Below are 115,343 nucleotides of genomic sequence, written 5' to 3' on the forward strand. Positions count from 1 at the left end.
AGCGCGACGTAGGCGGCCTGGTCCACGCGCATCACCAACGTGCTGGCCGCGGCTTCGTCATTCCGGCACGCGACGAAGCCCCGGCAGTCTCGGCCGTAGAGCGTTTCCTCGTCGAAGGCCTCACGGCCGAAGTGTCGAGGGACGTCGTACGAGGTTGAGTTGATGTCGGCCACGGCCTGGCGGCCCCAGGCATCCGATACCGCGCGCACGTCAAATGAGGGCAGGGCACGGGTGGGCGGTTGCAGTCCGTCCGCGACCATTCCGGTGACGCTGATGTCGGCCTTGAGGCCATACCAGGCGAGGATGGAGGGCGCGCTTTCGCGCACGGCGGGGGCCAGCCAGTCGTCGTTGATGACGAAGCACCAACCGTGCTTGCCCGCGGCGAAGTAACGGGCGGCCGAGGCAGCGGAGGCCGCGAGTGCCTGCTCCGTCTCGACGGGCTCGCGCAGGAAGGCCGCGTTCATCATCGACCAGGTGACGTGGCAGGCGGTGATGTAGATGTCGGAGCGTTCCACGACCTCCCCGGCCTTGCTGCCCAGCGCGAACAGTCTCCATGCACCGCGGTATTGAGCGTTGGATTCGTCAATCTCGGCTCGAGTGGTGGAGGTGGTCATCGGGCTCCTGGGGGTTGAGGGAATCGGCGAGTGTACCTCGACTGGCGTGTGGCGAAGGGCACCCGGCGCGTCTACGTTGAGGCGATGACGCATGCGGCGCCCGAAGCGTGGACACTGCCCTGGCGGGGCCTGGGCCTGAGCAGCAACCTGAGCGTGGCGGACGTGCCGCAGCCCTACCGGATGTTGGACGAATCACCCGGCCTCTTCGACTACGTGGAGTACAGCGCGCCGCTGTCGCTGGAGGCGTCGAAGGCGCACGCGTCGCTGTTCCCGGAGATGTGGCGCCGTCGGCACGAGGTGCCCGTGTTGTTCCACCCCGTCCACCTCAACCTCTGGGGCCCCGCACTGGAGCCCGCACAGGCCTTGATGGACCTGGAGGCCCACGCGCGCGCCGTGGAGAGCCCGTGGGTGGGCAACGACGTGGGGTGGTGGCATGTCGAGGGCCAGCCCTTTCCCGGCTACCTCTACTTCACGCCGCCGTTCAACGAGGCAGGGCTGGAGGAATGCGTCACGCACGCGCTCCACGTGCAGCGGCACCTGTCCAGGCCGCTCGCGCTGGAGAACCCCGCGGTGCTGGCGCGGCGCGGGCACTGGCACGTGCTCGACTTCATGGCGAAGCTTCACGCGCGCACCGGCCTGCCGCTGCTCCTGGACCTGGGGCACCTGTTCAGCCATCAGTTGTCCGCGGGCCTGCCGCTGGAGTCGGGGCTGGATGGCTTCCCGCTCGACCAGGTCATCGAACTGCACATCGCGGGCGGCGTCGTCACGCACCGGGGCGCGCGCAGCTTCTACGTGGATGACCACACGCAGCCCGTGCGCGAGGAGCTGTTCACGCTGCTGGCGTCACTGATTCCCCGCTGCCCGTCCCTGCGCGCCGTCACCTTCGAAGGGGATGGCCATCCGCCCGAGGTCGCGCTGGCGTCGTTACGCCGGCTGCGCAAGCTGGTCCCTGCGGGGGCGCGTCCGCCGCTCACGCTTCGCGTGCCGGAGGCCGTCGACGTGCCACCGCTGACGGAGGGCAGCCAGCCCTGGGCGTTGTTCGACGCCGGTTATGCCGCGGCGCCCGCCAGCTCCGTGGAGGACGAGGCGGGGACCGTGGCCGACCAGGATTTCCGCCTGGCCGTGGTCGCCGAGGTCCTGGACCGGGAGTGGCCGCTCACACGCCTGTTGCTCGCCGGGACGCGGGAGTCGCTGGCGGCCTTCACGGGCTCGAAGGAGTTCCGGAAGACTTTCGCGGCAGGCGGGCGTTCGCCGGGGCAGGCCTTCGCCTCCTGGGCCATGCGCCGCCTTCGAGAGCAGAAGGAGGAGGGGGCCTCCGCGGTGCTGACGCTGGAGATGCTCCTGCCCTCCCTGTTCATGCGGCGGGTGCCCGCGCCGGGGCCTGGGCAGGTGGGGCTGGCCGAGGACGTGCGGCTGGGGTCACTCCCGGTGGACCTGTCCGAGCTCGTCTATGCCGCTCGCGCCGTGCGCCGCCACCTCACGGCCCGCGCGTGGGCGAGCGGCGCCTTGGAGCTGTCGGGCCTGGAGACGTTGCTCCAGGTGTCGCGGCGTCCAGAGCCGGGGCCGTGGACCTTCATCGCCCGGCGCAGGTCCGGAGGGACGGAGCTGACGAGCGCGTCTGGAGGATTGGTGGGATTCCTTGGAAAACTGGCGGCGCAGGCCGTGACAGAGGCGGAGGTGGACCCCTTGCTCGTGGCCGAGGCGCGCGAGCGAGGGCTGATCCGCCGAGGTTAGGTCAAGAATTGTCCGGGATTGGACCGAACCCTTGCGCGGACCGTCCCGGTAAGATAGGTCGCGCCGCCATGGCGTCCCCCCTTGTCGTCGGAATTGCGGGCGGCACCGCGTCCGGCAAGACCACCGTTGCTCGCAAGGTTCGCGAGGCACTGGCTGACTGCCGCGTGGCCTTCATTGATCAGGACTCGTACTACCGGGACCTGAAGGACCTCCCGCTGGCGGAACGGCGCGAGGTGAACTTCGATCACCCGGACGCCTTCGACCGGGAGCTGCTCGTGCAGCACCTGAAGGCGTTGAAGTCCGGTCAGCCCATCCAGAAGCCCGTCTACGATTTCGTGACGTCGTCCCGTCTGCCTCAGACGAAGAACGTCGAGCCCGGCGACATCATCCTCATCGAAGGCATCCTCGTCCTCCACATGAAGGAGGTCCGGGATGAGATGGACGTGAAGATCTACGTCGACGCGGATGACGACCTGCGCATCCTTCGGCGCCTCACGCGCGACATCAAGGACCGCGGCCGCGACTTCGACCACGTGGTGAGTCAGTACCTGCGCCACGTGCGGCCCATGCACATGGGCTTCGTGGAGCCGTCCAAGCACTTCGCGGACATCATCATCCCGCACGGCGGCAACAACGAGATCGCCATCGGCATGTTGGTGGGCGCCCTTCGCGGGAAGCTCTCCGGCCCCACGGCGCGCGAGTAGTCAGCACCGCCGCAGGAAGTCGCTCAGCGGGCCATGCAGCCGCTCCGAATCCAGGAGCAGCGAGGCATGGTCCCCCGGGCCCGGCAGCTCCAGGAAGCGGGCGCTCACGCCCGCGGCGCTCAGCAGGTGGTAGGTGTCCCGCACCCGGTTCACCGGGGCCATGGCGTCCGACGCGCCGGCCACCAGCAACACCCGCGCGCGAATCTGCGAGAAGCCGTCCGACACGTCGCTGCCCGCGTAGGCCGAGCACAGCGAGGCCCAGGACACCGCGTCGAACGCATTGGCGAAGGCGTCCGCGTCCGCCTCTTGCGCCGCGCGCGCGGTGTCCGCGTCGGGGAACATGGCGCTCAGGAACTCGCGTCCGCACAGCAGCTTCTGGAAGTCCAGGCGCAGCTTGCGCATCGTCTTTCGCGGCGGTGCGTCCGGCGCATAGAGCCCGTCTCGATAGTCCGGGTCCGCGCGCAGCACCTGCCATGACAGGCCCAGCTTCTCGCGCACGCCTTCGGTGAGCGCCCGCGCGGAGCCAATCGCCACGACGCCTTCAGCCAGGTCCGGGAACAAGGCGGCCAGCCGCAAGGCCACATGGCCGCCCAGCCCCACGCCCACCACCGCGCGCACGTGGCTCAGTCCCAGCGCACGCAGGGACGCGGACACCCCGCGCGCCATGTCCTGCACGGTGAGCGGCGGCAGCTCGAGCCCCCAGCGTGCGCCCGTGACGGGGTTCATCGTCGCGGGCGACGTGCTGCCGAAGGGACTGCCGAGCAGCCCCGGTGAGATGACGGGCGTGACGGCGGGGTCCAACGCGAGGCCCGTCCCCACCAGGGCCCGGCCCCATCCCGAAGGCTGGTACGCCGAGTCCTCCACCGGCCCCAACGCGAGGTGCGAGTTCGCGAGGTCGTGCAGCAGCACCACCGCTTTGCCGTCTGATGGTTCTCCGTAAGCGGCCCAAGCCACCTGGGGATTGCCCAGCAGCTCTCCTTCCTCCAAGGGAAGAGGCGTGGTGAACACGTGGGTGCCGGTGGCCTGGATCACGTTGGGGAATTTTCATATCACTGCTGGGACAAAGGCACAGGAGACTGCCGCTTGAAGCGCTACTTCGGAGTCATCGTCATCATCGCGGGTGTGCTGCTGGCCGCCGTCATGAGCTACCGCAGCGCCAGTGGTCGCGCGCTGGAAGCGCAGCGGAACGCGGATCAGCAACGCATCCATGCGGAGTACCTCGAGCGCGTCGGCTGGATGCGCGCCAACCCGGACGAAGCCAGCTACCGCGACGAGCTGAAGCCTTTCTTCAAGAACTACTTCGAGCAGGTGGACGCGCACCTGACCCGTTTCCGCGGGAACACGAAGTTCGACGACTACCTGCTGGAGATGGAGAAGCGCGCGGAGAGCGGCGCGAAGGATGACCGCGCCAACGACCGCAAGGCCTTCTACGAGTACACGCGCAAGACGTTCGACAGCATGCGCGAGGGCCGCTACCGCCCGGTGTGGACCGCCACCGAGAAGGGCATGCGCCTGGACATCATCTCCTCGGACGTGGTGATGGTGCTGGGCAAGCCGCAGATTCGCCTGCAGATGGCGGTGTGGGGCGCGCAGCGTGTCCTCAAGGAGGAGGGCAAGGTGCTGAAGATGCTGACCAGCGCCTCCTTCGACACGGTGTGGAAGCTCACGGACGCGAAGGGGAAGCTGCTCGGCGAGATGCGCGGTGCGGACCCGTCCATGAAGATTGACCACCCGGAGCGCTTCGTCCGCGAGTTCCCCCCGCAGATGCTGCTGGGGCACTACGACCTGGACCTGCTGCCGAACGAGGTGGCGAAGATGGAGATGACCATCAACCTCTCCTCGAGCGCGGCCTCTGGCGGCACGGCGGCGGCCACCTACGTGTGGAAGGTGGACCCCATCCCGTCCGACTGGAAGCTCGGCGCTGGTGAGTCCTGGGAGGGTGCCACCCAGGAAGAGCGCCCCGAGGAGGAGATTGACCCGTCGAAGGCCGCGCGGAACTAGGCGGCCCCTCCGGGGTCAATCCACCACGGCGAAGTGAGAGCCGAGCCGGTACGCGGACAGCGTGCCGGCATCATCCAGGAAGTAGAGGTTGAGGCGCACGTCCGCCTGGAGCGCGACGAGCCCCACCCCGGCCTGGACCTCCGCGAGCACCTGACCGCCGCGGGGGTCCACGGCCCGCACCTTCTCGCCGGGAATCAGCGTGACGTCCCGCGCGGTGTGCGCGGGCAACGCGCTGATGAGCGGCTCGCCCGAGACGCCCACGCGCCAGTCCACCGTTCCGGAGGCCGCCACCCGCGTGGCCGCGCCCGAGGCGCTGGTCACCACCACCGCGCGCGGCAGGGGGGCCAGGGCATACGGGCCCGGGCCCAGGTTCAGCGGCCGCTCCCACAGGCGCCGGCCCTTGCCGTCGAGGCACAGCAGCATGCCCTCCCGGTCGCGCTCGCCCGCGATGAACACCCGCGAGCCCACCGGAAGTGGCGCGGACAGGTGTGACAGGTCCGGCTCGCACGTCCAGATGGATTCGCCGGTGTGCGCGTCCGCGAGCAGCAGCGCCCAGTGCGAGCCGCGCCCGAGCATGGCCAGGAAGCGGCGGCCCCAGGCCACCGGAGCGCCGTGGAACGGCATGGGCGCCCGCATGCGGTAGCGGACCTGTCCGTCCTCCAGGTCGAGTCCGTAGAGATAGCCCGAGTCCGTTCCCACCAGCGCCCGGTGTCCCTGCGTGGCCAGCCAGCTTCGCTGCGTCCGGGGTGGGGCCAGTCGCCAGATTTCGCGCCCGGTGGCCTCCGCGAAGGCGACCACCGTGCGGTCCTCGGAGAGGGTGAGCAGCAGCCCGTCCTTGCGCAGTAGCAGCGGCCCCAGGGGGATGCCGTCATGGTCGTGCAGCCAGCGCGCGCCGCCGCCCCGGCCCGTGAAGCCGTAGACGCGCGCGATGTCCGCCGCCACGGCGTGGCCGTCCGCCGAGGCCGCCACGCCCAGCGCCGCGGCGCGTTTCCACAGCAGCGTCCCGTCCTTGCGGGAGAAGGCCGACGCGAGCTGCGGCGCGCAGTACACCGGACCGTGCCGGCCGAGCAGCAGGCGCGACTCCTCCGCATCCGGCAGGCCGCGCTGCTCCCACAGCTTCGCGAAGCGCAGCCGGCGCAGGCGCCCGGGCACCTTCAGCGGCCGCGATGCGCCCTGGCCGGGGCGGGGCTTCTTGTCCCGGGCCGCGCGCTGGGCCTCGGGCGGTTGGACGGGGCCGCGCAGGTGGGAGAGGCCCTCGCGGCAGCGCTCCGCCAGCTCCACGCGGTAGGTGTTGCTCACCAGGGCCCGGTCCGCCTCCGCGAAGGCCGCGGCCAGGGATTCACCCAGATGGAAGAGGGCGGCGGCGAGCACGTTGCCGGCCAGGGGGAACGCCGTCCCGGTGCGGCCGACCTTCGCCTGTCCCGACTTCAAGTCGACCAGCAGCGCCGTTTTCACGCCGGCGGGGGCCAGCTCGAAGCGGGGCTCTCCCAGCTCCACCGCGCGCGACAGCTCCACCGCCAGCCGGGACAGCTCCAGCACGGTGAGGAAGGGCGGGCCGGATATCTTCCAGGCCTCGGACTTGCCGGGCAGCGACAGCCACACCTCACCCGCCGCCAGCAGCGGGGCGAGCAGTCCCGCCGTGGCCCTGGCGGCGCCTCGGCCCGTGGGGACTCCGGCGTCACGGAGCTCGAAGCCGAAGCCAGGGAGTTCGGTGGGCTCGTGGCGGCGTGTGGCGGGGCGGGCGGGGGCTTCGTCCGGCGGGCGGGCGGGGCGCCGCAGACCCTTGAGCGGCTCCTTGAGGGCCTGGGCGAGGGAGGCGGAAAGCGTCTTGGGGCCTGTCCGCGTGACATCCGCGAGGAAGCGCTCCCCGGCCTCCCGGGCCGCCTCCGCCAGTTCCTCCAGCTCCACCCGCACGGGCGGCCGCATCAGCCGGGCCGGGCGCGCGAGGTTGGCCACCAGCAGCTCCACCTCTGGACCCACACGCCGGAGCACCAGCTCCAGGTGGGCTTCAGGCAGGGAGACCTGGGCCAATCGGTGTCGCCCCCCGTATAGCGCCGCAACTGAGCGCACCAGGGAGGGCACCACTTCTGCTAGAGACTCCTCCACGGCCCCGGACAGAAGGTCCACCCCGTCCAATTCCAGTGCGATGGAATCGAGCGGGGAAGCCGCGGGTTCGCGTTTCCAGCGCTGTCCGATGCGTATGCGGGTCATCTTGCGTTCGTTGACAAGCCAGTTTAGCGATGGCTAGCATCCGCCGCCTATACGGACCTACATTTTTGTAACCGTTCGGAATTCCTGGGGAATACTCGATGACATTTTACGAGGCCGCGCTCCGCATCCTGGAGAGCGAAGGTCGTCCCCTCCACTTCCTTGAAATTACCGAGAAGTCCATCGAGCAGAGCCTGCTTTCCCACGTGGGCAAGACGCCTGAGGTGACGATGCTGTCGCGCCTCGCAGCCATGGCGCGCCGCACGCGGGACCGCAAGGTGCTCGTTACCGCGAAGGATACCTTCGCGCTGGTCGACTGGGCGATTCCCGAGGACGTCGAGGCACTGGCTCAAACTGGCGTGGTGGAGCCGCATCCGGAAGAGGAGCTGCCGCCGCTGCGCCCGGTGGAGCGTCACCCCGAGCCTCGCACGGACAACGTCCGTGTCGCGGGCCGTGGCAGCGACCGCAAGCGCCGCCGGGACGAGGACGAGGAGCGCGGTGGACGCCGCAAGCGCTTCCCGCCGCTGCCCGAGGTGGTGTTCGAGATTCTCAGCGACGCGGAGGTCGCGCTTCGCACCGAGCAGATCATCGAGCGTGCCCGGGCCAAGGAGCTGTGCTCCGAGGAGACCTCGGTGGAGGCGGTGCTCACCGCGCTGCTGGAGGACAACCAGCGCCGCATCGACGCCGGCCGCCGCCCGCAGTACGCCTTCAGCAAGGACTCCGGCGAGGTGTCGCTGGAGCGCGCCGGTGCCCCGAGCGAGGCCCCGCCGCTGGAGCTCCAGGCCGCGTTCGCGCAGGCGCTGGGCATCCCGCTGGAGGGAGGGCGCCCGCTGCTGGGCAAGCCGTCCGCCGCCGCGGGCGAGCCCCAGGCGGATGCCGCGCTGGTGTCCACGCTGCGCGCCGCGCTCAAGGATGCGCGCCGCTCCGTGGCGCGTGGGCTGCGCAAGCGCCTGGGCGAGCTGGACGTCGGCACGTTCGAGAAGTCCGTCGTGAAGATGATGCACGGCCTGGGCTTCCGCGAGCTGAAGGTGGCGAAGCGGTCCAAGGAAGGCCCTTTGCTCACGGCGCGCAAGCGCGAGGGCAGCGTGGAGCTGCGTTACGCGGTGCGCATGCTGAAGGGCACGCCGGGCATCGACCGCAAGTCGGTGCAGGAGCTGCGGCGCGACCTGGGCCACTACTCGGCGCAGGTGGGCTTGCTGGTGAGCGCGGGTGACGTGCGCGGTGATGCGCGCACCGAGGCGCAGGCCAGCGGCTCGTTGGTGATGCTCTGGTGCGGTGACGCGCTGGGCGAGAAGTTCCTGGAGGCGAAGACGGCCGTCGCCGTCACCCAGGTCGAGCTGTTCGAGGTCGACGAGAAGTTCTTCGATGCCGCGAAGCTGGATGCCGAGGAGGCCCAGAAGCGCCGCGAGGAGCGTCAGCGCGAGAAGCAGGCTCGGGAGGGCGAGGAGACCACGGAGGCCGCGGCTCCGGAGCGCGAGACCGAGCGTGAGCGTCCGAGGGAGAAGCGTCGCCGCGAGCGTGAGCGGCGGGAGGCCCGTGAAGCTGGCGAGGCGTCCTCGGGTGATGGGGAGGTGGTTGCCCCGGCAGCCGCCGCGGAGGAGGCGCGTGACGCGGCCCCCGCGCCGGCAGCGCCTGTCTCGCAGGGCCGTGAGGACGACGAGGAGGGCGACGACGAGGAAGGCGATGATGAGGACCTCGAGGCCGCCAGCGCCTTTGTCGGCGGTGCGCGTCCTGACGGGGCCGCGGGTGAGGCCGGAGCCGAAGGGGCTCAGGGCGACCGCAAGCGCCGCCGTCGTCGTCGTCGGGGTCGTCGCGGCCGTGGCAACCGCGCGGGTGAGGCCGGCGCCGCCGGTGCTCCGGGCGAGGGTGAAGCCGGTGCCGCTGCTGCGGGTGAAGCCGTGGCCGGGGCTGGTGCGGGTGAAGCTGGTGCCGGTGCTGGGGCTGCCGCGGGTGAAGCCGCTGCTCCGGGTGGAGCCGTAGTCGGTGAGTCCGGCGTCGCGGCGGCTCCGGGCGAGAGTGAAGCCGTGGCCGGTGCCGCTGCTTCGGGTGCGCATGGGGCGGGCGATGCCGCTGCTTCAGGCGGGCCTGCGGCGGGCGAGACTGCTGTTTCGGGTGCGCTTGCGGCCGGCGAGACTGCTGCTTCCGGTGCCTCTGCGGCCGGCGAGACGGCTTCAGGTGCGTCTAAGGGCGGCGTTGCTGCTTCCGGTGCGTCTGCGGCCGGCGAGACGGCTTCGGGTTCTTCTGGGGTCGGCGAGACCACTGCTGGTGTTCCTGGGGTCGGCTCCGCCGCTGCTTCAGGTTCCTCTGGGGTCGGCGAGACCACTTCAGGTGCGCCTGGGGCCGGTGAGGCTGCCGCCGTCGCCGGGGCTGCCGCCGACGCCGCTGTTGCTGGGGCCCTCCTGGCCGAGTCCGGCGTCGTCGCCGTGGCTCCGGGAGAGGGCTCCGTGAGCGGAGCCGGCGGGTCGCCGGTGAAGAGTGCCGACGCTGCCGCTGATGGCACGCCCGACGTCAGCGTGTCGGGGGCGTCCGCCAACGGCGCGGCGCCTCAGGCCACCGCGACGCCCACTGTGTCCACGAGCGCGCAGGGCTCGGCGCCGACGGACACCGTGGCCGCCATCGCCGCCGAGGCGGACGCGGCTGCCTCGGAACCCAGCCCGGAGGCGCTCGCGCGTCCCGACGGCGCTGCGGATACGTCCGAGCCTGCCTCCCCGCCCAGCGAGGGGGAAGCATCCGAGGACACGTCCAAGGCTCCCAGTGGGCCCTCTGGTGAGCGCGAAAGCTGACGTCGCGCTCCGGGCGGTGAGGGATTGACCGGCGCGGTCGCTCTCCAGGTGTTACCCTGGAGAGCGATGAAGCCGGTCCTGTTGCTCGCCTCCTGCGTTGTCCTGCTCGGTGCCTGCCGCTGGCAAGCACCGCGCTACCCGGTGGAGCCGGTGGAGTTGTCCGGTGCCACCCTGAAGGACAATGCCCTCCTGGGACTGGCTCCCGAGGGCGTGGCCACGCTCTTCTCCGCGGCGCTCAAGGATTCGGGCCGTTTCGAGCAGAAGGGCGAGGACGCACCTCGTGAGGAGCGGCCCTGGCGGTTGACGCTGGAAGTGCCCTTCACCCGAGAGGTGCTGAAGGACGGCGACCCTCGCAGCTTCGCGGAGGTGGGCGCCAACCTCGTCCTCGAACGCTTTGGTGGGCGGCTGCCCCAGCGCTATGAGCTGGTGGGGCTGGGTGAAGCGCCCGTCGAGGAGGATTCGCCGGGCGGGCGGCAGAAGGCCATGCGCGAGGCGCTGGCCAACGTCCTGCACCAGGTGACGGAGTCCGCCGTCATGCAGCTCACCGCGCTGGACCGCACCGACGACGAGCTGGTGCAGGACCTCAAGGCCTCGGACGCGCGCGTCCGGGAGTTCGGCCTGCGCACGTTGGCGGAGCGGCAGCACCCGTCCGCCGCGCCGCTGCTCATCGAGCGTCTCAAGGAAGCGACCGACGCGGAGACGGTGCGCAAGACGATGGGCTCGCTGGTGGAGATGAAGGCGCGGGTCGCGGTGCCGGTGCTCATCGACCTGGCGCGGGGCCGGGACTTGAGCTTCGTGCAGGAGATTGTCTTCGCGGTGGGCGAAATCGGAGGGCCGGAGGCGGAGGCCTATCTGTACACGATGGCCCAGGGGCATGATGCGCCCGCGGTCCAGGCCGCCGCGCAGCAGGCGCTGGACACGCTCTACGCATCACGCAAGCAGCACTCACCCCTGGAGGCGCGTGGCCCGGGCCGCGCGGACTGACATCGAGATGAAGCGTTCATTCGGCGTGCGCGGAGCGGTGGTGCTCGCGGCCCTGGTCCTGGGCACCGGTTGTTCCAAGAACGTGGACGCGGCGGCGGACACGGGCGCCAGCAGTGGCGACGTGTCGGAGTACTACCCGCTCGCGGTGGGCAACTCTTGGACGTACCGGATCAACGGCCGCGACGACAAATCCGTCACGGTGGAGATCGTCAAGGAAGAGGCGGGCATCTTCCACGACAACCAGGGCGGGCAGCTTTCCGTGGACGGCTATGGCCTGAGGGATCCCAAGCGCTACCTGCTGCGCGGTCCGCTGAAGACGGGGCACGCGTGGACCAACGTGGTGTCCGTGTCCTCGACGGAGCGCTACCGCATCGTCCAGGCCGGTGAGTCCTGCCAGACGCCCGCGGGCACCTTCCCGAACTGCGTGCAGGTGGAGGGCCGCAACCGCGTGGATGCCAAGGCCACGCTGGTGAACACCATGACCTTCGCGCCCGGGGTCGGCATGGTGCGTGTCGACATGGCGGTGGAGACCGACGGGCAGCTCATGCCCCAGACGTCCCTGGAGCTGACGGCCTGGCAGCTCCGCGATGGCGCGGCGCCGCCGTCCGGCTGACAGGTTCCCCGAGAGACTCGCCACGAGGTGCCGCCGTGCCCGCCCATTCGAATGAGCAGACCCAGGAAGAGCTCATCCTGAGCTTCCTCTCCGAAAGAGGGAGCGACGACTACACGTCTGGCGAGGCGCTCTCCAACAAGCTGGGCCTGTCCCGCACGGCGGTGTGGAAGCACGTGGAGTCCCTTCGCGCCAAGGGCTACCGCATCGAGGCGGTGCCCGCGCGGGGCTACCGGTTGGTGTCGGTGCCGGACCGGCTGACCGCGCTGGAGGTGGGGCCGCTGCTGGACACCCATGACTTGGGCCGCACCATTCACCACCACGAATCGCTGCCTTCCACCAACGAGAAGGCCTTCCGCCTGGCCCAGGACGGCGCCGAGCACGGCGTGGTGGTGGTCGCCGAGCAGCAGACCTCGGGGAAGGGCCGCCGGGGGCGTGTCTGGGTCTCCCCGTCGGGCCTCAACCTCTACTTCTCCGCCATCCTCCGCCCGGAGCTGCCGCCCCAGCGTGCGCCGGAGCTGACGCTGGTGGCCGCCGTGGCGTTGGCGGAGGCGCTGCGGGACGCCGGCGCCGACGCCGCCATCAAGTGGCCCAACGACGTCCACATCGACGGGCGCAAGGTGGCGGGCATCCTCACCGAGCTGTCCGCGGAACCCGAGCGCGTCCACTTCGTCATCGTGGGCGTGGGGGTCAATCTCAACTCCCAGGTCGAGCACTTCCCGGAGGAGCTGCGCGACACCGCCACGTCCCTGTCATTGGCCCTGGGCCGGCAGGTGCAGCGGGCCCCGTTCGCCGCCGCGCTCTGGACGCGGCTGGAGGAGTGGTTGGACCTCTACCTGGAGACCGGCTTCGACGCGGTGCGTGCGCGGTGGAAGGCCATGTCCTCCACGCTGGGGCAGGATGTGCTGGTGCGCACGGACCGGCAGGAGCTGCGGGGCAGGGCGGAGGACATCGACCCTTCGGGGGCCCTGCTGGTGCGGACGGCGGAGGGCTCGCTCGAACGCGTCTTGGCGGGCGACGTGGAGCAGCTCCGGCCACGGCGGTAGACTGCGCGGCGTGATGCTCCTCGCCATCGATGTCGGCAACACCAACACCGTTCTGGGGGTGTTCGAGGGCCGGCGCCTGCTCGACCACTGGCGCGTGGAGACCAGCACGCGCCGCACCTCGGACGAGTACGGCATCCTGGTGCGGCAGCTCTTCACCCACCGGGGCATCGACCCGACGAAGGTGACGGCCGTCGCGGTGTCCAGCGTGGTGCCGCCGCTCCAGTCCAACCTGGAGAAGATGAGCGAGCGGTACTTCCGCCTCCGCCCCATGTTCGTCGGCCCGGGCGTGAAGACGGGCATGCCCATCCTCTACGACAACCCCCGCGAGGTGGGCGCGGACCGCATCGTCAACGCGGTGTCCGCCTACGAGAAGCACCACACGGGGGTGCTCGTGGTGGACTTCGGCACCGCGACGACGTTCGACGCGGTGTCACCGAAGGGCGAGTACCTGGGCGGCTGCATCTGCCCCGGCATCAACATCTCCATGGAGGCGCTGTTCCAGAATGCCTCCAAGCTGCCGCGCGTGGAGTTCGCGCGGCCGCCGCACGTCATCGGGCGCAACACCGTGCACTCCATGCAGTCCGGGCTCGTCTACGGCTACGTGGGAATGGTGGACGGCATCTGCGCCCGCATGCAGGCTGAGCTGGGCTTTCCGGTGAAAATCGTCGCCACCGGAGGGCTCGCGTCGCTGGTGGCCAGCGAGTCCAAGGCCATCCACCAGGTGGATGAGTTCCTCACGCTCGAGGGCCTGCGCATCATCTACGGAAGGAATCACGCGTCATGACCACCGCCGTCCCCAACAATGTGCCGACGCCGCCCCCGGGCTGTCCCTTCGACGCGGAGTTCCTGCCGCCCAACCTGCGCAAGCACGTGGACCCGGCCGCGCCGGTGCCGCTGCGGATGATGGCGGCCAAGTCGCTCGTCCCGCTCAACCCGTCCGACATGGTGGGCGCGCTCTACATGCTCACGTTCGATCCGGACGCGGGCGTGCGCGAGACGGCGGCGAAGACGGCCGCGGGGCTGCCGGACAAGATTCTGGGCTCCGCACTGCGCGACGAGGAAGTGCAGCCGCAGGTGCTCGGGTACTTCCTGGGGCTCGTCAAGGACAAGGACGCCTACGCGGAGATGCTGGTCCTCAACCCGAGCACGCCGGACGACGCTGTCGCGGACGTGGCCCGGGACTGCAGCTCGAAGCTGACGGAGATCATCGGGCAGAACCAGCTCCGCCTGCTGCGCAACGAGGGCATCCTCCGCAACCTCTGCGTCAACGCGAGCGCTCCGGTGTCGCTCATCGACAACGTCTGCGACTTCGCGGTGCGCAGCGGGATGCAGTTGCTGGACGTGCCGCAGATGAAGGCGGCGCGGGTGCGCGTCTTCGGTCCCGAGGCCGCCGAAGCGCCGCCGCCCCAGGGGCCCACCGCGGAAGAGGTGCTTCAGGAATTCGAGGAGGCCGCGGATGAGACGGCCGCGCCCATGGAGGAGGGCAAGCGGCTGACGCTGGCCCAGCGCATCATGCGCATGTCCATCGCGGAGAAGATCAAGCTGGCCACGCTGGGCAACAAGGAAGCCCGCACGGCGCTCATCCGCGAGACGAACAAGCTGGTGGCCGTGGCCGTCATTCGCAGCCCGCGCATCACCGATGGTGAGGTGCTCGCGTGCGCCGCCAACCGCGCGATGATGGATGACGTGCTGCGCGTCATCTACAGCAACCGCGAGTGGACGAAGAACCACAAGGTGAAGATTGCCCTGGTGAAGAACCCCAAGGTTCCGCTCACCGTCACCATGAAGTTCCTCAACTCGTTCCGCGACGCGGAGTTGAAGGACCTCAGCCGCGACAAGAACGTGCCGGCGGCCGTGCAGAGCTTCGCGAAGAAGCTGCACGAGAAGAAGACGGCCCCGAAGAAGCAGGGCTAGGGGGATGCGGCGCCCCGGGCTCGCATTGCGCCCGGGGAGACGGCGCGCGGTGTCTAGGCCGCGGCCTCGTTGGCGTCGTCCTCCGCCACGGAGGAGGCGGGCTCGTCCAGGAGCTGCTGGGCGATGGCGAGCGCCTTCTTGGTCTTCTCGCGCAGCTTCTCCTCGCCCTTGATGCGGGCGTAGAGCCGCGTGACGCGCTCCTCGTTGCGGGCCGTGGCGGTCTCCAGCTCGGCGATGCGACGGCGGAGCTCGTCGGCCTCTTCGGTGGCGCGGGTGCTCTGCTCGGACAGCTCGACCTGGGCCTGACCTACCTGGACACGCAGCTCCTCGGCCTCGTGCTGCGCGGCCTCGACCTGCGTCCGGAGGCTCTCGGAGGCCTCCTGCGCGGCCTGGACGTCCGCCTCCAACTGACCGGCGCGCGAGCGCAGCTCTTCCAGCTCGGTGGCGTAGGCGTGCGCCTGGGCCTGGTGCTGATCCAGCTCCGCCTGGAGCGCGGTGAGCTGCGCCGAGGCGCTCCGGGCCTCGTCCTTGGCGGCGGCGAGCTGCTGGTCCACGCGCTTGCGGTCCGCGGTGAGCGAATCCGCCCGGGCGCTCAGCGTCTTGAGCTGGGCGTCGCGCTGCGTGAGCTCGGACTCGGCGGTGCTGGCCTTCTGCTCCAGCTCCAGGCTCTGGTCCTTGAGCTCGAGAATCTCCTGGTCCTTCTGGTTGAGCTCCGTCTTGAGGCGGAGGATCTCCTTGTCCTTCTTGTTGGCCGCGTCGCGAAGGGCGAAGGTGTCCTTGTCGTTCTTCCCGGAAGACGCACGGGCCGTCTCCAGCTCGGTGCTCTGGGTCTCCAACTGCGCTTCCAGATCACGCACGCGGTCCTCGGCATGCGTCGCGGCGCCGCGCGAGTCGTCGAGCTCCGCCTGCAGCTCGGCCACCTTCGCGCGCAGGGTGCGCAGCTCCGCGGCATCCGCGGCGGGCGCGATGGAGATGGGCGGCGGGGCAGGGCGGGCCGCGGGCGGCGGACGGGGCGCGGCCACGGGGGGCGGCGCGACGGCGCGCGGCGGCTCCGGCGGCGGAGCGACCGGCACCGGCGTGATGAAGCCAATCACCGTCTTCTCGGAGTCGTCCAGTCCATCCAGCACGTCCTCCGCGTCGTCGGTGCCCAGGGAGTCCAGCGTGGAGAAGTCCTCTTCGATGCCCTCCACCACGGCCTCGGGCGGGGCGACGACGACTTCTTCCTCGAAGGACGGCGTCTCCTCGGGGGTGGACAGGTCGCCGAAGGCGGCGTCGAGGTCCAGCTCCTCGCCAGTGACGGGCGGCTCCTCCGCGGTCTCGACGGAAATCTCCTCGCCGAAGTCCGCCGTCATCGGCTCATCGCCGAGCGCGTCCAGCGTGAGGCTCTCGTCGACGACATCCTCGGTGACGGGCAGCTCGGGGAAGCCAATCAGCGTGCCCGCCGCGTTCGCGAGCTGCTCGGCGTCCACCGGCTTGGCGACGTACTCATCGGCGTGCGCCTTCAGCTTGCGGTGCTGCGCGAAGCCGTCCGGATTGCCGATGATGACAATGGGGACGTTCTTGAGGTCGTCGTCCTTCTTCAGCTTGCCGCAGATGAGGTAGCCGTTCTGTCCCGCGGACAGGTCCACCGCGAGCACCACGAGGTCCGGCCGGTCCCTGCGGATCTGCTCCACGCTGCCCTTGCCGTCCGCCGTCTCGTCGACCGAGAAGCCCCGGCCCTCCAGGGCCGAGCGCAGGGAGGCGGAGAGAGCGGTGTCGCTTTCGACAATCAGGATTTTCTTCGACATGGAGGGACGGCCCGTCCTGGTATGCGGCGCGCGCAAACGCCCTACCGGCCGCGACGCGCAAGGAGAAAAGATGCGTCGAGGCTATCGGCCATGCGCGGGAGCGTCAATGTTCGGACCGGGCGGAATTCCGGCTGCTTGAGCAGCGAGCGAGCGCCGTCACACAGCAGACGTTTCACCGCAACAGGCTGCTACGGATGCGGGTACGTCGCCGGTTCAAAGGAGAACGCGGGCCGCGAGTATTGCGGACGCGGCGCGGGCGGCAGCGAGAAGAGCGGCTCTTCGGGTTCGCGCGGAGCCTTGCGCGCCAGCTTCTCACCGCTGTCTCGCTCGGCGAGCATCCGGCGGATGTCGCCTTCGTCCATGTCCGTCACCATCTCATAGACGATTTCGTCATCACGCCAGGTGACCACGTTGAAGCCCTGCGCGGAGTCCACTTCCACGGCCTGCAACGCCTGGAGTCGCGGGATGGCGGCTTCGCCTTCACCGGGGAGCACGAACACACCCAGCCGGCGGCGCGGTTCATCGTCGGTGTCCGGCAGCGTCTCGTAGCTGATGTACGCGACCTCGCGGCCGTTGAGGATGGAGATGCGGCCGCCCAGCGGCTTGGCCTTGGGAATCTGCGGCACGGTGATGCGCGGATCCACCTTGTCCTTGAACCACTCCTCCACGTGCTCGGGCGTGTTGGACGCGATTTCGAAGGGGAGCGCCTTGCTCTTGCTGTGGCGCTGCACGGCCTCCGCGCGCGCGGCGCTCAGGCGCTGTTCGGTATGGAACGCGGCCCAACCTCCGCCGACCGTCACCACCACCAGCACCATGGCCCCCGCGCGCAGCCACACGCCAAACTGGGCGCGGCGCTGCTCCTGCCTGAGGCCACCCTGGATGCCAGCCCGGAGCGAGGCGGGAGCCCGCATCCCTGAAACGGAGTGGCGCGCGGCTCGCCGCAGCGCCTGTCGCATCTGCTGCTCTTCCTCCGCGCAGCGCCGACATTCAGCGCACCCGGACAGGTGGGTTTCCACGTCCATCCGCTCCTCCGGCTGGAATTCGCCGTCGAGGTACGGATACAGCAGGCGTTCGAGATCCTGGCAGTTCATGGGGCGCGCTAGGAACGGGTTTCTACCCCGTCTTCTTCCTGTTGCGATACTCTTCCAGGTCCGCGGGCGCGTTCACCGGCTCTCCGTCATGCCGGAAGACACCCTGGCCCTCCGCGTACTCGCGCAGGTTCTTCTGCAGGAGCTTGCGCCCACGGAAGAGGCGGCTCATCACCGTGCCCACGGGGCACTCGAGAATCTCCGCGATCTCCTTGTAGGAGAACTCCTGGAGGTCCGCGAGGATGACCACCAGCCGGAAGTCGATGGGCAGCGAGTCGATGGCCCGCAGCACGTCGTCCGACAGGAGCCGGTCGAAGAAGTACTGCTCCGGGTTGGCCGCGAAGTCCGTCGCGTCACGGCTCACGAAGCGCTCGTGGACCGCCTCGCGCTCCACGCCTTCCACCACCGTGCGCTCCTTCACCTTGCGCCGGTACCGGTTGATGAACGTGTTCGTCAGAATCTTGAAGAGCCAGGCCTTGATGTTCGTGCCGCGCTCGAACTTGTCGAAGAAGCGGTAGGCCCGCATGCAGGTGTCCTGCACGAGGTCCTCGGCGTCGCGTTCGTTCTTCGTCAGACGCAACGCCGCCGAGTAGAGCGGATCGAGGTGCGCGAGCGCCAGCTCTTCGAATTCCTGCTTCGTCCGGTTGGGTTGCCTGAAATCCAACATATCCCGCCTTCCAAGGGCCCGAAACAAATGGGGAATGAGTTGTCGCTTACCCGCCAAATGTATGCACGGGAACAACCAGGGCAACAACGGCATCCCACGACACCCGCCCGCACGCCCGCTTCGGGAATACACGACGCGGGACGGGGAAAGATATTCCCCACATCAGATAACGGACGGGGAGGCCGGATGTCGCCATCCGAGCCTCCCCGCCTGAAACCGCGTCGTCTGCCTGCTTGCTGAGCTTACTTGCGGCCGGCCAGCGCGTCCGCCAGCGGCATGTAGGGGTAGCCCATGTCCTTCGCGACGGCCTCGTAGGTGACGTGGCCGTTGTAGGTGTTCACCGCCAGCGCGAGGGCGCGGTCGGCCTTGATGGCCTCCACCAGGCCCAGGTCGGCGATCCTCCGCGAGTAGGGGCGGGTGACGTTGGTGAGGGCGTAGGTGGACGTCTGCGGCACGGCGCCCGGCATGTTGGCGACGCAGTAGTGAACGACGCCGTGGACCTCGAAGGTGGGGTTGTCGTGGGTGGTGGGCTTGCAGGTCTCGATGCAGCCGCCCTGGTCCACCGCCACGTCCACCACCGCGGAGCCCGGGGTCATCTCACCGATGAGGGCCTCGGAGACGAGCTTCGGGGCCTTGCCGCCGGGGATGAGCACCGCGCCCACGACGAGGTCCGCCTCGCGCACGCTGCGGGCGATGCTCTCCGAGTCGGACGCCAGCACGCCCACGCGGCCGAGGAACACGTCGTCCAGGTAGGTCAGGCGCTCCATGTTGACGTCGAGGATGGTGACCTCGGCGCCCATGCCCACCGCGACCTTGGCGGCGCACAGGCCCACCACGCCGCCGCCGATGATGGTGACGCGGCCGCGGCGCACGCCGGGCACGCCGCCCAGCAGGATGCCCTTGCCGCCGTGGGCCTTCTCCAGGCACTTGGCGCCGACCTGGATGGCCATCTTTCCGGCCACCTCGCTCATGGGCTTGAGCAGCGGCAGGCTGCCGTCATCCAACTGCAGCGTCTCGTACGCGACGGCCGTGGCCTTCTTCTGAAGGAGCGTCTTGGTCAGCTCCGGGTCCACGCCGGCCAGGTGGAAATACGTGTAGACGATCTGGCCGGGCTGGATGCGCGCGTACTCGGGCGCGATGGGCTCCTTGACCTTGATGATCATCTCCGAGCGCTGCCAGACCTCGTCCGCGCTGGAAACGATTTGCGCGCCAACGCGCACGTACTCCGAATCGGGGATGCCGGAGCCCACGCCGGCGTTCGTCTCGATCAGGACGGTATGGCCCGCGGCGGTGAATGCGCTCACGCCTGCTGGGACCATGCCGACGCGGTACTCGCGGGTTTTGATCTCCTTGGGAACTCCGACGATCACGACTGCCTCCGAGAGGGGGACGTAAAAAAGCGCGCGGACCCTAACGGGGGCCCCGAGGGGAATCAAGGTGCGCTCGGACAGCCCTTCGCGGCGGGCGAACGCGCCGAGCGCCCTCCGCGAACATGACGCGAGGCGTTGGATGCGATGCGTGATGAAGCGCGCGCGGCTCGTGTTAGTTACCAGGGACATGACGTCTGCCCCGAAGCTCCTATTCGCGGACCCCAAGGGACGGGTGATGGAACACCCGTACCTGCTCGCCACGCTGCGCAGCGGTGAAGAGCTCGTCCCTCCGCAGGACAAGCCCATCGCGCTGCCGTCCGCCGGGCGGCTCGTCCATCTTCCGGGCAGACTGCCCGTGGGCCTCCACCCCGAGACAGGCGAGCTGGAGCTCGTCCGGGAGATGAAGGTCGGCGGCAAGGCGTTCGTGCCCAACGCGGTCGGCGCGTTGCTGCCGCCGGGCTACACGCGGACCTTTCTTCCGGGCGAGGTGAAGGGGAGCGGGCCGGTGCTTCCGCAGTGGGCGTACACCGCCGCGGCGTGGGGCAAGGACGGGCCGGTGGCCTGGGCCATCCATACCGACCGTCGTTCGCACTGGGATCCGGAGCGCTTCTCCACGCCGGACATGAAGGACCTGGTGGCGAAGCACATGGAGCGCTTCCCGGACAACCGCGTCCTCAAGCAGCTCAAGACGTGCGCGATGCTCTACCGGTGCTTCACGTCGCAGAACACGTTCTACGTGCGCGACGAGGCGGCCATCCCCGCGTCTGTCATGTGCAACGCGCGCTGCGTGGGCTGCATCTCCGACCAGCCCGCGGATGGGCCTCCGGCGTCGCACGAGCGCATGGATGACGGGCCCACGGGTGAGGAGATGGGCCAGATTGGCCTCTTCCATCTGGAGCACGCGCCGGGCCGCACGATGGTGAGCTTTGGCCAGGGGTGCGAGGGCGAGCCGCTCACGCGCTGGAAGCAGATCGCGGAGGCCATCCGCTACATGCGGGCGCGCTCGCAGGCGGGCTCCATCAACATCAACACCAACGCGAGCCTCACGCGTGGACTGGAGGCCTTGTTCGACGCGGGGCTGGACGCCATCCGCGTGTCGCTGAACTCGGCGGTGAAGGACCTCTACGAGGCCTACTACAAGCCGGTGAAGTACGGCTGGGAGGACGTGGAGGCGTCCATCGCGCTGGCGCGTGAGCGCGGTGCGTACCTGGCGCTGAACCTGCTGCTGTTCCCCGGTGTCACCGACCGCGAGGGCGAGGTGAAGGCGCTGGAGCGGCTGGTGAAGAAGTACCGCGTGGACCAGGTGCAGACGCGCTCGCTGTGCATCGACCCGTTGCAGTACCTGGAGGTCGCGCGCGAGCGCGGCGCGGGTGGCGAGCCGGTGGGCATCCGCACGCTGCTTCAGCGGCTGAAGGCGGCGCGCCCGGGACTCATCGTCGGCAACTTCGCGCGTGGACTCGAGGAGCGCGAGAACGCGGCGGGGGCTCGGTAGCGCGCCCTGGGGTGCGCCGGCTCGACCCACGAGGGGAGCCGGCGCGGAACCTTCCGAACTACTCGTTCCCGGTGGGCATCAGCTCCTTGGCCACCAGGTTGCCCATCACCGCGTCCTTCGGGATGTAGCCGTCGGCGCCCGCCTCGCGGCAGATGCGCTGCAGCTCCTCGACGTTCTCACCCGAGCACAGCAGCACCTTGATGCCCTTGAAGAGGCTGTTGCTCTTGATGAAGCGGCAGAACTGCTCGCCGTTCACGTTGGGCATGCGCACGTCCAGCAGCACCAGGTCCGGGCGCGTCTGCTTCTTGAGGATGATCTTCGTCGCCTTGTCGGCCGTGTCGGCGACATGCACCTCGAAGCCCTTGGCCACCAGGTCCGCTTCGATGATGCGGGCCGTCATCTCGCTGTCATCCACGATGAGGATGCGCGGCTTGCGTCCGCCCGTGGTGGGCGCGGCCTTCAGGCCACCCATCGCGGGGGCGGCAGGGGCCGCGGGCGCCGGGGCGGCGGGAGCAGCAGGGGCGGGCGTGGCGGCCACCGGGGCCGGCACCGCCGTGGGGATGCCCAGGGCGGGAGGTCCAATCAACCCCATGACCCCGCCCAGCACGGCCTCGAGCCCGCCGCTCTTCAGAATGTAGCCGTCCGCGCCGGAAGCTTTGGTCTTCCCATCCAGCTCCGCCTCGGAGATGTCGGAGTAGAGGACCAGCTTCGCGGTGACCTTCTTCTGCCGGCGCAGGTACTCCACGACGTCATCGCCGAACATCTCCGGCATGTTGACGTCCATGAGGATGAGGGAGAACGGCCCCTCCGCGAGCTTCTGCTCGAGGCTGGCCAGGTCCTGCGCACCGCTCGCCTGGTAGCCGGCGGCGGTGAGGGCCCGGACGGTGAGCTCCACCAGCATCGGGCTGTCGTCAATGACCAGTACGCGCGACATCGTCCTCCTCAAGGGCTTCGCGGTGGAACCCTACACCTTTGGTGCAGCGCGGACCATCGAAACGGCGACCAGGCGGGCGGGTCGTCAGGTCCTCTTGACCGCTATTCATCGCCTCCGGATACTTTGGCGCCTTGACCACGACCTCGACTCCCCTCCAGCGAGCACTCCGGATGGCTCCGGACCGCGCTTTGGCCACCCAGGCCCGGCCGGAGCAGGAGTTCTTCTGCTTCCGCGTGGGCGACCTCCGCCTGGGCGTGCCCAGCGAGAACGTGCTCGAAGTCCTCCGGGCCGGCCTGCTCACGCCGCTGCCTCGCACGCCGTCCTTCATCATGGGCGTCACCGGCCACCGGGGCGAGGTGCTCCCGGTGCTGGACCTGCTGCGCTTCCTCTCCAAGGGAGAGGCTCGCATCGGACCGCGCACCCGCCTCTTCGTCGGCGTCACGGGCAGCTACGTGGCCGGGGTCGTGGCGGACACGGTGCTGGGCCTGCGCCGCGTGCCCGTGGCGGACATCCTTCCTCCGCCCCTGGGCGGTGACGCCGCCGCCGAGCACCTCCTGGGTGTGGTGCAGGCCAGCGGCAACCAGGAGGCCATCAACCTCCTCAACTTCTCCAAGCTGCTCCAGACGGCGCGGCAGCGGGCGGTGGCCCGGTGACCGACGATCCCGTCCAGGAGAAGGAGGAAGAGGTGGACCTGCTCTTCTTCGACATTGGCCCCACGCTCTATGGGACGGATGCGTCCCAGGTGCTGCGCATCGACCGCGCGCTGCCGGACGATTTGACGCTGCGGGAGCTGGGGCTGCCCTTCAAGGGCAACCGGGCCATCGTCTTCGACACGCCGGAGGGCGAGGCCCACCTCAAGGTGGACGCGGTCCACGGCGTGCGCTCCATCCCCGTCAATTCCCTGCGCCGGATGCCCCCCACGGCCGGCGCCGCAGCCTACGCAGTCGGTGTGTGCCTGGAAGAGGCCCGCACCGTGTTGCTCATCGATCTGGTCGAAACCGCAAGGACTCAAGGAAGGCACTGAGACACATGTCCCTGGACACCCCCAACGAGAAGCCCGCTGCCAAGGCACGCGCCCGGAAGGCTCCCGCCTCCAAGGCCGGTGCCGCCAACGCGGCGTCGACCTCCTCCTCCACGAAGGCCATCACCGACACGCTGTTGACGGTGCTGTCCGGCAACCTCCAGGCCCGCGTGCCCAAGGAGCTGGTGGGTGAGTCCGGCGCGGAGCTGGCCCACCTGCTCAACCAGGTGCTGGACCAGTTCGCCGCCTCCGAGCACCGCAAGCACGTGGCGGCGCAGGAGATCGACCAGGCGCTGGACGCGCTCATCGGCCTGGTGCGCGAGGGCGACCTGTCCCGGTGGAACACCACCACGGAAGACCCCCAGCTCGGGCCCCTGCTGGAGGGCTTCGGCAAGGTCATCGAGACGCTGCGCACCTTCGTGCGGGAGATCAACGAGGCGGCGCTGAGGCTGTCCTCGTCCGCCAACCAGGTGCTGGCGGCGTCCACGCAGCACGAGACGTCCTCCACGGAGCAGGCGGCGGCCATCCACGAGACGACCGCCACCATGGAGGAGCTCAAGCACGCGTCGGCGCAGATCGCCGAGAACGCGGGCAGCGTGGCGCGCGTGGCGGAAGAGACGCTCGGCGCGGCGCGCGCGGGCCGGGGCGCCATTGGCGAGTTCATCCAGGCCATGCAGCAGATCCGCAGCGACGGCGTCGCGGTGGCGGACTCCATCGCCAAGCTGTCCAAGCGCGTGGAGCGCATTGGCACCGTGGTCGAGGTCATCGACGAGATCGCGGACCGCTCCGACCTGCTGGCGCTGAACGCGGCGCTGGAAGGCAGCCGCGCCGGTGAGGCCGGCAAGGGCTTCTCCATCGTCGCGGCGGAGATGCGGCGCCTGGCGGAGAACGTCCTGGACTCCACCAAGGAGATCAAGAACCTCATCACGGAGATTCGCGAGGCCACGGCCGCCGCGGCCGGCGCCGCCGAGGCGTCCAAGTCCGCGACCGAGTCCGGCGAGAAGCTGGGCGCGGTGGCGGCGCAGGCGGTGGAAGGCATCCTCGCCGGTGTCCAGGAGACGAGCGACGCGGCCCGCGTCATCAACCTGGCCACGCAGCAGCAGCGCACGGCCACCGAGCAGGTGGTGGCGTCCATGGCGGAGATCGAGGACGTGACGCGCCAGACGACGCAGGCCTCGAAGCAGGCCACGGGTGCGGCCGCGGAGCTGACGCAGTTGGCCGGACGCCTGGCCGAGCTCATCAAGCGGTTCAAGGCGGACTAGCGCTTCCTGGAAGGGGAGGGGCGAACGCCGGCCATGGACACCGAGGCTCTAAAGAAATCCCTCCTGAAGAAGTTCCAGGAGGTCACCGCCGACCGTCTCCAGAAGATTCAACTGGGGGTGTTGGACCTGGAGAAGGAGACCGCGGACCAGGCCGCGGAGGACGTCGCGCGCGAGCTGCACACGATGAAGGGCGAGGCCCGCATGTTGGGTCTGGCCGCCATCGGGCAGCTTGCGCACGCCGCCGAGGACGTCCTGCGCGCGGAGCGCGAGGGCAAGACGGCCACCGAGGTGGCCACCGACGTCCTGCTCAGGGCGTGCGACGTCCTCTCCGACCTCAACGAGGATTTGTCCGGTGCCAACACCGGCAACTCGGCGAGCGAGGAGATGGTCCGCATGCTCGCGGAGGTCTCCGGACAGACGCCGCCCGCCATTCCGGGCGCGAAGCCCGCGGCCCCCGCTGCTCCGCCGCCGGCGCCCGTCGCCGTGCCGGTGGTGGCACCGGTGGCCGTGGCGCCGCCGACCGTGCCCGTGCAGGCTCACGCCGCACAGCCCGCACCCCGGGCGCCCGTGGCGGAGCCCGCGCCGGCCCATGCCAGCGGGGCGCATCCGGCCCCCGCGCACGGCCGTGACGAGGAAGCCCCGAGCGCCGCGAAGTCCGCGGTCGCCGACCGGAGCATCCGCGTCAACGTGGAGGTGCTCGACTCGCTGGGGTTGCTCGCGGGCGACCTGCTGGTGGAGAGCGCCCGCGGCCGGCTGCGCAGCTCGGAGACCGAAGAGTTGTTCGAGCGCTTCAGCCGCCTGGGGGACCGCTTCCTCCGGCTGGCCGAGGAGATCGACATCTCGGTGGACGTCCGGGAGCAGTTGGACCGCGTGGAGAGCGACCTCCACATGCTGCGCGACGATGCGTTCCGCTTCGTGCGCCGCAACGACGACGGCATCAACACGCTGCACGGCAACCTGGCCAAGATGGCGGACCACGTGGCCGAGGCCCGGCTGGTGCCGCTGTCCACCGTGTTCGACGCCTTCCCGCGCGCCGTTCGCGAGATGTCGCGCACGCAGGGCAAGGAAGTGGACCTGGTCATCGAGAACGCCGACATCGGCGTGGACCGGTCCATGCTGGGGGACGTGCGCGACGCGCTGGTGCACCTGCTGCGCAACTCGGTGGACCACGGCGTGGAGTCTCCGGACACGCGCCAGCAGCTCGGCAAGCCGCTCAACGGCCGCATCCGCATCCGCGTGCGCGTGGATGGGGACATGCTCCACATCGAGGTGGAGGACGACGGCCGCGGCATCGACCCGGAGCGGCTGCGTCAGGCGGCCATCTCCAAGCGCCTCATCAACGCGGTGCAGGCCGCCGCGCTGTCCGAGCGCGAGGCCATCGAGCTCATCTTCCGCCCCGGCTTCTCCACCCGCGACCAGGTCAGCGAGCTGTCCGGCCGTGGCGTGGGCATGGACGTGGTGAAGCGGAAGGTGGAGACGCTGGGCGGCTCGGTGGGCGTGAGCAGCCGCATCGGCCGTGGCACCACCATCACCCTGCGCCTGCCGCAGTCGCTGGCGTTGATGAAGGTGTTGCTGGTCCGCCTGGGCGACGACGTCTACGGCATGCCCGCCGCGGACGTGGAAGCGGTGATGCGCGTGAAGCCGGATGACCGGCTGGAAATCTTCGGCACCCTGGCGGTCCGGCACCGTGGCAAGCCCACGGCGCTGGTGGCGCTGGGGCCGCTGCTGGGGCTCAACGGCGGCAACCGCTTCGACAAGCCTCCCGCGGTGGTGGTGCGCCACGGCGAGGACCACGCGGCGCTGGTGGTGGACGGCTTCGTGGACGAGCGCGAGGTGGCCGTGAAGCCGTGCGGCGGCGAGTTCCTCAAGGGCGCGCCCTTCATCGCGGGCACGGCGGCGCTGGAAGACGGCCGCATCGCGGTGCTGCTCCACGTGCCGGACATCATGTCGGAGGTGCGCCGCATGGCCCGCCCCGTCACCCAGGCTCCCGCCGCCAAGCGCCTCCGGGTGCTGCTGGTGGACGACTCGCCCATTGCCCGCGCCACGGAAGGGGCGCTGGTGAAGGCGCTGGGGCACTCCGTCGAGGAGGCGCAGGACGGCGAAGAGGCCTACGTGAAGGTGCAGAACAACACGTACGACCTCATCCTCACGGACGTGCAGATGCCCCGACTGGACGGGTTCTCGCTGGCGCGGCGGCTCAAGTCGACGCCCGCGGTGGCCCGCATTCCCGTCATCATCCTGTCGTCGCTCGCCTCTCCGGAGGACAAGCGGCGCGGTTTGGACGCGGGCGCGGATGCCTATCTCGTCAAGGGCGAGCTGGGCGTGGAAGTGCTTGCCCAGGCCATCGACCGGCTGACCTGAGGAACCTGGCTTGGGCGGCAGCGCGGTGGCGGCAGGAATGGCGTTTCGTGTGCTCATGGTGGGCAAGGGCCTCCGTGCGCTCGCGGCCCGGGGGCTCTTCGATGGAGAGTCCCTGGTGCCCGTGGGGCCGGCGGAGGTCGAGTTCTCCGGTGCCCTGGTGGCCGTGCAGCGCCACTTCCCGGACGTGGTGCTCGTGGACCTGACCGCCGTGGATGCGCTGGCCGCCATCGAGCAGGTGATGGTGGAGCGCCCCGTGCCGGTGCTGGCCCTTCACCCGGGCCTGTTGTCCGGCCAGGAAGCGTTCCAGGCGATGGTGATGGGCGCATTGGAGGTGCTCGAGCGCCCCGCGACGCCAGGGCCCGAGTTCTGGTCGCACGTGTCGCGCAAGCTGGTGCTGCTGGCGCAGGTGAAGGCGGTGCGCCAGGTGCAGACGCGGCCCGTGCAGCAGCCGGCGCGCGAGGCCCGGCCCCCTCCGCCGTACCCGCTGGTGGCCATCGCGGCGTCGCTGGGCGGGCCCAAGGCGGTGGCGCAGGTGCTGCGCATGATTCCGCGCTCGTTCCCGGCGCCCATCGCCTACTGTCAGCACATCAGCGAGGGCTTCACGGAGGGCCTGGCGCACTGGCTCGCCAATGAAACTGCGCTTCGCGTGCGCGAGGCCGAACATGACGTGGTCATGGAGCCGGGCTCGGTGTACATCGCTCCGTCAGGCAGTCATCTGTTGGTCAGACCCGAGGGCAGGTTGGAGCTGGACTCCGGCCCCGCGCTTCGCGGTTTCCGGCCCTCCTGTGACATGCTGCTGACGTCGGCGGGCGAGGCGTTCGGCTCGCGCTGCATCGGAGTCATCCTGACGGGCATGGGGCGCGACGGCGCGCGAGGACTGAAGGAGATTCGGGAGCGCGGGGGCCGGACGATTGCCCAGGACGAAGCGTCCAGCGTCGTCTGGGGCATGCCTCGCGAGGCGGTGCTGATGGGCGCGGCGCACGAGGTGCTGCCGTTGAGCCGGATTGGCGCGGCGTTGATGCAGTGGGTGGACTTGTGCTGACGGCGAGCCAGAAAGTGTTGCAGCAACTGGCCGCGCTCCTCCTGGAGCGCGCGGGCCTGAAAATCACCCCGGATGGTTTCCACAGCCTCCGGCTGGCCCTGTCCACGCGCATGCCCGTGCTGGGCCTGGACGAGCCCGAGCACTACATCCAACGGCTCACGGGCCCCGGCGGCGAGGAGGAGCTGCGCTCGCTGCTGCCGCTCGTCACGGTGGGGCACACCGAGTTCTTCCGCGACGCCAAGCAGTTCCGCGCGCTGGAGAAGCGCGTGCTGCCGGACCTGGTGTCCCGGTCGCGGCGCGAGATGCGCAAGGTGTCCATCTGGTCCGCGGGCTGCGCGACGGGCGAGGAGCCCTACAGCCTGGCCATGGTGCTCGCGGAGCTGGGAGCGCTGTCCCTGGAGGTGGACCTCTGGGCCACGGATTTGAACCTGGCGGCGGTGGAGGCCGCGAAGCAGGGGCGCTTCACGTCGCGGCGCGCCATCAGCATCAACCAGGAGCGGCTCACGCGCTTCTTCCGGCCCGTCGAGGAAGGCTACGAGGCCCTGCCCGCGCTGCGCGAGTACATCCGCTTCGACGGGCAGAACCTCGCCGTGCCCGTCTTCGACAAGGTGGCGCTGTCGTCGCTGGACCTCATCCTCTGCCGCAACGTCATCATCTACTTCGACCTGCCCACCATCCGCGGGTTGATGGACCGCTTCCTCGCGGCGCTGCGGCCGGGCGGGCTGCTGTTCCTGGGCTACTCGGAGAGCCTCTTCAAGGTCTACGACCGCTTCGAGATGATTGAAGTGGATGGGGCCTTCGTCTACCGACGCCCGCTGAACGACAAGGGCCTGCGCGTCCCGCCGCTGCGGATGACGCCGTATCCCGGCGAGCCGGAGGTCCCCGCGCTCAATGCCGTTGCCCCGGCGGACCCGCTCCCCACCGACGTGCGCAGGCGCGTGTCGCCCGCGGACGTCCCGCTGACGACGCGCCTGCCCGCGGTGGTCCTGCCCGCCGCGGCGTCGGCCACAACCCCGCCCAGCCGGCCCAGCGTGACGCTTCCCGCGCTGGGGGCCTCGACGGGGCCCCGGTCCGTGGTGCCAGGGCGCTTGCCCGCCGTGTCGCCGCACGCGCCGTTGCCGGTGATTGCCGCGCCCCCTCCGGCCAGCGCGGCGCGCACGCGCATCACCGCCGAGCTGCCCACGGTGGCGAGCCTGGACTCCGCCCGCCCGCGCATCACCACCGAGCTGCCCACGGTGCCCGCCGCGCCGCGGACGCCCACGGTGGAGGTGCCCGCGTGGCCCATGCTCCTGCCTCCGGCGGAGCGTCTGGCCATGGCGGTGCGGAAGATGACGCAGGGGGACTTCTCCGCCGCCATCGCGGGTGTGCAGCGGCTGCTGGCGGACGAACCCAGCGACCTGGACGGGCTGCTCACGCTGGGCAACCTCTTCTCGCTCACCGGGCGCATCCCCGAGGCCCGGGAGGCCTTCGCCCAGGCCATCCAGCGCGAGCCGCTGTGCGTGGAGGCGCGCGTGTTCGGCGGGGTCGCCGCGTTGCAGGCGGGGGAGCTGGCGGAGGCGCGGTCCGAGCTGGGCAAGGCCCTGTTCCTCGAGCCCACGCTCGCCATTGGGCACTACCTCCTGGCCCAGGTGCACGAGCGCACCCAGGACCATGAGGCGGCCCGGCGCAGTTACCGCAACGCCATTGCCCAGCTTCGCTTTCCGCAGCGGCCCCTGGCGGGGCACTACCCGGAGATGCCGGACTCGGCGGACGCCATCTCCCGCGCGGCGCGGTACGCGCTGGCCGCGCTGGAGGAACAGCCCCTGCGCTGACGCAGGGGCCGTGGGGCCTTCACTTCAGTCCAGGCTGGTCTTCACCTGGTCCAGGCTCTTGCTCGGGTCGAGCACCATGCCGAACTTCTTCTGCAGGTAGCTCTTGGCCTGACCGCGCAGCAGCATGCCCGGGTCGGTGCCCTCGCCCTCGACGGCCTTGTCGGTGATGACGAAGGAGGCGTCCATCTGGATGCCCATCACCTTGCCGACGATTTTCGCGCCTTCCCCCTGCCAGTCCGCTTTCACGCCGTACTTGCCGCCCCAGTACTGGAGCAACTGCTCGACGCGCTGCTTGACCTCCTCCTTGGGGAGGGAGTGGGGGATATCGAACTTCATCATTCCCATGGCCGGCTCCTGATCTCGGTGTCCCGCTTCGAGCGTTTAGCCGCGCCCGAGCAGGAATGGAACCGCCGTGTCACTTTTGGGCGCTCGGATGTCAACAGCCTTGCTCACCCGACTGCCTTCCTTCGGACGCGCTTGAGCTTCACCGGTGGGTCGTCCGGCCGCCCCCAGCGCTCCAGGTAGGGTGCCAGGTCATACTTGTCCGCCGTGCGGGCCGAGCTCATGGGCCGCACCTTGCCCAGCACCTTCCGCTCCTGGAAGGGCCGGTCGTGCAGGCCCAGCACCCACATGAAGTTGGCGACGCTGGCCGGGTCCCTGCCGTCCACCGCGTACTTGTCATTGAGGAACGCGATGCGTTGCAGCGCCACCTTGGGGGACGGGCTCCACTCCAGGAGCTTCTTGCCCCAGAGCATGCGCAGGTAGTTGTGGATGCGGCCTCGCTCCATCAGCTCGCGCTGGGCCGCGTTCCACAGGCCATCCTCGGTGCGCGCCGTCTCCAATTGCTTCATCGAGTAGCGATGCTCGCGCGCGTCCTTCTGATGCTTCGTGAGCGATTCGCGAGCCCATGGCGGCAAGGAGGCCACGGAGAGCTGCTGGGGGCCCGGCGTGTGGTAGCAGTAGTTGAAGCCCAGCTCGCGGCGGACGAGCAGCTCCTCGATGAAGCTCTGGACGGAAGGGTCCTTCGCGCCGCGAGCCTTGATGGCGGCGCGCGCGGCCTCTCCGGGGAAGAGGTTGCCCCAGTGGAAGAAGGGGGACAGCCCGGAGGACTGCGCGAGGCCCGGGTCGTTCCGGCCGGTGTCGTAGCTCTCCAGGTTGCGGCGCACGAAGTCACGCATGGCCTTGAGGCCGGCCTTGCGTCCGCCTCGCTCGGAGATGGGGGCCACGGCGTGGTCCAGGTCGAAGGTGTGCAGGGCCTCGCGGGCCTCGTGTGCGTCAGCCGTGTCGAAGTCCGGTGACAGCTTGCGCCCGGCCGCGGCGGCCTTCACGTCGCGGGACGGGACGGTGCGCTCCAGGTACTCGGGCCACAGCTTCTTCAACTTGGGCCGCAGCGTGTACGCGCCAATCTGCCGCGTGGCGATGCGTTGCATGGGCACCACGCACGAGGCGTCCACCGCGAACAGCGGCACGTCCAGCGCCTTGGCCGCGCCGCGGAGGTGGCCTGGGATGATGAACGTGGGGAACAGGTCCGAGACGACGGCGGCGGCGCGGCGGCCCAGCTCGGCCAACCGGGGGCGGTGCTCCTTCGTCGTGCGGGGCAGCTCCAACCAGTAGGGCAGGCCGCGCGCGGCGCAGTCCGTGGCCATGTCCATCATCCCCTCCAGGGCCCAGGCATGGAGCCGGTCCGAGGCGTAGGGGTAGTCCGGGCGGATGGCCTGATAGACGACGACGGGGAGCCCAAGCTGGTTGCCCAGTCCGATGGCGGCGTCGAGCGCGTGGTTCTGCTCGGCGCGATGGTTCACCATGCACCAGTACAGGACGAACTCACGGCGGCCGGAGGGAAGGGGGATGTCCTTGACCACCTGGACACGGGACGAGTCGACGCCGAGCTCTGACCACGAGAAGCCTTCAGGCATGGTGACCCACTGATACGCGAGCCGCGTTCGCGCCGCGGAAGAAAAGAAGTGCGTGGCTGTGAACGACCCCTGGCGGAAGTCGACTGGCGCTCCAAATTACGCCACCGGAGGACGGGTTGTGGTTTTCTGCCTCCAGGCCGGACCGAAGGAGTCCTTGCGTGTCACTTCTGAGAAGCTGGAGCAGCCTTCCCCTCACCGTCCTCGCTCTCGCGCTGGTCCTTCCGGAGTCCGTGAAGGCGCAGGCCGGCGGAACCTATCCATCCCCCGCGGATGCGCAGCCGCCGTCCGCTCCGGCGGGTTACGCGGCGCCGCCGCAGCCCACGTATCGCCAGACAGGGACGGGCGAGCAGCCCGCGGACCCGTACGCGCAGCCTCCCGCGCAGCAGCCGGTGGATTCGTACGCGCAGCCGCCGTCGCAGCAGCCGGTGGATTCGTACGCACAGCCGCCGTCGCAGCAGCCCGCGGACCCGTATGCGCAGCCGCCGTCGCAGCAGCCCGCGGACCCGTATGCACAGCCGCCGTCGCAGCAGTCGGCGGACCCGTACGCGCAGCCTCCCTCGCAGCAGCCGGCGGACCCGTATGCGCGGCCGCAGCAGGGGACGTACCCGCCCGAGCAGAATGGCTATCCGTCTCCGGACCGCTCATCGACGGTGAGCGACGCGCCGACGATGCCTCCGGACGAGGACTCGCTGCGGACGCGGCCGCAGTCGCCGCTGACGCCGGACGGGCGTGCCACGGCCAAGGCCTCCGCGGCCGCGCCTCCCATGGAGGACACCGGGGTGATTCTGGACGGCCGTCCGCGACAGGGCCCGTTCCTGTCCGGCCCGGGCAGCTTCACCTTCATCGTGCACCACACGACGCTGGGCGCGCTGGGCGGGTTCTTCACGCAGGCGTTCGCCAGTGACTTCAACTTCGACAAGAGCTCGCGCGAGGCGATGCTCGCGGGCACGCTCATTGGCGCGGGCCTGGGCTTCGGTGCCTCGTCGTGGTGGCAGTTCAACAACTGGGTGGACCGGCCCATGTCCACCTTCAGCATCGCGAACTCGGTGGTGGGCGGCATGTTCACCGCGGGCCTGATGGACCTGTTCACCCAGGACGCGGGCGTCCTGACGTGGTCCGCCTTCCTGGGCGCCGAACTGGGTGCGTGGCTCACGGCGGGCATTGGTGGTGGCCAGATGCCGTTGAACGATGGGTTGCTCATCTCCTCGGGCGCGGGCTGGGGCGCCGCGTACTCGGCCCTGTTGCTGGCCATCATCCACTTCTCGGGGACGCCGGTGTCCGGCAAGACGTGGCGCGACACGTTGCTGCTGGCGCCGGGCATCGGCGCGGGAGCGCTGGCCCTGGCCACCATGCGTTACAACCCGACGCCGACCCAAATCGTCCGAGCAAACATCTTCGGCGGCGGTGTGGGCGCGGTGGTGCTGCTCATCTCCGGCCTGGTGCTGGGCGGTTTTGATCAGTCCACGCCGTACGTCCTGTCCTTCCTGGGCTCCGCGGGCGCCATCACCACGGTGAGCCTGCTGTGGGAGGAGAGCGTGGACCGCTCCGCGCTGAAGATGTCTGGCCGCAAGGAGAAGGAGCGGCCTTACACGAACGTCTGGTGGTAGACGCGCTCTGAAGCGGCCTGGCGAGCGCCATGGCACGGCGGGGCAGGAGGCACCACCTTCCCCCCGACATGGCGCGCGTCAATCCCTTTACGGCCCTTCTCGCCCCTCTGGAGTCCTCGCTGGAGCCCAGCGGCTACGTGCCGCGTGGCAACGCGGTGCCCCAGCCATCGCATGTCCGCCCGTTGCTGGAGGCCGCCAATCCCTCGGCCGAGCTGCGGCGCTTGCGCGACTCGGGCACGTTGCTGAGAGACCCCCGGCCCGCGATGTACCTGGTGGAAATCCAGGGGCCCGCCGGGAAGCTGGGCGGGCCGCCGGTGCGCTTCCTCTTGTGTGCCCTCAATCCGAATGGGGGCACGTCCCTGGAGCACGACCCGTACCGCCCTCGGGCGTGGGAGGCCGAGCCCGCCGTCACGCTCACCGCGGACGACCACGGCGTGCTGCGAGGTCTGCTCGCGGAGGTTTCGGAGCGGGCCGTCGTCATGTGGCAGGGGCAGTTCGGACAGAACACCCTGTGCCTGCGGCGCATCGAGCCTTCGCCCGTGTCGAAGCGAATCCAGGCCGTGCTGGATGAGGCACCCATGCGCCCGCTGGCCGCGCTGGACGAGCGAGGCCCCACGCTGGCGGCCGTCGTCCCGCTGTCCGACCCCGGCCTGGAGCTGCTGCCCATCCACCGCGCGCTCAAGGGCGTGGAGACCTTCAAGGAGGAGACGTTCCTCACGCTGGTGACGGCGTATGCGCGCGTCTACGAACTGGACGAGCCGCTGAACACGCCCCGGGGCCTGTCGGTGGCGCGCGAGCGGCTGGCCACGCTCATCACCGGGCACCACGCGGTGCTGCTGGTGCTTCCGGGCGGCCGAGGCCGCATCCTCCGGTTCCGTCAGGGCCTGGACCTGGCGCACCTGAAGGGCGCGCCGCGCAATCCCACGCTGCGGAGCCTGGACCTCGCGTTGCTCAACGCGTTGGTGTTGCGGACGGTGCTGGGCATCAAGGACCCGGAGGCGCCGGGGCACTCGCAGGTGTTCCCCGTGCAGGGGCTGGCGTCGCTGGTGGAGGGCGTCGAGTCGGGCATGTTCCAGGCGGGCTTCGCGCTCAATCCACCTCCGCTGTGGGAGGTGCGCGCGGTGATGGAAGCCCAGGCCACGCTGCCGCCGAGCACCCTGCGAGTCGAACCCTTGCCACCCGCGGGGCTGCTCTTCATGGACCGGGAAGCCTGAGACCTGGCGGCCTGGAGTTGCAGCCGCCTCTGGTGCTGCACGCGAACGCCACGCCGGGCTTCACGGACGAAGTGAACGCGATGCCGGCGTGAGGCCGCGGGTTCCCGTCATGCGATGGTCGGAACGACGCCGCCGTCGGCGCGCAGCGCGGCGCCGTTGGTCGCCGATGACAAAGGGCTTGCGACGAAGGCCACGAGCGCCGCGATCTCCTCTGCCTCGATGACGCGCTGGAGCAGGGACGTCGGGCGTTCCTTCTTGAAGAACTCGGCCTCGATTTCGGCCATGGGGGCGTTCGGGTTCGATGCCACGCTCTTGAAGAAGTCGCCAATGCCCTCGGAGCGGGTCGTGCCTGGAAGCACGGCGTTGACGGTGACGCGGGTGCCCTTCGTCGTCGCGGCGAGCCCTCGGGAAATCGAGAGCTGGGCGGACTTCGTCATGCCGTAGTGAATCATGTCCGGAGGAATGACGAGCGCGGAGTCACTGGCGATGAAGATGATGCGTCCCCAATTCCGCTTCATCATTCCCGGCAGGTACTGACGCGCCAGCCGGGCGCCGCTCAGGACGTTCACCTCGAAGAATTTTCGCCAGTCCTCGTCGCTGACATCGCCGAAGGCCTTGGACTCGTAGATGCCAAGGTTGTTGACGAGGATGTCCACGTCGGGAAGCTCGCGAGCGAGGAGGGTGGCCCCGGCCGCGTCGGCCGGGTTCGCCAGGACCGTCCGCACGCGTGCTGCCGTACCGGGATGGGCCCGTTCGATGTGCGCGACCGCCGCATCCAGCTTCTCCCGTGAGCGCCCGGGAATCACCACGTGGGCGCCTTCCGCGGCCAGCCGCGCCGCGATGGCCAGGCCGATGCCTGCGGTGCTTCCCGTCACCAGTGCGGTTCTTCCGTCGAGTTGTAGATCCATGTCCCGTCTCCAGACGCCCGTGGGCTTCAGCCGAGTGAACGCTGGGGTTCATTTAGTGGCGAGCGCCTTGAGCGGAAACGTCCAGAATGTCAAAGTGCCTGTGAATCAAATTCAAAGAGGTCTCGGTGGACCACCGCGCGGGTGAGATGGCTGTCTTCGTGGCCACGGCTGACAGTGGGAGCTTCTCGGCGGCGGGGAGGAAGCTGGGGTTGACGCCCTCGGCGGTCAGCAAGCTCGTTGCTCGCATCGAGGACCGGCTGGGCACTTCGCTGCTGCTGCGTTCGACGCGCGCGCTGCAACTGACGCCAGAGGGAGCGCTCTATCTGGAGCGGGCGCGGCGCATCCTCGCGGAGATTGATGACGCGGAGAGCCTGGTGACGACAGGCAACGTGGTGCCACGTGGGCTGTTGCGGGTGAATACGTCGGTGGCGTTTGGCGAAGTCCATCTGTTGCCGCTCGTGCCCCGGTTCCTGGCCTTGTATCCGCAGGTCGAGCTCGACGTTTCGCTGACGGACACGGTGATCGACCTGATGGACCAGCGCACGGATGTCGCCATCCGGACGGGGCCACTGCGGGACTCCACGCTCAAGGCGCGGAAGCTGCTCGAGAGCCGGCGCGTCATCGTGGCGTCGCCCGGCTATCTCAAGGCGCATGGGCTCCCCAGGCGTCCGGAGGACCTGTCCCAACACAACTGCCTGAGGTTCAACTTCCGGCGGCCCACGGACGAGTGGCCCTTCAGGGACCCCGCGAGTGGTGAGGCGTACGCGTTGCCCGTGTCAGGCAACGTCCACGGCAACAGCGGTGTCATGCTGCGCCAGCTCGTCCTGGAAGGCGTGGGCCTGGCGCGGCTTGGCGGCTATCACGTCCAGCCGGACATCGCCTCCGGCAGGTTGGTTGCTGTGCTGGAGCGATACAGCGCGGGAGACATCGAACTCATCCACGCCGTGCACATTGGCCATGAGCACCTGGCGACGCGTGTCCGGACCTTCATCGACTTCCTCGTCGAGTCGCTCAAGGGCCGCGCTGTCCGCTGAAGCTGCGCCGGGGCGGGCTCCCCGGCGCGCTCGTTTTCCTCCGCGCGGGCAACGGGCCTCGTTACAGACAGTCGGAGACGCACGCGTCCATGCACGTGGGGTTGTTGGTGCCACACTGTTGACGACAGACTTTGTTGCAGAAGCAGACCGGGTTGTCTTCGCAGGCTTGGGCGCTCACGTTTGAGTCAGGCGCGCCTCCTGGTGGGTGCTCGCCCGACGGGTGGGCGGCGAAGATGGTTCAGGGAGGTCGGGCAGGAGACATTGCAATGGCTGGGATTGGCTGCCTTCAGCCAGGTTGGCTCAGGATTTCCACGTACCCGTCCGTTCCATGCACGCGAATCCGCTGACCGTCCTGGATCCGCCGGGTGGCATGCTCCACCCCCACGACGGCTGGCAAGCCGTACTCCCTGGCAATCACCGCGCCATGGGTCATCAAGCCTCCCACCTCCGTCACCAGTCCCTTGATGGAGACGAACAGGGGCGTCCAGCTCGGGTCCGTGTAGGCGGTGACCAGGATGTCGCCCGCTTCGAGGTCGGCCTCCGCCATGTCCAGGATGACGCGGGCCCTCCCTTCGATGGTTCCGGAGGAAACCGGCAGGCCGACCAGCGCTCCGGCCGGGACATCGTCGCGTCGATACGCCCCGGTGAGGACTTCGCCATCCGACGTGAGCACCCGGGGCGGGGTGAGCGCTTGATATGACCTGTACGCGTCCTCGCGCAGGCGGATGAGTGATTCATCCACCTGGTTCGTGCGCACGACGGTGTGGAACTCCTGAAGCGTGAGGAAGAAGATGTCTTCCTTCTTTCGAAGCACCTGGGCTTGTACGAGGCGCTCGGCTTCGAGCAACAAGGCCTGCTTGTAGTTGAAGTAGCGGTTGACGATGCCGTACTTCGGATACTCCCGATACCCGATGAAGGTCCGGACCCGGTCGATCATCCGCTGGGTGTCTTGGGCCTTCTGCTCCCCGTCCGGCAACGTCCGCAGGCGCTCCAGCAGCTCCTGTTCCTTCTTCAGGGCCTCCTGGCGTCCTTGCTCGAAGCGTCGCTCGCCCGCGCCCGGGTCGAAGTTCTTGATGTTGCCGAGGAGGAGGGGCACGAGCGTGGTGGGGCGTTCGCTCCAGCGCGGCTTCGTGATGTCGATCTCCCCGACGCAGCGCATGCCGTACTTGTCGAGGTAGGACTGGATGGCGTCGCGCGCCTCCTGTCCGCCTGGAAGCCTGACCAGTTCCTCCAGAAAGCCCTCGTCCTCGACGTCCCGCAGAAACGGCACCACGTGTGGATGCGGACGAATCACGTCCGCGACGTCCAGGAGCGCCAAGCCCATCTCCGACGTGACGTTGTGGGGGACGGACTGTGTGAGGGTGTCGGCTGCGTTCTTCTCGCCCAGCCACGCGAGCAGGTGTTCGTTGAGCCACCAGGAGGCCTCGAACGCCGCCATGATGACTTGATGGCTTCGCGGATCGAACAAGAGCCGCTTCAGCTCTTGGATGTCCGTCAGGATGAAGTCGAGCAGCTCGGAACCGGACTTCGTCTGGATGTCGCGCTTCAAGGCCGCGATGGAGGCCTGGCTGCGAGCGATCAGCTCGTCGACGATGGCCGGATTCGTTTCGAGCGGGGCTGGCGCACCGCCCGCAGGTGCCTTGCCGGGCCCGACGTCCGGCAGTGTCTGGATGAACTCCCCGCGTCCGAGGAGCGTCTCCAGCGCGTCCTTGATCAACGGGTCGGACTTCCCCAAGGCATCGAGGAGGACCGCGCGGCTTGCTGGCGAAGCCAGGCCCTGGGCGATGTCGACGAACAGCCTCCCTCCGGCCTCATACATGGGCCGCAAGGCCGTCAGTTGGAACAGGGAGAGCCCCAGCGGCTTCATGGCGTCGGTCATCATCTGCTGATGACCCACGGAGACGTAGACGTGGTTCTCCCGATCGCCTGTCGCGGGGATGGGGAACAGCGTGGTGATGGGCCGGCTTTGGACGATCTGGAAGCCATCGTCGACCAGGCACCATTCAATGTCCTGGGGGCAGCCGAAGTGCGCTTCGAGCTTCCGGCCCAACTGCGCGAGCCGCACGGCCTGCGCGTCCGTCAGCGTGGCCTGCTGCTGCCGCTCCGGCTCGATCGCTTGTTCGTGCGTCCCGCCCTCCGGCGAGGCGTGGATGGCCAGCCGCTTGGTGGCGACCGTCTTGTCGATGACCTCGCCGTCCCGCACCTTGTAGACGTCCGCGTTCACCAGGCCTGAGACGAGCGCCTCGCCAAGGCCGAAGCTGGCCTCCACGGAGGCGACCTTCCGGTTGGAGGTGACGGGGTCGGCCGTGAACAGGATGCCGGCCACCCGCGGGAAGAGCATCTGCTGCACGACCACCGCCATGCGGACCTTCCGGTGGTCGAAGCCGTTTCGCAGGCGGTAGATGACGGCCCGCTCGGTGAAGAGCGAGGCCCAGCACCGGCGGATGTGCTGGAGGATCGCCGCCGGCCCCACGATGTTCAGGTACGTGTCCTGCTGGCCCGCGAAGGAGGCCGTCGGGAGGTCCTCCGCTGTCGCGCTCGAGCGGACGGCGTAGGCGGCTTGCTCTCCATGACGGGCGAGCGAATCGGTGATCGCCTTCGCCAGTGCGTCGGGGATGGGGGTCGCTTCAATCGTTTGACGGATTTCAGCGCTGAGCGCGCGGAGCTGCTCCCGGTCGTCCGGCTTCAGCCGCGACAGCCGTTCAATCCGCTCGTCGAGCGACGGAGCTTCCGCCATGACCCGCAGGAAGGCGTCCGTCGTCACGCAAAAGCCAGCCGGTACGCGGACGCCTTCGAGCCGCGAAAGCTCCCCCAGATGCGCGCCCTTGCCGCCAACGCTCGCGACCTGCGTCAGCCCGATGTCCTGGAGCCCCAACACGTAGCGGTCCATCCGCGCACCTCCCTGTGTGAACGGGCGGCACTGTACTCCTGACGGTGGAATGAGGTGCACCTGCGCTCGCGCGCGCTGCGTCCCGTATCACACGTCTTTCGGACCTGTGCCGACGCGACGCTCCCGCGCCCAGGTCTCGAAGCTCATGGGGGACAGGCCGTAGGAACGCGCGAGCTCAGGCCGTGCCAGCACTGGGGCGACGTTCAAGTACGTCATGCCTTGCGCCACGCCGGGGTGCAGTCCGGCCGCGACGGCCTCTTCGACCGTGCCGGACTTGACGTCGTACGCCTTGCCATCGACGCGCGAGAGGACCTCGGCGATCTGCGGCAGCGTGAGCAAGTCACTCGCGAGTTGCAGCGTCACCCCGTTGAAGGTCGCGGGGTCGTTGATCGCCGCCGCTGCTGCCTGGCCAATGTCTTCCGGCGCGACCAGCGCGAGGGGGCGCTCGGGATGAACCACCGTGAGCAAGGTTCGCCCATCCACGAAGCCTGCGGGATCCAGCATCGAATGATCCATGAAGGTGGCGGGCAGGATGACGGTCCAATGCTTGAACCCCGCGGTGCGCACGAGGTCGCAGGTGGCGAGCTTGTTCTCCCAATAGGTCTCGTGCGCCTTCCAGCGGCCCTCCGCCCAGCCCTCGACGTTGCGGTGGTCGCCGACGCCGGAGGTCGCGGTGTGCACGAACGTCTCGACACCTTCGGCGAGCGCGGCCTCGACGAGGTTCTTCCCTTGTTGAAGCTCCTTGCTGAAGTCGATCCCCGTCGCTGAGACGATGGGCGCCTGCATCGAGAAGACCGCCCGCACCCCCGCGCAGGCGGCGCGCAAGGACGCTGGGTCGTCCAGGTCCCCGACGACCACCTCCGCGCCCGCCGCCGCGAGCGCCTTGGCGTTCGGTGCTTCGGGATTGCGTACCAACACGCGCACGGCGGTTCCGCCTCCGGCCAGCAGCGCCCGGGCGGTCGCTCCGCCCTGACGCCCCGTGGCCGCGGTGATGAGGACAGGTTGGGTGCTGTGCATGGACCGCTCCTTCTGTAAGTGGGGGACCCCACCGTTTAATTTCGTGGTTAGATACGGAGGGGCACCCCGTTTGTCAACGAAGGTTCAGGAAAGGGGAGGGTTGTCGTGGAGCGTGTGAAGCCGTTGCGCGCGGATGGGCAGCGCAATCGGGAGCGGCTGGTCGCGGCCGCCGCGGAGCTGGTTGGAAGGGATGGCGCGCAGGCGTCGCTCGAGGAAATCGCGAGGCGGGCGGGCGTTGGCTCGGCCACGCTGCACCGGCACTTTCCTTCGCGGCAGTTGCTGTTGGAGGCGGTGTTCCGCGATGGCGTCGCGCAGCTCTGTGAGCGGGCCGCCGTGCAGCCGGGCGAGGAGCCCGCGACCCGGTTGGCCACCTGGCTGGAAGAGGTGACGGTCTACACGGCGACGCACCGAGGGCTTGCCGAGGCGCTGCTGACCGGCCCAGAAGCCCTGACGGCCGAGGAGATTTGCTGCAGCGACATGCTGCTTGAGGTGCTGGATGCCCTGGTGGCGCGGGCGTCCTCCGCCGGCGCGATTCAGGCCGGTGCCACTTCGGAGGACCTGATGACGCTGGCGAACGCGATCGCGGTCGCCAACGAAGATGATCCGGACACCGCGCGCCGGGTGCTTCGCCTCGCGCTCGCCGGCATCAGGCCGTGAGCACACCGTTCACGTAGCAGCGATACCTTGATGGGGGAGGACACTGGAGAGGCGCTGTGGTCGCGTGTCCGCTGCCATGGGGTTTTCGAGCAGGGCCTGTCATCGTTGAGCGCTGCCCTGACGGGGCAGGTGGACGGTGAACCGCGTCCCTTCATCCAACGTGGAGACCACGTCGATGTGTCCCGCATCCCAATCGCCTTGTCCGTCACCCTCGTGGCGCAGCTCCAGCGTGCTTGAGTGCGAACGGCTCGTGAAGGAACGTCGAGCCGCCTTGAAGCACCGTCACCGTCAATGCGGGCGCAAGACCAAGCATGATTCCGCCAACTGCCTCCGCCCTCATCTGCCGAGCATCGCTCCCGCGCTCGCTCGTTGGACTCACAGGCAGCCTTTGACAATCCACCGCTGATGCTTCCGCGGGCGGGCTGACCATCCATCAGGACGCCGAAGATGGAGCAGACCGCCACCCGGTGCGTTTCATTCATGCCAGGGTTGTCTTTAACCGGCGCCAAATGGCTCAAGACGGGTGGCGGTCACCATGATGTTTCATGAGAATCTCTCTCATTATTTCACTTTTCTCGGTGCGGATTTCGCGAACGGCAGGTTGACTGCCATTGAATGTCCGGAGTAGGAGACTGTTCGCATCGAACTGATAACGATTATCGTTCGCAGTTCGAGGGACTCCCACGGAGGGGAAGCGCATCATGTTGAAGACGGTGAAGAGCCGCGGTTTGCTCATGCGTGGAACGGCCCTTGTGATCACGCTGGTCTGCATGACGGGGTGTGGCGACGACGAACCCACCCCGACGCCGATTCCGGATGCGGGCACCCAAACGGATGCGGGCACGGAGCCCGTTCCCGACTCGGGCACGGAGCCCACGCCCGACGCGGGCACGGGCGCGCTGGACAGCGACATCGCCGTGGTTCGATTCAATCAGGACGGCACGCATGACACGACGTTCGGTGCCGGCGGCGTCACGCATGTGGACTTCGGCCCGGGCCGTGACGGCACGCGCGACTCCCTGTGGGACCTGAAGGTGGACGCCACGAATCGCATCGTGCTGTTTGGTAACAAGCGCGGAGAGGGCGCGCGCGCGGATACCGACCGCGTGGTGGCCCGGCTGACGTCCGCGGGGGCCCTGGACACGACGTTCGGTTCATCCGAGCCGCGCAATGGCTTCAGCGTCCTCAACCTGTCCAATCTGAATGATGGCATGCGCAACGGCCTCATCCAGCAGGACGGCAAGATCATGGCGTCCGGCTACACGTCCATGCCCACGGGCGTAGGGGCGCAAGCGGCCAACCGCATTGTGCTTCAACGGCTGAACGATGACGGCTCGTCCGACGCCACGTTCGGTTGGCAGGGCGTGGTGACGTCGGCGCCGTTCCTGGCCCAGAGCGAGACGCTTCCCGAGTGGGGGATGGCCGAGGCCTACGCCGTCGGCCAGCAGTCCAACGGCAGCTACGTGACGTCCGGCTATGGGCGCGTTGCCTCCTCGGGAACGGTGGACCTGGTGTCCTTCCGCTACACGCCCACGGGTGAGTTGGACCCGACGTGGGGCACGGGGGGCTCCGTGGTGCTGGACCTCGCGGGAGACAACGACTACGGCCGTCACATGGTCATTCTCAGTGATGATCGCATGTGCTCCGTGGGGAGCTCCGCGCTCGGCGCACAGAACACCGACGGTCTGATTCTGATGCTGACGGCGGATGGACAGCGAGATACGACGTTCGCTCCAGAGGGTTACAAGACGTACGACTTCGACCGGCCTAACAATGCCTTTTTTGGCGTGGCCGCGTCACCCGATGGCAACTGGATTGCCGCGGCGGGCTTCCGCGCGGGCGGCAACCAGAATGACGACGCCATCCTTGCCATCATCCCCACGGGCGGCGCGGGGGCGGAGGTCTTCAAGGCCACGCCCATCTCCGCCACTGAAAACGATCGCTTCTGGGCCGTTACCTTTGATGCGTCCAACCGCATCTATGCGACGGGCTTTGTCACGGAGGGGGGCGACAGCCGCATGGTGGTCGCGCGCTTCACGATTGATGGCAATCTGGACCCGACCTTCGGCGTTGGCGGCATCGCGACGCTCAATGTCGTGACCGGCGCGACGGAGGAGGCTGGTCGTGGCATCGCCCTCCAGTCCGACGGCAAGATCGTCATCGCGGGCCCTGTCGAGAAACTGTAATCCCATCCGTCACAGGCGCAGCCGCGGGGAGGGGCACAGGCTCGCCTCCACCCCGGCTGCTGCCTTTGGGACCGTCGGACATCCCTGTCGAGACAAGGTCGATATACTTCAGATGGCACTGTTCGAGCATAAGTTGATGCAGACGCTGCGTTGGACGCTTCCCGCGCTGGGGCTGGCGTGGAGCGCTCAGGCCGCGGCGCAGTCCGAGCCATTTCAGACACACGATGGTGTTGTCACCGCCGAGCCGCCGTCGGAAGGGCCCGTGGAGGACGCGCCGCTGCTGGTGGATGCTCCCGTGGGCGAACCCCTGATTCTGGAGCCTTCCGCGGAGGCCGTGGAGAGGAAGTTCGAAAGCGTGGTGGTGGGAACGTCGGAGGCGCGCACGAGTGGCTCCATCCACGTGCTGAAGCCCGCGACGTTGGAGCGTTTCGAGCGTGATGACCCGGAGGCCATTCTCCGAACCGTCCCTGGCGTGTACGCGCGGGGTGAGGACGGCTTCGGCCTGCGGCCCAACGTGGGCCTGCGCGGCGTCAACCCGAACCGGAGCAAGAAGATCACCCTGCTGGAGGACGGCATCCTCTTCGGCCCCGCGCCATACTCCGCGCCGGCGGCGTATTACTTCCCGCTCGCGACGCGCATGCAGAGCATCCGCGTCTTGAAGGGGCCCTCCGCCATTCAGCAAGGGCCGCAGACGGTCGGCGGCTCGGTGGATTTCATCACCCGGGACATTCCCGCGGCCGAGTCCATCTGGTTGGACGTGGCGGGGGGCGGGTACTTGTACGGCAAGGCGCATGGCGTCTTCGGGGCCAGCACCGAGCGCGCGGGCTTCCTGCTCGAAGGGCTCCACCTGCGCAGCGACGGCTTCAAGGAGCTGGACACCGTGGGGGGCAACACGGGCTTCACCCGCAACGAATGGATGGCCAAGGGCCGCTATCTGCTCGTTCCGGACGGTCCCGTGCGGCAGACGCTCCAAATCAAGCTGGGCTACTCCGACGAGGACGCCAACGAGACGTACCTGGGCCTCAGTGACGCGGACCTCGCCGCGCAGCCGCTGCGCCGCTATGTCGCCACCGCGCTGGACCACATGGCGTGGCACCGCACGCAGGTGGTGCTCAGCCACGTGCTCGAGGCGGGCTCCCTGGTGGTGACCACCTCCGTCTATCGCCACGACCTGACGCGCGTCTGGCGCAAGGTGAACCGCTTCCGAGGCGCGTCGCTCTCCAATGTGCTCGCGGACCCGAGGAGCGCACGCAACGCCATCTACTATGGCGTGCTCACCGGCACGCTCGATACATCGTCAACGGAGGACACGCTGCTGATTGGGCCCAATGACCGGACGTTCGTGTCGCAGGGCGTCCAGAGCATCGCCCGTTGGACCCTCGCCACGGGCCCGCTGAACCACCACGTCGAAGTCGGCGCCCGCTTCCACTACGACAGCCTTGACCGCCTCCACACCGAGGATGCGTACCTCATGCAAGGCGGTCAGCTCGTGCGAACCAACGAGCCCACGTACACGACGGCCCACAACAAGGACTCCACGCACGCCGTGGCCCTGCACGTGACGGACGCGATTGCTTGGGGGCCGCTGGTGCTGACCCCGGGGGTGCGCCTGGAAATCATCCGCTCCCACTCCGTGAACCGACTGATGGAGACGTCGTCGAGCGGAGCGGTGGAGGTGTTGATGCCAGGCATGGGCGTCTACGGTGCGTTGACCCGAGAGCTGGGGCTGTTCGCGGGCGCCTATCGCGGATTTTCGCCACCCGCCCCTGGACAGCCGTCCGCGGTACTTCCTGAGAAGAGCATCAACTATGAGGGGGGCGCGCGGTGGACGCGCCGCGGCGAGCGTTTCGAGGTCTTGGGCTTTTTCAGCGACTACTCGAACCTCACCGATATCTGCACCTTCTCCAGCGGGTGCATCAATGACGACCTCGATCGGCAGACAGACGCGGGAAAGGCGTTCATCCATGGCCTGGAAGTCTTCGGTGAGAAGACCTTTCGTCCAGGCGGCGGCCTGACGTTTCCCGTGTCGCTGTCCTACACCTTCACGCGCACGCGGCTGCGTGAGGACTTCCAGTCGGCGGACCCGCAGTTCGGCAACGTGCGCGCGGGCGACGAGCTCCCCTACGTTCCGCGTCACCAGCTCTACGCCACCGCGGGTGTGGAGACCTCGTTCGGCGGGCTGGCCCTGAGCGCGTTCTACTCGGGGGCCATGCGTGAGCGGGCGGGGCAGGGCGAGGCGCCTCCGGGCTTGCTGACGGGCGAGCTGCTGACGTTCGACGTCAACGCGAACTGGAACTTCTCTCGCTGGGGCCAGTTGTACCTGAGCGCACGCAACATCCTCAATGAGCAGGTCATCGTGTCGCGCCGGCCCTTTGGCGCGCGGCCCAACGCACCTCGAACCCTCATCCTGGGCTTCAAGCTGAACGTGTGACCGCGCCATTCACCCCAGGCAGAGGAGGGGCAGGTGGGCGCGCAGGGTGAGAGCACGCCTCACTTCTGACTCCGAAGGACATATCCGGCGCTCCTCACGGTGTGAATGAGCTTGAGCTTGAAAGGGGCATCCACCTTGGCCCGGAGATATCGGATGTAGACTTCGACGACATTGGAGAAGGCCTCGAGGTCGTGTTCCCACACGGCCTGGACGATGCTCGTTCGGGAGACGACCTCTCCCGCATGCTCGAGCAGGAACCGCAGCAGGGCGAACTCCCGCGCCGTCAGGATGATGTTCTCCCCTGCGCGGGTGACCCTTCGCGTGGCGGGGTCCAAGGTCAGGTCCGCGTGACTCAACAGCGGACCTGGTCGCTGCACGACGCGACGGAGGATGGCCCGGATGCGTGCGAGCAGCTCCTCGAAGGAGAAGGGCTTGACGAGGTAGTCGTCGGCGCCGGCATTCAGCGCGAGAACGCGGTCGGCGACGGTGTCCTTCGCGGTCAGCATGATGACCGGCGTGTTGTCACCCTGCGCTCGCATGGCCCGCAGGAGGTCCAGGCCTGGCAAGCCGGGAAGCACCCAGTCGAGGATGATGAGGTCGAACCGTTCGATGCGAAGGAGCTCCTGTGTCTGGAGCCCATCGGCACTCTCCCGAACGCGAAAGCCTTCTTCCTGCAGGCCCCGCGCGATGAACGCTCGGACCCTCAGCTCGTCTTCTACAATGAGAATGGACACGACCCGGTCGCCTGGTTCCTGCTGAGCGGTGCGGGTGTGCCTATAACATTCACGTCAGCGCCCCGCGGTGCCTCGCGCGGAGCCGTTTGGTTTCCGTTTACCCAGCCTCAGCCGGCCAGTTCCTGGGGCTCGCTCGCTGCCTGCTTGGGCTCTCCAAAGGACATCAGCCGGCGGTGGAGCGGCGTGAGGAGCCCGACGAAACACACCAGCACGCCCGTGGCTTGAAGGATCCGCTCGATGGAGACGACTTCCGCCAGTGGCCCGTAGAGCAGCATGGACAGGGGCATCAGCGCCGTGGAGAGCATGGTCATCACGCTGAGGACGCGGCCCAGGTAGGCCGGCTCCACGCGCTCCTGGAGCATCACCATGGCGGGCGTGTTGTAGAGCGGCAGGGCCACGCCGAAGATGCCCATGAACGCCAGGTACACCGCGAAGTGGGGCACCACGCCCAGGGCGACGGTGCACGCGCCCATGATGTGGTTGGAGGCGAGCATCGTCCGCATGCGGCTGCTGAACCCGCCCCAGGCCGCGAGCGCGGCCCCTCCCAACATCATGCCCACCGAGAAGACCATCTCGATGGCCGTCAGCCGCCACACCTCGTCCCCGAAGCTTCTCGCGGTCTGCAGCGGCGTCAGGAACGCGGCCGGGGTGATGAGGATCAGGATGAACCCCAGGTAGCTGAAGAACGGCACCAGGTGCGAGTGGCCGCGGATGTAGCGGAAGCCGTCGCGAATCTCCTTCAGTTGCGACGCCCCCGCCTGCTCTGGAGCGCGGGGGCGTGCCTCGAGCCGGACGAAGAGCATCACCAGCGCGATGGCCAGGGCCGCGGTCGACACGTCGATGAAGAAGAGCACCTGCAGCGGGGCCACGGACATGAGGAAACCCGCGAGCGCGGGCGCCCCCAGCATGTTGACCGAGAGGAGGGTGCTCTGGATGCTGTTGACCCGCATCAACTGGTCTTCAGGCACCAACTGCGGCAGCAGCGCGCCCACCGCCGGTTGCTGAACGGCCGCGCCCACGGAGCGGAATCCGGCCGCCAGGAAATAGAGCCACAGTTCCGGGCCGCGCAGCGTGAAGGTCACCGCCAGCGCCAGGGTCACCAACGCAATCGCCGCGTCGGCGAGAACGATGAGCTTGCGGCGGTCGTACCGGTCCGCCCAGACGCCCGCGAAAGGGGACAGGAGGAACGTGGGCAGGAACCCGGCCACGATGTAGAGCGTCATCATGACGCTCGACCGGGTCTGCAAGGTGACCTGCCACAGGAGCGCGTACTGCACCAGGGATGAGCCGAGCAGCGAGAGGGCCTGGCTGCCCAGAAAGAGGGCCGTGTTGCGCTTCCATGAGGCTGACATGGCGCGCACTGTAGCGCTCCCGTGAAATTGAATCCGCGCTCGTTCGTGTCGGACCCTGGAGACGCGAATTCGCGTGGGAGCGAGGGACCGCATGCTGCAGAGGTGGATGGACGTTCGACTCGCCGTGGGACTGGCGCTGGTGCTCGGGGTCACACCGGCCCTGGCCGCGAGCAAGCAGGCTTCGATTGACAAGCTCGCCGCCCAGTACCACGCGTTCCAGCAATTCAATGGAACGGTGCTCGTCATGGACGAGAAGGGCCTCGTCCTCAAGAAGGCCTACGGGCTCGCGGACTTCGAGTGGCGGGTTCCCGCCACCCCGGACACGAAGTTCCGCATCGCGTCCGTCACCAAGCAATTCACGTCCATGGTCATCATGCAGATGGTGGCCGATGGCTCGGTGGGGCTGGAGGACACCCTCGGCAAGCTCCTCCCGGATTACCGTCAGGACACGGGCTCGCGCGTCACGCTCACCCACCTGCTGAACCACACCTCTGGCATCCCCAACTTCACCAGCCATCCGGACTTCGGGAAGGTGTCGCGGCAGCCCATCCCTTCCGTCGAGTTCATCCCTCGGTTCGCCAGCGGCGACCTGGAGTTCGAGCCCGGTACGAAGTACGCCTACAGCAATTCTGGCTACTACCTGCTCGGCGCCATCATCGAGCGGGTGGCGGGCAAGCCCTACGCGCAGGTGGTCCAGGAACGCATCTTCGACCCGGTGGGGATGAAGAACTCGGGCTACGACGTGTCCGCGACGGTGCTTCCCAAGCGCGCGAGCGGCTACGTGGCCACGCTCGACGGCCTTCGCAATGCCCCTTACATCGACATGGGGCTCCCCTTCGCCGCGGGTGGGTTGTACTCGACCGTCGAGGACCTGGCGCTGTGGAGCCGGGCGCTCCAGGGAGACACGTTGCTGCCGCCAGCGCTCAAGCAGCGGATGTTCACCCCGGGCCTGCAGGGCTACGCGTTCGGCTGGGAGGTGCAGCCCGTCAAGTTGGATGACGGAAAGACCGAGGTCGCGCTCCAGAGTCATCGCGGCGGTGTCGAGGGGTTCTCCACCCTCATCTCCCGGTCCGCGGAGACGAAGCAGGCCGTCATCATCTTGTCGAACGTGCGCGGTTCCAATGTGCAAGGGCTGGCGTCCGGCATCTGGAGCCTCCTGCACGGCGTCAAGCCACACGCCCCCCGCAGGTCCATCGCCGAGGCCGTGATGGCGGCGCTCGCGAAGGGCACCGTCACCGAGGCCGTGGCCACCTACCGGACCCTCACGGCCCAGAAGCCTGATGAATACCGGCGCAACCCCGGGGAGCTGAATCGTCTCGGCTACCACCTCATGAAGGAAGGTCGCCTCGCGGACGCGATTGAGATTTTCAAGCTCAACGTGGAGATGTACCCCACGGATGGGAATGTCCACGACAGCCTCGGTGAGGCCTACCTGGCACAAGGTGACAAGCGGCTCGCCGCCGAGAGCTATCGCCGCTCACTGGAGTTCGACCCGAAGAACGCGGACGCGGTTCGGATCCTCAAGGAACTCGAACCGCCCTCGGCCAAGAGCCCCTGAGGTCCGCCGTGCCCGGCTCGCACGCGAAGGTGCGGGTCGGGCCCTTCTGTGCGTCACGAAGCACGTGCAGAATCCCGTGGCGTGCTTTCCACGGAGGCTCCGCCGTCCATGTCGATGCCCCAGTTCCCCAGGTTCATGCGCCGACGCTCGGGCGTCATCCTCGCCTTCGCCGCCTCCGTGCTGTTCACGGGCGCCGCGCCGGAGCATGCGCACGAGAAGGTGCTGGGGGCGGCGGGAGGCGACCCGTCCCTCGAGGCCGTGGCGATGCCGTGCAAGGACGGCCGGCGCGCGCTGCGTGTTCGCCATGGCGACGCGAAGCGTACGGCGACGCTGTCCGCGCCGTATGACACGCTCACGTGCGATGTGGCGGCCTCGGAGTCGGAGGGGGACTGGACCGGCGGCGAGGAGTCGACATCCTGGTCCCTCCACGTTCGGACCGTGTCGCTCCCAGGCGGGCCAACCGCGCTGCTCATCACCCATGCGGCTGGGTTCGAGCATGTTCACCGTCGGCATGCCCTGTTCATCGCGGATGCGAAGGGCGCTACCCGGGCCTGGGAAGGAGACGAAGGGCAGGGGCCCACCTCTTCCCGCGTCGAGGTCCAGGACGGCCGGCTCCTCTTCTCACGCACGCTCGACCTGGGCGAGGGTGCGCCGGCGGACACCTGGGCGCTCTCCGAGCTGCGTTGGGACGCGGGACGGAAGAAGGTGGTGACGCGGCCCGCTGAAGCCTGGGCCGTCATCCTCCGCACGGAGGACTCCCTGTCCGCGGTCCGGGAGGCCGAAGCGCGACTGGAAGCGGGCTGCCCGAGCGCGAAGCTGCTCGCGGTGGACACCAACGACTTCCCCCGGCTCACCCGGGACAAGTGGGTGGTGGCGAGCTTCCTGCCGTCACGCCAGGGCGCCGAGGCGGAGCTTCAGCGGCTGCGGCCGTGCGCCCCGGACGCGTACCTCAAACGCGTCCAGTGAGTGCCCGTCAGTTTTCTTCGCGACGTGGGTTTCGGCCGCGCAACAGACAGAGCGTGGCGAGCAGTCCCACCGCGGTCAGTCCTCCGCCGGACTGGGTGCAGCCCTTCTTGGGGTCGGCCGGTTCGGGGCGCTCGGGCACGGGGCCTCCGTCAAGCACGGGGCCCGCGTCGATCTCTGGCTCGGGGCCCCCGTCCGCGCATCCAAACGCCAGGGAGGCTCCCGCCGTCACGTCTTGCGCCGCGCAGCCCACCTCGAAGTCCACGCTGAGGGAGGGGAGCGTCAGGTTCGCGTGCTCCAGTGTCGCCGTGAGCGTCGCCCGATGGGGGCCGGGCGCAAGGCTGTCAATCGGTGGCCGCTGGGCGGAATCCATGCAGCCGACGTAACCGCAGAACGTGTAGACGAAGAGCAGTTGCCGGTTGTTTTCGTAGAGACGTGTCTCGAGGTTCTCCTCGCCCGTGGCGGTGAGCCCGCCGTGCTTCGCGTGTGACCAAGGCTCTCCGTCCACCTCCAGTGTCCAGTGCACCCACGGGAGGAAGGGCACCAGCTCCGGCGACGGCGTGAAGCGCAGGGTGGCGTGGTTCCCTCGGATGGACCGGTTGCCGCAGCTCGAATCCCCGTACACCCTGAAGGTCCCTTGCTCCGGCGGGCTGACCGTCAAGGTGCCCGTGGTCGTGGGCAAGGGGAGTGCGGGGCCGGCGGTGAAGGTGACGGACTCCAACTCGGTCGGCTGGTGTGCGCAGGCGCCCTTCGCCTCGATGCGGTAGGTGGTGCCCGGCTCCAACGGCGACTCCGGAACCAGGACCTGCGTCTGGTGCGCGCCCTCCGTGACGGCTGCGGGCACGGGGGTTCCATCCGGTCGCAGCAGTCGGACGCTGGAGGGGTCGATGTTCTCCAGCAGCGGCGGAACCGTGACGAGCCCGGGGATGTTCGCGGGCACCACCCCGCCGTCTTCGGGGAGGGGGAAGCGGACCCCCAGCAGGCAGTTGGGCGCGACGCAGGCGTGCGCCGACGCGGGAAGGAGCATGCCCATTCCCAAGAGGGCCATCCCCACCGTGCTCCATTTCGAGGCGTATCCGTGCATGCGTCATCTCCCGTTTCCGCTCGGACTCGGTGCGAGCGCGGGTGACCGTTGCACCTGTCACCCGACCCCGCACCGCTTCTTCCACACGATTCTAAACCCATCCTGGGTCACAAACTGCGCCCCAATCAACGACTGGAGCATTCACAACCCAGCGCTGCCCGCCGGAAGCCTCCTCATCCTGAAATCACCGGGCTATGGGGGCCGCGCCGTGCCGACCCGATGGATGTTTTGTGGGAGGGTGCTTTGAATTCAAGTGATGTCGTGCGTTGCCGTCTTTCGTTTCTCATTCCCTTGGTGGTTGCGCTGTCCGTGGGGTGCGGCGTCGAGAACGCCGTCGACCCCAACGAAGAGATGGGGGAGTCCCTGGCCGCGAGTGAAGCCGCTCGGGAGACTTCCGAAATGGAACTCGCGGGGCCGTGCAATTACTACAATTACTATCACGATGAGGCGCGGAACAACGGTGGGGCGAACCGGTGCACGAGTTCGTGTCACTGCGACGGCATGCGGACCTGTAGTTCGAGCGGTTGGTGCCAGGGCACGGCCCGGCCCTCGGTGAGCTGCATCAGCCCGCAGTTCCACTGGAACGAAGCCTGGACCCCCATGGGGGCCAGTCGCTGCAATTCTGCCTGTCAGTGTGACGGCCAGCGCACGTGCAGCCAATGGGGTTGGTGCCAGGGCCGCGCGCGCTGACCGAGTTGGATTTCAGGGGCGGGGAGGCTTTGGGCCTCCCCGTCTTTTTCGTCCGCGGCCACGGTGGGCATCGTCTCGACTCCGACTGGACTTGGATTGACGGCATGAAGCTGTGATGCTGCCCGTGGTGCCGGGCGATGACCTGACGAGCTCGGCGTTCGGGAGGCTTGGGTGGGCTTGTCGGTCTCAATCGGTGTGCGTGCGCTCGTTGAAGATGATGCCGCCTGGCGTGTGGCGCTGTCTTCCCTCGTTGCTTCGGGCTGTACGACGCTTGTCCGTGATGTCGTCATCGAGGCGGACGGTGCGCGGGGGATCGAAGCACGTCGCGCCGATGACGGCTCTGTGGCGGTGCGTTCGCTGGACGGTGATGAGCTGGAGGCGCTTGTCGCGGGGCTTGGCAGTGTCGAGGAGATGTTTGGGACCTCCACGGCCTCGTTCTCGTGGAAGCAGCTCGAGGAGATTGGCGCTGGCGACGTCCAGGATCTCGCGTTGACGTTCGATACCGAGGATGCCGGTACCGCGATGGTCTCCATCGACATGGCTGGGGCCACCCGCCGCGCCATTTCGCTGTCGCGCTCACTCAGGAACTGGCACGACGACCGGCTGCAGGGTGCGCATGTCGCCTTCGGCCTGCATGGTGTCGCGGCCGAGCATCGCTTGATTGTGTGTTCTCTCTGAGCCCTCTGTGAAGGGGAGGGGCCCGCCGATGTTTGTGCGGAGGCCCTGCGATCCGAAAACGGTTCAGTGACGGTTGTCTTTTGTAATGTTTGGCGTTCCCATGCGTGGTGTTGCCCGCTTGGGAACCGTCATCGACGGCAAGACTAACGTATGCCGTCTCCAGCGCGGCCTCGCGTCGCGCAGTCGCGTGCCACTACGGCGCCGGTGTGTCGCGCAGCAGTTGAATGGCCCGCTCCAGGAGTTCATCGCGGCCGACTTGGAGTCCCGCGACGGTGGGCCGCAGCTTCACGTGCGGCACGAGCCCCTTGCGTTGAAGCTGTCGACCATCACCGTGGCGCACCTCCTGCCCGGTGAACGTGAATTGGATGCCGCCGGGAAGCACGGCATGCGTGATGTCACCGTTGGTGCCTGCCGTCGCACTCCCCAGGAAGCGCGTATCCGCCGTGGCCTCCAGCATCAGGCCCGTGTGCTCGGCCTGGCTCATGGTTCGCGTGTCGATGAGCGTCACCGTGCGGCCCCGATATTTGGGCGTCTCACTGGCCGGCACCGCGTCGCTGAGCTTCTGTCGGCCTTCGCGCATGCCCCCCGTCATCGGGCGCTCGTATTGCGCATAGGGACGTGAACCCTTCACGTCGATGTAGGGCCCGAGCGCCCACATGCTGCCCCGGGGATAGTTGCGCAGGTCGAACACGATGCCGCGCGTGCCCTTCAGCTTCTCGAACACCTCCGGCACTTGCCACGCCTCCAGCAGGCGGAAGTCCACGAAGCCGATGTTCCCCTCCAGGATCCGGTACGGCGCTTGCGTAGTGGCGGGCGGTGTCCATCCCGACTGGTGGGTGAGCTTCACGTCCTTGGGGCCCTGCGCGCCGCGCACCGTGAGCGTGCTCGTGGTGCCCTCGGCCCCCGAGAGCGCCCGGCGCAGCACGGTGTCCCGGAGCGATGCGGGCGTGGCGCCCGACGTATACGGCGCGAACCGCCGCACCCGTGCCTCCATCGGCTCGCCGTTGACCTTCTCGATGACGTCGCCCACCGCGAGTCCAGGCGCGGCTTCCGGCGTGCGCACCTCCAGCACCACCGCCTTGCCGTCGATGTCCGTCACCCAGATCTGCGGACCGACGCCGAAGAATCGCTGAAGCTCCGGGTGGCCCCGCATGACGACGTGCCCATCCTGGAGCCAGGTTCCCGCTTCCGCCAACGCGAGCGCGTAGGCTTTGGCGTCCGGGGCCTCCTCGAGCTTCTGGAGGAGCCCGGGGAGCCGGGACTCCCACGGTTGGTCCATCAGGTGCGTGTAGGGGAAGAAGTAGCGCACCACCGTCCACAGCTTGGCTCCGGCCAGCAGGCGCTGCTCTCGGGACGGGTAGGGCGCGTTCTCGTAACCGGGCTCGGGCCGCCACACGCCCGCCGGTCGGAGCAACGCCGTGGTGGGGGCTTTCCGCTTGGGGGGCCGCGCCGCCAGGGCGAGCGCCTGCCGCATGCCTTCGTCGGCGCCGTCCATGCGGGCTCGCGCGGGCCGCGAGATGTCCGCCGACAGCGCCAACACGGATTCATTCACGCTGACCAGTGCGCGGTAACCGCCGCCGAGCGCCACGGTCTCCTGCATGTTGATGGCCGAGTCATCGAGAGGCCCCTCCGCCACGAGCAGCGCCTTGCCGTTGGCTTGCAGCGCGAGGATGGCGGGGTCGATGGCGGAGCCCTCATCGACCAGGAAGACGAGCAGCGAGGGCTTCTTGCCCGGCGTGCCCTCGATGAGGTCATCCGGGGCGACGGCGAACTCGGTGAAGTAGAGGCTGGAGTCGCCATTCTGCGGCTTCAGGCCAACGTGGACGACCTCGCGCATACCCGGCACGCGCAGCTCGCCGCCGACGAGGTGCGGCAGCACTTGCGGCAGCACCCACGGCGGTCCGTAACGCTGGAGGCCTCGCATGCGAAGGTCCAGGACCACCACGCGGGCCTTGGCGGCGTCCGCGTCGAGCGTCTGCCGCAGGTCCTGCAATCCCTGGCGTGCTTGCGCTCCCAAGAGGTTCCGCAGGTCCAGGACCAGGACGTCCTTCTCCCAGGTCTTGAGTCCACGCAAGGCAGGCGCGGGGCCAATGGCGGGCGGCGCTTCGTGGTCCACCTTCGTGGCCGGATCGCCCAGGGCCGCGAGCATGCCTTGGACCGCGGCGGCATAGGCCGCGTCATCCCGCGCGGCTTCGACCTTGGGCATCGCGGCGACAAAGGCCGCATCCCAGTCCGCGGGCTTGGAGAAGGCCGAGGGATGACGGAAACGAACCGTTCCCCACAGCTTCACCAACTGCTCCCGGCGTTCGACGTGAAGGGCTTCGGGCGAGCGCTGCGTCAGTTCCTGCGCCAGGGCGCTCCCGGTCAGGCACAGGGCCCCGATGAGCAGCATGGCGCCCCAGTGAAGTCCCTGATTCCTCATCATGCGTTTCAACCATCGCGTTGATGCAGGCGAACGCCCAGCGCGGCCAAAGGGTCGAGCCGCAGAGCACGATGGGGCAAGGACGCTGAAGGGCATCCCGTGAAGGTAACAGGGGGTGCACTGGTGGTGAAGGCGCCTTCCTTGTCGGATTGCGTCAGTAATAGTCGCGCAAGGTGAGCCGGCGCTTGCTGCCATCCTTCAGGGTGAGCACCACCGTTTGTCCATGGGCCCGGTACCGCCACCGGGAGAGCGCCGTGCCCGCGGAGTCAGGACCGAGGGGCTTCCCATCCACGGCGATGATTTCCTCTCCTTCCTTCCATCCCGTGGCAGCGGCCGGGCTCCCGGGCGCCACCAGCTTCACGACAAGCTTTCCATCCGTTGGCAACGCGATGATGCCGGAGCGGTCCTTGGGGAAGGGTTGACGCAGGGCGCGGGTGTCGGGCACCAGCATCAGCGTGTCGGCCGCGTAGTCCGTGATCATCCTGAACCTCGCGAGGACACCAAGCCCCAGGTTGCCGAGGAGCCGGTCCGAGGTGGCGATGCTCTTGCCCGCGTCGTCGAACACCGTGGGGACGTTCTTCAAGGTGATGCCGGCGAATTCGATGTGCTTCAGCGTCGCCACATCGCACTCGAGCAGACCGCCCACTGCGCCGGACAGCGTCTTGGAGCTGCGACGGCCCTCGAGGAGCCCCGCCTTCTGCCAGTACGCGGGGAAGAGCGAGAGCGCGCCGCCGTTGCCCACGTCGAATAGGACCGGAATGGCGGGCCGACCTTCGATGGAGAGGTGCACCGCGCGTTGCCCGCCCGCGGACTCGACCAGGGGGAGGCGCACGGCCTTGGGCGGAGCCTTGAAGCTCGCGGCCTCATGAAAGGCGACGCGCCGATTGGGGAAGTCGACGTCCACGACGAGCGCGTTGAAGGCCTCCTTGCCCAGGATGACCGGCAGCGGATGGCCCATCAGTCGCGCGACCTCGGACAGGTCGATGACCGCGACCGTCAGCCCCGTCAAGCGCAGGTCCCCCACGGAGATGTCCACGCCGCCCGCGAGCTGCGCCTGCGCCCGTCCGCCACTGCCGACCGCATTGACCTGCCCCTCGGTCTTCACCCCCAGCTCGCGCGCGTAGGCCGCGTCGAGCACGGTCATCTCGGCGCCGCTGTCCAACAGCACCTGCGTCTCTCGACCGTTCACCTCTGCCGGAATGAAGACGCGGTTCTCGTTGAAGAACTCGAAGGGGATGAAGCCGCTGCTGCGTCGTCCGTTCGTGAAGCGCGCCTTGCGGACCTCCTGGGGCCGTTCGAAGACCGACGGCGGAAGCGGGGCATTCACCTCCAGCGTCTCCAGTACCGTTTGGGCGTCCGCCTCCGGGCCGTCGGAGAACTCCTCCTCCAAGAAGGGCATGCGCACGCCCTTCACCTGCCGCCAATCCCCCAGTCGAAGGAAGCGCGTGACGTTGTTCTCGCGAATGCGCATGCCGTGCAGGGCGCCGTCGGCGTCCTGGAGGAACAGGTCGTAGAGGTCCTCATCGCCGAAGGTGACCCGCACGACCTTCCAGGTGCGCCCGTCGCGCGCCTCGTCGGCCTGCAGCACGGCTTTCGCGCCCGCGCCGCCTCGCAGCGCCGTCCCGAAGTCGAGCGCCACGCGGTGGCGCACATCGCGCGCGTCGGTGTCCGAGGCGTCCTCCACTTGTCCGCTCGCGTTCAGCTTCCAGCCACCGTCGGCGGTGATGGCCATCGACTGGCGCATCACGCCGTAGTCCGCATCGCTCCGGGCGCGTCCGTCCCGGTGGCTCCACGTCTCCACCGGCCCCTGGAGCCCGGCTGCCACGGTGCTGCCGCGAGCATGGACGCTTTCCAGTCCGAGGAAGGCGTCCCCGCCGCGCCAGGCAAGGTGCCGCGCGAGCAGCGATTGCAGCGCGTCCCCCCTGGCTTCGAGCGGGACGAACACGAGGACCAGCGCCAGCAAGGGCAGGGTGAGGAACTTCACGAGAGCACTCCGCGCTTGGAGGGGGATGCGGGCAGGCCCACCAGTTGGCGCAAGCCGGGCGGGCTCGAGCCGATGAGCGAGAAGGACCGCGACAGCCGTGCCCGCGCGGACTGCGGGGCGTTCAGCCGGACCTCCGCGGACAAACCGCTGTGTTGCAGGCAGGCGAGGTAGACGCTGTCGCTCCAGATGGCCTGCCGGACACCCGTGCCATCCGGTGTCAGCAGGGCCACCAGGAACTCGCGGGCATCGGCCACGAGCGTGAGCTGCGCGCCGGGCCAGCGCTCCCGCACGAAGTCCGCGTCCGCCGAGCGCACACAGTCGAAGGGCGCCTTGGGCGTCTCGTCGTAGACGAGCCCCGCGACAGCCACGTTCCGAGCGCTCGCGTCGGTGAGGGCCGGGGCGAGGTGTTCAAAGGGGGGAGGGAAGAGGTCGAACAGCAGCCGCTCGGCGGCGCCGGCAATCATCGCCCGCGCGCGCTCCATCACCTGGGCGACGCTCTTGAGGTGATAGATGCGGTCGTCCTGCACCGGGGCGTGGAGTTTGCGCAGCGCGTCCGCGGCCTCGCGCCTGCGAAGCTCGAAGCCACGCTGGAGCGCCGTGAGCACTTCGTCCGGAGGCACGGGCCGGAAGGCGCGCGGCTCTTCCTCCTCGACGAGGACGGCGCCCTTGTGTTCGAGCGAGGCGAGCGCCTGGTAGATGCTCGGGGGCGCCTTTCCCAACGCCTGCGCGAGGCGATACCCGGTCGCCGGCGCACCCTTGAGCAGCTCGCAGTACACCCGCGCTTCGACTTCCGTGAACCCCAGGGCCACGAGCCCTTCATCCGCGTTCATGCGGACGTGTTATTACTGGTTGGTAATAACCGTCAAGCGACGGTGGGTTCACACACTGCCAGGGGCCTCCCGGAGCGCCCCTGCGGTGCGAGGCTCAAATTACTGGTGGCCCCAGACAATCAAGGCTTCGCATGTGGTCGGATGGATCCACGACTGGGCCGCGTCGAGCGTGCAGAAAGCGCCGTTGTAGGAGAGGAACGCGACCTGCGCCGAGCAGGTCCCGCCGACGTTGGATACCGCGACTTCGTAGAGGCAGGTCCGCCCGGAGGCAGGCGCTGACGGGTTGTCCGTCCAGTAGTACTGCTGGATCACCGGCGTGCCCGGCGCCGGGGGTGGGGCACTGACCCGGTAGCCACCGTAGTTGCCGGTGGGGAGCGGATAAGGGAGGTGCATCGTGTCGAAGGTATCGTCCAGGATCAGGATGCCCAGATAGGTGGTGGCGCCCGTCTGATTGAATACGTAGTGGTCTTGGAGCGCCCGCATGACCAGCGCCGTGGACGGGCCCTTCCGCACGGGGACGTCGACCGACTCCACGCGGAGCGAGACATAGTCCGTGCGCTCGGAGAGCAGGTTGGGGAAATCAGCCGCCGTGAGTGGTGAGGCCAACGCAAACGACGGAACAAAAGACAACAGCGAGCCCGCCAGGAAACGCTTCACGTTTCTCGTCATGGACCTCTCCTGTGTTCTTTGTGCGGTGGCCGAAGCCGACGGCTGGTTGGTATTGATTCTCCCCACGGGAGCACGCAACCGGCGGTGGAATCACACACCACCAGGGGCCTCCCGGAAGGCCCCTGGCGGCGCGAGAAACAAGTTACTGATGGCCCCAGACAATCTGGGCTTCGCAACTGGTCAAATTGATCCAGGACAGGCCCGCGTCGAACGTGCAGATCGCGCCGTTGTAGGAGAGGAACGCGACCTGCGCCGAGCAGGAGCCGCCGACGTCGGAAACGGCGACTTCGTAGAGACAGGTCCGCCCGGAGGCCGGCGCCGCCTGGTTGTCCGTCCAGTAGTACTGGTTGATCACCGGCGCGCCCGGCGTCGGGGCCGGGGCGCTGACCCGGTGGCCGCCGTAGTTGCCGGTGGGGAGCGGATAGGGGTTGTACACGCCGACGAGCGTATCGCTCAGGATTGAGATGCCCAGGTAGGTGGTGGCGCCCGTCTGGTTGAGCACGAGGTGGTCCTGGAGGGCCCGTGCGACAAGATTCGTGGACGTGCCCTTCCGCACGGGAACTTCGACCGACTCGGCGCGGAGCGAGACATACTCCGTGCGCTCGCCGAGAAGGTTGGGGAAATCAGCCGCCGTTTGCGGCGCGGCGAACGCGATCGCCGGGGTGAGAGACAGCAGCGAGCCAGCCAGGAAACGCTTCACGTTCCTCGTCATGGACTTCTCCTGTGTTGTTTATGCGGGGTGGCCGAAGCCAATGTCTGACTAGCACTCTCCGTAAATTAATTTCAAATGAAAACGAGCAATTTCGTCAATTCAGCATTGGCGGATGTTTGTGATTTTGGTGTGTTGCTTGTTTGTTTGATTCCGTGGGTAAGGGTTTTCCACGGGGCTGAAAAGACATACGCCGTGGGCCCCAGGGACCCACGGCGCATGTCGCCGCAAGCTTGTCAGAGGCGTCGGCTACTGTTGCGCCGCCTCGGCGGCGTTTCGCTCATCCTTGCAGAACGCCAGCCGCTGCTGGATGGCGTCGAGCGGCACGGCCATCTCCAGCTTGAACGACGTCCCATCGGGTTGGACGCGCGCGAAGTCGAGCAACTGCGCCAGGTCCTTGTCGCCCTCCGCCTGCGCCTTGATGCGCGCCACGCTCAGCGCGGCGCCCAGCGTCTTGCCCAGGTCCGTCACCTCGTCGCCATTCTTGCCACGGACCTCGGCCACCATCGCGACGTCGCCGCTGGCGTCGACGTGCAGCTCCACGTTCTGCGCCACGTCACGAATGCGCTGCGCCAGCTCCGCATGCTCCTTGGGCAGCAGGCGCGCGAGCTGATCCACCGAGAGCACGCCGTACATCTCGCCGTAGGTGCTGCCTTCGGGGATGGCGGGGGGCTCGTCCGGGCCGCGGCCCTCCACCCGGTCCACCACCGCCTTCACCTCGTCCGGCGACTTGCCGATCACCAGCAGCTCGTTGTTCCAGGTCGCCAGGGCCGACTCGTTCCGGCCGCGCACGGTGGTGCCATCCGGCCGGGTCACCGTCGTGTCTCCGGGCTCGTACACCCGGGCGCCCTGGCCGTAGTCCATGGACACACGCTCGCCCAGGAGCTCCTTGAACTTCGCGTTGCCGAAATTGCCAGACAGCATCATCCCCTCGTCGGTGATGACCAGACGGTCCAGGTCCTGAAGCGGGTCCACGCCGCTGAGCCGTCGGAGCTCCTCCAACTGCTTGCCGCCATCCCGCATCAGGCAGTCCAGAAGCAGCGTGCCGATGGGCGAGTGGCGCAGCGCGTTCGCCTCGATGACCACCGCCGTCTTGCCCTCGCCCCGGGGCAGGGCGGCCAGCACGGGATCCCGGGGGCGGGAGGGCTCGGGCGTGCCCGCGTCCACCTGCGCGGGGAGGACGTGCGTCCGCCGCCGCTCCGCCCGCTCGCGCTCGGGGGCGCGCATCCGCCGAGGGAACTCCACCTTCGGCGTCTCCATGGCGGGCTCGTCGCCCTGGCCGGTGAACATCAACACCGAGGCCACTCCGAACAGCACCGCCGCCACCACCAGCCACACCTTCCGGCGTCTCCGGTTGTCCATCTCAGTAATCCTTTCCTTCAAAGCGCCAGAAGCCCACCGCCAGGGCCCCCAGGCCGAATACGAATACACCGAGCAGGAGCAGGCTCAGGGAGTGAACCTCCAGGGGCGTGGACGCCGCGATGTTCCCTCCCGCCATGGCGAGGGACGACAGCCGCGGCAGCACCATCGTCACCGCCCGGAATGCATCGCGTCCGAGGCCCTCCTCGAAGAAGGGCGCCATCTGCTGCCGGTAGCCCGCGATGATGCCCCCCACCAGGAACACGAAGCCGGCCGCCGCGCACAGCGCCGCGCTGCGCACCAGCGTCGCCGTGGTCAGCATCACCGCGTACACCGCCGCGAAACCCACACATGCCAGCAGCCCGGCGATGAGCGGCCCCGCCGTCCAGTACCCCGCTTTCACGCCGAAGATGAGCACCAGCCCCGTTGTCCCATACAGCGTCCCGCCCAGGGCCAGGGTCATCACGCCCAGGAACGTCCCCGCCAGCAGGTGCCAGCGCTGCACGGGCAGGGCGAGCAGGTGCTCGATGCGCCCCGGCGACATCAGCGAGGGCGCGAAGTCCGAACACGCGACAATGCCAAACAGGATGCCGCCGTAGAACACCAGGAAGGCCGACGCCTGGTAGACGGGGCGCAGCGCCACGTCGACGGAGCGGATGCTCGTGCGCAGCTCCTCGCCGAACAGCCGCGACGCGGCCAGGGCGCCGTCCACGACTTCGATGCGCAGGCTGAGCGCCACCACGGTCAGGACCAGCGTGATGCCCACGATGAAGGCCAGAATGAACTTGCGCGACATCGCCTCGCGCAACACGTACCCCGCGATTCCCAGCACCGGACTCACGCCGCGGCCTCCACCGTTCCCATCAACACGGACTCCAGGTCTGTTCCATCACGCCGCAGCTCCACCATCAGCGCACCCGCCGCGCGGGCCCGGTCCAACGCCGCGTTGAGCGCCACCGGGTCCTCCGCCTCCACGTGGTACTGGCCGTCCGCGCCGCTCCGTTCGAAGCCCGCCGCCGCCAGTCCCTCCGCGCTGGTGCCCGGGGCGAAGCGCACCAGCCACCGCGCCCCGCCGCGCGCCAGCTCCTCCAGCCGGCCTTCGCGCACCACGCGGCCCCCGCGAGGATCGCGATGCGATCACACACGCGCTCGGTCTCCGCCAGCAGGTGGGAGTTGAGGAAGAGGGTGGTGCCGCGCCGGACCTCCTCTTGAAGGATGCGCCGCACCTCCATGCGCCCCATGGGGTCGATTCCATCCGTGGGCTCGTCCAGCACCAGCAGGGCGGGGTCTCCCACCAGGGCCGCGGCCAGCCCCAGTCGCTGGCGCATGCCCTTGGAGTACCCGCCGATGCGCCGGCCCACCGCGTCCGCCAGGCCTACCCGCTCCAACAGTCGCAGGCCCGTCGCCGGGTTCGCGGGCAGTCCCTTGAGGCGCGCCACCGTCGCCAGGAAGGAGGGCGCGGTCCACGTGCCGGGCAGGTGCAGCCGCTCTGGCAGGTAGCCGATGCGCGCGCGGATGCGCGGGTCCTCGGGGGTGCCACCCAGCACTCGCACCGACCCCTCCGTGGGCTGGACGATGCCGAGGATGCTCTTGATGAACGTCGTCTTCCCCGCGCCGTTGGGGCCGATGAGGCCGAACGCGCTTCCTTGCGGCACCGTGAGGTCCATTCCCCGCAGGGCCTCACTGCCTCCCTTTCGGAAGGCCCGGTGGTACGTCTTCCGCAAACCCCTCACTTCGATGGCTGGCACCTGGCTTGTCACGGTCGCGACTGTAGACGACCGGGCCGTCCATCCATTGCGTCCGGTTGCCCGCCGGTCGTCCAGACGGGGGGAACGGTCTCCGGGTGGCTTCCTGCGGCGCTCCGTTCGCGCCCATGGGTAAGCCGCTTCGCACGCCAGCCGTGCCTGCCGCGGCGCGGTACCTCGTCGTTCCAGGCACTTGGCGGCTGCTCAAGTCCTTGGGGCTCCACGGTCCGCCCCGTGCACTTGTCCAGAGGCGAACCTACCGCGAGGAGAACCGGACATGACGTACGAGGACCGCATCGAACAGCAGCTCCTGGAGGCCCGTCGTGAGCTGGAGGCGGCCGTGCAGGGCTTGAATGCGGGGACGGAGGCGGCACGCGTGCGCTACGGCCGCGCCTTGCACGAGGCGGAGATCGCCGAGCGCCTGGCCCAGCGGCAGGCGCGCGAGCAGCGGCACCATCAGCGGAGCTGGAGCCTCGTCGCAGGCTGACCCGCCGGGCAGGGGGACGGAAACGATGAAGGGCCGCCGCCGCCGGTTTATACCGGCGTCCGTCATGGCCTATCCCATCCACCGCCCCCGCCGCCTCCGTCGTCACGCCGCCTTGCGAGACATGGTGCGTGAGACGCGCCTCGACCCGGGCGACTTCATCTACCCCCTCTTCGTCGTGGAAGGACGGGACGTGCGCCGTCCCATCTCCTCCATGCCGGGCATCTTCAACCTGTCGCTGGAGCATGTCGTCGCCGAGGCCCGTCAGGCCAAGGCGCTGGGCGTGCCCGCCGTCCTGCTGTTCGGCATCCCGAACCACAAGGACGCGCGCGGCACCCAGGCGTACGCCGACGACGGAATCGTCCAGCGGGCCATCCGTGAAATCAAGGCGGCCGAGCCCGACCTTCAGGTCGTCGTGGACGTGTGCCTCTGCGAGTTCACGGACCACGGCCACTGCGGCGTGCTGGAGGGAGGCCACGTCGTCAACGACGCCACGCTGCCCCTGCTGGCGAAGATGGCGGTGAGCTGCGCGAAGGCGGGCGCGGACATCATCGCGCCGTCGGACATGATGGACGGGCGCGTGGCCGCCATCCGCGGCGCGCTGGACGAGACGGGCTTCGGCGAGCTGCCCATCATGGCGTACTCGGCGAAGTTCGCGTCCGGCTACTACGGCCCGTTCCGCGAAGCCGCCCAGAACACGCCGTCCTCCGGCGACCGCCGGGGCTACCAGATGGACCCCGGCAACCTCCGCGAGGCCCTCAAGGAAGTGGCGCTGGACGTGGAGGAGGGCGCGGACCTGGTCATGGTGAAGCCGGCGCTGGCCTACCTGGATGTCATCCGGGCCGTCCGCGAGCGGTGGGACGTGCCCGTCGTCGCCTACAACGTGTCCGGCGAGTACTCGATGCTCAAAGCAGCGGGCCTGAACGGCTGGATTGATTACGAGCGGGTGATGCTGGAGACGCTGACGTCCATGAAGCGGGCCGGCTCCGACCTCATCATCACCTACCATGCCCTGGAGGCGGCGAAGCTCCTGTAGGCAACAGCCGGGCGCACGCGCGGCGCGTTGACGCTTGATCCGCCGCGCGCGTTGCGTCCAAATGAACGTCGCACAATGCCAACCCAGAAGCGGCCTGGACGAAAGTCCCAGAAGCCCCCGCCCCCCCGCCGGCGCACCGCCAAGAAGCGGTCCGGCGCCGGACGCGCGGCCCGTGTCAGCCCCCCAGGGCCCTTGCAGTACAAAGTGGTCGAACTGTCCACCGTGGACGAGGGCGCCCTGGAGCGCACCCTCAACGAGTGGACGGCGAAGGGCTGGAACCTCGACGGCATCCAGTTCGCGATGCGCGAATCCTCCAAGCGCCCGGCCATGGCCTTCATCCTCTTCACGCGCGAGGGCCCTCCCGCCGAGCACGACGAAGACGCGGCGCGAGGGCGCCTGCTGCGGATGTCGGAGACGGGCAGCCCCACCGCGGCGCTCGCGTCCGAGTATGCGCAGACGCAGGCCGAGTGGGCCGCGCCCCACATCTCGCCCTTGAGCGCCCACGAACGCCTGGCCCGGCTGGCCGGGTTGGATGAACCGGAGCCGCGCGAGGAAGGCCTCACGCTGGAGCCCGAGGAGTGAGCACCGCGCGAAGCCGGGTGTGGATGGCGTCGGCCCGCAACGGCGGCCGCGTCCTCCGGCTGGTGTCCGAGGACGCCAAGCCCACCTCGCCGTATCCGAAGGCGTCGCTGCTGCTGCGCGGTGGCGCGCGGCTGGTGGACGTGGCGGTGGCCTGGGGGCTGTACGTGGTGTGCGGCGCGGCGGGCGCGGTGGTGGCGCTGCTGTTCCTGCTTTTGGCGGACGGGATGATTCAGGGCCAGAGCGTGGGCAAGCGCATCTTCGGTGTGAAGGTGGTGCACCTGCCCACGCGGTCGGCGGCGCGGCACCGCGACAGCACCCTGCGCAACGCGCCGCTGGCGCTCATCGTGCTGCTGGGAATGATGCCCGCGCCGCTGGGCCCGGTGGCGGCCGCGGCGGGGTTGCTCGTCATTGGCGGCGTGGAAGCGTGGCGCGTGCTGAGGGACCCGCTGGGCTGGCGGCTGGGCGACACCTGGGCCCAGACGCAGGTGGTCGACGGGAAGGTTGTCGCGGGCGTAACCGTTGCAGCCCGCACGCCGGTCGCGCACGAGCGCGCCCCCGGCAGGCTCATGTCCGCGGCGAAGGTGCGCCGGGGACGCTCGACGTTCAGGAAGCGAAGGGGGTACCCGTGCGCATCGCGCTGACCCACAACCTCAGGTTGTCTGATTTGGAAGAAGAGGCGGAGTTCGACACCCAGGAGACGGTCAACGCGCTCGCAGCGGCCATCGAGCGCATTGGTCACCGCCTGGAGCGCTTCGAGGTCAGCGGTCCGGCCTCGCGCACCGTGGCGCGCCTGGAGGCGTACAGCCCGGACCTCATCTTCAACACCGCGGAAGGACGCCGGGGCCGCTTCCGCGAGGCCTTCTACCCCGCGCTCTTCGACGAGCTGGGCTTTCCGTACACGGGCTCGGACGCGTACGCGTTGGCCGTCACGCTCGACAAGCAGCTCACCAAGCTGGTGCTGTCCAAGCAGGGCATCCGCACGCCCGGCTGGCAGTACGTGGAGAAGCTGAGCGAGCTGGCGGTGGACAACCTGCGCTTCCCCGTCATCGTGAAGCCGAACTTCGAGGGCTCGTCCAAGGGCATCACCCAGGACTCCATCGCGGAGACGCTGGACGAGGTGCGCCTCAAGGTGGCCTCCGCGCTGGAGAAGTATCCGTCCGGCGTGCTGGTGGAGGAGTACATCTCCGGTCGCGACCTCGCCGTGCCGTTCCTGGAGTCGGTGGACAATGACTACGACGGCGTCCTCACGCCGGTGGAGTACGTCATCGACCCGGTCGTCACCGCGGGCCGCAAGTACGCCATCTACGACTACGCCCTGAAGACGTCCCGCGAGGGCGCGGTCAGCGTGCGTGCCCCGGCGCAGATTTCGCCCCGCATGGCGGAGGACATCCGGCGGATGGCGCAGAAGGTGTATCAGGCGCTCGACTGCCGCGACCTGGGCCGCATCGACATCCGCCTCAGCGACGCGGGCGTGCCGTACTTCCTGGAGATCAACGCGCTGCCCAGCCTGGAGCCGGGCGCGGGCATCTACGCGGCGGCGGAGCTGGACGGGCTGCACCTGGACGGCGTGATGAACGCCATCATCACCAGCGCGGCCAAGCGGTACAAAATCAAGGACTCGTCGCGCCGCCAGGGCAAGCCGGCGCGCAAGAGCGGTCCGCTGCGCGTGGGCTTCAGCTTCAACGTCAAGCGCGTGAAGCCCACGGCCACGGCGGAGACGGTGGAGGACAGCGAGGCCGAGTACGACTCGCCCAACACGCTCCAGGCCATCCGCGAGGCGATTGCGTCGTGGGGCCACGAGGTCATCGACCTGGAGGCCACCGCCGAGCTGCCCTCGGTGCTGTCGAGCACGCCGTTGGATCTGGTGTTCAACATCGCGGAGGGCTTCAAGGGCCGCAACCGCGAGAGCCAGGTGCCCGCGCTGCTGGAGCTGCTGGACATCCCGTACACGGGCTCGGATCCGGCGACGCTGTCCATCGCCCTGGACAAGGGCCTGGCGAAGAAGATCGTCCGTCAGGCCGGCATCCTCACGCCCAACTTCCAGTTGATGGTGACGGGCAAGGAGCGCCTCAACAAGGAGTTCACCTCCTTCCCGCTCATCGTGAAGCCGGTGGCGGAGGGCAGCTCCAAGGGCGTCGTCACCAAGAGCGTCTGCTACAGCGAGGCGGAGCTGCGCGAGGTGGTGCGGGAGATTGCCGGCAAGTACCAGCAGCCCGCGCTCATCGAGGAGTACATCCGCGGCCGCGAGTTCACCGTGGGCCTGCTGGGCGAGCGGCGTCCGCGCGTCCTGCCGCCCATGGAGATTGTCTTCCTGGACCGGGAGGACAAGAACCCCGTCTACAGCTTCCAGCACAAGCTCGATTGGACGGACCGTATCCGCTACGACGCGCCGGCCAAGCTGGAGCCCGCGCTGCTGGAGCGCTTGCGCACGGCGGCCCGCAACTCGTTCATGGCGCTGGGATGCCGCGACGTCGCGCGCATCGACTTCCGCATGGATGACAAGGGGCGCATCTACTTCATCGAGTGCAACCCGCTGCCGGGCCTGACGCCGGGCTGGAGCGACCTGGTGCTCATCGCCCAGGGCGCCGGCATGGACTACCGGGGCCTCATTGGCGAAATCATGGCGCCCGCCATCCGCCGCTACAAAGAGCGGGAGGCGCGGCGGGCCGCCAGCGAGCACCCCGCGTCCGTGCTGCGCAAGAGCGTGCACCTGGATGAGGGGACGCCCACGTCCGCCCAGCCCGTGCAGGCGCCCGGCGCCGCCTCCGGAGAGGCCGTGCCGCGCCCGGACGCGAAGGCCTGAGCCGCGCGCTCCGCCGGCCGCTCCGTCCCGCCCGCGCCCTTCGACTGGCCGGGCGGGCAGGGGAGTGGTTGACGGTGGGGGATGGTCGGTTAGTGTCATCCTTCTATGGTGCAAATCCCCGAGGAGAACGGACCGCGCGTCCGGGCCCGTGCGCTGGGCCTGCCGCTGGGGCGCTTCAAGCCCGGCAAGTGGAACGCCATCACGGACGTGGAAGGCGTCCTGGTGGGCCACAGCACGTTGATACGGGGCGACGGCCCCTTGAGGCCGGGGCACGGCCCCGTGCGCACGGGCGTCACCGCCATCCTCCCCAACCAGGGGAACATCTTCATGGACCGGATGAACGGCGGCGGCTTCGTGCTCAACGGCGCCGGCGAGGTCTCCGGCATGACGCAGCTCATGGAGTGGGGCCTCATCGAGACGCCCATCCTGCTCACCAACACCATGGCGGTGGGCGCGGTGTCGGACGGCGTGGCGCGCTACCTGGTGGACCGCTACCCCGGCATCGGCGACGAGCACGACGTCATCATTCCCGTGGTGGGGGAGTGTGACGACTCGTGGCTGAACGACATCTCCGGCCGCCACGTGCGGGAGGAGCATGTCAACGAGGCCATCCGCAACGCCGCCAGCGGCCCGGTGGCCGAGGGGAACGTGGGCGGCGGCACCGGCATGGTGACGTGCGACTTCAAGGGCGGCATTGGCACGGCGTCACGCAAGCTGCCGGAGGTGCTCGGGGGCTACACCCTGGGCGTCCTGGTGATGTCCAACTTCGGGAAGATGCACAACCTGCGGGTGGGCGGCCTGCCGGTGGGTGAAATCCTCGCGGAGAAGTTCAAGGGCACGCCCACGCGCGGCAAGACGTACGGCTCCATCATCGCGGTGGTGGCCACGGACGCGCCGCTGTTGAGCCATCAAATCAACCGCCTCTGCAAGCGCGTGGCGCTGGGCATTGGCCGGGTGGGCAGCTACGCGGCGCACGGCTCGGGCGAGATTGTCGTGGGGTTCTCCACGGCCAACATCATCCCCCGGCGCACGCAGAAGATGGTCTACAAGCTGAAAATCCTCCTGGATCAGCGCCTGGACCCCCTCTACGAGGCCGTCATGGAGGCCACCGAGGAGGCCATCCTCAACGCCATGTGCATGGCCACGTCCATGACGGGGGCCAACGGGAATCACTGCCCGGCGCTGCCCCTGGGCGAGGTCCGGCGGTGCCTGGACGCCTTCAAGCCCATCTTCGCCTCGGTGAAGAAGCGCCCCCAGCAGTCCAGCGCCCCGGCGGCCCGGGAGAGGCCCACCGACGAGGACCGGGAGGGGGAGGTGACGGTTTCCACCGCCCGCCCGACCCAGGTCCGGGGGGCCGAGGGCATCCCGTACCCCACCCGTCCGGCACCCGACGACCCCGATGCGCCAGGGGGGCCCGAGGGTTCCTCTTCCGGGAGCCCGTCGGGTTCTGATAGTTAGGCCCTTCTTTTCACGTCTCCGTACGGAGCACAGGAGTCACAGATGGCCCGCAGCAAGAGCAAGCACCGTCGCGTGCAGATGAAGATCAAGCAGGCTTGGAAGAAGCGGGCGAAGAAGAACAAGGCCGAGGCCAAGGCCGCGGCCGAGTCGAAGAAGAAGTAATCCGGCTCCACCGCTCTCGTGCGGCCCGTGGCCTCAGTCCCGGGTCGCCGAGAACGGACTGGAGACGGTGCAGCGCTGTCCCCCCGTGTCGGACGCGCGCACGTAGGTCCCCGTGAAGACGCCGGAGATGGACGCTGTTCCACCCTCCGCCGCCGGGGCGAGGTAGCTGCCGTTGAGGTTCAGGGTGTCCGTCCGGGCACCCCCGGGCGCTCCGGCATTGTTGGTGCTCCCCATCAAGGTGAAGGCCGAATAAGAGCCAATGTTGCCGCTCAGGGGCACCCCCGCGAGCCGGCCCGTGAGCTGGTCGCCCGTGCGTGAGATTTCGAGCACCTCGCCCGCGGGCAGCGCCACCGACAGCAAGGAGCACTCGGGCGGGACGCCCGCGCCTCCGTTGAACTGGATGCGGTAGCGGCCCTCGACGGCGGGGCATTCCGTGCAAGGGGCCTCGGCGCCGCCACAGCCCCAGGCGGCGATCGTGAGCAACCCGGCGAAGAAGCGGGTGAAACGTCCAGAAGTCATGAGTCGATTCTCCGTGAGACGGAAGCCGGACTTCCCGGTGGGACGGCCGGTTCCTACGTTGGGAAAGGGCGGCGTTCGGTGGGCTCGCAGGGTGGCGTGGGGTGGGGCGGTGGGTGACTCGAGGCGGTGGTCCAACTTTGTTTTCGCCGGGCTGTTCGCCCTGGCGCTGATTCTCTTCTCCAGGATTCTGCTGCCGTTCTTGATGCCGGTGTTGCTCGGCGGCTTCCTGGTCGTGCTGTTCATGCCGTTGCAGGACTACCTGTGCCAGAAGCTGCGGGGCCGCAAGTCCCTCAGCGCGGCGGTGTCCACTGTCACGGTGTTCCTGCTCATCCTGGCGCCGCTGGCGCTGGTGGGCTGGATGGTGGCGCGCGAGGTGCTCCAGTTCGTGACGCAGGCGCACCAGTTGCTCGAGCAGGAGCACCTGCGTCAGCCGTTCCTCGACAGCCTGCCGCTGGGGTTGGACCGCTACCTGCGCCTGGAGACGGACGGCGTGGAGGCGGAGCGGGCGTTGATGTCGGCTGTGACGGGCGGCGCGGCGCTGCTGCGGGACATCGCCGCGGCGGGCACGGACCTGGTCATCAACCTGTTCCTGATGACCGTGGCCATGTACTACTTCTTCCTCGACGGACGCCGGCTCGTGTCCGAGGTCATGCGCCTGGTCCCCCTGGACCGCCGCTACTTCGAGGCCTTCTCGCGCGAGTTCACCGACGTCGCGTACGCCATCATCTATGGCAACACCGTCACCGCCATCATCCAGGGCGCGGTGGGCTTCGTCGGGCTGCTCATCGCCGGGGTGCCTCACGCCGGCGTGTGGGGCGCGGCCATGGTGCTGGTGGCGCTGGTGCCGGTGGGCGGGACGGCCCTCGTCTGGGGCCCCATTGGCGTGGTGCTCATCGCCGCGAACCAGGTGGGCGAAGGCGTGTTCCTCCTCTCCTGGGGCGCCTTCCTGGTGGGCAGCATCGACAACGTCATCCGGCCCCGGCTGTGCGGTTCGCGGATGGCGTTGCATCCGCTGCTCGTCTTCCTGTCCATGTTCGGCGGGTTGGCGGTGTTCGGGATGATGGGACTGCTGGTGGGGCCGCTCATCGCCTCCATCTTCATGGCGATGGTCCGCATCTACCGGCGTGACTTCCTGGGCATCGGCCGCGCCGAGCACCTGGCGACCGAGTCCACGGAGGAGTCCTCACCGTCGATGGACGTGCCGCAAACCGCGCGGATGCCGGCGGCCGCGCAGGCGATGGGACAGGCGGCGACGCTCAACGCCTGAGCGGATGGGCATCTCCGCCCAGCCTGGACTTCCCCGGCGGGGTGGGTGAACCTCCCGGGTGAATGACGAACGCCCGACACTCGTTGATTCACTGGGGGATGCGGTGTGCCCTCGTGGTGGCGCTGGCCGCACCGCCGGCGCTGGCAACCGCGGCGAAGCGCGAGGCCGCGGTGGACTTGGCGCCGGGTGTCGTGGTGCTGGACCTGGAAGGGGATGCCGGGCGGATGCTGGGCACCCAGCTCGAGTCGGCCTCGCATGCCACCTCGGCCCCGTTCCTGGAGGTGGCGCTGGACTCGGGCTCGGGCGGCACCGTGGGAGACGGGGTGGCCCGGCCTCCGCTGGCCCGGCTCACGCTGGGCGGGACGACGACGTGGCGCAACTACTGCGCGCGGCCCGGCGTGAAGTCCTGCGGTGAGTATGACCGGCTGCCGGCGAACGAGCGGCTGGGCGACACGGTGAGCTATTCGTCGTCGGTGCCGTACCTGGGCATTTCCGCCGAGCTGGAGTTGCAGCCCCTGGCGCAGAGCGCGTCGCTGCTCCGCGGCCTCGGCGTGGCGCTGGGCTACCGGCGTGGGTATGCGTCCACGAACGTGACGCTGGTGAGCGACGCGGGCCAGTCCACCACGCGCGAGGTGGCGGCCACCGATTCGGTGCTCACCGCGCAGGCGATGTACCGGTACTTCTTCGGGATGGGCGCGTCGCGGGAGCGCTTCGGTTACGCGGGCCTGCGGGCGGGCCTGCTCACCCGCGCCTTCGACGTGGACGCGTCCGCCGAGAGCCCGCTCACCGGAACGCACCGCGTGTTCCCCTCGGTCGGCCTGGAGGTGTCGGTGCCGCTGGTCGACTGGGCGCGGCTGGAAGGGGCGGGGCAGTTCTTCGTGAGTCCTCGGCCGGGCAAGGGGCTGGGGGGCGGAAGCAGCGCGCTGGACGCGGAACTCCGGGACTACGGCACCGCCGTCTCCAGCTTCGGCTGGGAGGCCGAGCTGGGCGTGGCGGGCGACATCTGGGGACCCTTCGGCTACTCGCTGCGCTTCCGCCTGACGCGCTTCCAGGACACCTTCACCGGCGCTGGCACCCGGGTGGGCTGGGACGCGGGCGGCGTCGCGGCGGAGACGTACTCCAGCCTGCACTGGGGCATCACCGCGTCGTACTGAACGCTGCACGCGGTGGCGCCGGAGGCGTAGGGTGTGGACATGTCCGAGCACATGTCGCCCCAGGAGCTGCGGCGGAAGTGGAAGCTGGCGAACGCGGAGCCGCTGGAGGGTGGCCACAGGGTGGAGGCCTACCGGGCGTTGTCCGGGGCGTGTCCCGCCTTCGTGCCCAACCTGCTGTCCTTGAGCCGCACGCTCCTCGCGGGCCGTCAGGGAGACGCGGATGACGCGGTGGCCCAGGCGGAGCAGGCGCTTCGCGACGCGGCGGACGTGTCCGCGGGCGCGCCCGAGCCGCTGTTGGAGCTGGGGCGTTTCCTGAGCACCGTGCGTGCTTCGCCCGTGGAGGCGGAGCGGGCCTTCGCGTCCGCGGCCGAGGGGGCGCTGTCCCTTCTGGAAGAAGCGTGGGCGGGGAGGATTCAGGCGCTGGGGGCTCAGGGGCAGCTCGAGGCCGCGCTGGAAGTGGAAGAGCAGGCGCGCGGCGTGTTCCCCAACTCCAAGGCCATCACCCTGGCGGTGGCGTCCGCGCACCGGCACGCGGCGGGACGCTGAGGCACGTCAGGGCAGGCGCTCCGCGTCGCTCCGGGCACCGGTGCGCACCGCCTGCCGGTGCTGGGCGATGCGGTTGCGCGCCCACTCCGGTGCCAGCTCCAGCTCCTCGGGGAAGAAGAGGTCCTCGCCCAGGTCCTCGACGAGCACCTGGATGAGCGGATCATCCGGGTACTGCGTGGCCGGGTCGTCGAACACGAAGCCCACGACCACGCCCGTCTTGCCCAGGAAGCGCTGGCCGATGGTGCCGTCCTCGGAGCGCGCGACGACCTTCACGGTTTCGCCGATGCGCACCGGAGCGCCGTCCACGTCATGACAGATGATGAGAGAAGGGTCCTGGATCATGGCGCGTAGGAACGGGGCTTGAGCGACTTGGAGATGACCACGAGCACGACGGTGATGACGGCCCACGCCAGCAGGTGATGGGCGATGACATGCCGCCCGTCCTGCTCACAGGCGAGCTCGCCCAGCAGCGCTCCCGTCGAACCCACCGACAGGCCCGCCACCGCGGCGCGCAGGGGTTGGAAGACGGTGCCGCGCAGCGCGAACAGCGCCACCACCAGGGGAACGGCCCCAATGGCCAGGTGGCTGACGGTGCACACCCAGCCGGGCAGTGTGGGCGCGGCGTGGGGTGTGCCTCGGGCGAGCACCACGGCCGCCGCGCTGACCACGGCGAGCCCCACCCCGAGCCGGCGCAACCCCGTCCCCCCGGGCGTCAGCGCGCCCCAGGCGCACACCGCGCTGGTTCCCACCAGCAGCGTCAGCAGGGGCGCTCGGGCCAGGAGCAGCGGGCCGGACACGGCGCCCATCGCGAACATCACCACGGCCGCCAGGAGCCCCAGGCCCGCCGAGGCGGCCACCAGCCATGCGGCCTGCGTGCGCCAGCGCCGAACGGGCCGCTTCAGCGCGAGCTCTCCCCGGGCCGCCGCGAGCACGCGCGCCATCGCATCCGCGTTGGGGGCCGGCGCCTCGGTGAGCAGCCGGTCGAGGTCGATGGACGGCTTCATCGCGCCACCTCCAATCCGCCCAGCAGCTCCCGCAGTTTCTCGTAGCCCCGGTGCGCTCGCAGCCGCGCCGCGCCCGCGCTGATGCCGCGCAGCGCGCCAATCTCATCGAAGGACCAGCCCTCCACCTTGCTGAGCACCACGGCCTCGCGGTGGTCGGGGTGGAGTTGGTGCAGCGCATCCAGCAGATGTCTCCGGAGGGACGGGTCGCTGGCGTCCGGCGCGAGCCCCGTGGGGGGCGTGGCGTCCTCGGTGGAGGCGTAGGCGTCCACGTGGCGTTGGTGCCTCAACGCGTCGCGCGCGGCGTTCGCGGCGATGGTCATCAGCCACGGCGTGAAGCGCGTGCCGGGCTCATAGCGGCCCCGTGAGCGGATGACGGACAGGAAGGTGGCCTGGAGCAAATCCTCCGCGAGCGCGCCATCGCGCACCATCCGGGCCAGGAACCCCTGAACCCGCCCCGCATGCCGCGCGAAGAGGTCCTCGAAGGCGTCCTGTGCTCCGTCGCGAAACCGTTCCATGAGCTCTTCGTCCGTTGGACTCCTCATCACCCGGCTCATCTACGGGCCACCCGGGAAAGTGTTTCCGGCGGCCGTCATTCTCAAGGTGGGGAGACCCAAGGGCTGGAAAGTCGCGGGGTTGCGCACGCCCGCCACAACGAACCTCGCCCCGCGGGGTGAGGCCGTTAGTGTTGAGCGCGGAGGCACCTCGGACGCGTGGAACATTGGGGCATCGAAGGCATGTGGGCGGGGCTGGTGGCAAGCCTGCTGGCGGGAATGGCGACAGGATTGGGCGCGCTGCCGGTGCTCGTCACCTCGGAGCTCAGCCGGAAGGCCCAGGACCGGATGTTGGGCTTCAGCGCGGGCGTGATGCTGGCGGCCACGTCCTTCTCCCTGGTCATCCCGGCGATGGAGCTGGTGCGAGGGCAGGGCCACGACGGCCTCTCCGCGGCGCTGCGCGTGGCCGCGGCGGTGTTGGCTGGCGGACTCTTCCTGCGCATCTGGCATGACTTGATGCCCCACGAGCACGCGCTCAAGGGACACGAGGGCCACGGCGGCGCGAAGTGGAACAGCGTGCTGCTGTTCGTGCTGGCGATGACGCTGCACAACTTTCCGGAAGGGTTGGCGGTGGGCGTGTCCTTCGCGGCGCCCCAGCCTGAGCTCGGCATGTCGGTGGCGCTGGGCATCGGCGCGCAGAACATCCCCGAGGGCCTGGTGGTGGCGCTCGCCCTGCGCGCCACGGGCGCGTCGGCGACCCGGGCCGCCGTGCTCGCGCTGCTCACGGGCCTGGTGGAGCCGGTGGGGGCGCTGGTCGGCCTGGGGGCCTTGTCACTCAGTTCGGCGCTATTGCCGTGGGGCCTGGCCTTCGCGGGCGGCGCGATGCTCTACGTCATCAGCCACGAGATGATTCCGGAGAGCCACCGCGGCGGCTTCGAGCGCGAAGCCACCACGGGCCTCATGTGGGGCTTCGTGCTCGCGCTGGTGCTGGACATGTCGCTGGGCTGAGTGGCGCGGAGGCGCTACGCGGGCAGCAGCACCAGCCGGGCGATCTCCGGCGGGGCGCCCACGCGCATGGGCGGACCCACGAAGCCGCAGCCCCGGCTCACATAGATGAGCGAGTCGTTCGTCCGGCTCAGCCCCGCGTTGCGGTCTCCCCAGATGAGGTCGCCCACGAGGTTGCCCGGGAACATCTGCCCGCCGTGCGTGTGGCCGGAGACCTGGAGCCCCACGCCACGCCGGGCCACCTCGTCGAAGTTGGAGGGCTGGTGCGCCAGCAGCACCGAGGCCTGGTCCGGCCGCACGTCGCGCAGCGCCGCGTCCAGGTCGTAGCCGCGCTCGCCCATCCGGTGGGCGCTCCAGTCATCCACGCCCGCGAGCTGGAAGGACGCCCCGGCGTCTCCAATGGACACCGAGCGGTTGCGCAGCACCTGGATGCCCAGGCCCTCCAGGAAGGCGACCCACGCGTTGGCGCCCGAGTAGTAGTCGTGGTTGCCGGTGACGAAGAACGTGCCGTACCGCGCGCTCAGCTTCCCCAGTCCGCCCGCGAACGTGCCCAGCGCATCCACCGAGCCGTCGACCAGGTCGCCGGTGATGGCGATGAGGTCCGGCTTGAGCGCGTTGGTGCGCGAGACCAGCTCGTCGATGAAGCGGCGCTGAATCACGCCACCGATGTGGATGTCGGTGAGCTGCACCAGGGTGAGGCCCTCCAACGCGCGAGGCAGGTTCGGCAGGCGCACGGGGATGTCGCGCACGTCGGGCGGGTGGAAGGCGCGCCAGTTACCGTACGAACTCACCGACGCGCCCGCGAGTCCCGCGCTCACGGCGAGCCCCTGGCCCAGCAAGGCCCTTCGCTCCGGTGAGGCGGGCGCGTCCGGCTCCGTGCGCTCCGTGCGGCGCGCGCGCCAGGCAACCGCGGCCCGCAGCAGGTCCACCGCGAGGGTGAACATGAGCAGGTAGAGCACCAGTCCAATCCAGGCGAGGAAGACGATGCCCAGGCGGCGCGCTGTCTCGGAGGGCAGGACCGAGCCAATGGCCCTGGCACCCAGTGCCCCCGCGAAGCCCACGGCGAACAGCACCTGTCCGGCGCGCCGCAGCCTGTGGCGCTGCGTCACGTCACGGACGAGCCGGCGGTAGAGGTAGACGTGGCCCACCGCCAGCACGGCGAGCACGGGGACGAAGAAGAGGAGCAGGCTGACCCAGCGTGGCATGGCGGCATCCTGCATAACGGAAGCCCACCCGCGGCGCTCCAGGTTTCCTGGGGGGCAAGCGGCAAGGAAGCGGGCGCGCACCTCTGGCCCCTTTCACCTGGGCTCGGGCCGGGGCAGGCTGCGCCGTCCCGCGCGGCCGATTTCCGGTCCGCGCACGATTCGAGGCCCTCACATGCTCCGCTCCCTGCTGGTTCCCGTTCTCCTCGCCGTGTCGCTGCTCGGCTGTGGCGACGACGACAACGTCAACCCCGAGACGGGCGACCCCACCAAGGTGACCTACGCCGAGTCCCTGAACGTGGACCTGAACGCGATGACCCGGCTGCCCAGCGGGCTCTACATCCAGGACACCTTCCCCGCGCCCGACGGCGCGCTGGCCGAGGTCGGGACTCGGGTGCAGGTCCGCTACACGGGCTACCGGCCGGACGGGCTGAGCTTCGACGCCACCGGCAATGGGCCGGCCCTCGGCTTCACCCTGGGCACCGGGCAGGTCATCAAGGGCTGGGACGAGGGCATCGTCGGGATGCGCGTCGGTGGCCGCCGGCGCCTCATCATTCCGTCGGACCTTGGCTATGGCGCCACCGGCGTGGGCAGCCGGATTCCTCCGCACACGGTGCTCATCTTCGACACCGAGCTCGTGTCGGTCCGCTGACCTGACGCGCGACCCCGCTCGTCAGGGGTGATATAGGATTTCCTTGTCTTCCGGGAAGTCCAGGCCGGTGTGGGACTGGCCTGGCACTGGCCCGGGATGGGGGAGGCGAGCGATGTCAGGGTCCGAGGCGGAGTCGAACATGGGGGCCCCTCGTCGAGGCACGACGGGGGAGGGGGCGTTCCAGGCGCTGATGATGGCGCCGTCGCCCGACGTGGCCGCGCAGCTCTACGAGGAGTTGGGGCTGTCTCAGCGGGAGCGGCTCCAGAAGGACGCCGCCCAGGCCGCGGTGGAGGAGCGCCAGCGGCTGGCGGAGGTCCTCCGGCAGGCCCGTGACTTCTCCGGCGCGGCGCGCCTCCTGGATGGTTGTGGCGCGGCGGCCCTGGTGGCGGAGCTGTACGTCCAGGGCGGGCGCTATGTGGACGCCGCGGAGGCCTGGCTGCGCGCCGGCGAGGTGGAGCGCGCCGCGGCGGCGTTCGAGCGCGGTGGCGCCATGGAGCGCGCCCTGGAGGTCTACCGGGGGCTGGGGGCCCGCGAGGCGATGGCCCACTGCCTGGTCCGCCTGGGACGTCCCTATGAAGCCGCGCAGCTCTACCGGGAGCTGGGCCAGCCACACGCGGAGGTGGAGGCGCTCGGGGGTGTTCCCTCCGGGGATCCGCGTCATCTGGAGTCCGTGCTGCGCATGTGCAAGCTGCTGGACGCGGAGGGCTTCACCCGGCGCGCGCTGGCGTTGCTCGCGGACACGATGCGGGGCTCGGAGACCGCGCGCGCGGACCCGGCGCTGGCCACGGAGAAGGCCCGGCTGCTGCGCCGCATGGGCATGGACGCGGAGGCGGAGGCCGTCATCGCCCGGCTGCCGTCGAGCGCCTCGGCGCCGGAGTCCAACGGCTATCACTACCTGAAGGCCATCCCCATCTTCGGCGAGCTGTCGCTCGACGACATGAAGGACCTGTACCGCGTGGCCCGCCAGGTGCTCATTCCCGCCGGCGCGGTGCTCCTGGAGAAGGGCACGCCGGGGAGCGGGCTCTTCGTGATGCTGGAGGGCGCGGTGGACGTGTTCAGCGGCCCGGAGGCAGAGGCCCGCCGCCTCAACACGCTGGGGCCCGGCGCCTACCTGGGGGAGATCTCCCTGGTGCAGGACGCCCCCGTGTCCGCGCAGGTCCGCGCCCGCACGGCCGTCCGCGCGCTGCGCATCACCCGCGCGGGCTTCCAGCACTACCTGGACACGCATGACGCCGCGGCGCTGCGCATCTTCCGCCTCTTCACGCACAACCTCGCGGCGCGAGTGCGGGCGTTGAGCACCTGATTTCGTTCATGTCTGTCATTCCGGGCCCGCTTGCCCGGCTGCCCGGATTGACAACACGGCGTTTGTGATTTATCTCAAGCACATCATGAGGCCCGTCTTCTTCATCGCCCTGCTGAGTGCGCGCATCCTCGCGCCGGCGGCGGACGTGTGCCTCGCCCCCCGCAACGAGGTTCTGCTCGACATTTGAGTTGGCGGACCGGTGTCCTCCGGTGCGCGGGTGGTCGGTTGCCCGCGTGCCGTGAGTCCCGGATCCGCCTGACTCTCGCGGTGTCCCTTGTGTCCTCACGCGTCCCTGAGCGGGCCTTTCGTGCCCCTCCGGCGAGTCGCGCGTGCGTGCCGCCTGGGCTTCGCCGCCGCATTCCCTGACGTCAACCGGCGCTTCAACACCAGACACCTCGCGGGCCACGTTGCCCGACGAGAACGGGAGTCTTTTATGTCTCGCCAGACACGCATCGAGCGGTACCGCAACATTGGCATCATGGCGCACATCGACGCGGGCAAGACGACGCTCACCGAGCGCGTCCTCTTTTTGACGGGCCGCATCCACTCCGTGGGCGAAGTGCACGACGGCTCCACGGAGATGGACTGGCTGCCGCAGGAGAAGCAGCGCGGCATCACCATCACCTCCGCGGCCACCACCGCGTTCTGGCAACCCCGGCAGGGCCTGGGCGCGGGCGTGCCTCACCGCATCAACATCCTGGACACCCCGGGCCACGTGGACTTCACCATCGAGGTGGAGCGCTCGTTGCGCGTGCTGGACGGCGCGGTGGCGGTGTTCGACGCGAGCCAGGGCGTGGAGCCTCAGTCGGAGGCGGTGTGGCGGCAGGCGGACCGGTACGGCGTGCCTCGCATCGCCTTCATCAACAAGATGGACAAGGTGGGCGCCGACTTCGCGATGAGCGTGGCGTCCATCCAGGCGCGGCTGGGCGCGCGTCCGGTGGCCGTGCAGTGGCCCCTGGGCGAGGGCTCGGAGTTCCGTGGCCTGGTGGACCTGGTCCACCTGCGCGCGGTGGCGTTCGACTCGGAGGACGGCGCGTTCCGTGACGGCCTGCCGGTGCCGGAGGCGGTCCGCCAGGAGGTGGAGGCGCAGCGACTGCGGCTCATCGAGGCGTGCGCGGACGCGGACGCCACGGTGCTGGAGAAGTTCGTTGACGGACGGCTGGAGGACATCACCGCCGAGGACCTGGAGCGCGCGCTGCGCTCGGGCACCCTGGCGCGGACGCTGGTGCCGGTGCTGTGCGGGTCGGCCTTCAAGAAGAAGGGAGTACAGATGTTGCTGGACGCCATCGTCAACTACCTCCCCGCGCCGTCGGACGTGGCCGCCGTCGAGGGCTTTGTACCTGGCACGGATGAGCGTGTGTCCCGGCCCGTGTCCGACGTGGGGCCTCCCGCCGCGCTGGCCTTCAAGCTGATGAGCGACAAGGCCGTGGGCGGCATCGTGTTCCTGCGCGTCTATTCGGGCACGTTGCGCGCTGGCACCGTCCTGCTCAACCCCGTCACCGGACGGCGGGAGCGGGTGGGGCGCCTAATGTTCATGCATGCCAACCGCCGTGAAGAGGTGGCGGAGGTGCATGCGGGCGACATCTGCGCGGCGCTCGGGCTGAAGGGCGTGCGCACGGGCGACACGTTGTGCGACCCGGAGGCGCCGGTGGTGCTGGAGTCGTTGGGCGTCATGGAGCCCGTGGTGCAGCTCGCCGTGGAGGCGCGCTCGCCCGCGGAGTTGCCGAAGTTGGAGGAGGGCCTGAACCGGCTGGCGGCGGAGGACCCGTCGCTGTGCGTGGGCGTGGACCCGGAGAGCGGCCAGGTGCTGCTGTCCGGCATGGGTGAGCTTCACCTGGAGGTGGTCGTGGACCGATTGAAGACCGAGCATGGCGTGGAGGCCCGCGTGGGCCAGCCCAAGGTGGCCTGGCGTGACACGCTCCAGCGACAGGTGCGTCAGGAGTACCGGCACGTCCGCCAGTCGGGTGGACCCGGCCAGTACGCCGTCGTGGTGCTGGACGTGGGGCCGGCGCCTCGGGGCGCGGGGCTCGTCTTCGTGGACGACACCCGGGGCGGCACCATTCCCCGGGAGCTGATTCCCGCCATCGAAAAGGGCGTGGCGGGGGCCATGGCCCGGGGCGTGCGCGGCGTGCCGCTGGTGGACGTGGAGGTGCGGCTGGTGGATGGGGACACGCACGTGCGTGACTCCACGCCCCAGGCGTTCTCCGTGGCGGGTTCGCTGGCGCTCCAGGCGGCGGCGCGCAGCGCGGGCGTCCAACCTCTTGAGCCCGTCATGGAGGTGGAGGTCACCACGCCCGAGGAGTACCTGGGTGAGGTGCTGGGTGACCTGTCGGCGCGGCGGGGCCGGGTGCTGGGCATGGAAGCGCGCGGGGTGGTGCGGCTCGTCACCGCGCGCGTGCCCATGGCCAACCTCTTCGGCTACGTGACGGGGCTCCGAGGTCGGACGCAGGGACGGGCCCAGGCGAGCATGCGCCTGGGCGCGTACGAACCTGTTCCGGAGGCGCTCCAGGCCGCGTTCATCGAAGCGCGAGCCTGACGTAGGACGCTGGACCCGGGGGCCCCCAAGGGCTCCCGGGGCTGGCGGGACATCCTCGGCTGGCTGCACAAATGTCCACCAGAGCCCGGGAAAACCGGTGATTAAGCCGTTGATTTCACGGGACTTCTGGAGCGGGAAAGTGCAGGGTCCCCCGCCGATTCTCCGGAATGGGTCGGGGGGACCCCCTGTTTCCATCCGTTCCCAAAGCGGTTCGGCCGATCGGGCCCGACTGCGCACCGCCAGGCGCCCTGGGCATGAGCCCGAACGGGCGCGCTGCGCGGGCCCCCTCCCCAGAGGAGGGGGCGGGCTCTCTTCAACTCAGGAACCCATGACTTTCGACGAACTTCAGCTCCAAGAAACCCTCCTGCGCGCCGTCAAGGCGGAGGGCTACACCACCCCCACGCCCATCCAGCAGAAGGCCATCCCCCACGCCCTGGCTGGGAAGGACGTGCTGGGCGTTGCCCAGACGGGCACGGGCAAGACGGCGGCGTTCGCGCTGCCCATCCTTCAGCGGCTGTCCGCCAAGGCGCCCCCGGGCGGCGCCCGGCCCGTGCGCTGCCTCGTCCTGACGCCCACGCGCGAACTGGCGGGGCAGGTGGGCGAGAGCTTCGCGACCTACGGCAAGAATCTGCCGCTGCGGCACACGGTCATCTTCGGTGGCGTGGGCCAGAATCCGCAGGTCCAGGCGCTGCAGCGGGGCGTGGACGTTCTCGTGGCCACGCCTGGCCGCCTGCTGGACCTGATGGAGCAGGGCTGCGTGTCGCTGCGCTCGCTCGAGGTCTTCGTCCTCGACGAGGCGGACCGCATGCTGGACATGGGCTTCATCCACGACGTGCGGCGCGTCATCAAGGCGCTGCCGTCCAAGCGGCAGACGCTGTTCTTCAGCGCGACCCTGCCGCCGGACATCGTGGACCTGGCGCGCAGCATCCTCACGGACCCCGTCCGCGTGGAAGTGACGCCGGCTTCCAGCACCGCGGAGACGGTGAGCCAGCAAGTGTACTTCGTGGAGCGCGAGCAGAAGCGCGGCCTCCTCACGCACCTCCTGAAGGAAGGCAACATCAGCCGCGCGCTCGTCTTCACCCGCACCAAGCACGGCGCGAACCGGGTGGCGAAGCAGTTGGAGGGCGCGGGCGTGAGCTCGGCGGCCATCCACGGCAACAAGAGCCAGAACGCCCGTGAGCGCGCGCTGGACGAGTTCCGCTCCGGGACGCTCCGCGTGCTGGTGGCCACGGACATCGCCGCGCGTGGCATCGACATCGACGGGCTGAGCTACGTCGTCAACTACGACCTGCCCAACGTGCCCGAGCAGTACGTCCACCGCATTGGCCGCACCGGCCGCGCGGGCGCCAGTGGCACGGCCGTGTCCTTCTGCGACGCCGAGGAGCGCGCGTACCTGCGTGACATCGAGCGCACCATCCGCCGCAACGTGCCGGTGGTGGAGGACCACCCGTACCGTTCGGGCCAGGCCGCGCCGCGTCCCGTGAGCCACGCCTCGGGCGCCGCGCCGGAGGCCCGGTCTTCGGGCAACGGTGGGCGTTCCCAGGGCGCGCCGCGTCCCGCGGGGAACGGTGGTGGCGGCGGGCACTCCGCGGGCGCTTCCCGGCGCCGCCGGGGTGGCCGTGGGGCGGGCAGTGGCGGTGGCGGTGGCCGCGGGCAGGGACGTCCCGAGGGTGGTCGCTCGGCGCAGGGTTCGGGCGGCTCGGGTGGCAACGCCAGCCGGGGTGGCCAGGGTGGCTCCCGCGGTTCGGGCGGCGGCCGTCCCGCGGTGGCGCAGGCTCCGGCGAAGGCCCCCGAGGCCTCGCCGCTTCCTCCGCGTCGCCCGTCGCCCAAGTGGTTCTGAGCGGCTGAGTCCAGACGGCGGGGAAAACCCGCCGTGAAGTCCGGAAAGGGAGCTCGCGCCCATGGGGCGGGCTCCCTTTTCACGTTTCAGCGGAGCGTCATCAGCGCCATGGAGCCGAAGGCGAGCGCCATGGCCACAATGCCCCAGCGAAACCACTTCTTCGTGAGCAGCAGGTAGTCGTCGAACGAGGACTCGGAGTCGCTGAAGGCCTCGGCCATGGCCAACTGCCGCGCCTGGATGGGGCGCAGCGTCTGGCTCCACACCACGCCGCACAGCATGAAGCAGACCTGCCCCGCGGCGAGCGCCGGGTTCGTCCACAGCGAGATGTCCAGGAGGTACGCGCGGAGCATGCCGGTGGCGGCGAGCGCGAAGACGCTGGGCACCAGCAGGTACGTGTCGGTGAACTGCACCAGCCGCAGGGCGTAGGCCATCACCCGGGGCTCGCGCGTCCTGTCCGCGAGCAGGCGCCACACGGCCGTCACGATGATGTCGCCCAGGAACACCACCACGGCGATGAGGTGCAGGAGCTTCAGGACGTTGTGGACGTTCATGGGGCGGGTGTCGGACGGGGCAGGTGCGGCAGCAGGTGACGGGCGAGCACGGCCGCGTGCGGGTCGCGGATGAGGGACAGGTGGGTCCCGGGGACAGGGTGGGACGCGCAGTCGGTGTTCGTGAAGCGGCTCCAGCCCAATGTCGTGTCCTCCAGGAGGGCGTCGAGCTCCGCCCGGTGCGGATCGCTCCGGTCCTCGGCGCGGAAGACCACCAGCGGCACCGGCAGCGTGCGACGCGGCCGGTAGTTCAGCCCGTCATGGGCGCGGGCGACGTTGAGGATGCCCTGCACGTGGCTGGGCTGCGCGCCTTCCGGAAGGACGGCCACGGCCTGGAGCCGCGTCACGAAGAACCGCAGGCGCTGGTCCTCATCCATGGCCTGAATGTCCGGCAGGACGAGGTCCAGCTTCACGTTGAAGAAGCCTTCCATGACGCCGCCCAGGTGGACCATCCACTGCGCGGTGTCCCAGTTGTTGCTCAGGGGCTGCGTCGCCTCCGGGAAGGGCGCCACGGTGTCGAGCATCGCGACGACACTGACGACCTTGCCACGGGCCTGGAGCTCTTGCGCGAGCTCATAGGCGATGTGCCCGCCCAGCGAATGGCCACCGATGCTGTAGGGGCCCTGGGGCTGCACGGCGATGATCGCGTCCGCGTACCACGTGGCGATGGCCTCCACCGTCTCGTGGGGAGGCGCCTCGCCGTCCAGACCCTGCGGCTGGAGCCCGAACACCGCGGCGCCTTCCAGATGCCGAGCCAGGGAGAGCAGGTAGAATGGCGTCGAGCCGCCCCCGGGGATCAGGTAGAGCACGGGCGTGGACGGGGCCGCTGACGGCTCCGCCGCTGGCGACATCATCGCGTGGGCGGCGGGCGTCAGAGGGACCAGCGGTGACGCCTTCGCGTCGCCCGTGCGGAGGACCTTGGCGAGCTGGGCCGGCGTCGGATTCTGGAACAGGGACACCAGGGGGAAGGGACGGTTCAGCCGCTTCTCCACCGCCAGCTTCAGCTTGAGCGCGAGCATGGAGTGGCCGCCGAGGTCGAAGAAGCTGTCGTGGATGCCCACCGCGCGCATCCCCAGCACTTCCTCGAAGAGACGCACCGTCTCCAGCTCCATGGCGTCGCGCGGCAGGCCTTCCGGACGCGTGACGCGCGCCTCGTCGATGGGCATCGCGGCCAGCTCGCGATGGTCCACCTTGCCGTTGGGGGCGTGGGGCAGATCCTCCAAGAAGACGAACTGTCCGGGAACCATGGAGGCCGTGAGCTGCTGCTCCACGAAGGCGCGCAGCTCGGCGGCCTCCGGGCGTGTCGCGGCGTCCTGGGACGTCACGAAGGCCACCAGCCGCGCGTCGCCACCGGTGCCTCGCACCAGCGCCGCGGCGTCTCGCACGGACGGATGCCGGGCAATGGCGGCCTCGACCTCGCCCAGCTCGATGCGGTGGCCGCGCAGCTTGACCTGGCGGTCCGCTCGGCCCACGAAGAGGAGCGTCCCATCCGGTGTGCGGCGGACCACGTCGCCCGTCCGGTACATGCGGAGCGTGGGGCCGCCCGGGAAGGTGTGCTCGATGAAGCGCGACGCGGTCAGCTCGGGGCGCTTCAGGTAGCCCCGGGCGAGGCCGGGGCCCGCCAGGTAGAGTTCTCCTGGGACGCCCACGGGCACGGGCCGCAGCTTCGCGTCGAGGACCAGCGCCTCCATCTGGAGGATGGGCCGGCCAATGGGCTCCGTGGGGCCATGGACGCCGACCGAATCCGGGTCGCAGCGGTGGACGACCGCCTCGATGGTTGCCTCGGTCGGCCCGTAGAAGTTCCAGACCTCGGCCTTCGAGCGGCTGAAGAGCTTGCGGACCGTCGCGGAGGGCAGGGGCTCACCGCCCACGCACACGCGCCGGAGCGTCGAGACGCTCTCGAGCCCAGGCTCCTCCACCAACGCCGTGAGCAACGAAGGCACCAGTTGGAGCACGGTGATGCCGCGCTCCTGGAGCACGCGAACCAGGTGCTCCGTGTCGGCGGTGAGGCCCTTGGGGGCGAGCACCAGCCGGGCTCCCGCCATCAGTGGCGCGAACAGCTCCCACACGGACGCGTCGAAGCTGAGCGAGGTGCGTTGCAGGACCCGGTCCGTGGGGCTGAGCGGCAACGCTTCCGCCATCCACTGCATGTGGTTGGCGAGGCTGGGGTGCTCAATCAGCACGCCCTTGGGCTGGCCCGTCGAGCCCGAGGTGAACAGGCAGTAGGCCAGGTCTCCGCTTCGCGCGTCGAACGTGTCCTGTGTGTCCTCCGACAGCACGAGCACCTCGGCGCTCGCGAAGGTGTCCGCGAGGTGCGCCTGGGTGATGACCAGGTGGGCGCCGCTGTCCTCGAGCATGAAGGCCAGACGCTCGCGCGGGTATGCAGGGTCGAGCGGGACATAGGCCGCCCCGGCTTTGAGGATGCCCAGCAGTCCCGCCATCATCCCGGCGGAGCGCTCCACCGCCAGCGCGACGAGCGCTCCTGGCGTGACGCCACGCCGCACCAGCGCCTGGGCGACGGCGTTGGCCCGCGCCTCCAAGGCCGCGTACGTCAGCGCGCCGTCCTCGGCCTCGACGGCGATGGCCTCGGGCGTCTTCCGCGCTTGCTCCTCGATGACCTGATGCACGGCCGGGAGCCGAGGCATCGGCTCGGGCGCCCGGGGGCTGAGCGCCGCGTGCTCCCCGTCACTCAGCAGGTCGACTTCCGAAATCCGCGCGTGCGGGGTGGCGACGAGCCGCGTGAGGAAGCCGGTCAGTTGCCGCACCATCGCCTGGATGCGCCAGGCATCGAAGAGGTCCGTGCTGTATTCGATGACGCCGGTCAGGCCCTCGGGCGTGGGCTCGAACGAGAGGGAGAGGTCGAACTTCGACGTGCCCAACTCGAGTGCCATGGGCTCCAAGGTCAGCCCTGGCAGGCTCAACTGACCGGCGGGCGTGTTCTGGAGTGCCAGCATCACCTGGAACAGGGGCGCGTGGCTCAGGCTCCGCTCGACGTTGACCGCCTCCACGATTTTTTCGAGCGGGACATCCTGGTACGCGAATGCGTCCAGCGCGGTGCCCCGGGCGCGGGTCACCAGCTCCTCGAAGGTCGGGTCTCCGGAGAGGTCGACGCGCAACGGCAGCGTCCCGACGAAGAAGCCAATCAGCGGCTCCAGCTCCGCGTGGTCGCGGTTGGCCACGGGCGTTCCGATGACGATGTCTTCCTGCCCGGTGATGCGCGCGAGGTACGCCGCGAATCCTCCCAGGAGCACCATGAAGCTCGTTCCGCCGGTGCGCAGGCTCAGGGCTTCGATGGCGCCGCTCAGCGCGTGGCCCAGCGAGATGCGCTCGGTGGCGCCACGCATGCTCGCCTTGGCGGGGCGAGGGCGGTCCATCGGCAGGTCCAGGGCCGAAGGCGCACCCCGCAGCACCTGCCGCCAGTGGTCGAGACGCTGCGCGAGCACCTCGCCCTGGAGGTGCCGCCGCTGCTGGTACGCGTAGTCCAGGTAGTCGACCGTGAGCGGGGACAAGGACACCGGCTGGCCCGAGACGCGCCCCGCATAGAGCAGGGACAGCTCGCGCGCGAGCACGCTGATGGACCAGCCGTCACCGACGGTGTGGTGCAGCGTCGCGACGACCACGTGCTCGGTGTCTCCGAGCCGGAAGAGCTTCGCGCGGAACAGCGGGCCGTTCGACAGGTCGAAGGGGCGTGCCGCCTCTGCATCGATGAGGCCACGGAGCGCCTCGGGCGAAGTCGCTCCCAGCGTCACCTGTTCGAAGGGCACCGTGCGCTGGGGCCGCGGCTCCTGCCACACGCCCCCATTGCGCTCGACGAAGCGCATGCCGAGGACGGGGTGGCGCTGGACGATGTCCGCCAGGCTCTCCCGGAACGCGTCGGCATCCAGCGCGCCCGTCAGCCGGAGCGCCATGGGCAGGTTGTAGGCCGAGTTCTCCGGGAAGAGCTGGTTCAGGAACCAGAGCCGCTCCTGCGAGAAGGACAGCGGAATGTCAGCGCCCTCGGGGGCCGGCTCAATCCGAGACCGCGTCAGCGTCTGGCTCCCTTGTCGCGCGTCCAGCAGCCGGCTCAGCGCGGCGATGGTCGGGTGCTCGAAGAGGTCGGAGACGCGGAACTCCGCGTCCACGTCGCCGCGAATCCGCGCGACGACCTGCATCGCGAGCAGGGAGTGTCCACCCAACTGGAAGAAGTCCTGTTCGCGTCCGACAGCGCCGCGGCCCAGGACTTGTTCAAAGGCCCTGGCCACCGCCACTTCCATGGGCGTGCGGGGCGGCTCGAACGTGCTCTCGGCCTGCGCCGGCGCGACGGGCGCGGGGAGCGCACGGCGCGCGACCTTGCCGCTGGGCGTCCGGGGCAGCTCAGGCAGCGGTACGAACAGTGCGGGGACCATGTACTCGGGCAGGTCCCTGGCGAGGAAGTCCGGCAGCGCGGCCAGCGGCGCCGTCTCCGGGACGACGTAGGCGACGAGCCGCTTCTCCCGCGTGGCATCTCCGTCGACGATGACCGCCGCGTCGCGGACGTCGGGGTGGGCACACAGGGCGCGCTCAATCTCGCCGGGCTCCACGCGGAAGCCGCGAATCTTCACCTGGTCGTCCGCGCGGCCGAGGAACTCGACGGTCCCCTCACGTGTCAGTCGGCCGAGGTCGCCGGTCCGGTACGCCCGCACGGGGGGCGACAGGGGCAGGTCGACGAAGCGTTCGGCGGTGAGGTCCGGCCGCGACAGGTAGCCCTCCGCGAGGCATGTGCCCGCCAGATAGAGCTCACCGGGGACACCCACCGGAACGGGACGCTGGTTCGCGTCGAGCAGATGGACCGCCGCGTTGGCGATGGGCCGCCCGATGGACGGCAGGCCCGGCCAGTGCCGCGCGTCGCCCTCCAGTTCGTGCGCCGTCACCACATGCGACTCGGTGGGGCCGTAGTGGTTGTGAAGGCGCTTGCCACCTTCCTGGAACCAGCGGCGGATGGGGTCGGTGATGCGGAGTTGGTCTCCCGCGGTGATGACCTCCGCGAGTCCCGGCACGCGGTGCTCGGTGCGCAGCGCGGCCTGCGCCAGATGGTGGAGCGCCACGGCCGGCAGGAAGAGGCGCTGCACGCGCGCCGAATCGAGGAACTCCGCGAGGGCGTCCGGATCTCTCCGCGTGCCTTCGTCGATGAGGACCAACGTGCCACCCGAGCACCAGGTGGAGAAGGTCTCCTGGAACGACACGTCGAAGTTGAGCGGCGCGAACTGGAGCGTGCGCAGGGGCCGGGCCTGCTCGGTCTGCCACTCAATGAGGTTGACCAGCGCCCGGTGCGGCATGGCCACGCCCTTGGGCTTGCCCGTCGAACCCGACGTGTAGAGGACGTAGGCCAGATGATGCGGCTCCACTCGGGGACGCGGCGACTTCGCGGCCGGTGCCTCCGTGTCATCCAGCAGGACCTGCGTCAGGCCCTGCGACGGAAGCAGGCCGCTGTACTTCTTCTCCGTGAGCAGGACACGCGGGTTGGCGTCCTCGAGCATGTAGCGGAGGCGCTCGGGCGGATACGCCGGGTCGAGCGGCACATACGCACCGCCAGCCTTGAGGACCGCGAGAAGGGCGACCAGCGCGTTGACGGAGCGGTCCAGGCAGATGGAAACCCGGGCCCCAGGGCCCACGCCCAGGGCGCCGAGCCGGTCCGCCAGGGCCTCCGCGGCCTCGTTGAGCTGCCGGTAGGTCCGCGACTCGCCGTGGTGCTCCAGCGCGACCGCGTCCGGCGTCTTCTGGGCCTGCCGCTCGAACAGCTCGGGCAGGGTGCGGCCGGTGTAAACGCGCTCGGTGCGGTTGAGGTCGGCGTACAGGCGCCGCTCCTCGTTCGACAGGAGCGGGAGTTCGGAGGTGTGGAGCTCGGGCTCCTCGGCGATGGCCTGGAGCAGCCGGCCCAGGTGCGCGGCCATCCGCTCGACCCGGTCCGCGTCGAACAGGTCCGTGTCGTACTCGATGCTGCACGCGAGTCCGTCCTCGCGCGGCTCCACGAAGAAGGTGAGGTCGAACTTCGACGTCGAACTCTCGGGCGCTTGAATCTCGGCGCGAACACCGGGGAGCTGGAGCTCACCGCCGCTCTGCCCCTGGAGGACGAACATCACCTGGAAGAGCGGGTTGTGCGCCATGCCACGCGGCAGCTCGAGCGCGGCCACGAGCTTCTCGAAGGGCACGTCTTGATGCGCGTAGGCGTCGAGCGCCGCCTTGCGGACGCGCAGCAACAGCTCGGAGAACGTCGGGTCTCCAGACAGGTCGACGCGGAGCGCGAGCGTGTTGAGGAAGTACCCGACCACTCCCTCCGTTTCGTGCCGGTCGCGGTTGGCGACAGGCGAGCCAATCACCACGTCCTCCTGGCCACTGATGCGCCCGAGGTACGCGGCGAAGGCGCCGAGGAGGGTCATGAACAGCGAGGCGCCCGAGCTTCGGGAGAGCGCTTCGAGCCGCTGCCCCAGCGGCGCTTCCAGCACGAATCCATGGGTCTTCCCATGGAACCGCTGCCGTTCCGGACGGGGACGGTCGGTGGGAAGCGGAAGGACCGTTGGGGCGTCCTTCAAGGCGTCGCGCCAGAAGGCAATGCTCTCGTCCAGGCGACCCGACTCCAGCCGCTGCCGCTGCCATGCTGCCCAGTCCGCGTAGCGGACGGGCAACGGGGGCAGGACCGGCTCGGTGCCGCCCACCAGCGAGGCGTACACGATGCAGAACTCGCGCAGCAGGACCCCGACGGACCACGCGTCCGCGATGATGTGGTGCTGGTTGAGGACCAGGACGTGACTGTCGGGCGCGAGCCTGAAGTGCCGCGCGCGGAAGAGCGGGCCGTCCGTCAGCGAGAACGGCGCGGAGACCCCCTCGGCGATGCGTGCTTCCAGGTGGGCAGGGGAGACATCCTCGCTCACGAGCACGGAGGCGGCCGGAGCCTGGACTCGCAGGACGGGTGTGCCTCCACGGTCGTGGAAGGTGCTCCGGAGCGCCTCATGGCGTTCAACCAGGAGCTGGAGCGTCCTGGCGAGCGCGCTGCCGTCGAGCGTCCCCTGGAGCCGGAGCACCAGCGGGACGTTGTACGCCGCGCTGTTGCCTCCCAGCGCGTCGATGAACCACAGGCTCTCCTGGCCCGGAGCGACGGGCGTGTCCCCGGTCAGCTCCACGCGCGGGATGGACTCGACCGCCGTGCCTTGTCCCGACAGCGTCTCCGCGAGCTGCGCGATGGTCCGGCGCTCGAAGATGGCCCGGACGGGGATGTCGACGCCGAACGCCTCTCGGGTGCGCGCGATGACCTGCGTCGCTTTCAGCGAATGGCCACCCAGGTCGAAGAAGTCATCGTGGATGCCCACGCGCTCCTGGCCGAGCACCGCGCTCCAGATGCCAGCGAGAATCTCCTCATGGGGCGTCCGGGGCGCGGCTGAGGCGACCTGGGGCTGCGTCTCCACGGCACGCGCTTCGAGCGCCGCCGTGTCGACCTTCCCGTTGGGCGTGAGCGGAAGCCGGTCGATGACGATGACCCGGCTGGGAACCAAGGCCGCGGGGAGCTTCGTCGCCAGATACTGGGTGAGTCCCGCTGCGTCAGGCTGAGGCACCACGTCGCTGGCCGCGAACGCAATCAGCCGAACGTCACCATTCTGCCGCTGGGCCTCGCTCACCACCGCCGCCGCCGTGACGTCGGGGTGGGCCGCCAACGCGGCTTCGATTTCACCAGGCTCCACGCGCACGCCGCGAATCTGGACCTGTCGGTCCGCGCGGCCGTGGAACGCGAGCGTGCCATCCGGGAGGAACCGGGCGAAGTCGCCGCTCGCGTACATGCGCGCTTCGGGCACGCCCGCGAACGGGTCCACCACGAAGCGCTCCGCGTTCAGCTCCGGCCGATTCAGGTAGCCCCGGGTGACGCCCGCACCGCCGATGTACAGCTCCCCGACGACGCCTGGAAGGACCGGGCGCCGCTGACGGTCGAGGATGTAGATGCGGGCGTTGGCGACTGGCCGGCCAATGGAGGGCAGTCCTGTCGTTGCCTTCGGAGCCACGGTCCCAGACGTCGCCACCACCGTCGTCTCGGTGGGGCCGTAGTTGTTGACGAGCTGGAACGGGAGGCCCGCGGGCGGTGTGGCGTGGAGCCGGTCGCCGCCCGTGAGCACGAAACGCAGCGAGCAGTGCGAAGGCCACGGCAAGGCCAGCACGGCCTCCGCGACCACGGTGGGGAGGAAGCTGATGGAGATTTGTTGCGCCACCAGCCAGTTGGCCAGGTCGGCGGGCGCGCTCGACAGCTCGGGCGGGACGAGGTGCAGCGTGGCGCCCGCCGCGAGCGTCGGCCAGATTTCCCAGACGGCGGCGTCGAACGCGGTGCCCGCGAGCTGCGTGGTCCGGTCCTTCGCCGTGAGTCCAAAGGCCTCCGTGTGCCAGGAGACCAGGTTCATCAGGTTGCGGTGGGTGACCAGCACGCCCTTGGGCGCGCCGGTCGAACCCGACGTGTAGATGACGTAGGCCAGGTCATCCAGCCGCGCCGGCTCCAGCGCGGGCACATCGGACGGCTCCGTCTCCGTCAGGATTCGCGAGACGTCGAGCCGGGGAACGCCCGTGGCCGCGATGGAGTCCGCGCCCGTATTGAGGATGGCGACCGGCGCGGCATCGGCAACGATGTAGGCCAGCCGTTCAGCGGGATAGTGGGGGTCCAGCGGAAGGTAGGCCGCTCCGGCCTTGAGCACGCCCAGGAGCGCCACCACCATCTCCACGGACCTGCCAATGCACACGCCGACGATGCGCTCCCGCCCTGCGCCCAACTGACGGAGGTGCCGCGCCACGCGCTCGGCTCGGCGGTCGAGCTCGCGGTAGCTGATGGCCTGTCCGTTGAGGCCGACCACGGCGGTCGCGTCAGGGGCAGCGCGTTCCAGCCGGGCCATCACAGGGCCGGTGACGTCATACCCTCGGGGATGCTGGCCCCACTCCGCCAGCACGCGCTGGGCGGCTTCGTCCATCAGGTCGACGTCGTCAACCGTCTTCGCGTCCGGCAGCGACTCGAGCGCGGCGGCCAGCAGCCGCGCGATGCGCTCGGCCATGGGACGGGAGAACGCGTCTGCCGCGTACATGACGCGCAGCTCCAGCGACTCGCCCGGGATGGCGACCAGCGCCAGCGGATAGCTGATGCGGTCGTGCGTATTGACGGAGCTGATGGTGAGCCCGCTGCGCGGCAGGAGCGTCGAGGCGTCGAGCGGATAGTTCTCGAACACCAGGATGCTCTCGAAGAGCGGCCGATCCTTCGGCGCCTCCGACCAATGCTGGATGTCCGCCAGCGAGGCGTAGCTGTACGGTTCGACGGCACCTTGCTCCGTCTGAAGCCCCGACAGGAACGTGGCGACCGGCGCCGTTCCATCCAACCGCGCGCGCAGGGGCAGGGTGTTGATGAAGAGCCCGACGATGGACTCGGACCCCGCCAGGTCGGCGGGGCGGCCTGAGACCGTCACGCCGAAGATGACGTCATCGGTCCCCGTGGCTCTCGCCAGGACGAGCGCCCACGCACCCTGGACCAGCGTGTTGAGCGTCAGGCGATGTGACTTCGCGAAGCCGGTGAGCCGCGCGGTCAGCTCCGGTGACAGCCGCTGGGTGACCTCCGGCTGCGTGTCTCCGGACGGTCCGCTGGCGTCCTGCCGTTCGGTGAAGGGCAGCGGCGTGGGCTGCTTGAAGCCCTGGAGCCGCTCGCGCCAGAACGACTCCGCGCGGGTGGGGTCCTGCTCCTGGAGCCAGGTGATGTAGTCGCGGTAGGGGCGGGCGGCCGGCGGCAACGAGGCGACACCTTCCTCGAAGGCCCCCAGCACCTCTCGGAGGACGATGGAGAAGCACCATCCGTCCAGCAGCAGGTGGTGGTACGTCCACACGAACAGGTGGCGCGCGTCGTCGAGCCGAATCAGCGCGCAGCGAATCAGGGGCGGGGTGCCCAGGTCGAAACCCTGGAGCCGGTCCTCGCGCAGGAAGTCGTCAATCCACCGCTGCTGCGCCTCCGCCGGCACGTGGCGGATGTCCTCGATGCGCCAGGGGACCTCGGCCTCCACCGCGACGACCTGGAGCGGCTTCTCCAGGCCCTCCCAGAGGAAGCCCGAGCGAAGGATGGGGTGCCTGGCGACGACGTGCTGCCAGGCCTCTTTCCAACGGTCGATGGGCAGGACGCCTCGGACCTCGCAGCTCAGTTGCTCCACGTACATGCCCGCGCCGGGCTCCAGCAGCGCGTGGAAGAGCATGCCGTGCTGCATGGGGGCGAGCTCGTAGATGTCCTCAATCGACTCTTCTGACGTCATGGCGCTGTCCTGCCCCTCACCGTCCACCTGGCTCATCGCGGCTTCTTGGTCAGCGTGAGCACGCGCTTCAAATCCTTGGCGCTCAGGCGCGCCGCCGGGAAGTCAGAGGCCACCCGGACCGCCGCGGCGGGCTCCGCGCGCTCGCGAATCATCGCTCGCACGTTCGCGTGGAACTCCGCGTTCAGCCGCTCGATGGTCTCCTTCTGGAAGACCTGGGTGCCGAACGTCCAGTCGAGGCGCAGACGCTGGCCGCCTTCGACCACGGCGTTGAGCTCGATGCGATGGGGCCGGGTGGAGCCGGGGGCGTGCAGCAGGCCCATGCCCTCCTTGGCGCGTCCACGCACCACGCCCTGCGTCGGCACGGCGCCCATCTGTCCCAGGTAGTTGAAGACGATGCCCGCGTTCGGAATCGCTCCGAGTCGCGAACGAATGGACGCATCCGTCGACAGCGCGCGGAGCACGCCGTAACCGATGCCACCTCTCGGCGTCCGGCGCAGCGCGTCCTTCGCGCGGGCCAGCGTCTCACGCACGCCTTCCCGGGCACCCACGTGCAGGCGGAGCGGGAAGAGCGCGGTGAACCAACCCACCGTGCGGCTGAGGTCCACGTCGTCGAACAGGAACTCGCGTCCGTGGCCTTCCAGGTCGATGCGGACGGTGCTGTTGCCGGACCAGTTCGTGAGCGTTCGGGCGAGCGCGGCAATCAAGGCCTCGTTGACCTTGACGTCATACGCCGTGGGAACCTCGTTCAGCAGGAGTTGGGTCTCCTCCGCCTCCAGCCACGTCACGAGCGTCCCCGCGTCGCTGACCGTGTCCGGGGCGCCAGGGTTGTTCAGCGGCAGGTCCTGCGAGTCGTCCCGCTGCGCGGTGGCGAGCCAGGCGTCGAGCTCGGCCCGGGCGTTCGGCGTCGCCGCATACGCTTCGAGCCGCTTCGCCCAGTGCTGGAAGGACGTCGTCTTCGGTGGGAGGCCGACCTCCTGGCGGTGGGAGAGCTGGCTGTAGGCCGTCAGCAGGTCCTCGATGATGATGCCCCACGAGACGGCGTCGACCACCAAATGGTGGGAGACCAGCGCCAGGCGCGCGGAGTCCGCTCCGAGCCGCAGCACGGCCGCGCGCATGACGGGGCCGTCCTGCAGGTCCAGGGATTCGTGCAGGTCCGCGAGGGCTTCCTCGACGTTGGCACCGTCCTCCAACGTCACCGTGTCCAGGGGGATGCCCAGCACCGCGGCGTCGTCGACATGGACCTGGGTCCAGGCGCCGTTCTCCTGGCGGTAGCGCAGCCGGAGCGCGTCGTGGTGCCGCTCCACCGCCGCGAGCGCGCCGCGAAGCGCGCCCACGTCGATGCTCGGCTCCACGTCGAGCATCACCGCCATGTTGAAGTGCTGCGGCTCGGCGCGGTCCTGGTCGAAGAACCAGCGCTGGATGGGGGTGAGCGGCGCGCTGCCCGTCACCAGCCCCTGCTCGGCGTGGATGCCTTGGACGCTGGAGGCCGCGCGAGCGAGCTCGGCGATGGTCTGATGCTCGAACAACTGGCGGGGCCGCAGGCGCAGCCCCTGCTGGGTCGCGCGCGAGATGATCTGCAGCCCCAGGATGGAGTCGCCGCCCAGCGCGAAGAAGTTGTCGTGGATGCCAACGGCCTCCTTCTTCAGCACCGTGGCCCAGATGCCGGCGAGGATCTGCTCCTCTCGCGTCCGGGCGTCCGCGAACGTCGTGGGCGCCTGGGCCTGCACGGGGTCGGGCAGCTTCTTGCGGTCCACCTTTCCACTGGGCGTCAGCGGGAAGGTGTCGAGCACGACGAAGTGCGCCGGCACCATGTAGGCCGGAAGCTGCCCCATCGCGTGCTCGCGGAGGGACGCCACCGCCAGCGTCGCGCCGGGACGTGCCACGGCGTAGGCCGCGAGCTGCCCCTGGTGGACCAGGATGACGGACCGCTGGACGGCGGGGTGGCTGTCGATGACGGCCTCCACCTCGCCCAGCTCGATGCGGTAGCCGCGCAGCTTCACCTGGTCGTCGATACGGCCCAGGAAGTCGACGTTGCCGTCCGGGCTCCAGCGCGCGAGGTCGCCGGTGCGGTAGAGGCGCGCCTTGGCGTCGTCCGAGAACGGATCCCGGACGAAGCGGGCCTGGGTGAGCTCATCGAGCCCGTGGTACCCGCGGGCCAAGGCGACGCCACCGACGTACAGCTCGCCCGGGACGCCGACAGGGACCTGCCGCTGGTTCGCGTCGAGGATGCGAGCCACCAGTCCGGGCAGGGGACGCCCGATGGAGGGCACGCCCGTGCTGCCCGGGAGGAGCTCCGCCACGGTCGCGATGACGGTCGTCTCCGTCGGGCCGTAGGCATTGATGAAGCGCCGGGTGTCCGTCACCCACTTCTTCACCAGCTCGGCGGGGAGCGCCTCGCCCGCCGTGATGAGGACGCGGAGGTCGGGGTACGCCCCCGTCGGGAGCGTCGCGAGCGCGGAGGGAGACAGCACCACCTGGGTGACGCGCTTGTCCGTGAGGACGGCCGCCAGGGCCTCGCCCACCCGGGCGGTCTCATCGGTGGGCAGCACCAGCCGGGCACCACTGGCGAACGCCATCACGATGTCCCAGACGGAGACGTCGAAGGACAGTGACGCCGCCTGGAGAATGCGGCTGTCCGCGGTGAGTCCGAACATCGGCACCGAGGCCACCGCGATGTTCGCCACGCCGCGATGCTCCAGAACGGCGCCCTTCGGCTTCCCCGTGGAGCCGGAGGTGTAGATGACGTAGGCGGCGGAGTCCGCGTCCGGGAAGGCGAGGGTCGCCGGCTCGGCGTGAACGGGCAGGGGCTCGTCCACCCAGAGCGTCTGGCCTCGGAACCCGGGGCGCTCACCCAGGGCGCGTGTGGTCAGCAACAGCTCCGCGCCCGAGTCCTCGAGCATGTGGCCGAGCCGAGCCTCGGGGTACTCCGGATCGAGCGGGACGTACGCGCCGCCCGCCTTCCAGATGCCCAGGATGCAGACGATGAAGTCGATGGACTTCGGCAGGCAGATGGCGGCCCGCTTCTCCCGTCCGAAGCCGAGCGAGACGAGGTGCCGTGCCAGTTGGTTGGCGCGGCGGTCGAGCGCTCCATAGGTGAGCTGGACGTCCCGGTGCTCCAGCGCGACAGCGTCGGGGATGCGCGTGGCCTGCGCCTGGAACAACTCCACCACCGACGCGGGCGCGGCGGGGGCGCTCGGGCCCTGCTCCCACTTCGCCACGAGGCGGGCTTCCTGGGCACCGAGCACGTCGACCCCGGCGATGCGGTGCTCGGGCGCCTGCACCACGGACTGGAGCAGGACGACGAGGTGCTCCGCCATCCGCTCGATGCGCTCGCGGTCGAAGAGGTCCGCGCTGTACTCCAACAGGCCGGAGAGGCCGTCCGCGGACTCCTGCATGGACAGGGTGAGGTCGAACTTGGCGGTGACGCTGTCCAGGTCCAGCAGCTCCACGTTCAAGCCGTCGAGCGCGGGCGCGGTGAAGGGCGCGTTCTGGAGCGCGAACATCACCTGGACCAACGGCTGGCGGCTGAGGCTCCGCTCCGGGGCGACGACCTCCACCAGCTTCTCGAAGGGCACGTCCTGGTCCGCGTAGGCGTCCAGCGCGGTCCGCCGGGCGCGCGCGAGCAGCTCCAGGAACGTCGGGTCGCCCGACGCGTCCATCCGGAGCGCCAGCGTGTTCACGAAGAAGCCAATCAACGGCTCCGACGCGGCGCGGTTCCGGTTCGCCACGGGCGAGCCGATGATGAGGTCCTTCTGGCCACTCAGCCGCGAGAGGTACGCGGTGAAGGCGGCCAGCAGCGTCATGTACAGCGTCGCGCCCTCGCGGCGGCTCATCTCCTTCAGCCGCGCCGTCAGCGTACGGTCCACCGAGAACCGGACCACGCCACCCTGGTAGGTGGGCGTCTCCGGGCGAGGCCGGTCGCTGGGGAGGTTGAGGGAGGTGTTCGCTCCGGCCAGCCGCTGCCGGTGGGCCTCGATGGACTCCGCGAGCGCGCCGTCTTTCAGCAGCTTCCGCTGCCACAGGGCGAAGTCAGCGTACTGGACCTGGAGCGGAGGCAGCGCCAGCTCACGCTGCGAGCGCAGTGCGTTGTACCCGGCGGCCAGCTCACGGGCGAGAATGCCCACGGACCAACCGTCGGAGACGATGTGGTGCATCGTCAGGACCAGCACGTGGTCCGCCTCCGAGATGCGGAACAGGCGCATCCGGAACAGGGGACCCCGTTCGAGGTCGAAGGGCCGCGAGACTTCCAGGCCGGCCTGGACCTGCACGAGCTTCAGCAGCTCCGCCTCGGTGGCGCCGGGCGGGTGGACCAGGTCCTCACTGGGCGGGAGCTCGACGGAGAGCCCCTCGGCGATGGCCTGATACGGCTGGGCCCCCTCCGCGGGGAAGTGCGTGCGGAGCACCTCGTGACGCTGGACGATGGCGTCGAGGCTCTGCCGGAGCGCTTCGTGGTGGAGCGAACCCCGGAGGCGCATCACCAGGGGGATGACGTAGATGGGCGCCCGCGTCTCCTCGATGCGGTCGACAATCCACAACCGCTCCTGGGACGACGAGAGGGGAATCCGCTCCGGCCGCTCCATGGGCGAGGTGAAGTCGACCACGGCGGTGCCAGGCCGCTTGCGCAGTTGCTGCACCGCCGCCGCGAGCCCGCCCACCGTGGGGCTGCCGAAGAACGTGCGCAGGGGAATCTCGACGCCCAGCACCGCGCGGATTCGAGAGACGACCTGCGTGGCCAGCAGGGAGTGGCCTCCGAGGTCGAAGAAGCTCTCGTGCACGCCCACCCGCTCCGCGCCGAGCAGCTCGGCGAAGATGCTGGCGAGGATTTCCTCCTCGCCGGTGCGCGGCTCCACATAGGCCGTCTCCAGGCCGTGTGAAACGGCGGGGACGGGGAGGGCGCGCCGGTCGACCTTGCCGTTCTCCGTCAGCGGCAGTGCGTCGATGACCATGATGCTGGCGGGCACCATGTACTCCGGCAGGTTCGCCTGGGTCCGCTTGCGCAGCTCGACCTCCAGGCGGCGGTCCACCCGGCCCCGCAGCGGGTCGTTGGCGCGGCGCGCCCAGGAGATGAGCTCCGGCGCGTTGCCGAACAGCGCGACGGGCCCTTCCACACGCTTCGCCGCGGGCGTGAAGACGGCGTCGAAGGCACCATCCGCGCCGCCCCGGGACCAGTCCAGGGCGACGTCGAGCGACAGGGCCTGCGCGAGCTGATGAAGCGACTCGGGGTCGATGCCGGGCTCCGGCTCGAGCGCGGCGCCCGTGGCATCGCGGTCCAACACGCGCTTGCGGAGCTTCTCGAACGAGCCTGGGCGGGCGGCGCTGCCCGTCACGTTGGCCAGGGCTTCGAGGGACGCCTCGACCCGGGCGTTGCGGATGCCCCGCAGGCCGATGCGCCGGGTGCCGTCCTGGGACAGCCGCGCGCGCAGGTCGGCCAGGCTGACGTTGCCCGGTCCCCAGGCCACGTCCGCGGCGCTGCTCGGCGGCGTGTCCAGATGGAGGAGCACGTCGTAGCGGAAGCGCGTCAGCTCGTTCAGGCTCTCGCCACGCTTCGGGCGGATCTCGACGTGGGTGAGCCGGGGGATGCGCTGCTGCAGGCCCCAGAAGAAGTCCGGGTCCAGGACCAGCTCTTCCTCGGCGGCCAGGCGCTGCGCCACCCGCGTCTTGAGGACCTGAGGTTCGAGCGTGCCGGAGCTCTGCGCCAGGACGATGGACGCATGGAAGGCCTCGAGCAGCCGCAGGTTCCGCACGTCACCCACGAAGATGACGCCGCCCGTGTCCAGCCGCCGCGACGCGGACTCCAGCGCGCTGGCGAGGTACTCCCCGCTCGGGAAGTACTGGACCACCGAGTTCAACATCACCACGTCGAAGCGCGCGTCACCGAAGTCGATGCCGTCGAGCTGGTCCGCCGCGCGATGGAAGAGCTTCGCGTGCCCGAGGCCCGCGGTCTTCGCCGTGACGCCCCGGAGCATGTCGACGACGACGCCCGACACGTCCGTCGCCCAGTAGGCTTCGGTCGACGGGGCGATTCGCGTGAGGAGCAGACCCGTGCCGCACCCGATTTCGAGCACGCGCCGGGGCGCGCGGACGAGAATCTGGCGAACGGTGTGGTCCACCCACTCCTTCATGGCCTCCGCGCTGAGCGCCGCGCCGGTGTAGCTGCTGTCCCAACCCGCGATGTTGAAGCTGGGGTCGACCTGCGGCTCGCTGGCCGCGCGCGCGTAGAGGTCGTCGTAGAGCGAGCCCCACTCGCCCACGTGCGTGTCGCCGATGCCGCCTTCCGAACCTGAGGAGAGCAGCGTCTGCGCGGCGTCCTGCTTCGGAACGACGTAGGCGGTGATGCGCCGGTCGTCGGCGCTGCGCTCGTGCGTGGTGACGTACGCCCCCGCCACCGCGGGGTGGGCGGCGATCACCGACTGGATTTCGCCCAGCTCGATGCGGAAGCCGCGAATCTTCACCTGGTCGTCGATGCGACCCAGGTACGTGAAGCCACCGTCCGGCAGACGGATGGCGAGGTCTCCCGAGCGGTAGAGCCGCTTGCCAGGCGCGGTGGGGTCCTCGATGAAGCGCTGGGCGGTGAGCTCGGGACGCTTCAGGTAGCCCCGGGCGACGCCCGCGCCGCCCACGTACATCTCTCCGGGCACGCCGACGGGCACGGGCTGGCCGTGCTCATCCAGCAGCCGCAGCTCCAGGTCGGGCAGCGGGCGGCCAATGGGGCTCGCCGCGGAGGACAGGTCCGCCTCGGTCACCTGGTAATACGTGACATGCACCGTGGTCTCGGTGATGCCGTACATGTTGATGAGCCGCGTGCCCGCGCCAGCGTACTTCTCGAACCACGGGCGGACGGTCGCGGCGTCCAGCGCTTCGCCGCCGAAGATGATCCACTTGAGGCTGCGGCCACCCTGCGCTTCCGCGATGGCCGGCGTCCGCACCAGCGCACGAAACGCCGAAGGCGTCTGGTTGAGGACCGTCACGCCCTCCCGTGCAATCAGGTCCCCGAAGGCCTCGGGCGCGCGCGTCATCCAGTGGGGCACGACGACCAGGCGGCCGCCGTACAGCAGGGGACCCCAGAGCTCCCAGACGGAGAAGTCGAACGCGGCCGAGTGGAACAGCGTCCACACGTCACTCGCGCCAAAGCCAAAGAGCGGCTCGGAGGTGGTGAACAGGCGCGTCGCGTTCGCGTGGGTGACAATCACGCCCTTGGGACGTCCCGTCGACCCGGAGGTGTAGATGACATACGCCGCGTTGTCCGGCGTGATGCCCGGCTCGGGATTGATGTCACGCGGGCCTTCCTGCCACGGGGTCGTGTCCACGTAGAGGGTGGGCACGCGGTCCGTGGGGAGTTCGCTCGCGCGGCTGGACTCCGTCACGAGCGCGGTGACCTCCGCGTCGTCCAGAATCAACGCGAGACGATCCTTCGGGCTGGCCGGGTCCAGCGGAACATAGGCGCCGCCCGCCTTGAGCACGCCGAGGATGGCGACGACCAGCTCCGCGCCACGATCGACGCAGATGCCCACCAGGGACTCGGGGCCGACGCCGCGGTCGCGGAGCGCATGCGCCATCACGTTCGCGCGGGCGTTGAGCTCGGCATAGCTCAGGTGCGTCTCTCCGGCCGTCAGCGCGATGGCGGCCGGGGTGCGGGCGGCCTGCTCCTCGAACCAGCCGGAGATCGTCCGCACGACGGAGGTCTCGGGCGCCTGCTCGGCACGGGGCTCCACCGCGAGGGGGGCCTGCACCGCCAGGGCCAGACGGGCCACGGGCTCATCGGGCGCGCGCGCCATGCCTTCGAGCAGCTTCTCGAAGTAGCCGCGCCACAAGGCGACGGTGTCGTCATTGAACAGGGCGCGGTTGAAGCGCAGCGCGCCGGCGAAGGCACCGCGGGCCTCCCACATCTCCAGCGTGAGGTCGAACTGCGACTCCTGGTCGCTGATGGGGAACGGCTCCAGCTCCAGGTTGCCCCAGCGGACGCGAGCGTCCTCGTCGGGCGTGGCCCACAGGTCCATGGCGCCGCCTCCCTCTCGGGAGGCGTGGAGCGAGATGGAGGCCTGGAAGAGGGGCGACACGCCGGGACGGCGCTCGATGCCCATTCGCTCCACGAGCGAAGCGAACGGGAAGTCCTGGTGGGCGAGTGCTTCGTGGACCACGCCGCGCATGCGAGTCAGCAGGGTCCGCGTGGAGGGCGCGCCGGAGAGGTCCGCGCGCAGGGCGACCGCGTTGGCGAAGTAGCCCACCACATCGTGGAAGGCGGACCCCGGACGGCCCGCCGTTGGGGAGCCAATCAGGATGTCTTCCTGCCTCGCGAGTCGGCCCAACAGCGTCGCGTACGCGGACACGAGCACCACGAAGGGCGTGGCTCCCGCGTTCTGTGCGAGCGACTTGATGTGGCCCGTCAGCTCCGGCGACAGCCGGAAGGTGCAGGCACCACTCCGGTTGTCCGCGAGCGCGGAGCGGCTGCGGTCGGCGGGCAGCGCGAGGACTGGGAGCTCACCGGCCAGCTTCTTCTGCCAGTAGTCCCAATGCGTCCGCCCCGCGGCGCCCGACACCGTCTCCGCCTGCTGCGCGACGAACGTGGAATAGCTCCCCGTGACGGCGGGCAGCGATGGCGTCTCGCCGCGCGCAATCACCTGATAGAGCTGATTGAACTCGCGCTGGAGGATGCCCGCGGACCACCCATCGTAGACGATGTGGTGGACGGTCATCAGGAGGACATGGTCCTCGTCGCTCACGGAGAAGAGGTGGCCCCGAAGCAGCGGGCCGCGCTCCAGCGAAAACGGCTGCTGGTAGGCGCGGGTGACCTCGGCCTGAAGCTGCTCCGGGCTCCAAGCGCGTGCATCCACCACGGTGAAGCGGGGCTCCAGGGTGGGGTGGCTCGTCTGGAGGAGCTGGCCGTCCGCCGTGGCGGCGAACGTCGTGCGGAGCGCGGGATGGCGCTCGGCCAGCATGGTGAAGGCCCGCTTGAGGGCGGCCACGTCGACGCGCGAGTGGATGCGCAGCGCGAACGGCGTGTTGTACGCCGCGCTCTCCGGCGACTGCTGGTGCAGGAGCCAGAGCGCCTTCTGTCCGGAGGCGAGCGGGAACAGACGGGGCGCCGCCTTCCCGGACTTCGCCATGAGCTCCGCGAGCAGCTTGCGCTTCTCCTCGACGGAGAGGCCCTTCATGTTGTCGGTCGGGGTGCTCATGCCGTCTCCCTCTCCTGCGCCGTCTGGGCGGCGAGCATGGCCTGGAGGATGGTGTCCAACTCGCTCTCGGACATGTTGTTCACCTGCTGCTCGATTGCGGCTTCTTCCGTGACGGCCGCGGGCGGCGGCGGGGCCACGGCGCTGGGCCCGTCGAACTTCGCCGACAGGTTTCCGGCGACCTCCACCAGGCTCCCGGCGCGCAGCAGCTCCAGCGCGGGAATCTCGATGCCGAGCGCCTCACGGATGGTCCGCTGGACCTGCATGGACAGGAGCGAGTCCACGCCCAGCAGCGACAGCGGCTTCTGCGGCTCCACACGCTCCGTCGGAATCTGGAGGATGGTGGCGAGCCGCTCGACGAGGAACTTCTCCAGCTCCGGCCGCCGGTCGTCCGTGCTGAGCCCCGCGAGGTGGACGCGGAGCTGATCGGCTTCGTTCTGGCCGCCGCCCTGGGCGCTTCCCAGCAGGTGCTCCGTCCGGGCGGACTTGCCCAGGTGCGGGGCCGCGCGGCCCAGCTTGGCCCATTGGACGTCGAAGAGGCCGAGCTGCGCCGTGCGCAGCCGCAGCACCCGCTTGAGGGCCGTCAGCACGGTGGCCGGAGCCATCGGGTTGAGGCCGAGCGACTCCAGGTACGTGCGCACCGCCTCGTCCTGGGCCATGCCGAACTCACCCAGCACGCCCCAGTGGATGCTGACCGCCGCCAGGCCCCGCGCGGCGCGATGCTCCGCGAGCGCGTCCAGGTAGCTGTTGGCCGCGACGTAGTTGCCTTGTCGCGGGTTGCCAATCAGCGCGGCGACCGAGGAGAAGAGGACGAAGAGGTCCAGGGGCCGCTCTTGCGTGAGCTCGTGGAGGATCCACGCGCCTCCGGCCTTGGGCGTCATCACGCGCTGGATGCGCTGCAGGTTCAGGTCCGGGAGCGGGGCGTCATCGAGCACGGCCGCCGTGTGGAGCACGCCCTTGAGCGGCGGGTGGTCGGCGTCGATGCGCGCGAACAGCGCACGCATGTCGTCCATGCTGCTGACGTCCGCCGCCGCCGGGGTGACCCGCGCCCCCGCCGCTTCCAGGTCCTGCACCAACTGCCGGGCTTCGGGCGTGGAGGCGCCCTTGCGGCCGGTGAGCACGAGGTGACGCGCGCCCTCCGCGACCATCCAGCGGGCCAGGGCGAGGCCGAAGCCGCCGAACCCGCCAGTCACGAGGTACGTGGCGTTCGCGTCGAAGAGCCGCTCATCCACCGCGGGCGCGAGCGCCAGCGGCTCCGTCCCCGCCAACGTCAGCGTCAGCCGGGCCAGGCCCTGCTCACGGGAGTGCTCCGCGAGCCAGCCGGACGCCTCCTCCGCGCGGGAGATGGCCCACGTCTCCGAAGGCAGCGCGGGCAGCGCCTCGAACCGGCCCAGGATCGCGTCGAGCCGCGCCTGCGCCTCCTTGGGACGCTGTCGCAGCATGGCCGCGACGTCCACGCGCGAGCAGGCCGCGCCGCGAGGCCACGCGGTGGCGAAGAGCCCCTCCGCGGGGGCGAGCGGTCCCGCATCGACGAAGCGGCCAAAGGCGCCGAGCACGCTGGTGATGGTGGGCTCCGCGTCGCACGACGCGTTCACGAGCAGATCCACCCCAGCCCCTTCCGTCCAGGCCAGGATGTCGTCCGTCAGTGAAGGCGCGTGGCGGTCGAACACGTGCACGTCTTCAGGCAACGGGCCCGCGCCGGCGTCCAGGACGATGGCCGTCCGCGCCCCCATGGCCTGGCCGAGCTGCACGAGCGCCGAGCCCACACCGCCGGCGTCGCCGATGATGAGGAGCCGCTCGGACGGCTGCAGGTGTCCCTGCGCGTGCAACGCGCACTCCGCGCTGAGGAAGGGAAGCAGGCGTCCCGATGACACACCGGCGCGGACCGTGTCCCGCTCCAGCCGCAGCACCAGGTGCGTCCCGACCACCAGGGACTCTTGCGAGACCAGCGCCTGTACCTGCTGCCCGAGCGAGAAGCCCGAGGTGCCTTCACCCAGCGCGACGACCTCGCCGCTCACTTCGAGGGGCCAGTGCGTGTCGGACGCACGCCGGCCCTGGATCGCCGCCGCACGCGTCAGCGTCACGCGGGCGACCTTGATTTCAAGCTCACCGTGAGCGGGCTGCTTCCGCGAAGCGCGCCGCGGGCGACGCTCGGTGCCGTCGAGCGCGAACTCGAACACCTGCTCCACGCCTTCCGGGGCCGGCGTGCCCTGCGTCTGGGCTTCCCACTCCGGCAGGGGCCGCGCGTTGAGGCGGCGCGCGAGCCTGCGCGTGTCACGCAGCGCGACCTCCTCCTCCTTCGTCTCGGCGAGGAGCTCGCGCGCCAGCCGCTCGACCAGCTCCGTCTGCGACGCGGAGGCATCCCGCGGCAGGTCGATGGAGCGGGTCTTCAGGTGCGGCATCTCGGCGGGGACGACGCGCGCGAAGCCAATCAGCGACGCGGCGGAGACGGCCGTCACCGCGTCGTCAGGGAGCGCGCGCTGCGCGTCCCGCGTCACGATGCGGATCGACGCGCCATCACCGGGGGCCAGTGCCAGGACGACGTCGAGCAGCGCCTGGACATCCTCCGACTCACCGCCAGGGCTCGCGTCCAGACCGAAGAGGTAGGCGACGTTCTGGATGCGCACGCGGCCCACGGCGTCCACCACGCCGCGGACGTCCGCGGCCTCGCCCCGGCGAATCTGGAAGTGGCCGCTCGAATCGCGGGCGAAGCGCTCACCCCGCGTCACGCGCACCACGTCCTGCGCGCCGCTTTGCTCGAGGGCCTTGGCCAGCTCCGCGCCCAGGCCGCCCTGGTCCGCGAACACCAGCCAGGCGCCGGTGCTCTTCGCGGGCAGCTCCTCCGCGGTGGCCTCGAAGGCGTGCGCGTAGGTCCAATCGTAGAACGCGGGCCGGGGGATGGACTCCTCGCGGTTCGCGAGCGCGGCGCACTCCACGCCGGACAGGCGCGCGGCCACGTGGCCCTCGCTGTCCATCAGCGTGATGTCGCACGCCAGGGTGTTGGCCGTGCGCTCGCGAATCCGCGCGTAGCACCACAGCGAGGCCTGGGGGTTGGGCGGCTCGGCGAGCTGGACGCTCCGGCAGCCCATGGGCAGGTAGAGGCGCTCGTCATCCTCGGGCAGCCACGACACCATGGCCTGGAGGCACGGGTCCAACCACACGGGGTCGAGCAGCATGCTCGGGTCGCCCGCGATGCGCGCCGCCTCGGAAGCGGGCGGGGCGATCTCCACGAGGAGCTCGGTGTCGGTCCGGCGCAGCGAGCGGATGCCACGGAGGCGGGGGCCGTACTCCAGGCCACGCCCGGCGAGCATCTGGTAGAGCGCGTCCGTGTCGAGCGGCGCCTCGGCGTGGATGCCCAGCGCGGTGACGGGGACCCGCGCCTCCTCCTGCGCGTGGACATTGCGGCGGATGCGCGCGGTGGCGTGCCGGGTCCACGTGGTGCGGTTGTCTCGCGGCCGGCTGTAGATGGTCACCGTCTGCGCGGACTCGTCGTAGGTGGTGCGGACGACGGGCTCGTCATGTCCCGCGACGACGAGCGCGTTCTCGAAGCGCACCTCTTCCAGCGCGTGGGGCGCGGGCAGGCCCATGGCGCCACGCACGGCGAGCGCCAGCTCGACGTAGGTGGCACCTGGGACGACGAGCGAGCCCCGAACGCGGTGGTCCTGGAGGCACGGCAGGAAGCGCGCGTTCAACCCGCGCTCCCACGTGGGCAGCGGCGCGGAGACGCGGGGCCCGAGCAGGGAGTGCTCCTCCGAACCCCGGCGGTCCGTAAGGGCCTCCTCCGACTCGTGCCAGTGCTTCTCGCGCTGCCAGGGGTAGGTGGGCAGCGGCGTGAAGCGCGCGCCCTGGGGATACAGGCCGCTCCAGTCGATGCGGATGCCGGCGACGTACAGCTCGGCCATCGCCTTGGCGAACGTCTTGTGCTCCGGCTCCTGCCGGCGCAGCGAGGTGAGCACGCGGCCCTCGACGCGGGCCTCCGCGCAGCACTCCTTGATGGACGCCAGCAGCACGGGGTGCGGCCCCAGCTCGATGAAGAGCCGGTAGCCGTCCTTCAGCATCTGCCCGGCGGCCTTCGCGAACATCGTGGGTTCACGGATGTTGTCGCACCAGTACTCCGCGTCGTACGAGACGCCCTCGACGCGGCCGCCCGTGACGGTGGAGTAGGTGGGCAGGTGACCTGCGGACGGCTGGAGCGTCGCGAGGCAGCGGCGCAGCTCCGGCTTGAGGCCCTCCATCGCGGGGCTGTGGTACGGCACCTCGACCTTGAGGATGCGCTGGAAGACGCCGCGCGCCTCCAGCTCGGCGGCGATTGCCTCGATGGCCGTCGCCTCACCCGACAGCGTCACGGCGTTGGGGCCGTTGATGGCGGCGATGGAGACCACGTCCTCGCGCCCACGGATGGCCGCGCGCGCGCCTTCCTCGGAGAGCCCCACCGCGGCCATCTTCCCGAGCCCGGCGGCCTTCGCCTGGATGCGGCTGCGCTCGTAGATGACGAGCATCGCCTGCTCGAGCGTGAACCGGCCCGCGGCGTAGGCCGAGGCGACCTCACCGGCGCTGTGGCCAATGACGGCCGCGGGCGTGATGCCCGCGCGGCGCCACATCTCCAGCAAGCCAATCTGGAGGAAGGTGTTCGCGGGCTGCGCGATGTCCGTCCGGGCCATGTTGGAGGACTTCTCGTCCGCGAGCATCTGCTCCAGCAGCGACCACCCGGACAGCTTCTGGAAGAGCGCGTCGCAGCGGTCCAGCGTGGCGCGGAAGAGCGCGTCCTGCTGGTACAGCTCGCGGCCCATGGCCCACCACTGCGGGCCCATGCCGGTGAACACGAAGACGGGGCGCGCATCCGCCGCGGAGAGCGTTCGCCCGGATGCGCCGGCCTCGGCGGGGTTGCCCGAAGCGAAGGACGACAGCCGCGTGGCCAGGTCGGCCACGTCGTCCGTGGCCAACAGGGCCAGCCGGTGCTCATGGTGGCTTCGGCGCGTGGCCGCGGAGAAGCAGAGGTCCGAAAGGGCCGCCGGATGCGGCGCCGCGAGCAGGTCCGCGTAGGACTGGGCGAGCGCGCGGAGGGCCTCCGGGCTGCGCGCGGACAGCGGGAGCAGCAGCGGTCCCGGGGCGCTCTCGCCGCGAGGGGCCGCCGTCTCCGCCGGCGCCTGCTCAATCACGCAGTGCGCGTTGGTGCCGCCGTAGCCGAAGGAGTTGACGCCCATGCGCAGGGGTTCACCCTCGCGCGGGGTGAGCGCCTCCATCTGGCGCGGGATGCGGATGCCCAGCGTGTCGAAGGGGATGGCCGGGTTGAGGTGGTTCAGGTTCGCCTGGGGCGGGAGCTGCTGGTGCTGAAGGCACAGGCTCGCCTTGATGAGACCCGCCACACCGGCCGCGGCCTCCAGGTGCCCGATGTTCGCCTTGAGCGAGCCGACCCAGGGGCCCGGTCCCTCGGCCCGCTTGGAGACGGCGCCCAGGCCACCCAGCTCGGCCGGGTCTCCCACGGCGGTGCCCGTGCCGTGGGCCTCGAACGCGTGGATGTCCTTGGGGTCCATCTCCGCGCTGGCGCAGACGCGGCGAATCAGCGCCTCCTGCGCGCTCGAGCTGGGCGCCGTCATGGACTCGCTGTGTCCGTCCTGGTTGACGCCCGTGCCCCGGATGATGGCGTAGACGCGGTCATTGTCGCGGACCGCGTCGGAGAGGCGCTTGAGCACCACGAGGCCGGCGCCCTCGCCGCGGCCATAGCCGTCCGCGCGCGTGTCGAAGCTCTTCGAGTAGCCGTCGGCCGAGAGGAACTTGCCCTTGCTCATGGCCACGAAGATTTCGGGCCGGAACATGACGTTGACGCCGCCCGCGAGCGCGAGCGACGTCGCGCCGCTGCGCAGGTCCTGGCAGGCCAGGTGGACGGCGACCATCGACGAGGAGCACGCCGTGTCCAGCGAGATGCTCGGCCCCCGGAAGTCGAACATGTACGACAGGCGGTTGGAGAGCACCGTCATCGTCGAGCCGACCGCCGTGTGCGGACCGATCAGTTCACGGTTCATGGGCCCCATGTGCGTGAGCATGCTGTCCAGCATGAACCCGCCCACGTAGACGCCCGTGGGGCTCCCCGCGAGGCTGTCGGCCGGGAGGCCCGCGTCCTCGAGGCCCTCCCACGCGACCTCCGCGAGCAGCCGCTGCTGCGGGTCGAGCGTCGCCGCCTCCCGAGGGGAGATGGAGAAGAACGCCGCGTCGAAGGTGTCGATGGCCTCCTGGAGGAAGCCGGCCGAGCGGACGTAGGTCTTCCCCGGCTTGTCCGGGTCGGGGTCGTAGTACCGCCGGTGGTCCCAGCGCTCCTTGGGGACTTCGACGATGGCGCAGCGGCCTTCTGTCAACAGTTCCCAGAGGTGCCGAGGCGACTTCGCTCCCCCTGGGAAACGGCAGCCGATGCCAATGATTGCGATGGGGTCGTGCACGCTATTGGAAACTGCGCTCATGGCTGAAAACCTACGTCAGTAGCGGATTATCCGTAAAGAGATGGAATGATTCTCAATACTCAAGACAGGTTGTGAATGAATGGGTTACAGCCGGTGTCACAACCACGTGCCCTCGGAGGCGCAACGTTTCAGGTAGGTGAAGGGACGTTCAACTCCGGGTTTCTTGTGTCAGGCCTTGATAAGGATGGCGCCGGGGGCCCCTTCGGATTCAGCGCCCGGAAGCATCCTTGCAATCCTGTCTGACACCGGTGAGGTCGCTCCGTGTCCAGTCCCGCTCCAGCGCTCCGAGTCATCCGTCACGCCTCGGAGGAGGGGCGCTGGGAGATGGTGGCGCGCACGCCGGATGCTCGGCTCCGCGCGCTCGTCCGAGGACCCTACTGGGGATACGACGAATGGACGCCGGGTCCCATGCGCCGCCGCGAGCTGCCCTCGCCGCAGGTGGTGCTCATCATCGACTTTGGCCCGCCCATCCGGATTCTCGATTCCCGAGACAGATGTCACGCAGCTCGACACACGGAGGGCTTTGTCTCAGGGCTGGATGATACATTCTCAATCACTGAGACTTCGGGATCGATGCATGGCATTCAGGTGAATTTCACGCCCATGGGCGCGCGCCTGTTCTTGGAAATGCCGTTGCGTGAGCTGGCCCGGCGGGTCGTGGGATTGCGTGATGTGTTGGGACCCGCGGCGTCGTGTCCGGTGGACCCACTCCAGGGGGCTGACGCCGGACGTTGGCGAGTCAATGTCCGCGAACACGCTGACTTTCCCGGAAGGATTGACTCCCCTAGGGTGCCGCGCCACCGATGCCGACCGAAGTCACCGTCCAGTCCACGTTGTTCGAATCGTTGGTCCGCCTGTCGAAGCCCGACGCAGCCCTCCAGGCCGAGTTCCTCGCCGCGGGCTTCGACCTGGACAAGCCGCGCGCCGTCTATCCCGCCGCCGTGTTCATCGGGTGCCAGGACGCGGTGGTGCGACTGCGATACGCGGCCATGGACAGGAGGGCCGCGTACCGAGAGCTGGGGCGGGGCCTGGTGCGCAGCTACTTCGACACCCTGGTGGGCAAGGTCGTGGCCATGGCACTGAAGGTGGCCGGCCCCGAGCGCGCGATGAAGCGCGTGTCGCTCAGCTTCAGCTCGGTGTTCTCGCCCGTGGACATCCACGTCGAGTCCCTGGGCCCCGCGGACTGGCGCGTGCGCTTCCGCGGCTACCCGTTCCCCGCGGAGGCCGCCGCGGGCACCTGTGAGGGTGCGCTGCGGCAGGCCGGCGCCAGCGAGCCCCTGGTCGATGTCGAGCGCTACGAGCCGCCCGACGGGTTCGACCTGCGCATCCGCTGGCGCTGACGCCCTCAGGGCGTGGCGGGGCTCCCCATGGACAGTGCCGTGCCCAGGGTGGGCTCCGTCACGTTGTCCGTGGACGTGCGGTCAATGAGCACGTTGAGCGGATCGATGCCGACCTGGAAGGGCTTCACGGGGACTGTGAAGACAATCTCCGACTCGCCCTTGAGGACCTTGCGCTTCTCCAGGAAGACGGCCTCGCCGCGCTCGTCGAGCGCGCCCACGTCCATCCAGTCCTCGAAATCCACCTCGGTCTGCTCACCCGTCTCGTTCGCCCGGAACTTCTTCGCCACCACCTTGAGGGTGACGTCCCACGTGCCCTGGCTGTTCGGCCGAATCTGGGCGGACACCGCGCGGTTGTCGTAGAGGGTGATGTTCTCGAACAGGTCCTCGAGGAGGTACTGGAACTCCGGCGGCGTCTCCTCGCGGAGGAAGCCGAGCAGCTCGGTGGAGCCCGTGTACGGCGGCCCCTGGAAGCGGACCTTCTCCACGTACCGGCGCAGCGCCCGGTTCACCCGCTCCTCGCCGATGAAGTCTTGCAGCGCGTACATGACGAGGCTGCCCTTCTGGTAGTGGATGTACGCTTGGTTCTCCACGCGTGACAGCGGCACCTCCTTCTTGGATTCGAACGCGCGGCCGGAGAGGTAGCGGTCCAGTTCGAACTTGAGGAAGCGCTTCATCTTCTTCACGCCGTAGCGGTGCTTCATCACCATCAGCGCGGAGTACTGCGCCATCGTCTCCGACGTCATCGTCGCACCCTGGGCCCGAGCGCCCACCACCTGATGGGCCCACCACTGGTGCGCGATTTCGTGGGCGGTGACGTAGTACGGGTAGTCCACGTCGTCGGCGCGTCCGTCGTCCACGCGCGCGATGAATCCAATCGCCTCGGAGTACGGTATGGTGTTGGGGAAGGCCTGGGCGAAGCTGCCGTAGCGGGGGAACTCCAGGATGCGCGCCTGGCGGTGCTGGTAGGGGCCGAACTGCTCGCTGCAGTACGCCAGCGCGTCCTTCATGCCGCGCATCATCCGGTCCAACGCGAAGGTGTGCGTGGGGTGGTGGTAGATCTCCAGCTTCACGTCCTTCCACGTGTCGCGCATCACCTCGTAGCGCGCGGACAGCACGGAGAAGAAGTTGAGGATGGGCTGGTCCATCTTGTAGCGGAAGAAGCGGCGGTCGCCTTCGATCCACTCTTTCTCCAGATAGCCCGGCGCGATGGCGATCTGGTCCTTCGACGTGCTCACCGTGGCCTGGAAGGTGATGAAGTCCGAGTCCTGGCGGATGTAGTTGTCCTGCTTCGCCTTCGCGTCATCCCGGTCCGGCATGCGCTCGCGAGGAGGCAGGTCGTAGTCCTTGCGGTCCCGGTCGTCCGACAGCTCCGCGTCCTTCTGGTAGCCCAGCACCGGCAGGTTTCCGTTGTTGAAGAAGGTGCCGTTGCCCACGATGTCGGTGCGCGCTCCGCCGTGCTTGAAGCCACGGTCGCCGAACTCCAGATCGAAGGTGATGGCGGAGATGTCGCCGGGCGCCATCGGCTGGGGCAGCTCATAGACGAAGAGACCCAGCTCGGCGTCGTGCGCCGCCGGCCGCGTCACGCCTCCCAGCGACAGGCCGCGCACGTGGGCGTCGTCCGGCAGGCTCAGCAGCACCTTGAAGATGGGCACGTCCGTCGTGTTGCGGAGGCGGTACGTCCCCAGGGCTTCCAGGCGCAGCGCCTCCGGATGGATGTGGAAGGTGACCTCCGCCGCGGTGATGCGCGGGTGGGGGAGGGCGGCGTAGGAGGCGTATTCCTTCTCGTACCGGGCCTGCCGCCGCTCACGGTCCTTCTGCGTGACGTACGGGTTGAGCAGGTGCGTGTTGTAGTAGATGAACGCGCCCGCGCCCACGAAGGCGCAGAGCGACAGCGCCGCGGCCACGCTCCAGGCCGCCGAGCGCCGGGCCTTCGCCGCGGCCCACCGCTGCTTCCATCGCGTCTCCCGGCCCCGGACGGTGAGCAGGTAGCCCACCGCCACGAGCAGCGCGGCCAGCCCGTACCAGTACGCGCGGAACCACCCGAGCGCGGGCAGGATGCTGCCGAACCGGTTCATGTCGGAGAAGCGCAGCACGGGCTCGGAGCCGTAGCGCACCAGGGCGTCCTCCACGCCCATCAGGCTCAGCGCGGCCTGGAGGACGAAGTAGAGCACCATCACCAGGTACGCGAGGTACTTCTGGTGGATGAGCACCTGGGCGAAGAACGCCAGCACGCACAAGAGCGCGTCGTGCGGGAAGTCCAGGAGGAAGAGCTGGGTGGCGTAGAGGCTCCACTCGATGTCGAAGTAGCCGCGCAGCACCTGGGACAGCAGCGCGGAGACCATGGCCACGGCCTTGAGGGAGAAGGCCACCAGCAGCAGGGCGCTCAGCTTCGCGCCATAGCTCACCCACGAAGGCGCGCGGGTCGCGTCCACGATGTCGGCCAACCCCGCGTCGCGCTCCTTCCACACCAGCTCACCCGCGTAGAAGGTGATGGTGATGATGAGGAAGGGCTGGAACGTGCGCGAGGCCGTCTCCAACACCTGCCACGTCACCGGCCAGGTGGCGGTGCCGAACATCGACTTGGAGACGGAGATACCCATCGTGCCCATGGCGAGCCCGGCCACCACGAAGGACCAGAACACGGGCGAGCGGAGCACGTCCCGGTAGGACAGCCACGCGGTCGACAGCGCCGTGCGCAGCCAGGTTGCCGTCGTGGGCGCCGCCTGGAGGGTGGGGATGGCGACCGGCGCGGGGGCCGCCGTCTCCCGGTGGGCTCCCCGCCCGCGCTGCTCCTCCACGGTGGTGCGGAAGCGCAGCACGGCCAAGCCGAGGAACACCGCGCCCACCACGCTCCACAGCACCCGGTTGGCGAGCAGCAGCCCCGAGAGGGGAATGAGGTCCCGGTTGCGCTCGGCGGCGGTCCAGTAGCGGGTCGCGTTCTCGAAGGTGAGGAAGCCGAAGGGATCCAGCAGGGACGCCAGGTCCTGGTGCTGCACGTCGGACATGGCGGAGCTGAGCACCAGGTAGCCCATCACCAGCACCACGACGCCCACGTAGACAGGGGCCATGCGCCGGGTGACGGCCGCCAGCGTGAAGAAGACGGCGCCCGCGACGAAGAGCGTGGGCCAGACGCCCACGACGTAGGGCCACAGGTACGTGGCGAGCCGGAACGACGTGAGCCGGTCCGCGTCCACCACCCAGACGCCCGCGGCGCCCACGAGGAGGCCGGGGATGATGGCGAGCATCAACACGGCGCTGAAGAGATACGCGCCCAGGAACCGGCCGAGCAGGTACGGCGTCTTCTTCACGTTCTTCGTGAAGATGAGCATCCAGGTGTTGTGGCCGAAGTCCTGATAGGCGGCCTGGCCGAAGACGGCGGCCACCATGAAGAGCCCGAAATAGGCCAGGCTGGTGGTGAAGTTGAAGACGGTGTGCGGGCTGTTGACGCGGACCAGCTCGGGGCCGGAGGCCACCGAGAAGCCCTTGAACACGGCGCCAATGGCCAGTGTCATCAGCGCGGCGGCGGTGGCCAGCACGGCGGCGTAGACCCAGGTGGAGATCATCTTCACCCGGCGCCGCAGCTCGAAGGTCAGGAGGGCGGTGAACATGGCGGCCCTCAGGACTGCTTGGAGGCCCTGGCGAGGGCGTGGAAGTACACGTCCTCCAGGTCCGGCGTGGCGGGCTCGAAGCCAGCAGGCGCGCTCTCCGCGTGGACGTGGACCAGCCGCTGCCCGGCCACGCGGCGCACGGCGATGACCTCCAGCTCCTTCATGAGGGCGTCCAGTTCCTCCTGGTGCGTGACGAAGCGCTTCCACACGCGCTGGTGCAGCGACTCCACCAGCTTCAGCGGGTGCCCGGCGGCCACGACGTTGCCGTGGGCGAGGATGGCCATGTTCTGACAGAGGTCCGCGACGTCCGACACGATGTGCGTGGAGAGCAGCACCACCACGTCCGCGCTGATTTCGGCCAGCAGGTTGTGGAAGCGGAAGCGCTCGGCGGGGTCGAGCCCGGCGGTGGGCTCGTCCACGATGAGCAGCTTCGGGTTGCCGAGCAGCGCCTGGGCGATGCCGAAGCGCTGCTTCATGCCGCCGGAGAATCCACCGAGCCGCCGGTCGCGGTGCTCCCAGAGGTTCGTCTTCTGGAGCAGCGCCTTCACCGCGTCATGGCGGGGGCCTCGCTGGGCCAGCCCCTTGAGCTGCGCGAGGTGGTCCAGCATGTCCCACGCCGTCACCTTGGGGTACACGCCGAAGTCCTGGGGCAGGTAGCCGAGCACCTCGCGCAGCCGGTCCTTGTCCCGGCGCAGGTCGATGCCGTCGAACGTCATGGCGCCCGCGTCCACGTCCTGCAGCGTCGCGATGCTGCGCATCAGCGTGGACTTGCCGGCGCCGTTCGGTCCGAGCAGCCCGAACATTCCGCGCGGAATGGTGAGATTGACACCCTGCAAGGCTCGGGTGCCGTTGGGATAGGTCTTCGACACGCCTTCCAGCTTGAGCTCCATGACGGAGCAACCTAGCCCAGACCTCGGGACCGATGCGTGAGGCACGTGGCGTCGTTAGATTGCATTCATGCCCCTTCCTCCCCGGAGCTCCGTCGCCGCCGTCGCCTTCCTGCTGGGGGCGTGTGGTGACGGGGATCCGGTCATGCTGGAAGCCGTGGCCGCGAGCTGCCCGCGGGGGCCGGCGCAGCACCTGGATCGGTTGCCCTCCGGCACCATGGTGCTCAATGCCTACTTCCTCCAGGAGGAGGCCACCCGTGACGTCCGTCGCGGCGCGTCGGAGTCCCTCGTCCTGGAAGAGGTGCTCGCCAAGGCCTCGGCGATGGGGGTTCGGGCGCTGCGGACCAACGGGCACAACGACGCGGTGTCGAAGGTGGGCGACACCGCCATGCAGGTGGCGCCGCTGGAGTACGACGAGACGTCCCTCGTGGGGCTGGACTGGGTGCTGGCCCGGGCCCGGGCCCATGGCATCCGGCTGGTGCTGACCCTGGGGAACTACTGGAACGCCTACGGCGGCACCCGGCAGTACGTGGCGTGGGCGGGCCTGCCCTCGCCGGTGGAAGGGGACCCGCGCTTCTTCACGGACCCGGCGGTGGTGCGGCACTACAAGGCGCACGTCACGCACCTGCTCAACCGGGTGAACACGGTGGACGGCATCCGCTACGGCGACCATCCGTCCGTCCTGGCGTGGGAGCTGCTCAACGAGCCCCGGGGCCGAGGGCTGGACCGGGATGGCGCGCGGCTCCGGACGTGGATTGATGACGTGGCCCGCGAGGTGAAGTCCCTGGCGCCCGGCCACCTGGTGGGAACGGGTGAGGAGGGCTTCGAGCCCACCACGGAGGGCTATGACCCGCTCTTCTGGACCCGCGCCCGGTCTCCGGTGTTCCACACGCCGGGCTCCAGCTTCACGCGCAACACGGCGTCGCCATACATCGACTTCGCGTCCGTGCACT

The 115,343-nt window shown here is 69.4% G+C and carries 77 protein-coding genes and 2 pseudogenes (2 of these 79 running past the window's edge); 44 read left to right on the forward strand and 35 right to left on the reverse strand.

The annotated features are described in order from the left end of the window. Positions 1-614, reverse strand: the 5' portion of a protein-coding gene (locus tag A176_RS13220; RefSeq protein WP_002638454.1) for a GNAT family N-acetyltransferase. The gene continues 205 nt to the left of window position 1, outside the view; 614 of the gene's 819 nt are visible here — the first part of the coding sequence; the start codon lies at positions 612-614; its stop codon lies off the left edge, out of view. 84 nt (positions 615-698) lie between these two features. Here A176_RS13220 and A176_RS13225 point away from each other — a divergent pair, with 84 nt between their 5' ends. After that, entirely contained in the window at positions 699-2,348 is a 1,650-nt protein-coding gene (locus tag A176_RS13225) for an MbnB/TglH/ChrH family RiPP precursor modification enzyme (RefSeq protein ID WP_044889232.1), read from the forward strand. A gap of 68 nt (positions 2,349-2,416) precedes the next feature. After that, entirely contained in the window at positions 2,417-3,052 is a 636-nt protein-coding gene (gene udk, locus A176_RS13230) for a uridine kinase (protein WP_002638452.1), read from the forward strand. On the opposite strand, the gene A176_RS13235 is transcribed toward udk, so the two are convergent. Further along, complete coding sequence (locus tag A176_RS13235; RefSeq protein WP_002638451.1) at positions 3,053-4,084, reverse strand: alpha/beta fold hydrolase; 1,032 nt, start codon at positions 4,082-4,084, stop codon at positions 3,053-3,055. 51 nt (positions 4,085-4,135) lie between these two features. Here A176_RS13235 and A176_RS13240 point away from each other — a divergent pair, with 51 nt between their 5' ends. After that, positions 4,136-5,053 (forward strand): hypothetical protein, encoded by a 918-nt coding sequence (locus tag A176_RS13240; protein ID WP_002638450.1) that lies wholly within the window; start codon positions 4,136-4,138, stop codon positions 5,051-5,053. Positions 5,054-5,068: 15 nt separating this feature from the next. Here the strand turns inward: A176_RS13240 and A176_RS13245 are convergent, their stop codons facing one another. After that, positions 5,069-7,264, reverse strand: coding sequence for an outer membrane protein assembly factor BamB family protein (locus A176_RS13245; RefSeq protein WP_044889126.1), 2,196 nt, complete (start codon positions 7,262-7,264; stop codon positions 5,069-5,071). 98 nt (positions 7,265-7,362) lie between these two features. Here A176_RS13245 and A176_RS13250 point away from each other — a divergent pair, with 98 nt between their 5' ends. The 6 genes from A176_RS13250 (at position 7,363) to A176_RS13275 (ending at position 14,598) form a co-directional block, all read left to right on the forward strand. After that, the gene (locus A176_RS13250; RefSeq protein ID WP_002636603.1) at positions 7,363-10,044 is read left to right on the forward strand and encodes an HTH domain-containing protein; all 2,682 of its coding nucleotides are present in this window, start codon (positions 7,363-7,365) and stop codon (positions 10,042-10,044) included. A gap of 66 nt (positions 10,045-10,110) precedes the next feature. Continuing rightward, complete coding sequence (locus A176_RS13255; protein ID WP_002636602.1) at positions 10,111-11,028, forward strand: HEAT repeat domain-containing protein; 918 nt, start codon at positions 10,111-10,113, stop codon at positions 11,026-11,028. Beyond that, positions 11,006-11,641, forward strand: coding sequence for a hypothetical protein (locus tag A176_RS13260; protein WP_002636601.1), 636 nt, complete (start codon positions 11,006-11,008; stop codon positions 11,639-11,641). The genes A176_RS13255 and A176_RS13260 overlap by 23 nt, the downstream gene beginning before the upstream one ends. Positions 11,642-11,676: 35 nt before the next feature. Beyond that, positions 11,677-12,684, forward strand: a complete 1,008-nt coding sequence (locus A176_RS13265) for a biotin--[acetyl-CoA-carboxylase] ligase (RefSeq protein ID WP_002636600.1) — start codon at positions 11,677-11,679, stop codon at positions 12,682-12,684. A gap of 13 nt (positions 12,685-12,697) precedes the next feature. Continuing rightward, positions 12,698-13,468: a type III pantothenate kinase gene (locus tag A176_RS13270; RefSeq protein ID WP_044889127.1), complete on the forward strand. Its 771-nt coding sequence runs from the start codon at positions 12,698-12,700 to the stop codon at positions 13,466-13,468. Continuing rightward, positions 13,465-14,598, forward strand: a complete 1,134-nt coding sequence (locus tag A176_RS13275; protein ID WP_002636598.1) for a hypothetical protein — start codon at positions 13,465-13,467, stop codon at positions 14,596-14,598. Before A176_RS13270 ends, A176_RS13275 begins: the two co-directional genes overlap by 4 nt. A gap of 53 nt (positions 14,599-14,651) precedes the next feature. On the opposite strand, the gene A176_RS13280 is transcribed toward A176_RS13275, so the two are convergent. From A176_RS13280 to ald, 4 genes are all read right to left on the reverse strand, one after another. After that, positions 14,652-16,385: a response regulator gene (locus A176_RS13280; protein WP_002636597.1), complete on the reverse strand. Its 1,734-nt coding sequence runs from the start codon at positions 16,383-16,385 to the stop codon at positions 14,652-14,654. Positions 16,386-16,573: 188 nt separating this feature from the next. Continuing rightward, the gene (locus tag A176_RS13285) at positions 16,574-17,476 is read right to left on the reverse strand and encodes an anti-sigma factor family protein (protein WP_002636596.1); all 903 of its coding nucleotides are present in this window, start codon (positions 17,474-17,476) and stop codon (positions 16,574-16,576) included. 22 nt (positions 17,477-17,498) lie between these two features. Continuing rightward, the gene (locus A176_RS13290; RefSeq protein ID WP_002636595.1) at positions 17,499-18,140 is read right to left on the reverse strand and encodes a sigma-70 family RNA polymerase sigma factor; all 642 of its coding nucleotides are present in this window, start codon (positions 18,138-18,140) and stop codon (positions 17,499-17,501) included. A 242-nt stretch (positions 18,141-18,382) separates the two neighbouring features. After that, positions 18,383-19,510 (reverse strand): alanine dehydrogenase, encoded by a 1,128-nt coding sequence (ald, locus tag A176_RS13295; RefSeq protein WP_002636594.1) that lies wholly within the window; start codon positions 19,508-19,510, stop codon positions 18,383-18,385. 187 nt (positions 19,511-19,697) lie between these two features. Between ald and A176_RS13300 the strand changes: the two genes are divergently transcribed. Then, complete coding sequence (locus A176_RS13300; protein ID WP_044889128.1) at positions 19,698-21,002, forward strand: radical SAM family protein; 1,305 nt, start codon at positions 19,698-19,700, stop codon at positions 21,000-21,002. A 58-nt stretch (positions 21,003-21,060) separates the two neighbouring features. On the opposite strand, the gene A176_RS13305 is transcribed toward A176_RS13300, so the two are convergent. Then, a complete protein-coding gene (locus A176_RS13305) occupies positions 21,061-21,936 on the reverse strand; it encodes a response regulator (RefSeq protein ID WP_002636592.1) in 876 nt (291 codons plus the stop codon). Between the two features lie 170 nt (positions 21,937-22,106). Here A176_RS13305 and A176_RS13310 point away from each other — a divergent pair, with 170 nt between their 5' ends. From A176_RS13310 to A176_RS13335, 6 genes are read left to right on the forward strand one after another with little or no spacing between them, the layout of a single operon-like run. Beyond that, positions 22,107-22,589 (forward strand): chemotaxis protein CheW, encoded by a 483-nt coding sequence (locus A176_RS13310; protein ID WP_002636591.1) that lies wholly within the window; start codon positions 22,107-22,109, stop codon positions 22,587-22,589. Beyond that, positions 22,586-22,960, forward strand: coding sequence for a CheW domain-containing protein (locus tag A176_RS13315; RefSeq protein WP_002636590.1), 375 nt, complete (start codon positions 22,586-22,588; stop codon positions 22,958-22,960). Before A176_RS13310 ends, A176_RS13315 begins: the two co-directional genes overlap by 4 nt. 5 nt (positions 22,961-22,965) lie before the next feature. Further along, positions 22,966-24,219, forward strand: a complete 1,254-nt coding sequence (locus A176_RS13320; RefSeq protein ID WP_002636589.1) for a methyl-accepting chemotaxis protein — start codon at positions 22,966-22,968, stop codon at positions 24,217-24,219. A gap of 33 nt (positions 24,220-24,252) precedes the next feature. Next, complete coding sequence (locus A176_RS13325) at positions 24,253-26,580, forward strand: hybrid sensor histidine kinase/response regulator (RefSeq protein WP_002636588.1); 2,328 nt, start codon at positions 24,253-24,255, stop codon at positions 26,578-26,580. 37 nt (positions 26,581-26,617) lie between these two features. Further along, a complete protein-coding gene (locus A176_RS13330; RefSeq protein WP_044889129.1) occupies positions 26,618-27,622 on the forward strand; it encodes a chemotaxis protein CheB in 1,005 nt (334 codons plus the stop codon). Then, complete coding sequence (locus A176_RS13335) at positions 27,616-29,433, forward strand: protein-glutamate O-methyltransferase (RefSeq protein WP_021780930.1); 1,818 nt, start codon at positions 27,616-27,618, stop codon at positions 29,431-29,433. The genes A176_RS13330 and A176_RS13335 overlap by 7 nt, the downstream gene beginning before the upstream one ends. Positions 29,434-29,457: 24 nt before the next feature. On the opposite strand, the gene A176_RS13340 is transcribed toward A176_RS13335, so the two are convergent. Together A176_RS13340 and A176_RS13345 are read right to left on the reverse strand one after the other, a co-directional pair. Continuing rightward, the gene (locus A176_RS13340) at positions 29,458-29,778 is read right to left on the reverse strand and encodes a polyhydroxyalkanoic acid system family protein (protein WP_021780931.1); all 321 of its coding nucleotides are present in this window, start codon (positions 29,776-29,778) and stop codon (positions 29,458-29,460) included. Between the two features lie 104 nt (positions 29,779-29,882). Further along, complete coding sequence (locus A176_RS13345; protein WP_002636584.1) at positions 29,883-31,349, reverse strand: deoxyribodipyrimidine photo-lyase; 1,467 nt, start codon at positions 31,347-31,349, stop codon at positions 29,883-29,885. Positions 31,350-31,507: 158 nt separating this feature from the next. Between A176_RS13345 and A176_RS13350 the strand changes: the two genes are divergently transcribed. Both A176_RS13350 and A176_RS13355 read left to right on the forward strand, forming a co-directional pair. Next, positions 31,508-32,956, forward strand: a complete 1,449-nt coding sequence (locus tag A176_RS13350; RefSeq protein WP_002636583.1) for a cation:proton antiporter — start codon at positions 31,508-31,510, stop codon at positions 32,954-32,956. A 68-nt stretch (positions 32,957-33,024) separates the two neighbouring features. Beyond that, positions 33,025-34,170, forward strand: a complete 1,146-nt coding sequence (locus A176_RS13355; protein WP_002636582.1) for a DUF1015 family protein — start codon at positions 33,025-33,027, stop codon at positions 34,168-34,170. Between the two features lie 107 nt (positions 34,171-34,277). Here A176_RS13355 and A176_RS13360 read toward each other — a convergent pair whose 3' ends face one another. Then, positions 34,278-35,078 (reverse strand): SDR family NAD(P)-dependent oxidoreductase, encoded by an 801-nt coding sequence (locus A176_RS13360; RefSeq protein ID WP_002636581.1) that lies wholly within the window; start codon positions 35,076-35,078, stop codon positions 34,278-34,280. A 125-nt stretch (positions 35,079-35,203) separates the two neighbouring features. Between A176_RS13360 and A176_RS13365 the strand changes: the two genes are divergently transcribed. Next, positions 35,204-36,112: a LysR family transcriptional regulator gene (locus A176_RS13365; RefSeq protein WP_002636580.1), complete on the forward strand. Its 909-nt coding sequence runs from the start codon at positions 35,204-35,206 to the stop codon at positions 36,110-36,112. A 286-nt stretch (positions 36,113-36,398) separates the two neighbouring features. Here the strand turns inward: A176_RS13365 and rph are convergent, their stop codons facing one another. Beyond that, positions 36,399-39,002 carry a rifamycin-inactivating phosphotransferase gene (rph, locus tag A176_RS13370; RefSeq protein ID WP_002636579.1) on the reverse strand — a complete coding sequence of 868 codons (2,604 nt, stop codon included), beginning with the start codon at positions 39,000-39,002 and terminating at the stop codon, positions 36,399-36,401. 87 nt (positions 39,003-39,089) lie between these two features. Continuing rightward, positions 39,090-40,019, reverse strand: a complete 930-nt coding sequence (locus A176_RS13375) for an NmrA family NAD(P)-binding protein (protein WP_002636578.1) — start codon at positions 40,017-40,019, stop codon at positions 39,090-39,092. Positions 40,020-40,124: 105 nt separating this feature from the next. On the opposite strand from A176_RS13375, the gene A176_RS13380 reads away from it, so the two are divergent. The 3 genes from A176_RS13380 to A176_RS13395 all read left to right on the forward strand — a co-directional run bounded on the left by A176_RS13380 (position 40,125) and on the right by A176_RS13395 (position 45,293). After that, a complete protein-coding gene (locus A176_RS13380; protein ID WP_002636577.1) occupies positions 40,125-40,676 on the forward strand; it encodes a TetR/AcrR family transcriptional regulator in 552 nt (183 codons plus the stop codon). 701 nt (positions 40,677-41,377) lie between these two features. Further along, on the forward strand, positions 41,378-42,862 hold the full coding sequence (locus A176_RS13390) for an NHL repeat-containing protein (protein WP_044889130.1): 1,485 nt from the start codon (positions 41,378-41,380) through the stop codon (positions 42,860-42,862). Between the two features lie 112 nt (positions 42,863-42,974). Continuing rightward, a complete protein-coding gene (locus tag A176_RS13395; protein ID WP_044889131.1) occupies positions 42,975-45,293 on the forward strand; it encodes a TonB-dependent receptor family protein in 2,319 nt (772 codons plus the stop codon). 59 nt (positions 45,294-45,352) lie between these two features. On the opposite strand, the gene A176_RS13400 is transcribed toward A176_RS13395, so the two are convergent. Next, positions 45,353-46,027: a response regulator transcription factor gene (locus A176_RS13400; protein ID WP_002636573.1), complete on the reverse strand. Its 675-nt coding sequence runs from the start codon at positions 46,025-46,027 to the stop codon at positions 45,353-45,355. A 107-nt stretch (positions 46,028-46,134) separates the two neighbouring features. Then, on the reverse strand, positions 46,135-47,379 hold the full coding sequence (locus tag A176_RS13405) for an MFS transporter (RefSeq protein ID WP_044889234.1): 1,245 nt from the start codon (positions 47,377-47,379) through the stop codon (positions 46,135-46,137). A 91-nt stretch (positions 47,380-47,470) separates the two neighbouring features. Between A176_RS13405 and A176_RS13410 the strand changes: the two genes are divergently transcribed. Both A176_RS13410 and A176_RS13415 read left to right on the forward strand, forming a co-directional pair. Next, on the forward strand, positions 47,471-48,937 hold the full coding sequence (locus A176_RS13410) for a serine hydrolase domain-containing protein (RefSeq protein ID WP_002636571.1): 1,467 nt from the start codon (positions 47,471-47,473) through the stop codon (positions 48,935-48,937). A 108-nt stretch (positions 48,938-49,045) separates the two neighbouring features. Then, on the forward strand, positions 49,046-49,903 hold the full coding sequence (locus A176_RS13415) for a hypothetical protein (RefSeq protein ID WP_002636570.1): 858 nt from the start codon (positions 49,046-49,048) through the stop codon (positions 49,901-49,903). A 7-nt stretch (positions 49,904-49,910) separates the two neighbouring features. Here A176_RS13415 and A176_RS13420 read toward each other — a convergent pair whose 3' ends face one another. After that, a complete protein-coding gene (locus tag A176_RS13420) occupies positions 49,911-50,948 on the reverse strand; it encodes a hypothetical protein (protein WP_021780932.1) in 1,038 nt (345 codons plus the stop codon). 387 nt (positions 50,949-51,335) lie between these two features. Between A176_RS13420 and A176_RS41190 the strand changes: the two genes are divergently transcribed. Beyond that, positions 51,336-51,674 (forward strand): hypothetical protein, encoded by a 339-nt coding sequence (locus A176_RS41190; protein ID WP_420811436.1) that lies wholly within the window; start codon positions 51,336-51,338, stop codon positions 51,672-51,674. Between the two features lie 171 nt (positions 51,675-51,845). Then, entirely contained in the window at positions 51,846-52,352 is a 507-nt protein-coding gene (locus A176_RS13425; RefSeq protein WP_144429533.1) for a hypothetical protein, read from the forward strand. Between the two features lie 193 nt (positions 52,353-52,545). Here A176_RS13425 and A176_RS13430 read toward each other — a convergent pair whose 3' ends face one another. The 8 genes and pseudogenes from A176_RS13430 to A176_RS13465 all read right to left on the reverse strand — a co-directional run bounded on the left by A176_RS13430 (position 52,546) and on the right by A176_RS13465 (position 62,049). Continuing rightward, positions 52,546-54,777, reverse strand: a complete 2,232-nt coding sequence (locus tag A176_RS13430; RefSeq protein ID WP_226994301.1) for a S41 family peptidase — start codon at positions 54,775-54,777, stop codon at positions 52,546-52,548. Between the two features lie 151 nt (positions 54,778-54,928). After that, positions 54,929-56,758 carry an aspartyl protease family protein gene (locus tag A176_RS13435; protein ID WP_002636565.1) on the reverse strand — a complete coding sequence of 610 codons (1,830 nt, stop codon included), beginning with the start codon at positions 56,756-56,758 and terminating at the stop codon, positions 54,929-54,931. Continuing rightward, positions 56,755-57,588 (reverse strand): TrmB family transcriptional regulator, encoded by an 834-nt coding sequence (locus A176_RS13440; RefSeq protein ID WP_002636564.1) that lies wholly within the window; start codon positions 57,586-57,588, stop codon positions 56,755-56,757. Before A176_RS13440 ends, A176_RS13435 begins: the two co-directional genes overlap by 4 nt. 99 nt (positions 57,589-57,687) lie before the next feature. Further along, entirely contained in the window at positions 57,688-58,257 is a 570-nt protein-coding gene (locus tag A176_RS13445; RefSeq protein ID WP_002636563.1) for a hypothetical protein, read from the reverse strand. A 142-nt stretch (positions 58,258-58,399) separates the two neighbouring features. Next, complete coding sequence (locus A176_RS13450) at positions 58,400-58,969, reverse strand: hypothetical protein (protein ID WP_002636562.1); 570 nt, start codon at positions 58,967-58,969, stop codon at positions 58,400-58,402. Between the two features lie 246 nt (positions 58,970-59,215). After that, complete coding sequence (locus A176_RS13455) at positions 59,216-60,328, reverse strand: hypothetical protein (protein WP_021780933.1); 1,113 nt, start codon at positions 60,326-60,328, stop codon at positions 59,216-59,218. Position 60,329: 1 nt separating this feature from the next. Beyond that, positions 60,330-61,166 (reverse strand): ABC-2 transporter permease, encoded by an 837-nt coding sequence (locus tag A176_RS13460; protein ID WP_002636560.1) that lies wholly within the window; start codon positions 61,164-61,166, stop codon positions 60,330-60,332. Further along, a pseudogene (locus tag A176_RS13465) lies at positions 61,163-62,049 on the reverse strand (ABC transporter ATP-binding protein). The gene A176_RS13460 and the pseudogene A176_RS13465 overlap by 4 nt, the downstream one beginning before the upstream one ends. Positions 62,050-62,347: 298 nt before the next feature. Here A176_RS13465 and A176_RS13470 point away from each other — a divergent pair. The 7 genes from A176_RS13470 (at position 62,348) to A176_RS13500 (ending at position 68,595) form a co-directional block, all read left to right on the forward strand. Next, positions 62,348-62,557, forward strand: coding sequence for a hypothetical protein (locus A176_RS13470; protein WP_002636557.1), 210 nt, complete (start codon positions 62,348-62,350; stop codon positions 62,555-62,557). A gap of 64 nt (positions 62,558-62,621) precedes the next feature. Then, entirely contained in the window at positions 62,622-63,590 is a 969-nt protein-coding gene (gene hemB, locus A176_RS13475) for a porphobilinogen synthase (RefSeq protein ID WP_226994302.1), read from the forward strand. 204 nt (positions 63,591-63,794) lie between these two features. Beyond that, entirely contained in the window at positions 63,795-64,172 is a 378-nt protein-coding gene (locus A176_RS13480) for a hypothetical protein (RefSeq protein ID WP_002636555.1), read from the forward strand. Beyond that, a complete protein-coding gene (locus A176_RS13485) occupies positions 64,169-64,813 on the forward strand; it encodes an RDD family protein (protein ID WP_002636554.1) in 645 nt (214 codons plus the stop codon). The genes A176_RS13480 and A176_RS13485 overlap by 4 nt, the downstream gene beginning before the upstream one ends. After that, on the forward strand, positions 64,798-66,975 hold the full coding sequence (locus A176_RS13490) for a D-alanine--D-alanine ligase family protein (RefSeq protein WP_002636553.1): 2,178 nt from the start codon (positions 64,798-64,800) through the stop codon (positions 66,973-66,975). Before A176_RS13485 ends, A176_RS13490 begins: the two co-directional genes overlap by 16 nt. Positions 66,976-67,080: 105 nt before the next feature. Continuing rightward, the gene (locus tag A176_RS13495) at positions 67,081-68,433 is read left to right on the forward strand and encodes a DmpA family aminopeptidase (RefSeq protein WP_002636552.1); all 1,353 of its coding nucleotides are present in this window, start codon (positions 67,081-67,083) and stop codon (positions 68,431-68,433) included. A 42-nt stretch (positions 68,434-68,475) separates the two neighbouring features. Further along, positions 68,476-68,595, forward strand: a complete 120-nt coding sequence (locus tag A176_RS13500; RefSeq protein WP_002636551.1) for a hypothetical protein — start codon at positions 68,476-68,478, stop codon at positions 68,593-68,595. 33 nt (positions 68,596-68,628) lie between these two features. Here the strand turns inward: A176_RS13500 and A176_RS13505 are convergent, their stop codons facing one another. Next, positions 68,629-69,114, reverse strand: coding sequence for a hypothetical protein (locus A176_RS13505; RefSeq protein WP_002636550.1), 486 nt, complete (start codon positions 69,112-69,114; stop codon positions 68,629-68,631). 109 nt (positions 69,115-69,223) lie between these two features. Between A176_RS13505 and A176_RS13510 the strand changes: the two genes are divergently transcribed. The 3 genes from A176_RS13510 to A176_RS13520 all read left to right on the forward strand — a co-directional run bounded on the left by A176_RS13510 (position 69,224) and on the right by A176_RS13520 (position 72,081). Then, complete coding sequence (locus A176_RS13510; RefSeq protein ID WP_021780935.1) at positions 69,224-70,381, forward strand: AI-2E family transporter; 1,158 nt, start codon at positions 69,224-69,226, stop codon at positions 70,379-70,381. Between the two features lie 62 nt (positions 70,382-70,443). Beyond that, on the forward strand, positions 70,444-71,535 hold the full coding sequence (locus A176_RS13515; protein WP_021780936.1) for a hypothetical protein: 1,092 nt from the start codon (positions 70,444-70,446) through the stop codon (positions 71,533-71,535). Between the two features lie 39 nt (positions 71,536-71,574). Beyond that, complete coding sequence (locus tag A176_RS13520; RefSeq protein WP_044889236.1) at positions 71,575-72,081, forward strand: hypothetical protein; 507 nt, start codon at positions 71,575-71,577, stop codon at positions 72,079-72,081. 6 nt (positions 72,082-72,087) lie between these two features. On the opposite strand, the gene A176_RS13525 is transcribed toward A176_RS13520, so the two are convergent. The 3 genes from A176_RS13525 to A176_RS13535 are packed head-to-tail and all read right to left on the reverse strand — an operon-like array spanning position 72,088 to position 73,627. Then, a complete protein-coding gene (locus tag A176_RS13525; protein WP_002636546.1) occupies positions 72,088-72,423 on the reverse strand; it encodes a hypothetical protein in 336 nt (111 codons plus the stop codon). Further along, complete coding sequence (locus A176_RS13530; protein WP_002636545.1) at positions 72,420-73,085, reverse strand: hypothetical protein; 666 nt, start codon at positions 73,083-73,085, stop codon at positions 72,420-72,422. The genes A176_RS13525 and A176_RS13530 overlap by 4 nt, the downstream gene beginning before the upstream one ends. Next, a complete protein-coding gene (locus A176_RS13535) occupies positions 73,082-73,627 on the reverse strand; it encodes an RNA polymerase sigma factor (protein WP_044889237.1) in 546 nt (181 codons plus the stop codon). Before A176_RS13535 ends, A176_RS13530 begins: the two co-directional genes overlap by 4 nt. A gap of 192 nt (positions 73,628-73,819) precedes the next feature. On the opposite strand from A176_RS13535, the gene A176_RS13540 reads away from it, so the two are divergent. Then, positions 73,820-74,584, forward strand: coding sequence for a ZIP family metal transporter (locus A176_RS13540; protein WP_193409862.1), 765 nt, complete (start codon positions 73,820-73,822; stop codon positions 74,582-74,584). A 14-nt stretch (positions 74,585-74,598) separates the two neighbouring features. Here A176_RS13540 and A176_RS13545 read toward each other — a convergent pair whose 3' ends face one another. Further along, positions 74,599-75,786, reverse strand: a complete 1,188-nt coding sequence (locus tag A176_RS13545; protein ID WP_044889239.1) for a metallophosphoesterase — start codon at positions 75,784-75,786, stop codon at positions 74,599-74,601. Positions 75,787-75,958: 172 nt separating this feature from the next. Here A176_RS13545 and A176_RS13550 point away from each other — a divergent pair, with 172 nt between their 5' ends. The 4 genes from A176_RS13550 (at position 75,959) to A176_RS13565 (ending at position 82,114) form a co-directional block, all read left to right on the forward strand. After that, positions 75,959-76,435 (forward strand): FKBP-type peptidyl-prolyl cis-trans isomerase, encoded by a 477-nt coding sequence (locus A176_RS13550; protein ID WP_002636541.1) that lies wholly within the window; start codon positions 75,959-75,961, stop codon positions 76,433-76,435. Positions 76,436-76,547: 112 nt separating this feature from the next. Further along, positions 76,548-77,738 carry a cyclic nucleotide-binding domain-containing protein gene (locus A176_RS13555; protein ID WP_002636540.1) on the forward strand — a complete coding sequence of 397 codons (1,191 nt, stop codon included), beginning with the start codon at positions 76,548-76,550 and terminating at the stop codon, positions 77,736-77,738. Positions 77,739-78,171: 433 nt separating this feature from the next. Further along, positions 78,172-80,274 carry an elongation factor G gene (fusA, locus tag A176_RS13560; protein WP_002636538.1) on the forward strand — a complete coding sequence of 701 codons (2,103 nt, stop codon included), beginning with the start codon at positions 78,172-78,174 and terminating at the stop codon, positions 80,272-80,274. A 328-nt stretch (positions 80,275-80,602) separates the two neighbouring features. Continuing rightward, entirely contained in the window at positions 80,603-82,114 is a 1,512-nt protein-coding gene (locus A176_RS13565; RefSeq protein WP_002636537.1) for a DEAD/DEAH box helicase, read from the forward strand. 86 nt (positions 82,115-82,200) lie between these two features. On the opposite strand, the gene A176_RS13570 is transcribed toward A176_RS13565, so the two are convergent. Genes A176_RS13570 through A176_RS13585 form a run of 4 tightly spaced genes read right to left on the reverse strand, consistent with a single transcriptional unit; the run spans position 82,201 to position 108,555 of the window. Continuing rightward, positions 82,201-82,665, reverse strand: a complete 465-nt coding sequence (locus tag A176_RS13570; RefSeq protein ID WP_002636536.1) for a DUF2269 family protein — start codon at positions 82,663-82,665, stop codon at positions 82,201-82,203. After that, positions 82,662-92,966: a non-ribosomal peptide synthetase gene (locus tag A176_RS13575; protein ID WP_021780939.1), complete on the reverse strand. Its 10,305-nt coding sequence runs from the start codon at positions 92,964-92,966 to the stop codon at positions 82,662-82,664. Before A176_RS13575 ends, A176_RS13570 begins: the two co-directional genes overlap by 4 nt. Continuing rightward, a complete protein-coding gene (locus A176_RS13580; protein WP_002636535.1) occupies positions 92,963-102,103 on the reverse strand; it encodes a non-ribosomal peptide synthetase in 9,141 nt (3,046 codons plus the stop codon). Before A176_RS13580 ends, A176_RS13575 begins: the two co-directional genes overlap by 4 nt. Further along, positions 102,100-108,555 carry a type I polyketide synthase gene (locus A176_RS13585; protein WP_021780940.1) on the reverse strand — a complete coding sequence of 2,152 codons (6,456 nt, stop codon included), beginning with the start codon at positions 108,553-108,555 and terminating at the stop codon, positions 102,100-102,102. The genes A176_RS13580 and A176_RS13585 overlap by 4 nt, the downstream gene beginning before the upstream one ends. A 324-nt stretch (positions 108,556-108,879) precedes the next feature. On the opposite strand from A176_RS13585, the pseudogene A176_RS41195 reads away from it, so the two are divergent. Then, positions 108,880-109,203: pseudogene (locus A176_RS41195) on the forward strand (DUF6597 domain-containing transcriptional factor); the annotation flags it as partial. Positions 109,204-109,358: 155 nt separating this feature from the next. Next, entirely contained in the window at positions 109,359-109,895 is a 537-nt protein-coding gene (locus A176_RS13590) for a DUF2378 family protein (RefSeq protein ID WP_002636533.1), read from the forward strand. 5 nt (positions 109,896-109,900) lie between these two features. Here A176_RS13590 and A176_RS13595 read toward each other — a convergent pair whose 3' ends face one another. Both A176_RS13595 and A176_RS13600 read right to left on the reverse strand, forming a co-directional pair. Further along, positions 109,901-113,503, reverse strand: coding sequence for an ABC transporter permease/M1 family aminopeptidase (locus A176_RS13595; RefSeq protein ID WP_002636532.1), 3,603 nt, complete (start codon positions 113,501-113,503; stop codon positions 109,901-109,903). 8 nt (positions 113,504-113,511) lie between these two features. After that, positions 113,512-114,393: an ABC transporter ATP-binding protein gene (locus tag A176_RS13600; protein ID WP_002636531.1), complete on the reverse strand. Its 882-nt coding sequence runs from the start codon at positions 114,391-114,393 to the stop codon at positions 113,512-113,514. 67 nt (positions 114,394-114,460) lie between these two features. Here A176_RS13600 and A176_RS13605 point away from each other — a divergent pair, with 67 nt between their 5' ends. Next, on the forward strand, positions 114,461-115,343 hold the 5' portion of the coding sequence (locus tag A176_RS13605) for a glycoside hydrolase 5 family protein (RefSeq protein ID WP_002636530.1). It continues 383 nt past the right edge of the window; only the first 883 of its 1,266 coding nucleotides appear in the window; its start codon is at positions 114,461-114,463; the stop codon falls past the right edge of the window.

The organism is Myxococcus hansupus, from assembly GCF_000280925.3.
GTDB lineage: Bacteria > Myxococcota > Myxococcia > Myxococcales > Myxococcaceae > Myxococcus > Myxococcus hansupus.

Excerpts from the sequence above, each read along its gene's own strand:
- A176_RS13300 (WP_044889128.1), top strand. The coding sequence starts at position 19,698 with ATGACGTCTGCCCCGAAGCTCCTATTCGCGGACCCCAAGGGACGGGTG.
- A176_RS13540 (WP_193409862.1), top strand. The coding sequence starts at position 73,820 with ATGTGGGCGGGGCTGGTGGCAAGCCTGCTGGCGGGAATGGCGACAGGA.
- A176_RS13585 (WP_021780940.1), bottom strand. The coding sequence starts at position 108,555 with ATGAGCGCAGTTTCCAATAGCGTGCACGACCCCATCGCAATCATTGGC.
- hemB (WP_226994302.1), top strand. The coding sequence starts at position 62,622 with ATGGCCTATCCCATCCACCGCCCCCGCCGCCTCCGTCGTCACGCCGCC.
- A176_RS13225 (WP_044889232.1), top strand. The coding sequence starts at position 699 with ATGACGCATGCGGCGCCCGAAGCGTGGACACTGCCCTGGCGGGGCCTG.
- A176_RS13450 (WP_002636562.1), bottom strand. The coding sequence starts at position 58,969 with ATGACGAGGAACGTGAAGCGTTTCCTGGCTGGCTCGCTGCTGTCTCTC.
- A176_RS13390 (WP_044889130.1), top strand. The coding sequence starts at position 41,378 with ATGTTGAAGACGGTGAAGAGCCGCGGTTTGCTCATGCGTGGAACGGCC.
- A176_RS13280 (WP_002636597.1), bottom strand. The coding sequence starts at position 16,385 with ATGTCGAAGAAAATCCTGATTGTCGAAAGCGACACCGCTCTCTCCGCC.
- A176_RS13285 (WP_002636596.1), bottom strand. The coding sequence starts at position 17,476 with ATGAACTGCCAGGATCTCGAACGCCTGCTGTATCCGTACCTCGACGGC.
- A176_RS13580 (WP_002636535.1), bottom strand. The coding sequence starts at position 102,103 with ATGAGCACCCCGACCGACAACATGAAGGGCCTCTCCGTCGAGGAGAAG.
- A176_RS13505 (WP_002636550.1), bottom strand. The coding sequence starts at position 69,114 with ATGACTTCTGGACGTTTCACCCGCTTCTTCGCCGGGTTGCTCACGATC.
- A176_RS13545 (WP_044889239.1), bottom strand. The coding sequence starts at position 75,786 with ATGCCACGCTGGGTCAGCCTGCTCCTCTTCTTCGTCCCCGTGCTCGCC.
- A176_RS13555 (WP_002636540.1), top strand. The coding sequence starts at position 76,548 with ATGTCAGGGTCCGAGGCGGAGTCGAACATGGGGGCCCCTCGTCGAGGC.
- A176_RS13310 (WP_002636591.1), top strand. The coding sequence starts at position 22,107 with ATGGCTCCGGACCGCGCTTTGGCCACCCAGGCCCGGCCGGAGCAGGAG.
- A176_RS13395 (WP_044889131.1), top strand. The coding sequence starts at position 42,975 with ATGGCACTGTTCGAGCATAAGTTGATGCAGACGCTGCGTTGGACGCTT.
- A176_RS13415 (WP_002636570.1), top strand. The coding sequence starts at position 49,046 with ATGTCGATGCCCCAGTTCCCCAGGTTCATGCGCCGACGCTCGGGCGTC.
- A176_RS13290 (WP_002636595.1), bottom strand. The coding sequence starts at position 18,140 with ATGTTGGATTTCAGGCAACCCAACCGGACGAAGCAGGAATTCGAAGAG.
- A176_RS13590 (WP_002636533.1), top strand. The coding sequence starts at position 109,359 with ATGCCGACCGAAGTCACCGTCCAGTCCACGTTGTTCGAATCGTTGGTC.
- A176_RS13575 (WP_021780939.1), bottom strand. The coding sequence starts at position 92,966 with ATGAGCCAGGTGGACGGTGAGGGGCAGGACAGCGCCATGACGTCAGAA.
- A176_RS13445 (WP_002636563.1), bottom strand. The coding sequence starts at position 58,257 with ATGACGAGAAACGTGAAGCGTTTCCTGGCGGGCTCGCTGTTGTCTTTT.
- A176_RS13405 (WP_044889234.1), bottom strand. The coding sequence starts at position 47,379 with ATGTCAGCCTCATGGAAGCGCAACACGGCCCTCTTTCTGGGCAGCCAG.
- A176_RS13500 (WP_002636551.1), top strand. The coding sequence starts at position 68,476 with ATGGCCCGCAGCAAGAGCAAGCACCGTCGCGTGCAGATGAAGATCAAG.
- A176_RS13270 (WP_044889127.1), top strand. The coding sequence starts at position 12,698 with ATGCTCCTCGCCATCGATGTCGGCAACACCAACACCGTTCTGGGGGTG.
- A176_RS13320 (WP_002636589.1), top strand. The coding sequence starts at position 22,966 with ATGTCCCTGGACACCCCCAACGAGAAGCCCGCTGCCAAGGCACGCGCC.
- A176_RS13535 (WP_044889237.1), bottom strand. The coding sequence starts at position 73,627 with ATGAGGAGTCCAACGGACGAAGAGCTCATGGAACGGTTTCGCGACGGA.
- A176_RS13595 (WP_002636532.1), bottom strand. The coding sequence starts at position 113,503 with ATGTTCACCGCCCTCCTGACCTTCGAGCTGCGGCGCCGGGTGAAGATG.
- udk (WP_002638452.1), top strand. The coding sequence starts at position 2,417 with ATGGCGTCCCCCCTTGTCGTCGGAATTGCGGGCGGCACCGCGTCCGGC.
- A176_RS13305 (WP_002636592.1), bottom strand. The coding sequence starts at position 21,936 with ATGTCGCGCGTACTGGTCATTGACGACAGCCCGATGCTGGTGGAGCTC.
- A176_RS13565 (WP_002636537.1), top strand. The coding sequence starts at position 80,603 with ATGACTTTCGACGAACTTCAGCTCCAAGAAACCCTCCTGCGCGCCGTC.
- A176_RS13360 (WP_002636581.1), bottom strand. The coding sequence starts at position 35,078 with ATGGATCTACAACTCGACGGAAGAACCGCACTGGTGACGGGAAGCACC.
- A176_RS13330 (WP_044889129.1), top strand. The coding sequence starts at position 26,618 with ATGGCGTTTCGTGTGCTCATGGTGGGCAAGGGCCTCCGTGCGCTCGCG.
- A176_RS13495 (WP_002636552.1), top strand. The coding sequence starts at position 67,081 with ATGGTGCAAATCCCCGAGGAGAACGGACCGCGCGTCCGGGCCCGTGCG.
- A176_RS13440 (WP_002636564.1), bottom strand. The coding sequence starts at position 57,588 with ATGAACGCGGATGAAGGGCTCGTGGCCCTGGGGTTCACGGAAGTCGAA.
- A176_RS13570 (WP_002636536.1), bottom strand. The coding sequence starts at position 82,665 with ATGAACGTCCACAACGTCCTGAAGCTCCTGCACCTCATCGCCGTGGTG.
- A176_RS13550 (WP_002636541.1), top strand. The coding sequence starts at position 75,959 with ATGCTCCGCTCCCTGCTGGTTCCCGTTCTCCTCGCCGTGTCGCTGCTC.
- rph (WP_002636579.1), bottom strand. The coding sequence starts at position 39,002 with ATGGACCGCTACGTGTTGGGGCTCCAGGACATCGGGCTGACGCAGGTC.
- A176_RS13470 (WP_002636557.1), top strand. The coding sequence starts at position 62,348 with ATGACGTACGAGGACCGCATCGAACAGCAGCTCCTGGAGGCCCGTCGT.
- A176_RS13275 (WP_002636598.1), top strand. The coding sequence starts at position 13,465 with ATGACCACCGCCGTCCCCAACAATGTGCCGACGCCGCCCCCGGGCTGT.
- A176_RS13375 (WP_002636578.1), bottom strand. The coding sequence starts at position 40,019 with ATGCACAGCACCCAACCTGTCCTCATCACCGCGGCCACGGGGCGTCAG.
- fusA (WP_002636538.1), top strand. The coding sequence starts at position 78,172 with ATGTCTCGCCAGACACGCATCGAGCGGTACCGCAACATTGGCATCATG.
- A176_RS13410 (WP_002636571.1), top strand. The coding sequence starts at position 47,471 with ATGCTGCAGAGGTGGATGGACGTTCGACTCGCCGTGGGACTGGCGCTG.
- A176_RS13515 (WP_021780936.1), top strand. The coding sequence starts at position 70,444 with ATGACGAACGCCCGACACTCGTTGATTCACTGGGGGATGCGGTGTGCC.
- A176_RS13355 (WP_002636582.1), top strand. The coding sequence starts at position 33,025 with ATGGCGCGCGTCAATCCCTTTACGGCCCTTCTCGCCCCTCTGGAGTCC.
- A176_RS13600 (WP_002636531.1), bottom strand. The coding sequence starts at position 114,393 with ATGGAGCTCAAGCTGGAAGGCGTGTCGAAGACCTATCCCAACGGCACC.
- A176_RS13255 (WP_002636602.1), top strand. The coding sequence starts at position 10,111 with ATGAAGCCGGTCCTGTTGCTCGCCTCCTGCGTTGTCCTGCTCGGTGCC.
- A176_RS13345 (WP_002636584.1), bottom strand. The coding sequence starts at position 31,349 with ATGCCTGAAGGCTTCTCGTGGTCAGAGCTCGGCGTCGACTCGTCCCGT.
- A176_RS13455 (WP_021780933.1), bottom strand. The coding sequence starts at position 60,328 with ATGGACAACCGGAGACGCCGGAAGGTGTGGCTGGTGGTGGCGGCGGTG.
- A176_RS41190 (WP_420811436.1), top strand. The coding sequence starts at position 51,336 with ATGGGGGAGTCCCTGGCCGCGAGTGAAGCCGCTCGGGAGACTTCCGAA.
- A176_RS13250 (WP_002636603.1), top strand. The coding sequence starts at position 7,363 with ATGACATTTTACGAGGCCGCGCTCCGCATCCTGGAGAGCGAAGGTCGT.
- A176_RS13245 (WP_044889126.1), bottom strand. The coding sequence starts at position 7,264 with ATGACCCGCATACGCATCGGACAGCGCTGGAAACGCGAACCCGCGGCT.
- A176_RS13520 (WP_044889236.1), top strand. The coding sequence starts at position 71,575 with ATGTCCGAGCACATGTCGCCCCAGGAGCTGCGGCGGAAGTGGAAGCTG.
- A176_RS13420 (WP_021780932.1), bottom strand. The coding sequence starts at position 50,948 with ATGGCCCTCTTGGGAATGGGCATGCTCCTTCCCGCGTCGGCGCACGCC.
- A176_RS13340 (WP_021780931.1), bottom strand. The coding sequence starts at position 29,778 with ATGGGAATGATGAAGTTCGATATCCCCCACTCCCTCCCCAAGGAGGAG.
- A176_RS13525 (WP_002636546.1), bottom strand. The coding sequence starts at position 72,423 with ATGATCCAGGACCCTTCTCTCATCATCTGTCATGACGTGGACGGCGCT.
- A176_RS13325 (WP_002636588.1), top strand. The coding sequence starts at position 24,253 with ATGGACACCGAGGCTCTAAAGAAATCCCTCCTGAAGAAGTTCCAGGAG.
- A176_RS13530 (WP_002636545.1), bottom strand. The coding sequence starts at position 73,085 with ATGAAGCCGTCCATCGACCTCGACCGGCTGCTCACCGAGGCGCCGGCC.
- A176_RS13430 (WP_226994301.1), bottom strand. The coding sequence starts at position 54,777 with ATGATGAGGAATCAGGGACTTCACTGGGGCGCCATGCTGCTCATCGGG.